We start from the raw sequence: 84,924 nt of genomic DNA on the forward strand, positions 1-84,924 counted from the left end.
ATGAATTTGAGAGACAAGCCTCAAGATGTGCGCGAGATTGTCGGCAAGGTCTGGATCTGGGTGCTGGTCGGTATCGGTATCGGTGCAGCCATCCACGGCTATGTTCCCGAAGCGATGATGCTCAAGATTATGGGCGGCGAGGCATGGTGGTCGGTCCCTGCGGCGGTCGTGGTGGGCGTGCCCATGTATACCAATGCGGCGGGCGTCATTCCCATCGTTGAGGCGCTCTTGGGCAAGGGCGCGGCGCTCGGCACAACTCTGGCCTTTATGATGTCGGTGATCGCACTGTCCTTGCCCGAAATGATCATTCTCAAGCAGGTGCTGACGCTCCGCCTGATCGCGATTTTCATCGCCGTGGTCTCGGTGGGCATTCTCGCCACAGGCTTCCTGTTCAACTTTCTCCTGTAATCGTCTGACGATCTTTCCCGAAAGGATGTTTCCATGAAAACTGTCAAAATCTACGGCCCTGGCTGTAAACGCTGCGAGACAACTGAAACCATGGTCCGAGAGACCGCCGCCAAACTCGGCGTCGCCGTCGAGATCGAAAAGGTCAGCGATGCCAAGTCCATTGCTATGGCGGGTGTTATGTCCACCCCTGGCATTTCCGTCGATGGCGCGCTGGTCCATGCGGGTGGCCTGCCTGATGCGGTGAAGCTCGAAGGCTGGTTGCAGGGATGATCCGCCATCTCATCACCGCTATCGCACTCGCCGCGCCTGTTGCGGGTTTTGCCGATGGTCTCGACCTGCGCCCCGTTGCGCAGGATGTCTGGGCTATCGTCGGGCCGCTGGAACAGCGTAACCCGCAGAACCTCGCCAACAACGCCACCTTCGGACTTGTGGTCACACCCGAGGGCGCGGTGCTGATGGATGCGGGCGGGTCGTGGCAGGGGGCGGAAGAGTTGCACGCGGTGATCCGCAGTGTCACCGACCAGCCCGTGACCCATATCATCAACACGGGCGGGCAGGATCACCGCTGGCTCGGCAACAGCTATTGGCAAGGGCAGGGCGCAACCGTGATCGCCTCGCAAGCGGCACTTGCGGATCACCATGCCCGCGAACAGGAGCATATGATCGCGCTGACGCAGTTTCTGGGCGAGGGGCTGGAGGGCACCGAACCCGCCTATGCCGATGTGACCTTCGAGAGCGACTACAGGCTTGAGGTCGGAGGCTACGGTTTCGACATCATGCATCGTGGTGCAGCGCATACGGCGGGGGACAGTTTCGTCTGGCTGGAGGCGCGGGATGTGATGTTCACGGGCGATATCGTCTATGTCGACCGCTTGCTGGGCAATGGTCCCGCGCGCGACACCGACAGTTGGATCGCGGTCTTCGATGAAATGGCGGCGTTCAATCCCGCACATATCGTGCCTGGGCATGGTGGCCCGACCGATCTGCCGACCGCCACGCGCGACACCCGCGACTACCTCGTGAACCTGCGTGCGCAAATCGGGGCGTTGATCGAGGCGGGGGGTGATATCATGCAAGTGCCGTCCATCGATCAGACGCCGTGGCAAGACCTTGCGCAATTCGACGCGCTTGCGGGCCGCAATGCGCAGGCGACCTATGAGGAAATGGAGTGGGAATAATGCTCGACTATACCGTCACAGCTCGTCGTATCGACAGCCACGGCTCCGAAGCCACGACCGAAGAGGCCCGCATCGTTCTGGACACTGATATGGCGGGGCGTGCGGATGCCTTCAACCCCGCCGAGTTGCTGCTGGCCAGTCTCGCCGCCTGTATGCTCAAGGGTGCCGAGCGGGTGGCTCCGATGCTTGACTTCGATCTGGGTGGCATGGAAATCCGCCTGCACGGAGTGCGTCAGGACAGCCCGCCGAAGATGCAGCGGATCGATTACGAAATCGTGGTGGAGACCGACGAGAACGACAATCGGCTGGATCTCCTGCACCGCAACCTGCGCAAATACGGCACCATCTCCAACACTTTGGCGGAGGCCTGCGAGTTGGTCGGAACAATCCGCCGCAAAGGGTGAGGCGCGAGCAATCCCGCTTTGCTGACAAGATCAGGCGCGTCCCCGCATTCGGGGGCGCGTTTTTGTGGGGAAAGGGGGCGGCCCGTCTAAACCGCCTCTTCCCAATTCATCCCGTCAAATTCCTCGCGGAACGCGAATTTTTGCAGATGCACGTCGATCACATCGCGGGCTTTGTCGAGTTGCTCGGGCGCCTGCGCGTCCAGCGTGACGGTCAGCAATTCGTCGGTGGCGTCGAAGGTCGCCGTACCAAAGGGCATCTTGGCCTCGCCGTGCGTGGGATCGTAGTTCACTTCCACCTTATGCGCGAAATGCTTGCACATCTGTTGCAGGTATTTGGAGGCATGTGCGGTGTGAAAGGTTCCAGTTTGTCGGGGCATTTCCATATCCTATTGTTTTCATCGGAAATAGGGGTTGCACCTCTTGAATGCAATACCTTATCCAAACAGTCAGAAATGAATCGCTGACAGGACATCTCATGCTTCGCACTCTTACAGCCGCGGCTACGGCCGTCTTCTGCGCCACGGCCGCTTTTGCAGATGACATCACCATCGAAACGGCCACGGGGCCTGCCACCGTGCCCGCGCAACCCGCTTCCGTTGCCGTCTACGATCTGGCGGCACTCGATATGCTTGATGCGTTGGAAGTTGACGGGCTGACTTCGGTGAACAAAACCTATCTGCCCTACCTCGAATCCTACGAAGGCAATCTCGGCACGCTGTTCGAGCCCGACTTCGAGGCGCTCAATGCAGCCGCGCCCGATTTGATTGTGGCGGGAGGGCGGTCCTCGTCTCAGGTGGAGGCGCTGTCGAAAATCGCACCAACCGTCGACATGACCATGTATGGAGACGACCTTCTGGCGCAGGCGCGCGCGCGGCTTGAGGCCTATGGTGAGCTGTTCGGAAAAGAGGACGAGGCTGCGGCGCTGGTGGCGGAACTCGATGCCGAGATCGTAGCCACGAAAGCGGCGGTCGCTGACAAGGGCACGGCCCTGATCCTTCTGACCAACGGTGGCAAAATCTCCGCCTATGGTGCGGGCGGGCGTTTCGGTTGGCTGCATAAGGCACTGGACCTGCCCGAAGTGATTGAGGGGCTGGAAGACAGCACGCACGGGGAATCCATCTCCTTTGAATTCGTGCGTGAGGCCAATCCCGACTGGATTCTCGTCCTTGATCGTGCTGCCGCCATCGGTGCGGAAGGTGAGAGCGCACAGGAGATGCTCGACAATGCGATCATCGCGGATACGACGGCTGCGCAGAAGGGCCAGATCGTCTACCTCAACGCAAGCGGCTTCTACCTTGCCGCTGGTGGCATCCAGTCGACGATGGAAACCCTGTCGATCCTGAAATCGGCATTCGGCGGCTAAGTGCGCGCCAAGGCGATCATCGTTGCGACCCTTGCGGTCCTGGCCCTCGTGAGTTGTCTCACGGGGGTCTCGTCGCTGTCAGGGGATGGCATCTGGCTGCTGTTCTACAGTCGCCTGCCGCGCACGGCTGCGGCCCTTCTTGCAGGGGCGGGACTGGCCGTTGCGGGGGTGATCATGCAGATGCTCTCGCGCAACAAATTCGTTGAACCCTCTACCGCAGGAACCTCGCAGGCCGCAGCACTGGGTCTGGTCGTGGTCACGCTTCTGGCACCAGGTGCCGCGCTATGGGCGAAGATGGGCGCGGCGACGGTCACGGCGCTGATCGGGACGGCTGGTTTTTTGTCACTGGTGCGCCGCCTCCCGCCGCACGATCCCATGCTCGTGCCGCTCACTGGGCTGGTCTATGGCGGGATCATCGGCGCGGCGACGACCTTTCTGGCCTATGAGCGCGACCTGCTGCAATACCTCGATATCTGGGTGAACGGCGAGTTTTCGGGCGTTATGCTGGGGCGTTACGAATACCTGTGGCTCGCGGGCGCGCTGACCGTGATTGCCTATGTCTACGCGGATCGTTTCACTCTGGCGGGGTTGGGCGAGGATGCGGCACTTTCGCTCGGCCTTAACCACGGGCAGGTGTTGATGCTCGGGCTGGCCATTGTGGCCGTTATCTCGGCGGTCACGACGGTGACTGTGGGTATGGTGCCCTTCGTCGGCCTCGTCGTCCCCAATCTCGTCGCCCGCATCTACGGCGAGAACCTGCGCCATACCTTGCCGATCGTGGCGGCAAGCGGGGCAGGGCTGGTGCTGGCCTGTGACATCCTCGGGCGCGTGATCCGCTACCCCTTCGAGATCCCTGTTGGCACCATCCTCGGCGTGATCGGCGCGGCGCTGTTCCTTTGGATTTTGCACGGGAGGGCGCGCCATGGCTAGATCGCGACTCCTCGCGCTTGGTGCACTCCTCACCCTTGCGATGCTTGCCTTTATGACCACGGGTGCGCGGGGGAATTGGGACTTCATCATCCCGTTTCGCGGCATCAAGCTGGTGGCGCTGATCACCTTCGCGGTTTCTGTCTCGGCCTCGACGGTCGTGTTCCAGACGCTCACCGCCAACCGCATTCTGACCCCGTCGATCATGGGGTTCGACGCGCTCTACCTGATGATCCAGACCGCGCTCGTTTTCTTCATCGGGGGCGTGGGGTATGCGGGGATCGCGGCGATCCCGAAGTTCTTTGCGGAAACGGCGGTGATGACCTTTGCGGCGCTGGCGCTCTTTGGGCTAGTGCTGCGCGGGGCGCAGGATCTGGGGCGGATGGTGCTGACGGGGCTGATCCTCGGTGTCTTCTTCCGCTCGATCACGTCGCTCATAAACCGGATCATAGACCCCTCCGAATTTTCCGTGGTCCAACAGGCCAGCTTCGCGCGTTTCAATGCGGTGCACACGGAGCTGACATGGATATGTTTCGCGATTACCGCGCTTTGCTTTGCCTATTTCATGGCGATCCACCGCCGCCTTGATGTCATGGCTTTGGGGCGCGATACCGCGCTTGGGCTGGGCGTGGATTACGCGGCACACACCCGCAGGCTACTCGCCGTGATCGCCATTCTGGTCTCCACCTCCACCGCGCTGATCGGGCCCGTGAGTTTCTTCGGACTGCTCGTGGCGGCTTTGACGCATCGCGTGATTGGCTCGTGGCGCCATCTCCACCTGCTGCCCGCCGCCGCGATGCTCGGTGCCGCGCTTCTGGTTGCGGGGCAGACCCTTTTCGAGCGGGTGCTGTCGTTGCAAACCTCGGTCTCCGTGGTGATCGAAGCCCTCGGCGGCCTTGTCTTTCTCATCCTCCTGTTCTCGCGGAAATCCCGATGATCGAAACCCGAAATCTCACAGTTGCCATCGACGGTGCAAAGATCCTGCACGACATCACCCTCGCGCTTCCCAAGGGCAAGCTCACCGCCATCGTTGGGCCGAACGGAGCGGGCAAGTCGACTCTTTTGACCACGATGGGGCGGCTCACGCCGATCCGCGGTGGCGAGGTGCTCTTCGACGGTTTTCCCATCGGTGACATTGCCACCGCCGCGCTGGCCAAGCGCCTGTCGATCTTTCGCCAGAGCACGCCCGTCACCCCGCGCCTGAGCGTGCGCGACCTGATCTCGTTTGGGCGGTATCCACATTCGCGCGGCACGATGAGCGGTGCGGACAAGGTGATCGTGGAGCAGGCGATTGCGCGGCTCGACCTGTGGGAGTTCGCGGATCGCTACCTTGACGCGCTCTCGGGCGGGCAGAGGCAAAGGGCGCTTCTGGCGATGGTGCTGGCACAGACGGGGGACGTGATGCTGCTCGACGAGCCGCTCAACAACCTCGATATCTCCCACGCCCGCACGGTGATGCGGGTGGCGCGCGAGGAGGTCAATATGGGACGCACCGTCGCCGTGGTGATCCACGACCTGACGGTTGCGGGCGCCCATTGCGACCATGTGATTGCGCTCAAGAACGGGCGGTTGCACAGTGCAGGGACGCCCGAAGAGGTCCTGAACGAAGAGGGGCTGTCCGACCTCTACGACACGCGGGTGGATGTGGTGGAGATCGACGGGCGGCGCATCGTCATGACGGTGTGACTTACCCCGCCACGGGTGTGACGCCCTTCGCCCAAGTCGAAAAAGTCGATGTGGAAATCCATGCGATCCCTGCGACGCAAGGCAAGATCCGCCTCACACGCACGGTGAATGTCTCCGAAGGGCGCGGCTCGCACATTTCCCGCTCCGCGGCCTCACCTGCGCAGCAGGTTGCGGGCGCAGGCACGGAAATGGCCAGCGCCCACTGACAGGCGGGTTGAAACGAGAAAGACATTCCTTTTCGGCCCTCTCACCAACCTCCCGACTCATCCCATTTGAGGGCGGTGGCGGTTCGCAAAGATTTTCTTGTGTGTTCTGAAGTCTTTGCGCAGGTGCCGAGCGCCTCGCTCCCTACAGCCTCTTCTGGCGGGAGCGGGGCTTTTTGTCTCTTGGTTGTGGCGCTTCAGCCCAGCGGGGTGGCGGCGCTCAGGTCCGCCTTGATACGGATGAGGTCGGCGCGTGTGCAGTCAGGTGACGCAGGGCCGCGCAACTCCACACCGATCAGATTTGCGGGCGCAAGGGTGGCGGCGAAAAGCGCGTGCTCAAGGGGCACGTCAACCTTCTCCACCAGATTGCGGATGGCCGTGGTCAGATCAAGGTCCGCCCCCGCCAATGTGCCGTTCTCCAGTCTCAGGCTGTTGTCCTCGCGGCGGATCGTGCGACCGTTGAGTTGGAAGGAGGCATCATCCGTGCCCGCAACAGCCATTGCATCCGTGACGAGGAAAATCTGGCCTGGCTGGGCCTTTGCTCGCCACGCCGTGCGCATACTGGCAGGGTGGACGTGGATCGCATCGGCAATCAGCCCCGCCGAGACCGCGCCATTGGATAGCGCCGCACCGACAAGGCCTGGCTCGCGGTTGCCAAGCTGGCTCATGGCGTTGAACAGATGGGTCGCGCAGCGCGCGCCCGCGTCCATATAGGCGCGGCAGGCGGCGTAATCCGCATCCGTATGGCCGAGCGAGACCAGCACGCCCGCTTGCGACAGGGTGGTGACTTGCTCCGCCGTCACGGACTCAGGCGCCAGCGTCATCTTGAGACAGGGCAGGGCGCGCGCCGCGTCTAGTAGCACCTCCATATCCTCGTCGTCCATTTTACGGATGAAGCGTGCATCATGGGCACCCTTGCGCGGGATCGACAGGTGCGGCCCCTCAAGGTGCAGACCAGCCACTTCCGTCACGCCTGCACGCACCGCCTCTTTCGTGGCGGCAATGGCGGCGCGGGTCACGTCTGGCGCATCGGTGATCAACGTGGGCAGGAATCTGATCACGCCAAGGGAACGGTGCGCGCGCGCCATGCGGGTGAGCGTGTCCAGCGATGGATCGTCATTGAGCATGACGCCGCCGCCGCCGTTTACTTGTAGATCGACATAGCCCGTGCTGAGAATGTCCCCATCCAGATCAATGACTTCGCCGCAATCCCTAACCTCCGCGTCAGGTCCGAAGGCGCAGCGCTTCCCACCCTCGAAACTGACCGCATAACCATCGAGCAGCGATGACCCGTCAAAAATCCGCCCGTTGCGGAATGTTACCCTATCCTGTGTCATACCGTTTCGGTCACTTTCTTAAGATGGCGCGGCGTGTCGGGGTTGATGCCACGGCTCACGGCAAGTGGCTCGACCATGGCGTAGAAGGAGGCGATCAAAGCGATCGGATCGGTCAGCCAGTGGTCCGTGCGAACATGGGGCAATTGCTCCGAGGCTTTCACCCGCGATGTGGTGGCAAAGACCCGCGCGCCCTTGTCCGCGAGCGCATCGGCGACCTCTGCCACGCTGTCCTCGGCGGCATCATGCGCGGCAAAGGCGATGACGGGGAAGCCTTCGCCCACAACCGAGACAGGACCGTGCAGCACTTCCGCGCTCGAATAGCTCTCCGCGTGGAGCAGGCAGGTTTCCTTGAACTTGAGCGCCGCCTCGTTGGAGATGGCCAGCGACGGCCCGCGTCCGAGGGTGTAGAGCGAATTGCCCGTCACGGCCCCGATCACGGCGGACCAGTCGCAATGCACCGCCTGTTCCAACTGCTGCGGTAGGGCGCGGATGGCTTTGCGCAGGGCGTCATCCTGCTTGATCTCCGCCAGAAGCCAGATCCCCGCGACGAGCGAGGTCACAAAGGTCTTTGTCGCCGCGACACTCAGTTCCGCGCCCGCATGGATGGGTAGGGTGGATGTGGCTGCTTTCGCCAGCGGTGAGGTGGCGTCATTGGTGATGGCCACGCTATAGGCGCCTGTACGCGTGAAGGCGTCCACAAGGCTCACGGTGTCGGGGCTTTGGCCCGATTGGGAGACCGAGAGGCACAGGCTGCCCGCGCCCGACACATCCACGCCGTAAATCGATTTGACCGAGGGGCCAACGGAGGCCATTGGCAGGCCCAGAAGGAGTTCGGCTGCGTATTTGAGGTAGGTGGCGCAATGGTCCGAGGAACCGCGTGCAACCGACAACAGAAAGCGGGGGGAGGCATCGCGGATAGCGCTGGCGGTGGCCTCGACCTGTGCCGCTCCATCGCCAAGCAGACGCTCAACGGCATCGGGTATTTCGAGGATTTCGCGGCGCATTTGCGTTTGTGGATCAACGGACATGGGTTGGCAGCCTTCTTGTTTGGCGGGTCAATCGGAGAGGCGCAGTTCGGCCACGAAGTCGTAGGCGTCGCCGCGATAGACGGACTTCGTCACTTCGACGACCCGCCCGCTTTCGAGATAGGAGATACGCTGGATGCTCAGTCCCGCCGCGCCCTCGGCGACGCCTAGCAGGGCGGCATCTTCGGGTGTGAGGTTCACAGCGGAGATCTTCTGCGCTGCGCGCACGGGACGGTTGCCGCTGCGCTCCAGCACATCATAGAGTGAGACCGTGACTTCGACGGGATTGGGCAGGATATCGAGGGGCAGGGAGGCGCGTTCGAGCGCCATCGGTTGATCCCCCGCCTCACGCAGACGATAAATCCGCGCGACCGAACTGCCGCTTGGCAGGCCCAGCATCATCATTTCTTCGGGTGAGGGTAGAAAGACACCGCGCTCCAGCCAGCGTGAGGTGGTCTCCAGCCCGCGACTTTTCATATCCTCGGTGAAGGAAGTCAGGTGCGACAGCGATTGCTCGACCCGCGCGACGGGGGCGCGGACGAAGGAGCCCGATCCTTGCCGCTGTTCGACCATGCCCGTCTTGACCAGCTCGTGAATGGCCTTGCGCACCGTGACGCGGGAGAGATCGGTGATCTCGGCAATCTCGCGTTCTGGGGGCAGGGAGGAGTTGGGGGGCAGGATGCCCATGTTGATCGCCTCTTCCAAACGATGCCGCAACTGCACGTAGCGCGGTCCCGCGTGGGCGGTGAACCATGTGTCGGGCTTGAGGAACTCAGCAACATTCATGTGCAATCTCCTCGCGGTAGGCCTCCGCGAGCATCAAAGCGCCCGACAGGGGTTCGCCCAATGGCGCGATGATCTGGCGTTGCATCTCCTCGGGGAGGTAGGCAGAAAATTGCGGAGCTATCCCGCCTGTAAGGCACAGGTCCATGCCTGATGCCCAGCCGAGTTTCGGCAGGATATCGGCGATGTAATCTGCTGCTTCCCCAAGCACCTGACGCGCGATGGCGTCGCCTTCGTCGGCGTGGCGCGTCACCTCGGGGGCGAGCGCACCAAAGGCGGCGGGGGTGGCTGTGGCGGCGAAGGTCACAATACCCTCCGCATCCTCGTAAGTGGTCAGGATTGCGCGAGAGAGGGCGCTGTGGGGCAAAAGCCCGTCCAGTGCGTCCAGCGTGAGCGAGAGCACGCGCCGCCCGACCCATTGCGCCGAGGCGGGATCGCCCAGCACAGGGCCCCAGCCGCCCGCAAAGCGCGGCACCTTGTTGATCTGGGTGATGAAGAACGACCCCGTGCCGCAATGGGCCAGCGCACCGTCGCGGTTGCCCAAAGCGCCCTTGAGCGCCGAGGCGCGGTCATGCTCGACGCGGATGTGGGTGAAGGGCAGGGCGCGGGCAACTCGGTCGGCAATGGACGGCCCCTCAACACCCGCAAGCCCCGCGTAGGTGGGCAGGGCGAAAAGGTCGTCGGGAGACATGCCAGTACGTGCGCACAGTTGCGCCGCCCCATCTCGAATCACAGCAATCGCCGCGTCGAAATCCGAGGTCACATTCGCTGATCCAAGTTTCACAACCGTATCCCCCGACGCATCGCGCAGCGCAACACGGCAGCGGGTTCCGCCGCCGTCGATGGCCACAACGGGCAAGGGGGTATGATCAGGCGTTTTGCTCATGATCATACCTATATAATACCTTTCTGAATTGGGGAAGGTGGAAAAGCTATATTGGAGAGGCGTGTGCAGGAGTTTGTTTAAATTTTGTGCAGAAAGTTGCGATTTATGGGGCCGTGCAACTGGAAAATGACAAAGTGGTAGACAAATGGTATTTTATAGGCACTCTAATTGTTAATCCAATGGGGGCGCTTGTGAAGCATAGGACCACTGAGAAGTTGCACGACAGGGCTGGCGGTATGGACCGCCTTGCGCTGGATGAGCTTGCGCAGATTCTCGCGAGTGGTCAAAGGGAAGCTGCCGGCGCTGCCGAGGTTGCTGCCTCCCAGATTGCATCCGCGAGTAAGGCGATGGCCGAGACAATCTCCAGCGGTGGTGTTCTGCGCTACACGGCGGCGGGCTCATCGGGGCTTATGGCGGCTGCGGATGCGATGGAATTGGGCGGCACCTTCTCGATCCCGTCCTCCCAAGTGCGTATCCATATGGCGGGCGGATTGCCGACCTCTGCGGAGATGCCAGGGGGCACCGAGGACGATACGCGTCAGATACGAGACGAATTTGCCGATATTGCTGCGCGTGACACAGTGATCGCCGTTTCCGCCAGTGGCTCCACGCCGTTTACCAATGAGGCCGCACGTCTGGCGCGTGCGGCAGGGGCGGCGGTCATCGGTATCGCCAATAATGACGGCGCCGAACTTCTTGCGCTCAGTGATTTTTCCATCCTCCTGCCGACCCCGCCCGAACTCGTGTCGGGTTCGACCCGCATGGGGGCAGGGACGGCGCAGAAGATCGCGTTGAACATGCTCTCGACGCTGATGGCTGTGCAGTTGGGGCATGTCTATGACGGCATGATGGTCAACCTTACGGCGGATAATATTAAGCTGCGCGCCCGTGCCCGCATGATCGTCTCCACGATCGCGGAAGTGGATGAAGACGCGGCTGCCGATGCCATTGAGCGGGCGCAGGGAGAGGTCAAAGCGGCCATCCTGATCGCCTGCGGCGTGGCCGATCTTTCCGAGGCAAGAGCGCATCTGAATTCCAGCAAGGGGCATCTGCGTCCCCTGTTGGACAAAATCAAAAACAATAGCAGAAACAACAACTAATACATGGGAGTTAACAATGAAACGTAAGATTATCTCGCTGGCACTTGCTGGCACCGCGCTGGTTGCAACGAGCGCCTATGCGCAGGACGTGACGCTGACCATCGAAAGCTGGCGTAACGACGACCTGACGCTGTGGCAGGACAAGATCATCCCTGCTTTCGAGGCTGAGCATCCCGGTATCAAGCTGAACTTCGTGCCCTCGGCGCCCGCTGAATACAACTCGGTGCTGAACTCGAAGCTGGATGCGGGCTCTGCGGGCGATCTGCTGACTTGCCGTCCCTTTGACGTGTCGCTGGCGCTTTATGATGCGGGCCACCTTGCCGATCTGAGCGACATGGACGCCATGAGCAACTTCTCCGACGTTGCCAAATCCGCGTGGCAGACCGATGACGGCTCCGCGACCTTCTGTGTGCCGATGGCCTCCGTGATCCACGGTTTCATCTACAACAAGGACGCATTCGAAGAAGTCGGTGTTGAAGTTCCCACGACCGAGGATGAATTCTTCGCCGCGCTGGAAGCCTTCAAGGAAGACGGCAGCTACATCCCGATGGCCATGGGCACCAATGACCAGTGGGAAGCCGCCACGATGGGTTACCAAAACATCGGCCCGACCTACTGGAAGGGTGAAGAGGGACGTCTGGCGCTGATCAACGGCGAGCAGAAGCTCACCGATCCGCAATGGGTTGAACCCTATGCGACGCTTGCGAAATGGGCCGATTATCTGGGCGACGGTTTCGAGGCTCAGACCTATCCCGACAGCCAGAACATCTTCACTCTGGGCCGCGCGGCGATCTATCCCGCTGGCTCGTGGGAAATCGCGGGCTTCAACTCGCTGGTTGATTTCGAGATGGGCGCTTTCAAGCCGCCAGTGAAAAACGCGGGTGACACCTGCTACATCTCCGATCACACCGATATCGGTATCGGCATGAACACCTCGACCGAGCATCCCGAAGCCGCGAAAACCTTCCTCGCATGGGTCGCAAGCCCCGAGTTCGCGACGATCTTCGGCAACGCGCTTCCGGGCTTCTTCCCGCTCTCCGACACGCCTGTCGAGATGGAAGATCCGCTTGCCAAAGAGTTCATTGGCTGGCGCTCCGAGTGCGAAAGCACGATCCGCTCGACCTACCAGATCCTGTCGCGCGGCACGCCGAACCTCGAGAACGAGACTTGGGGCGCTTCCGCCGCAGCTATCAAGGGGACCAAAACCCCCGAAGAGCTGGGCGAAGAGCTTCAAGCTGGTCTCGCAAGCTGGTATGAGCCGCAGCAATAAGCGCGCCTAAATACCTCCCGAACGCCCGCGCGGCGTTCGGGATTTTCTTTCGGAGCATCCCATGCAAAAGCCCAAAATCCGCTGGCACATTGTCGTGTTTCTGGCACCTGCGGTGCTGATCTACACCGCCGTGATGATCTTTCCGCTGTTCAACACCCTGCGCCTTTCGCTTTTTCGGGAAGTGGATCAGGTGCGGGTCTTCGTCGGTCTTCAGAACTTCAAAACGCTCTTCGGTGATCCGCTGTGGTCGGAGCAGTTTTGGAACGCGCTTGGCAATAACGTCTGGTTCTTCGTGATACACATGCTGGTGCAAAACCCGATTGGTATCGCATTGGCCGCAATCCTGAGCCATCCGCGCCTGCGTTTCTCCGCGCTCTACCGTTCGGCGATTTTCGTGCCGACCATTCTGAGTTTCGTCATCGTGGGCTTTGCGTGGAAACTCATCCTGTCTCCGATCTGGGGCATTGCGCCCTCTATGCTTGACGCTGTCGGGCTGAAATCGCTTTTCTCGCCGTGGCTGGGGAAGGAAGAAACTGCGCTCACGACGTTGGCGCTGGTCTCCGTTTGGCAGTTCGTGGGCATTCCGATGATGCTGATCTACGCCGCCCTTCTGTCGATCCCCCAAGAGATACTGGAAGCGGGCGAGGTGGACGGTATCACGGGCATGTCGGCGTTCTGGAAGATCAAACTGCCGCTGATCCTGCCCTCAATCGGGATCATCTCGATCCTGACATTCGTGGCGAATTTCAATGCCTTCGACCTGATCTATGCCGCCCAAGGTGCGCTGGCGGGGCCTGATTTCTCCACCGATATTCTGGGCACCTTCCTCTATCGCACCTTCTTCGGTTTCCAATTGCAACTGGGTGATCCCTATATGGGCTCGGCGATTGCGGGAGGGATGTTTGCGATCATTCTCATCGGGGTGTGTATCTACCTCTTCGGCATCCAGACGCGCATCCGTCGCTATCAGCTGTAAGGAGCAGGCAAGATGAAATCGGCACGCACAAATCCGATCAACGCGCTTGCGATGCATGGCGTCTTGATCATCTACACGCTGATCGCGATGTTCCCTGTGTTCATCATCCTCATCAACAGCTTCAAATCCCGCCGCGCGATTTTCCGCGAACCTCTGGCGCTGCCTGATGCGGAGAGTTTCTCGCTGATCGGCTATCAGACGGTGATGAAGCAGGGGGACTTCTTCCTCTACTTCCAGAACTCGATGATTGTCACGGTCGGTTCGCTCTTCATCATCCTGCTGTTTGGCGCGATGGCGGCCTATGCGCTCGCTGAATACCGGTTCAAGGGCAACACCCTGATGGGCCTCTATCTCGCGCTCGGCATCATGATCCCGATCCGTATCGGCACGGTGGCCATTCTGGAAATGATGGTGTCCACGGGGTTGGTCAATACGCTCTGGGCGCTGATCCTTGTCTATTCGGCGCAGGGGCTGCCGCTGGCGGTGTTCATCCTGTCGGAGTTCATGCGGCAGGTCTCGGATGATCTCAAGAACGCGGGGCGCATCGACGGGCTGTCGGAATATGCGATTTTCTTCAAGCTGGTGCTGCCTCTGGTGCGGCCCGCGCTGGCCACTGTGGCGGTGTTCAACATGATCCCGATCTGGAATGATCTGTGGTTCCCGCTCATCCTCGCGCCCGCCGAGGAAACCAAAACGCTGACGCTTGGAAGTCAGGTCTTCATCGGCCAGTTCGTCACCGACTGGAATGCGGTTCTCTCATCGCTGTCGATGGCCATTCTTCCGGTGCTGGTTCTCTACGTGATCTTCTCGCGGCAACTTATCCGCGGCATTACTTCAGGAGCTGTGAAATGATACGGGTTCTTATTGCCGGTCTTGGCAACATGGGGATGAGCCATGCGCTCGCCCATCACGCCCATTCGGAGGCCGAAATTGTCGGCTTGGTCAATCGCTCGGGAGTGGTCGAAAACGAGGCGCTTTCTGGCTATCCCGTCTATACCAACTACATGGAGGCACTGGCGGCCACCAAGCCCGATCTGGTGGTGATCGCTACCTATTCCGACAGCCACGCCGATTACGCAGTGGCGGCGATGGAAGCGGGGGCGCATGTCTTTGTCGAGAAGCCTCTGGCCACGACGGTCGCGGACGCGGAGCGCGTGGTCGAGGCGGCGCAACGGTTGGAGAAGAAACTGGTGGTCGGCTATATCCTGCGCCACCATCCAAGCTGGGAACGCCTGATCGAGGAGGCGCGTGCGCTTGGCGGGCCTTACGTCTTCCGCATGAACCTCAACCAGCAGAGCACGGGGGGCGAATGGGAGACGCATAAGGCGCTCATGGACACCACGCCGCCCATCGTGGATTGCGGGGTGCATTATGTGGATGTCTGGTGCCAGATCACCGACGCCCGCCCCGTGAGTGTGAACGGGATGGGGCTGCGCCTGTCCGACGAGATCGCGCCCGATATGTATAACTACGGCCAGTTCCAAGTGACCTTCGATGACGGCTCGGTGGGCTGGTATGAGGCGGGGTGGGGGCCGATGATGTCGGAAACCGCCTTCTTCGTGAAGGATGTGATCTCGCCCGCGGGTGCCGTGTCGATTACCGAGGCCGACAAGGCGGATTCCTCCAACGTGGACAGCCACACCAAGGTCGGCGCGGTTCTGGTCCATCGCACGGGCGGCGAGGATCGGCTGATCAATATGCCAAAGGAACCAGGTCATCAGGAGCTTTGCGACCGCGAGCAGGACTATATGCTGCGCGCCATTCTCGACGACATCGACCTTTCCCGCCATCAACAAGACGCCGTTCAGTCGCTCGCCATCTGTCTGGCCGCCGACGAGAGCGTGCGGACCGGACGCCCTGTTAGCTTGAAGGAGGTAACGCCATGACGGCGCTGACCCTGACAAACGTGTGCAAATCCTTCGACAAGACGGAAGTGCTCAAGGACATCAATATCGAGATCGAAGAAGGCGAGTTTGTCGTTTTTGTCGGCCCTTCGGGCTGCGGTAAATCCACCCTTCTGCGTGTGATCGCGGGGCTGGAGGATGCGACCTCGGGTGAGGTGCGGATCGGCGGCGAGGTGGTCAACCACGTGCCGCCCTCCAAACGCGGCATCGCGATGGTGTTCCAAAGCTATGCGCTCTACCCGCACCTCAATGTGCGCAAGAACATGTCATTGGCCCTCAAGCAGGAGAAACGCTCACAGGAGGTGATCGACGCGCGGGTGGCCGAAGCCAGTCGGATGCTCGACCTCGATGCTTATCTCGACCGTTTGCCCTCGGAACTCTCGGGTGGTCAGCGTCAACGGGTGGCCATTGGCCGCGCGATCGTGCGCAATCCGAAGCTGTTTCTTTTTGACGAACCTCTGTCCAACCTCGACGCCGCGCTGCGCATGAACACGCGGGTCGAGATTGCCGCGCTTCACGACCAGCTTGGTGCTTCGATGGTCTATGTGACCCATGACCAGACCGAGGCTATGACCCTTGCCGACAAGATCGTGGTGCTGCGAGACGGGCGCGTGGAGCAGGTGGGAAGCCCGATGGAGCTTTACAATGATCCCGTCAACAAGTTCGTGGCGGGTTTCCTCGGTTCGCCTGCGATGAACTTCATGCCTGCGGATCTCGTGAACGCAGGGGACAAACGCACCCTTGGCGTGCGGCCCGAGGATCTGTTTCTGGCTGACGATGGCCCGCTACAGGTGGATGTCACCCATGTCGAGAAATTGGGTGGCGACACCAATGTGATCGGGAAGGTGGGCGAGTTGCAAATCACCGCGCGGCTTTTCGGACAGCATGACCTGAAGGCGGGCGGGACGCTTGGATTCGGCTTTGATGGTGCGGCAGCCTATTACTTCGACGAAGGTGGCAATCGCGTCAGATAATTCCAGCCCACATAGGGCGGTGTAAACAGGGACCGACGGCGTTTAAAGCCGTCGGTCCTTTGCATTTTTGGGCCTCAATGCCCTTCGAGGCGGACCTTGGGGCCGAGAGCCGCAGGGTCGATTTTCAGGTGGAGGATGGCAGGACGCCCGCTTGCACGCGCTTCCGCAAGGGCAGGGGCGAAGTCTTCGGTTTTCTCCACCGTTGTGCCGAAGGCATCATAGGCCCGCGCCAGTGCCGCGAAGTCGGGGTTTTGCAACTGCGTCCCTGACGGGCGGTTCGGGTAATGGCGCTGCTGGTGCATACGGATCGTGCCATACATGCCGTTGTCGGAAATGATCACGATGATATTCGCGCCGTATTCGCAGGCGGTGCCGAACTCTTGCGACACCATCTGGAAACAGCCATCCCCCGCCAGACAGATCACGTCACGGTCGGGATGCTCCAGCTTGGCGGCAACAGCGGCGGGCAGGCCGTAGCCCATCGAACCTGATGTGGGGGCCAGTTGTGTGCGCCAGCCGCGATAGCGGTAATAGCGGTGAAGCCATGCGGAATAGTTCCCTGCGCCATTGGTCAGGATAGCATCGTCGGGAAGTGCCTCGTTGAGATGTGCGATGACCTGCTCCATCTTCAGCGCACCTGGCGTTTCCTGCGGCTCCTGCCACGCCTTGTAGTCGGCGCGCGCGTCACGCAGCCAGTTGCCGCCCGCACGCGCCTGTGCGGCTTTGGCGAGTTGTTTGACCACGGGGCCAGGTTGACCAACAACTGCAAGTTCGGGGCGATAGACGCGGCCGATCTCGCTGGGATCGGCGTGGATGTGGATCAGCGCCTGTTTCGCGACGGGCGGGGTGAGTAGGGTGTAACCCGATGTCGTCATCTCGCCCAGACGCGCCCCAAGTGCGAGGATCACATCGGCGTCCCGCACCCGCTGCGCGAGGGCAGGATTGATGCCGATTCCGACGTCGCCCACGTAATTGGGGTGGCGGTTGTCGAGCAAGTCCTGACAGCGGAAAGAAGCGCCCACGGGCAGGCCCATCGTGTCGGCAAAGGCCCCCAAAGCGCGGGCCGCCTCGGCGTCCCAGCTTGCGCCGCCAACAATGACCAGCGGTTTCTCCGCAACTGCCAGTCGCGCAACCACGGCCTCGATATCGGCCTGAGCCGCTTCGCCAGAGGGAAGTACCGCGGCGGGAACGACCTCCGCCTCGGCCCTGCCCGAGAGCATATCTTCGGGCAGGGAGAGAACCACAGGGCCGGGGCGGCCTGTCTGCGCTATGTGAAATGCATGGCTGACATATTCGGGGATGCGGTCGGCACGGTCGATCTCGCCCACCCATTTGGCAAGCGGGCCGAACATGGCGCGGTAGTCGACCTCCTGAAACGCCTCGCGGTCGCGCTGGTCGGAGGCCACCTGACCGATGAAAAGCACCATGGGTGTGCTGTCCTGAAAGGCGACATGCACCCCCGCAGAGGCATTGGTCGCACCCGGTCCGCGCGTGACAAAAGCCACGCCGGGCTTCCCTGTGAGCTTCCCCGTGGCCTCGGCCATCATCGCCGCGCCACCTTCCTGACGCGCCACAACAACGTCGATATCGGCATCATGCAGCCCGTCAAGCGCCGCGAGATAGCTCTCGCCAGGGATGCAGAAAACACGCTCGACCCCTTGGGCTTCGAGACAGGCGGCGAGAAGGGCGCCTCCGTGTTGCGAGGGCGTTGTGTCGGTCATTCTTCTTGGTCCTTTCAGGCGAAGTCTGCGCGCGCGGCCAATCGTTCGGCGGCGCGTTCGAAACGTATGCGGGTGGCCGCGCGGGCGGCTTCGGCGTCCTTCTCGCGCAGGCCGTCAAGCACGGCGCGGTGTTCTTCCATGATCGCAGGGCCGAATTCGGAGGCGGCGGCGTTCTTGAGGAAGGCGGAACGCAGGTTGTTCTGGATGTTGGTTTCGATCATCGCGACAACCTCGGCGTAATAGGGATTGTCGGAGGCCTGCGTAATGCGGCGGTAGAGCAAAAGCTCGGCATCGACACGCTCCTCCAGCGCTTCACCAGGCCCACGGGCATCGGCGGCGGCCATCTGTGCGTAGATCTCCTCGATCTCGGCCATCTGGTCCTCGGTGCGCGCGGTGGCGGCTAGCGCGGAAGCGCCTGCCTGCACGCCCGTGCGCAATTGCAAAAGCTGGACGATCTGTTTGCGTTTCTCGAAACAGGCGGGGCTGATGCGGAAGGCGGAGCGTTGCGAGGCATCTGTGACAAAGGCCCCCACGCCGCGCCGTGAATCCACCATCCCGTCATAGCGCAACAGCGAGATGGCCTCGCGCACAACTGTGCGGGCCACGCCAAAACGCTTGGCCAGTTCCGCCTCGGTGGGCAGGCGGTCGCCAGGGGCAAGCTGCCCGCTTTCGATGGCACCGATAATAGAAGCCGCAACCTCGTCAGGCAGCCTGCGCGGACGGTGGATCGGATCGAACAAGGCAGATGTGTCAGTCATTTCAGCGAACTCTCCATAAGTCGGTCGAATGCGATTTTAAGCAATTCGCAGCCGTCCTTCAAACAGGATATGAGAAAACAGGTTGTCTGACAACTGATTTGATGTTTAATAATTTGGAAACTTGGAGGACAGCATGAGAATCGGTTTGATCGGACTTGGCGGCATGGGCCGCGGTTTGGCGAAGAACATGGCCAAGAAGGGCATTGACCTCACGGTGACGGATCTTGATCCGGCGCGCGTTGAACTGGCGGTGTCACATGGCGCGCGGGCAGGGGATACACCTGTGCAGATGGCGCGTGACTGCGATGTCGTGATGGTCTGCATCACCACGGCGGAGGCGGTTCAGGGGCTGGCACTCGGTCCTGACGGCCTATTGGCGGCAATGTCGGAAGGCGATGTTTTCGTCGATCACACAACGGTATCGCCCGAGCATGTCGAGTTGATGCGCAAGGCCTGTGAGGACGTTGGCGTTCTCTATGTCGAAGCGCCCATGACCCGCACGCCCGCACATGCGGATCGCGGCGAGGTCAATATTCTCTTCGGCGGTGAGGAAGAGGTGATGGAGCGGCTGCGTCCTGTTTTCTCGACCTATGCGGAGAACATTTTCCACGTCGGTCCTGCGGGCCACGCGATCCGCCTCAAACTCATCCACAACTTCATCGCTTTCGCCAATGTTGCGGCCTTCTGCGAGGGGTTTGCTCTGGCTGCGAAAGAGGGGCTCGATATGACGAAAGTCATCGGGATCATTTCGGCGGCGGGCGGCAAGTCGGGGATGATGGACCTCTACGGCGAGTTGACGCTCAAGCGCGATTTCACCCCGCATATGTCGCTGTCGAATGCGCAGAAGGATGTCCGCTACTACGCCGAATGGCTGGAGCAAGCGGGTCTGCCAGGCTTCATGGCGCAATCGGTGCATCAGACCTACGCGCTGGCCTCGATCATGGGGCATGGCGACGAGGGCTGTACGGCTGTGATCAAGGCCTATGAGGATTTGACGGGGGTCGAGGCGGCTTTGCCTGACGCCGAATAATCACCAGTCCCCTGTTCGAGGAGGAGCGGGGGACGCCACCATCATGCATTTCAGGGAGGAACCAAAATGCTGAAGAAACTCATGATCTCGGGTGCCGTATCGGCACTTCTCACGAGCGCGGCCTACGCGCAGGATGTTACCCTGCGACTGGCGCATTTCGCAGCTGAATCACATCCGGGCCATATCGCGGCGGAAAGCTTCGCCGAAGCGGTGGAAGAGCGCACAGGTGGCGCGATTGCCGTTGAGCTTTACCCCGCCAACCAGTTGGGCAGCCCGCCCGAGCAACTTGAGCAAACCATCCTCGGCGCGATCGAGATGAACCTGCCGACGCAGGGCGGCCTCGACAAATACGAGAAAGCCTTTGGCACCGTCATGACGCCCTTCGCTTTCAATAGCTACGAGCACGCCCATGAGGTGCTTGACGGGCCGTTCACCGACTGGGCGGGACCGAAGCTGGAAGAGCAGGGGCTCGTGCTTCTGTCGAACTGGGAATACGGTTTCCGCAACATCACCAACTCCAAGCATCCGATCAATTCGCCTGAGGACGTGGACGGGCTGAAACTGCGCACGCCACCCGAGTTACAGATCGTTGCCGCGCTCGAAGGGCTGGGCGCCTCCACGACACAGATCGCCTTCCCCGAACTTCCCAATGCACTGAGCCAAGGCGTTGTTGACGGTCAGGAAAACCCGATTGGCGTGATCTACCATTACAAGCTCAACGACTTTCAGGAGCATCTGGCGATCACCCGTCACGTCTACAACTCGATGGTCCATGTCATTAACAAGGATGTCTTCGACAGCCTGACCGAAGAGCAGCAGACCATCTTGCGCGAGGAAAGCAAGCGGGCAGGCAACATGATGCGCGAGGCCGTGATCGCACAGGAAGCCGACGAGATTGCCAAGCTTGAGGCGGCGGGGATGCAAGTCACGCGCCCCGACCTTACGGCCTTCTCCGCTCTGATGGGGCCTGCACGCGAACGTGTGGCCGAATACTCGGGTCAGGAAAACATGGACACCTTCCTGAGCTTCCTCGACTGACATCGCGCCGCTCGCGCCTATAGGGTGCGGGCGGCCCTTTTGGGGCCATCCAATGACAACCTTTCTCATTCTCGGCACTCTGGTGCTGCTGATCATTCTGGGCGTGCCGATTGCGCTTGCGCTCGGTCTCACCTCGGTCGGGTTCTACGTCCTGCACGGTGACTACCAGATCCTCGCCATGCTCCCGCAGCGGATGTTCTCCGCGACCACGGGGTTTACCCTGCTGGCGATTCCCTTCTTCATCCTTGCGGGTTTGCTGATGAATACGGGCGGGATTACCGAGCGTATTTTCCGCTTCGCAAACGCCTGTGTGGGCCATGTTCGTGGCGGGCTGGGGCAGGTCAACGTCCTCGCCTCCCTGTTTTTCTCCGGCATGTCGGGCGCGGCGGTGGCCGATGCGGCAGGGCTGGGGCAGGTCGAACTCAAGGCTATGGCCGACAAGGGCTATGACCCCGATTTCAGCGCGGCGATTACGGCGGCCTCATCGACCATCGGCCCCGTCTTTCCGCCTTCCATCCCCTTTGTCCTCTACGCGTCGATCACGGGCGTGTCGGTTTCCAAACTCTTTTTGGCGGGTGTCGTTCCAGGTGTTCTGATGGCCATCGCACTGATGGCTGCGGTCTATATCATCGCCCTGCGTCACAAGATGCCGCGCGCCGATCATATCGACTGGAAGGAAATCTGGTTCAGCTTCTGGGATGCGGCACTGTCGCTGCTGACGCCCGCAATCATTATCATGGGGATTTTCGGAGGCTTGTTCACACCGACCGAAGCAGGGGTGGCCGCGAGTGCCTATGCGATGTTCCTCTCCATGGTGGTCTACAAGGAAATCTCCCTGCGCCAGCTTCCTGGTATCTTCTGGGACACGTTGCAGCACACGATCCGTGTGATGTTCGTGATTGCCGCTGCGGGCTTTTTCGGCTGGCTGCTCATCCACCAGCGGGTGCCCGATGCACTGGTCGCCTCGATGATCGGTTTCTCCGACAGCCCCGCCGTGATCCTCGCCATCGTCGTGCTGATCCTTTTGGTGCTGGGCATGTTCCTCGAAGGGATCGCTGTGATCGTCCTCACCGTCCCGCTCTTTGCCCCCGTGATGGCGCAGATCGGTGTCGATCCGATCCAGTTCGGCGTGATCATGATCATGTGTTCCATGATGGGCCTTCTGACCCCGCCCGTGGGCATGGTGATCTTCGCGGTGGCCTCGGTGGCGAATATCTCCGTGGGACGGCTGTCGCGAGCGCTCGTGCCCTACCTGATCGGTCTGGCCTTTGTGCTTGTACTTGTCGTGGCCGTGCCTGCCGTGTCGCTCTGGCTTCCTGAAAAGGTGTTCGCCCCATGAAACGGATAGATCATATCATCGGCGCGATCCTTCGCGCTGTGCCCATCACCTGTCTGGCCGCGCTGTTCCTGCTGATCTTTATCAACGTGATTGCGCGGACCTTCCAACTCGCGGGGTTTGCGTGGTTCGACGAGGTGGTGCAGGGACTGTTTGCATGGATGGTTTTTGTGGGCAGCGCGGCGCTCTGGCGCGAGCATGACCACTTTCAGGTCACGTGGCTGGACAATGTACTGCCGTCCGTGCCCAAGCGTGTTCTGGCGCTTCTGGTTACGGCGATGTCCTTGGCCTTTCTAGCCGCGATGACATGGTATGGCGCAAGCCTGACCATGAAGGCCAGTGCGCTTACGCCCATCCTCAAGCTGCCAACCTCCCTATTTTACGCCGCAATTCCCGTCTCGGGTGCGGTGATGGCGAGCTATTCGCTTGCCAAGATATTCCAACTCATCACACGAAAGGACTCCTCCTTATGATACTCGATCACCGCACCTACACCTGTCACCCCGGCCGCATTAAGGCGCACATGAAGCTCTACGAAGAGCACGGTTGGGAAGCGCAGCGCCGCCATCTTGGTGAACCTGTCGTTTACGGTGCCGTGGAGACTGGGGATGTGAATTCCTATGTCCATATCTGGGTTTACGAGGATGCCGCCGACCGCGCGAAAAAACGCGCTGCACTGGCCGCCGACCCCGAGTGGCAGGCCTTTCTTAAACTGAGTAAGGAAAGCGGGAACCTGCTGCGTCAGGTAAACACGATCCTGACGCCCGCTCCCTTCTTCGGAAAGCCGAAGAAAGACTGATCGCGCGGAAAAGAATGTGCCAAGGGCTGCTTGAAAGAGCGGCCCTTTTTCTTTGGGGTGGGGTGGTCAGACTTCGACCCATTTCTGTTCGACCACGGCCTCCATCGCCACGTAGCTCGTGGTGTTGGTGACAAAGGGCAACGTCGATATTTTCTCCGCCATCACCCACCTGAAATGCGCCATATCGCGCGAGCGCAGCTTGATTTGATAGTCAAAGCCGCCCGCGATCATGTAGCATTCCTCAACTTCGGGAATGAGCCGCACCGCTGCGTTGAACTCCTCCAGAGCCTTCTGGCGCGTGTCCGAAAGTGTCAACTCGACATAGGTGACATGGGTCAGCCCCAGTTTGAGCGGGGAGAGAATGGCGCGGTAGCCCGTGATGAGGCCTGCTTCCTCCATCTGCTTTACCCTGAGCGCCACGGGGGTTTTTGACAGGCCCACGGTTCGCGCCAGTTCGGTCATCGAAATCCGTGCATTGGCGACAAGCGCTTCAAGGATTCTGCGGTTGGTTGCGTCGAGAAGGTCGGTCATGCCTGAAATTCCGCTATAAAATGGTCGTTGTGACTATGAAATAAGTGATGAATAGGCGCAACGTCCATATATCTCCCGATACAACTGGTGAAAATCGCACATTGTTGGAGCCGTCCCGATGCAAAGCCCTTCTTTCCCGACGCTTGGCCTGTCCGCGAAATATGCCGACGAGCAGGTGGTTCATGACCAGTTGATCCGTGACGCCGCAATCACGCCCGAGGCGCGGGCCGCGATGGTGACGCGTGCCACCGCCCTCGTGCGCCGTATCCGCACCGAGGCCAAGCCGACCCTGATGGAGCATTTCCTCGCCGAATACGGTCTGTCCACGCGCGAAGGTGTAGCGCTGATGTGTCTGGCCGAGGCGATGTTGCGGGTGCCTGACAGTTTCACCATCGATGCGCTGATCGAGGACAAGATCGCGCCCTCCGAGTGGAACGCCCATATTGGCACCGCTGCCTCCTCGCTGGTGAATGCTTCGACATGGGCGCTCATGCTCACGGGCAAGGTGCTGGAGGAAAGCAAACCTGGTATCGCGGGCACCCTGCGTGGTGCGGTGCGGCGTCTGGGCGAGCCTGTGATCCGTGCCGCCGTGGCGCGCGCGATGAAGGAAATGGGGCGTCAGTTCGTTCTGGGTGAGACCATCGAAGCGGCGATGAAACGCGGTGCGGCGCAGGAAGAAAAGGGCTACACCTATTCTTTCGACATGCTGGGCGAGGCGGCACGCACGCAGGAGGACGCCGAGCGCTACGCCCGCGATTATGCCGATGCCATTGCCGCCATTGGCGCACGGGCCAAGGGGCAAAGCATTCTCGACAATCCGGGTATCTCGGTGAAATTTTCCGCCCTGCATCCCCGCTACGAGGTCGCCCAAGAGGCGCGGGTCATGGCTGAACTGGTGCCCGTGGTCTCCCGTCTTGCCCGTCAGGCCCGCGCGGCCAATATCGGCTTCCAGATCGACGCCGAGGAGCAGGACCGTCTGGTGCTGTCGTTCAAAGTGATCGAGGCGGTTCTCGCCGATGAGGCGCTTGCAGGTTGGGAGGGTTTCGGCGTGGTGGTGCAGGCCTACGGCAAACGCGCCGCACCCGCCATTGACGCGCTCTACGACATGGCAACGCGCCATGACCGCAAACTCAACATCCGTCTGGTGAAAGGGGCTTATTGGGATACGGAAATGAAACATGCGCAGGTCATGGGGCACCCCGATTTCGCGCTGTTTACCAATAAGGCGGCCACGGACGTTTCCTATATCTGTCTGGCTGAAAAACTCTTTGGCTATGGCGACCGCCTCTTCCCGCAGTTCGCCACCCACAACGCCCATTCCGTTGCAGCCATTCAGGAGTTGGCGCAGGGGCGGCCCTATGAGTTTCAACGTCTGCATGGCATGGGCGAGCGGCTCCACGACATTGTTTTGAAGGAGACGGGCGGGCATTGCCGCATCTATGCGCCTGTGGGTGCGCACCGTGATCTTCTGGCCTATCTCGTGCGGCGGCTTCTGGAAAACGGGGCCAACTCGTCTTTCGTCAACCAGATCGTCGATGAGGATGTGGCGCCCGAGGAAATTGCCCGCGATCCCTTCGAGGCGCTGGAAACCGCCACACCGCCTGAAGGTCTGGTGCATCCCGCCCGTATCTTCGGAGAAGCTCGCGAGAATGCGCGCGGCTGGGATTTGGCCGATGACGAGGAACTGGCCGCGATCGAGGCCGCGCGGGCAGGGGCGTTGCCCGAGGGCCACCCTGTGACCGTTGCCATGCCATCGGGTGAGAGCCGCACGGTCGTTAACCCAGCGACAGGCGAGGCGGTTGGCACGGTCATGGAGGCCGATGCGACAACCGTTGCGCGGGCGCTCGATGACGCGCAAATCTGGGACGCCCCACCTGCCGAGCGCGCCACCGTGCTGCGCCGTGCCGCGATGCTCTACGAGACGCACTTCGGGCCACTGTTTAACATTCTCGCGCGGGAAGCGGGCAAGTCTCTGCCCGACGCCGTGGGGGAGGTGCGCGAGGCGGTGGACTTCCTGCGCTACTACGCGGGCGAGGGAGAAGACCAGACACGTCCCCCGCGCGGGATCATCACCGCGATCAGCCCGTGGAACTTCCCGCTTGCGATCTTCACGGGTCAGATTTCGGCAGCCCTCATGGCGGGCAATGCGGTGCTGGCCAAACCCGCCGAGCAAACCCCCATTGTTGCCACCTACGCCGTGCAACTGCTCCACGAGGCGGGTGTGCCGAAATCCGCGCTGCAACTGCTCACGGGCGAGGGGGGCGTGGTTGGTGCCGCGCTCACCCGCGATCCGCGCGTGAAAGGCGTGGTGTTCACAGGCTCCACCGAAACCGCGCAGCGGATCAATCGCACGATGGCCGAAAACCTCGACGCTGGCACGCCGCTCATTGCCGAGACGGGTGGGTTGAACGCGATGGTGGTGGACAGCACCGCGCTGGCCGAACAGGCTGTGCGCGATATCGTGGCCTCGTCTTTCCAATCGGCGGGACAAAGGTGCTCTGCGCTGCGCTGCCTCTATCTTCAGGAAGACACCGCCGATGAGGTCATCACCATGATCAAGGGCGCGATGGACCAGCTCACCGTGGGCGACCCGTGGGATCTGAGCTGTGATGTCGGTCCCGTGATCGACGCGGAAGCCAAGGCGGGGATTGACGCCTATATCGAGGCGCACCGCGACGCCATTCTTCATCAGGTTGGCACGCCCGAGGGGGGCTTCTTTGTTGCGCCGACGCTGATCGAGGTGGGCGGGATCGGTGATCTGGATCGTGAGGTCTTTGGCCCCGTCCTGCACGTTGCTCGCTTCAAGGCGCGTGATCTGGGGAAGGTCGTCGAGGCAGTGAATGCGCGTGGCTTCGGGCTGACCTTCGGTCTGCACACGCGGATTGATGATCGGGTGCAGGAGGTCTGCGAGGCGGTCCATGTTGGCAACACCTACGTCAACCGCAACCAGATCGGCGCAATCGTTGGCTCGCAACCTTTCGGCGGCGAGGGGCTGTCAGGAACAGGACCGAAAGCGGGCGGGCCGCACTATGTGCCGCGCTTCTATGCGCCCCAGCCGCCTGTTTCGGAAGTGGCAGAATGGGAGGTCGAGGCAGATGAGACCGCTCTCGTCGCAGCGTTGGACGGCGCTGAAGCCGCGTTCAGGGAAGAGCGCCTGATGCCAGGGCCGACGGGTGAGTTGAACCGTCTGTCCACCTATGCCCGCCCGCCCGTGCTCTGCCTTGGGCCAGGAAAAAAAGCAGCGCGTGCGCAGGCGGAGGCGGTCAGGGCCTTGGGCGGGGAAGCCGTCGAGGTGGCAGGACGCCTCGCGCCTGAACGCTTGGCCACCCTTGAGGGGTTCTCGGCGGTGCTGTGGTGGGGCGATGCGACCACCGCGCGGGAGATGGCGCAGGCTTTGGCCGCACGAACAGGGGCGATCACGCCGCTGCTGACCGCCATGCCCGACGCCGCCCATGTTCTCCACGAGCGGCACCTGTGCGTCGATACAACAGCGGCGGGGGGCAACGCGGCCCTTCTGGCGGGATGAATGCCGCGCGGGCGGGGGTGGCTTAGCCCACCTGCCGCCCGTGACACCACACGCCGCGGACCACGGGTGTGCCTTCGATCCGCGCGACCCGCACCATATCGGCGTGCAGGCCTACTGCCAGCCGCCCGCGATCGTCGAGGTTCACCGCACGCGCTGGCGCCGCTGTGACGCAGGAAATCGCACGGGGCAGGTCGTCCCAAAGGTCCGCCAGAAGGAAGGCCGAGGACAAAAGCGCATAGGGCACATAGTCCGAAGAAATAATGTCGAGCAGACCGCGTGACGCCAATTCATGCGCCGCGACATTGCCCGAATGGGAGCCGCCTCGAATGAGGTTGGGCGCGCCCATCATCACCGCAATGCCATGCAGTTTGCACGCCTGCGCGGCCTCGATTGTGGTGGGGAATTCCGCCACGCGCACGCCATAGCCGCGCGAGACTTCAACGTGATCGGCGGTGGTGTCGTCGTGGGAGGCGAGAACCGCCCCAAGACGCGCAGCCTCGCGCACTGTGGCCGCTTCGTGGCGCGTGCCATTGGCTTCGCGCAGGTTCAGAAGATGGTCCACATGCTCCTCGAAATCCGCGTCGCTCATGCTGCGCTTTTTCTGCACATAGGTCTTGAGTGCGGAGAGGTCGCGGAACTGCCGCTGACCAGGGGTGTGGTCCATCAGCGAGACAAGCCCCACGCGGTCCTCGGGCGTAAACTCGGCGAACTCTTCCTCAAGCGTTTCCGAGCAAACCTCGCCGCGCAGGTGCAGGTAGTGGCTGATTTTGAGCGCACCCTTTTCGCGGAGTTGCATGATCTCGTGCGACACCGAACGGGCGTATTTCCCGTAGGTTGTGTTTTTGGCATGGATCGAGCCGATGCGCAGCGCGTCGAAAACCGTGGTGATCCCTGCCGAGGCCAGTTCCGCGTCATGGGCAAGGATGGCGGCGGCATGGGGCCAGTCCACCTTCGGGCGCGGCTCCATGTGGCGCTCAAGGTTGTCGGTGTGCAGCTCGACCAAACCGGGGATCAGCGTATCACCCCCCAGATCCAGCGCACCCGCGACCTGCGAGCGGCCCGTGTCCATTTCCGCGATCATCCCGTCGCGCACAACCAAGGTGCCCGTGAACTCTTCGCTTTCGCACACGATGCGCGCATTGGTAAAAATCAAGTCTTGCATTGTTGTCCCCTATCACGGACCACTGCGTGCCACATATGTGTCACGGAAGTGTGACACGAAGAGGCTAGGTGGGCACCATGGAAAAATTTACGAGATTTGCTGTTTATTTTGCGCCGCCCGAGGGCGCGCTTTGGGAGTTCACCGCTCGGTGGCTGGGTTGGGATGCTCTGGCAGGTGTCACATGTGCGCACCCGTTGATTGAAGGCCTGCCCGCGCCAGCGGAGGAGATCACCGTTACGCCCCGAAAATACGGGTTCCACGGCACGATCAAACCGCCGTTCCGCCTCGCGGATGGCGCGACGCGGGAGGCGCTGGAGGCTGATTTGGCCGCACTCGCGACACAGCTTTCGCCCGTGTGGTGTGACGGTCTGGCGCTCAAGCGTCTGGGCGGGTTTCTGGCTCTGGTGCCTGTGGGAGAGACCTCCGATCTGGCCACATTGGCCAGCGAGGTGGTCAAGAGCCTCGACCACCACCGCGCACCGCCCAGCGAAGCCGAGCTTGCGCGTCGTCGCGGTGCGGGTCTCAGCCCCGCGCAGGAGGAAAATCTTGCCCGCTGGGGCTACCCCTACGTGATGGACGAATTCAAATTCCACCTGACGCTGACGGGCAACTTGGCGGAGGAGGACGCACGGGCGGTCGAAGCGGCCCTGCGACCCCATCTCGCGCCGCTTCTGCCCACGCCCTTCATCGTGCCTGACCTGTGCCTCTTCGGCGAGGCGCAGGACGGTCGTTTCCATCTCCTGCATCGCTACGCGCTTTCGGGCTGAAGGGCGGCGAGGAAGGCTGCAACAGCCTCCTCAAGCGCCCCGTCATTGCGGATTTCGCGCACGGGGAGGTCGGGCGCGATGTGGTAGCTTGCCCGCGCCAGCCGTTTCTCGATCTCCTCGGCACTCTCGCGGCCCCTAGCTGCGAGGCGTCCCGCCAGCGTGGCGGGCGAGGCGGTGACGTGCAGGATGGCGAGTGTCGGGTAGAATGTATGGGCCAGCGGCAGCACCGCGCGTGACCCGTTGAAGATCACATCGCGCCCTGCATCAAGGTCGGCGTCAATCGCGGCGGGGATGCCGTAGCGCAGCCCGTGGGCGTTCCAGTGCAGGGCAAAACCGCCCGCCGCCACGCGCTTGGTAAATTCCGCCGCGCTGATCCCCTCGAAATCCTCACCACCCGCATCTTCGGGCCGCGTGATGACGCGCCGCACTTTGACCAAATCGGGCCGCGCCGTCATGGCCGCATCTATGAGCGTGTCCTTGCCCGCACCCGAAGGGCCGACAACCGCAATCAACCGTCCCGCCATTTACGCCACCTTCGCAGGGGTGAAGGCGGAGACATCAATCTCGCGGTCTGCCACATGGTCGCGGGCGGGCTTGTCGTGGAAAATCCCGATGATCGCCGCGCCGCGTGCCTTGGCCTCGTCGATGAGCGAAAGCACCGTTGCGCGGTTGGTGGCATCCAGCGAGGCGGTCGGCTCGTCGAGCAGTAGGGCGGGGTAGGTATGGGCAAAGCCGCGTGCGATATTGACCCGCTGTTGCTCCCCGCCCGAGAAGGTGGTGGGCGAAAGACCCCAGAGCGTCTGCGGAATGTTGAGCCGCGTGAGCAGGTCGCGCGCGCGATCAAGGGCTTGTTCGCGCGGGCAGCCGACCGACAAAAGCGGCTCGGCCACCACGTCGAGAGTTGCCACACGCGGCACCACGCGCAGGAATTGCGATACATAGCCAAGCGTCTGGCGGCGCAGGGCAATAATCTCGCGCGGGGCGGCGCAGGCCACATCGGTCTCACCCACACGGATCGTGCCCGTGGCGGCGAGGTAGTTGCCGTAGATCATCCGCATGAGCGTGGATTTACCTGCGCCACTGTCGCCTGTGAGCGCGACGCATTCGCCTTTGGCTACGTCAAACGTCGCGCCCTCCATGACGCGGATCACGGCGGAGGACTGGTTGTGGAGCGTGAAGGTCTTGGAGACGTTTTCAATGTGGATCATGGGGGAGGTTTGGGAAGAGGTCATGGGTCACACCTGCAATACGGAGGAGACAAGAAGTTGGGTGTAGGCGTGCTGCGGATCGTCAAGCACCTGATCGGTCAGCCCCGCCTCAACCACGCGCCCGTCTTTCATCACCATCAATCGGTCGGCCAGAAGGCGCACAACCGCGAGGTCGTGGGTGACGATAATCGCCGATAGCCCCATCTCGCGGACCAGCCCGCGCAGCAGGTCGAGAAGTCGCGCCTGCACCGAGACATCAAGGCCCCCCGTGGGCTCGTCCATAAAGACAAGGCGCGGCCCCGTCACGAGGTTTCTTGCGATTTGAAGGCGTTGCTGCATCCCGCCAGAGAAGGCCGAGGGACGGTCGTCCACTCGGTCCTCTCCGATCTCCACGCGGCCCAGCCAGTCGATGGCCTGTGCGCGGATCGTGTCGTAACGCCGTGCGCCCACGGCCATCAGGCGCTCGCCCACATTGCCGCCCGCCGAGACGGACATGCGTAGCCCGTCGCGGGCGTGCTGGTGAACAAAGGCCCATTCGGTGCGTGACAGCACTCGCCGCTCGGGCTCCGACATGGTGAGCGTATCGGTCAGTCCCCCCGTGCGCGTGTCGAAAAGCACCTGTCCCTGATCGGGCTCCAGATGGCCCGCGAGGCAGTTGAGCAACGTGGATTTTCCTGAACCGGATTCCCCCACAATGCCCATCACTTCGCCCGGATAGAGGTCAAAGGATACATCCGCGCAGCCCGTCCGCGCGCCGTAAGTCTTGACCACATCGCGCACGCTTAGAAGCGGGGTGGTCTGCGTGTCGCAGGTATTCATATCGGCCATGTCCTTCATTGTGCCGCCTCCTCATGTTGCATCGCTGTCGGCGACAGACGCCCGCGATGCCCTTCGGCCTGACGGCAGGTGCAGAAATCGGTGTCCGAGCAAACAAACATCCGCCCGCCCTCGTCGTCGATAATCACCTCGTCGAGATAGCTCGTCTCCGCCCCGCACAGATCGCAAGGATGGTCGGCCTTGGACGGGTCAAAGGGATGGTCCTCGAAGTCCAGCGAGACGACCTTGGTGTAGGGCGGCACCGCATAGATGCGCTGCTCTCGGCCCGCGCCGAATAGCTGGATCGCGGCCATTTCCAGCTTCGGATTGTCGAACTTCGGAATGGGCGAGGGGTCCATCACGTAGCGGCCTTCCACCTTGACGGGATAGGCATAGGCGGTGGCGATATTACCGTGACGCGCGATGTCCTCGTAGAGTTTGACGTGCATCAGCCCGTATTCCTCCAGCGCGTGCATCTTCCGCGTCTCCGTCTCGCGCGGCTCCAGAAAACGCAGCGGTTCGGGGATCGGCACTTGGTAGACGAGGATCTGGCCCTCGGTCAGCGGCTCCTCAGGGATGCGGTGGCGGGTCTGGATCACGGTGGCCGCGCGGGTGTGTTCGGTCACATCCACCCCCGCCGTGCGTTCGAAGAACTTGCGGATGGAAACAGCGTTGGTGGTGTCATCCGCACCTTGGTCGATCACCTTGAAAGTGTCCTCAGGCGTCAGGCAGGCCGCCGAGACCTGCACCCCGCCCGTGCCCCAACCGTAGGGCATGGGCATTTCGCGGCTTGCAAAAGGCACCTGATAGCCGGGGATCGCGATGCCCTTGAGGATCGCGCGGCGGATCATGCGTTTGGTTTGCTCGTCGAGATAGGCGAAGTTGTAAGCCTGATCCTCGGGGGCGTCGCTGCATTGGTCTATGGCTGTGAAATTACTCATTCCGCCGCCTCCTGTGCGGGGGTTCCGCGTTCGGCCTGCGCCTCGCGGCGCAGCTTGCGGACCAGTTCCAGTTCGGATTGGAAGTCGACGTAGTGGGGCAGTTTGATGTGCTCCAGAAAGCCCGTCGCCTGAATGTTGTCGGAATGCGCCAGAACGAATTCCTCGTCCTGCGCAGGTGCGCCCATGTTGTCCTCGCCCAATTCCTCCCAACGAAGCGCACGGTCCACCAGCGCCATCGATATCGCCTTGCGTTCGGTCTGGCCAAAGACAAGGCCATAGCCACGAGTGAACTGGGGTGGCTCGGTTTTGGAGCCTGTGAACTGGTTGACGGTCTCGCATTCGGTGACGGTGATCTCGCCGATTTCCACTGCAAAGCCGAGGGCGGGGATGTCCATCTCGACGGCGACCTTGCCGATGCGCAATTCGCCCACGAAGGGGTGGTTGCGTGCGTAGCCGCGTTGCGTCGAATAGGCCATCGACAGCACGAACCCCTCGTCCCCACGGGTGAGCGATTGCAGGCGTAGGGGGCGGCCTGCGGGAAATTCCAGCGGCTCGCGTGTCAGATCGCGCGGGGGCGTGTCGTCGCGGGTTTCGCTCTGGATCATGCCTTCGCGGTTGAGGAACTCGGTGACGCGCGGCATCTCTTCGGGCACCGTGTCCTGCGTCGCGGCGGGCGGCGTCTCCCCTTCGGCCATCAGTTTGAAGTCCAGCAGGCGGTGCGTGTAATCAAAGGTCGGCCCGAGCATCTGACCCCCAGGCACATCCTTGAAGGTCGCGGAGATGCGGCGGTCGCAGGTCATCTTGCCCGTGTCCACGGGATGCGCATGGCCCAGACGGGGCAGGGTCGTGCGATAGGCGCGGATGAGGAAGATCGCCTCGATCAGATCGCCGCGCGCCTGTTTGATCGCCAATGCGGCGAGGTCGGGGTCATAGAGCGAGCCCTCCGCCATGACGCGGTTGACGGCGAGGCTCAACTGTTCGCGGATTTGCGCCACCGAAAGCTCGGCCAGATCCGTGTCGCCACGGCGCTCTTCGGCCAGCCACGCATGGGCATTGTCGATGGCGCGCTCGCCACCCTTGACGGCAACATACATCAGAGCGCCTCCACTTTTGTGCTGCGCGGCAGGGCAGCCACTTGGCGCCCCGCGGTGAAGTAGAAATCAAGCCCCAGCGGGAAGAGCAGGGCGTTGCGGGCGAAGGCCGCTGTTTCAGGCAGGTTCAAAGCCGCGCTTTCCTTGATCCCCGGTCCTGTTAGCTGTGCGCCGTCGGGGGCGAGTGTTTCCATCTCGACGATGAGCGTTGTGGAGCGGTCGGGATATTCGGGCGTGCCGATAGGGAAGGCGTCAAGCGGCGCAAGTGCCTCCCATGTGCCAAGGGCGAAAGCGGCGTTTGCGCGGTCGCTTACAGGCGCCCCGATTTGGAAGGCGATCCAGTCGCGCACGGGTTTGCAGTCATGCGCCCCCGCCAGATGGATCGGCGTTTGACCATCGCACAGCGTGAGCAGCAAGGTGGCTGCGGCCTGCGAGACAGGGGCGGGAGCGGTGCCGCCCTCGATCTCGCGGATCGTGCCGGGGCGGGCCAGCACGTCGAGTGCGGCGCGAAAGGCATGGGCGGATTGGACGGGCGCATCGGTGAAGCCACCCGCAAGCGAGATCTGTTCCATCAATCTTCTCCTCGGACCATTGTGAAGAAATCAACCTTTGTCGCCGCCGCCTTCTGCGCACGGGCGAGGGTCGCGGCGCGAGCTTCTGTTTCCAGAGGCTCCAGCACGGCTGCGCGCAATTCAGGGGCGCGGTCGGTCTGCATCAGCGCATCAATGAGCGCGGCGCGGCGGGCATGGGCCTTGTCGCGGCCCTGCACATAGGCATGTCCGACCTCGCCGCTCGTGAGCCTTAGTGCGCAGCGGGTCAAGGACATTTCGCCAAGGTTGAACGCGGCTCCCGTGCCGCCCGTACGCCCGCGCACCATGACGGTGCCGACTTCGGGCGGTTGCAGCCACGTGGCCTCGGGCAGGTCGCCCAGAGCATCCATAAGCGCCTCAAGACGGACAGGCGGGGCTTTCGCCAGTGTGCCCATCCACGATTGGCGGGCACGTTGATCAGGTGTCAGATCGGTCATTAGACATCTTGCCTTCTATACTAGACAACTATACAAATTATACAGGGCCGCCACATGGAGCGGCAACAAGAGTCTTGTGAAGTTTAGGTGACACAAATGGCGCGTAGCCCGATCTGGAAGACCATTGCCGCAACGCTCGCCCGCGAGATCGCGCAGGGGCTTTATGCCGAGGGGGACAAGCTTCCCACCGAGGCCGCATTGGCGCAGCGGTTCGGTGTCAATCGCCACACCGTGCGGCGGGCTGTGGCCGATCTGGTGGAGCAGGGCGCGGTACGCACGCGGCGCGGGGCGGGGGTCTTTGTCACGCAATCGCCTGCCGACTATCCCATCGGCAAACGCACGCGCTTTCACCAGAATATCGTTGCCACGGGACGACTGGCGCACAAACGCCCGCTCAGGGTCGAGACCCGCCCCGCCAGTGTGCAAGAGGCGGAGGCGCTCGATCTGGAGGCGGGTGCGTCCGTCACGGTCTATGAGGGCGTGTCCATGTCGGGGGCCTCGCCTCTGGCGCATTTCGTATCGGTCTTTCCCACGGGACGTCTTGGCGGGGTAGGGATCGAGGCGGCGCTGGCGCAGACCTCATCTGTGACCGAGGCGCTCCGCCTGTGCGATATCCCCGATTACCTGCGCCGCGACACGCGGATCACGGCGGAACTGGCCGATGCGGTGACTGCGGTGCATCTGGGGTTGCGCGAGGGTGATCCCGTGCTTTGCGCCGTGGCGGTCAACACTGATCCTGAAGGCGTGCCCGTGGAATATGGCACCACACGCTTTGCGGGCAACAAGGTGGCGCTGACGGTCGCGCCCGACTGATTGCCTATCCGTATTTCTCGACGAAAGCTTCAATCGGCAGGTGGCGGAAATCATCGAGCCGCGCACGCAGGGTCGCGTGATCCCAGTCCCACCACGCCATCTCCATCAACCGTTCTGCGGTTTCAGACGTGAACCGCGCACGGATCGGCTTGGCGGGGATGCCTCCGACGATGGTGTAGGGGGCAACGTCGCGGGTGACGACCGCCGAGGAGGCCACCACCGCACCATGGCCGATGGTCACGTCGGGCTTTATCACTGCGTTGTGGCCGATCCAAGTGTCATGGCCGATATGAGCCAGCCGCGCCGCACGTTGCTCGAAAAAGGCGTCATCCTCGGGTGCGTCGTCCCAGTAATCGGCGGAGCGGTAAAGGAAGTGGTGCAGCGAGGCTTGCGACATCGGGTGGTCGGTCGGGCCGATCCGCGAGAAGGCGGCGATATTTGCGAACTTGCCGATCCGCGCATTGGCGATCTCGGCGTAGCGGTCACAGTAGGAATAGGCGCCGAAATGAGTGTAGAGAATGCGGCTGCCCTCGCCGATCTCCACATAGGCGTCGCATGTCACCGCGTGAAGTTGGGCGCCCTCGTGGATGAGCGGTTCAAGGCCGAGCTTCGTCATGTCACTATTCTCCCCAAAGCCGCCAGAGGCTTACGCGCCCTTGATCAGCTTGCGGCGCAGCCAGCCAGAGAGGCTGTCCATCGCCATCACCATGATGACCACGAGGATGATGTAATAGGTGACTTCTTCCCAGTCCTTTTGCGTCATCATCGCCTGCGTCAGCAAAAGCCCGATGCCGCCGCCCGTGATCGCGCCGATGACGGTCGCCGAACGGGTGTTGGATTCAAAGAAGTAGAGAACTTGACTGAGCAGCACAGGCGTGATCTGCGGGATGACGCCGAAGCGGTATTTGTGCGGCGTGGCGGCCCCCGTGGAGGCGACACCTTCGATCTGCTTGCCGTCGACGTTTTCCAGCGCCTCGGAGAACACCTTGCCGAAGGTGCCCGTGTCGGTGAGCAGGATCGCCAGCGCCCCTGTCAGCGGACCCGGGCCGAAGGCACGGGCGAGGATGATGGTCCAGATCAGCCCATCGATCCCGCGAAACAGGTCGAAGATACGGCGCAGCGCGAAGCGGACGGTTTGCAGTGGTGCGAAGTTCTTGGCGGCCAGAAAGGCCAGAGGGAGCGAGATGATCGCCGCGCCGAATGTGCCGAGGAAAGCCATCAGCACGGTTTCGAAGAGCGCCCATGCGACCTGCGAATGCGACCACATCGCGTTGTGCCAGAAGTCTTGGGCGGCGCCTGTGAGGTTCGCGCGTTCGGGATCAATGCGCTCTCCGAAGAGGATGTCGCCAAGCCCGTGGCCGTAGTAGGGGCTGTCGAGGGTGAAGAAGAACAGCTCCCAGCCCGTGAAGTAGTTGAAAGCTTCGGTGCGGTTGCGGGTGAAGGAAATGCGCCCTTCGTCCGTCGTGATCGCCATGCGGGTGCGCGATACGTTGATCCAGTCGGGCACATCGTCGCCAAGGTTTGTCACCACCGCGCGATCTTCGATACGGGCTTCTATGGTCTTGAAGTCGGGCATTTCGACGCGCAGGCCGTTGTCAGGCAGGAAGGTCACGATATGCCCCTCGCCAAGGTCGATGCGCGTGCTGTTCTCGCCCAGTTCAACCCAATCGGGTTCCATGCCCTGTGGGTAGACGCCCTTGCGCTCACCCTCGATGGACACCGTGGTTTCGCCCGAGCGGTTGTCGCGGGTGACGTGGGTTTTGTAGCTGTACATATCCGAGACAAGTGTCGCGGCATTGTCCATCCGCGCCCGTTCCGTCAGCCCCGCAATGTCGAAAGCGACAAAGACATAGGCAAGGTAGCCGAGGATCACGAGCGGGGCGGCGAGGGTGAGAATTTTCTTGCGGGCAAAGAGCGCATCGACGCGCGGCTTGAGACCCTCGGAGGCAATCATATCGGCGGACATCAGTGGGCTCCTTCGCCAGTGAGGCGGTTGCGGATATGGCTGGAAAGCTGGTCGAAAAAGACGATGGTGCCGAACAACAGGATGAAGATCGCGGCGGCTTCATCGTATTTGCCCTGACCCCATGACATTGTGTTCTTGAGTTCGTAGCCAAGTCCGCCCGCGCCGACAAAGCCGAGGATGGCGGAGGCGCGGATGTTGATCTCGAAGCGCAGCAGGGCATAGCTGAAATAGTTGGGCGCGACCTGCGGGATGACACCGAGATACATGCGCTGGCCCCATGTGGCACCCACGGAGGCGAGCCCTTCGACGGGTTTGAGGTCGGCGTTCTCGTTGACCTCGGAGAAGAGTTTGCCGAGTGCGCCAGCGGTGTGGAAGGCAATAGCAATGGCGGCGGGGACGGGACCGCCGCCCAGCACGAAAATCAGGATCAGCGCGATGACGATCTCGGGCACGGCGCGCATGATATCCATCGTGCGGCGGAAGAGCGGTATGAGGCGCGGCCAGCGCGCCAGTCCGCGAGTGGAGAGAAGCGAAAGCACAATCGCCATGAGCGTGCCCACCAATGTGGCGGCGGCGGCGATGTTGAGCGTTTCCACCAGAGCGGGGAAATAGGTTACGATGTGCGCGGGCAACTCGTGCAGCTTCGGCGCGGTGTCTTCCCAGACATCGGCGGGGAAGTCGAAGACGTTGAGAATACCGCCCCAAAACCCGCCCGCATTGCGGCTGTCGGCGAGCATGAAGCCTGACACAAGCAACAAGACGAAAATCGACAGGATCACCCCGCCGTATAGACGTTTGCGCTGGACCATCGCGATATAGGTCTCGTGGGTGTTTTGGGCGACAAAGGCCATGGGCGGCTCCGGATTATCGGGGGGCGTCAGGGAAAGGCCCCGCCGTGAGGACAGGCGGGGCCTTGGAGGAGGGCCGTCGATTACTCGGCGGATTTGGCTTTACGGGCTTCGACGATTGACACGTAAGCGTCATGGGTGATCGGGTTGAAGCCGAGGCTTTCACCTGCGGAGATGTTGTAGGTGCATTCCTTGTCGGCGTCATAGAGACCGTCCATCAGCGCGGTCATTTTGTCTTTGACGTCTTGGGGCAGGGCGGTGCGCAAAACGATGGGGCCTTCGGGGATCGGCTTGGAGCGCCAGATTTCCACGAGGTCGTTCATGTCGATGAGACCCGCGTCCACAGCCTTGCGCAGCGCGCCGGAGTTGTAGCCGTCTTCCCATGCGCCCTGACCGTCGGCCCATGTTACGCCAGCGTCGATGTCGCCGTTGTTGACCGCGACGATGGTTTGCTCGTGGCCACCGACGAATTTGACTTCCTTGAAGTATTCGCCGCTTTCCATGGTGATGCCGTCTTTATGCTGCGGGATCTCGATGGAGGGGATGAGGAAGCCGGAGGTGGAGTTGGGATCGCCGAAGCCGAAGACCTTGCCTTCCATATCGTCAAGCGAGGTGATGCCGCTTTCCTTGCGAGCGAAACCGATGGAGTGGTAGCCGAAGGAGCCGTCGAGGTTGATCTTGACCAGCACGGGCTCGACCGCTTCGGGGTCGGAGAGGTAGGTCTTGGCATAGGCGGAGGCGCCGAGCCATGCCATGTCGATGGTGCCGCCGAGCAGACCTTCGATCACGCCTGCGTAGTCGGCAGGGGCGAAGAGTTTCACCGGCACGCCGAGAGCTTCTTCGGTGTAGTCCTTGAGGCACTCGTGGTTGGCCAGACGGTCCTGAGCGTTTTCGCCGCCAAGAATGCCGATGTTGAAGCCGTCGATTTCCTGCGCGTTGGCCATGCCCGTCAGGGCCGTGGTCACGAGAGCAGCAGCAAGCAGTTTTTTCATCATAGTCTCCAGTTGGTTATCCCGCGAAGTGTTCGGTTTGGCGCGGGGTTGATGAGCGGATCAGACCGTGACCTTGGCCACGCGGCGCTCTGCCGCGTCGATGGCTGCGTGGTCACGGATTTCGGTCGAGGTGGCGGCTTCCGAGAAGTCGTCGCCAGCCCCGTAGATGTCGCGTGCAACGCCCGTGGTGAGTTGCTCGGGCGTGCCGTCAAACACGATCCGCCCGTCGCGCATCCCGATGATGCGGTCGCAGTAGCGGCGGGCGGTGTCGAGCGTGTGCAGGTTGGCGATCACCATGCGGCCGTCTTCCTCGTGGATACGGCGCAAATCCTGCATCACCTGTTGGGCGTTCATCGGATCGAGCGAGGCAATCGGCTCGTCGGCCAGAACGATCTTGGGGTCTTGCATCACCGCGCGGGCAATCGCGACGCGTTGTTGCTGGCCACCGGAGAGCGCCTCGGCGCGTTTGGCGGCATGTTCGGCAATGCCCAGACGGTCAAGAATGTCGATGGCCTTGTGGATGTCCTCTTTGGGAAAGAGGTTGAACATCGTCGCCACGGTGGAGCGCCGTCCAAGGGTGCCGTGCAGCACGTTGGAGACCACATCCATGCGCGGCACGAGATTGAATTGTTGGAAGATCATCGCGCAGTCCGACTGCCACTGCCGCCGCGCGCTCCCTTTCAGCTCAAGGACATTGCGCCCCTGAAACTCCAACCGCCCCGAACTGGCATCGGTCAGGCGGTTCACCATGCGCAAAAGCGTCGATTTCCCCGCACCCGAGCGCCCGATCACGCCGATCATGGTGGGTTTGTCCACGGTGAAGGTGGCGGTGTCTACGGCGGTGTTCGCGCCGAATGTCTTGGTCAACTTGTCTACAACGAGCATCGGTATCCCCTCATGCGTTGTCGGGGACATAACGACGATTCCTGTAAAGGAACGTGACGGTTCGTCTACAGTTTCGTGACAAGACAGGTTTTGGGTGCGCGGGTCCGTCACACAGCTGTCATTCGCGCGATCTGTGTCGTGCGATTGAGGGAAGAGGGCTGTGCGCGCCGTTGCCTTCTCATGCGCGTGCGGGCGCGCGGGTAAGAGATGGGGCTGCGCGGGTCTTGGCGCTCGATCCTTGGAAATAACGCGCCGCGCGTGTTTCCGTGGGCAAGCCAGAGGGGCAACCCCTCGCGCATCCGTTATGGCAAATATGCTCGTTATGGCCAAATTGTTATAGGTCTATATGACCTTCGATTGTTGACGGGGCAGGGGTTTCATGTCTTTCCTGCCCGCAAATGGCCCACTATTTTCAGGCCCAATGCATGGGAGAGCATTCATGACCACGACCTTCACCCCCCACGGCAAACACCTCGTCGCAGGCGAATGGATCGGCACCGACACCACCTTCACCTCCGAGCCCGCACATGGCCCCGCGTTCGATTTCTCCGTGGGCACCCCCGCGCTGGTCGATCAGGCGGTGCAAGCTGCCGAGGAGGCTTTCTGGTCCTACGGCTACACAACGCGCGAGGAACGTGCTGTTTTCCTCGAAACCATCGCCGAGGAAATCGATGCGCGCGGTGATGCCGTGACCGAGATCGGTTGCTCCGAGACAGGTCTGCCCGAGGCGCGGCTCGTGGGCGAGCGTGGCCGCACCACGGGTCAGCTGCGCCTCTTTGCCAGCCATATCCGCGACGGGGACTACCTTGACCGTCGCCATGACAAGGCTCTGCCCGACCGCGCACCGCTTCCGCGTCCCGACATCCGCCTGATGCAGCGCCCCATCGGCCCCGTGGCTGTTTTCGGCGCGTCGAACTTCCCGCTGGCCTTCTCCACCGCAGGGGGCGACACCGCCGCCGCTTTGGCTGCGGGGTGCCCCGTGGTCGTCAAAGGCCATGACGCGCATCCTGGAACGGGGGAGATCGTCGCCGAAGCCATCCACGCCGCCATCGAGAAATGCGGGATGCCCAAGGGTGTCTTCTCTTTGGTTCAGGGCGGCACGCGGGAGGTGGGGCAATCCCTCGTCCAGCACCCGCTGATAAAGGCCGTGGGCTTCACGGGCTCCCTTGGCGGTGGCCGTGCGCTTTTCGATCTCTGCGCCGCACGTCCCGAGCCGATCCCCTTCTTCGGCGAGCTTGGTTCCGTGAACCCGATGTTCTTCCTGCCCGATGCGCTGTCGGCACGTGGCACGGAGATCGCCGAAGGTTGGGCGGGGTCGCTCACCATGGGCGCGGGCCAGTTCTGCACCAATCCCGGTATCTCGGTCGTCATCGACGGCCCCGACGCTGATGCTTTCATCGAGGCGGCGACCAAGGCGCTTGAGCCGATGGGTGCGCAAACCATGCTCACTGACGGGATCGCCGCCGCTTACCGCGCAGGCCGTGATCGTGTTGCAGGCGCTTCAGGGGTGCAGGAGCTACTCACCTCCACCTGTGACCTGCGCAACGCCACGCCCTATCTCTTTGCCACCACGGGCAAGGAATGGCTCGACAACGAAGTGCTGGGCGAAGAGGTCTTTGGCCCCCTCGGCCTGATCGTGCGCGTGGCCGACATGGACGAGATGATGCGCGTGGCGCGATCGCTTCAGGGGCAACTCACCTGCACCATCCACATGGACGACGGCGATGCAGACGCCGCCAAGCCGCTGCTCAACGTGCTCGAGCGCAAGGCGGGCCGCATTCTGGCCAACGGCTTCCCCACGGGCGTGGAAGTCTGTGAAGCGATGGTGCATGGCGGACCTTACCCCGCCTCGACCAACTTCGGCGCCACGTCGGTCGGCACCATGTCGATCCGCCGCTTCCTGCGTCCTGTCAGCTACCAGAACATTCCCGAGAGTGTCCTGCCTGACGATCTGGTCTGAACCTGCCCGCGCTTGACCGCGTGACACTTCCCGCGCCGCTGGTCCGTTACGGTCTGGCGGCGCGTTGCGTTTCGGGGTGAAAAACTGACATCATGGTTACTAATTGGTTTCAAGATCGTCTGATAACTTACTGATATTCAGTCGCTTATCGAAATGTCCATCCATAACCGTCCGCCCGCTTAAACGAATCTTCACTCCTTCCCGTCATGCCTTTGGACAGATCGGGCCCATGCGCCCTTGAGCCAAGAGCGGATGGTGCGGCTCACCCGTTCAAAGGGAAGTGCACCGCAAGGAGATGAAAAAATGAAGTTTTTCAATAGCATCAATCTGGCGGTCAAGCTGCCTGTGATCATGGTGGCACTTGCCGCCCTGACCATCTCGATTGCCACCTTCGTGTCATACCAGAACGCATCGGAATCGCTTCTGGCCGAGGGTGAAAAGCAGTTGAGCACCGTGGCCGAGGCGCGGGCGCTTGAGGTGCAGGGATTGATGGAGGGGATGCAGGTCGATCTGCGCAGTCAGGCCGATAATCCAACGGTTCTGTCGGCCATCCGCGGCTTTGATCAGGCGTGGCGCGCGATCCCTGACGAGACCACCGAATATCTCCAGAAATGGTATGTCACCGACAACCCAAATCCGCAGGGCGAAAAGCACAAACTGGACTTCGCCGAGGACGAGTCCGCCTATAGTCAGGTGCACAAACTCTATCACGGCTACTTCCGCAAGCTGGTGGACGAGAAAGGCTATTCCGACGTGTTCCTTTTCGACACGGACGGTGATTTGATCTACTCGGTTTACAAAAAGCTCGATTTCGCCACCAACTTCGTCACGGGTGAATTTGCTGGCACGGGACTTGGTAAAGCGGTGCAAAAATCGCTGGCCGCCGAAGATGCCACGATCTTCTTCGAGGATTTCGCAATCTATGAGCCCACGGGTGGGATGCCCGCCTCCTTCCTCTCATCTCCCGTTCTTGATCGCTCTGGCGATGTTAAAGGCGTGATTGCCTTCCAGATCCCTGAGAGCCATATCGACGCGATTGCGAACCGTTCCACGGGGCTTGGGGAGACAGGGACGGCTTACGTCGTGGGGGCTGATACGTTCCTGCGCTCCGATCGCGCGATTTCGGATGCCTTTGAAGTGCTGAAAACCTCCATCGACACCGAGTCCACCCGTCGTGCTGTGGCGGGCGAAACAGGCATCGTGCAAGAGGCTGTGATCAACCCGACAACGGGTGAGGCCGAAGAGCGCCTGAGCGCCTATCGTCCCCTCGACATTCTCGGTGTGGAATGGGCGCTGGTCGCCAACCAAACCGTCGAAGAGATCGTTGAGCCTGCGGTCGCGCTTGGCATGACAATGCTGTGGCAAGGGGCGGTGATGATCGGTGTTGTCGGCCTGATCGCTTTCTTTATCTCGCGCGCCATTTCCAGACCACTGACCTCCGTTGGCACCGCCATGCTCAAGGTGTCCGAGGGCGACTATCACGCCGATGTGCCTGGCACCGAGCGGGGCGACGAAATCGGAGGGATTGCCACGGCGCTCGACGACTTCCGCGAGACCTTGGCGCGCGCCGAACAGGCAACCCGCGACGTGTTGTTCAAGGGGTCGGCTTTCGAGGGCTCTTCGGCCGCATTGATGATGACCGATCAGAACTTCAATATCACCTATATGAACAACGCCGTCACCGAGTTGATGCGTCTGCATGAGGAGACAATTCGTCAGCATATCGAAGGTTTTGAGGCAGACAAGATCGTCGGAAAGAACGTCGACTTTTTCCATAAAGACCCTGGTCGCGTTCGCACTATCCTGTCCGATCCTGCCCGCATGCCGCTTTCCATGAATATGAAAATCGGTGCGATCTACTTCGCACTGGATGTGAACGCCGTGCTGGATGACGAGGGTGCGCAGATCGGCTGCGTCATGGAATGGAAGGACGTGACCGAGATCCGCACCAACGAGGCGATCATTACGACCCTTGAGGAGAACCAGGCCAAGGTCGAATTCGAACTCGACGGGTCGGTGCGCTCCTGCAACGCACTTTTCGCGAATATGATTGCCGGATCGCGGTCTGATCTGGTCGGACGTCACCAATCGGAACTCTTTAAATTCGATCCTGCGAAAGCCGAGGAAGAAGGCGCGGTTTGGCCACGCTTGATGGCGGGAGAAAGCATCTACGGTCGCTTCGAATTGCAAACGCCCGACGGAAGCCTCGCCATCCTCGACGGGACATTCAGCCCCGTGAAAGACAGCGGAAACAGGGTTTTCCGCATCATCCTGCTTGGCACCGACATCACCGAAAACCAGACAGCCCTGCAAGACTCGCGGAAACGTCAGGCCGAGATGAAACGTGCGCAAGACGAGGTTGTCGAAGGGCTGCGCGTCGGCCTCAAACGGCTCGCCGAGGGCGACCTTACGGCGCGGATCGAACAGACCTTCAGCGAGGAATACGAGGGCCTGCGTAGCGACTACAACGCAGCACTCGACAACCTGCTCGATGCCATGTCCAGCGTGGTCGAGAATGCTGAAATGATCCGTGGCGAGGCGGCCGAAATTTCCAACGCGGCCGACGATCTGTCGCATCGCACGGAGAAACAGGCGGCCACGCTGGAGGAAACCGCGACCGCGCTCGACCAACTCACTTCTTCGGTGAAATCGGCCTCCGAGGGCGCAAATCAGGCCAGCGAAATGGTCGCCTCCGCCAAGTCGAATGCGGAAGCCTCGGGCAAGGTTGTGCAAGAGGCGGTTGAAGCCATGAGTGAGATCGAAAGCTCATCGAACCAGATTTCGAAAATCACCTCCGTGATCGACGATATCGCGTTCCAAACCAACCTGCTCGCGCTCAACGCGGGCGTCGAGGCGGCCCGTGCGGGCGAGGCTGGACGCGGGTTCGCTGTCGTGGCCTCCGAGGTGCGTGCTCTTGCGCAACGCTCTTCGGAAGCCGCGCGCGAAATCAACGACCTGATCTCGAAATCGGGCGCGCATGTCAAACGCGGTGTGGGCCTTGTGGGCGACACGGGCGAGGCACTGCGCGGTATCGTGACCTCCGTTTCGGAAATCGCGAATAATGTCACCGAAATTGCCGTGTCCTCACGCGAACAATCGGCTGGTCTGGCTGAGATCAACGCCGCCGTGAACCAGCTCGATCAGGTGACGCAGCAAAACGCCGCCATGTTCGAGGAAACCACGGCCGCCTCGCACGCGCTCACGCAGGAGGCCGAAAACCTCAACGTCACAACATCGCGCTTCTCTATTGGAGCCGCGCGTAAACCCGCACCCGTCAAGGCCTCTGTGGTCCCCGCGGCACATGCCAACGTGACGTCGGAGCCTTCGCCGATCCCCGATGACGACGTGAAAATCGCAGTGAACCAATCGACGCCTTTCGTAGCCGCCGCACCGTCGGATGACGGGTGGGAAGACTTCTGACCTACGTAGGCGTGATCCATTGGAACCAAGTCGTGAGCCTCGTCAAATGTCGCACCTTCCCGCGCCACCGCGCAAAGCCCGTGTCCTGATCGTCGACGATTCCAGAACGATGCGCGGTCTCATCCGCTCTGTGTTGGAGCAGGACCCGCGCGTGGAAATCGTCGCGGAAGCCAGCACGGCGCGGGAGGCTCGCGATGCTGTGAATGCGCATAATCCCGATGTAATGACGTTGGATGTTGAAATGCCCTCAATGAGCGGGATCGAGTTTCTGGATCGGCTCATGCGCCATCGGCCGATGCCTGTCGTGATGGTTTCCACCCTGACCCGAAAGGGAAGCGCAGTAGCGGTCGAGGCGCTGGCGAAAGGAGCCGTGGAATGTGTCGAGAAGCCGCGCATGGGCGAGAGTTCTGCGCCGTTTCACGATCTGGCCGAGATTGTGGTCGCGGCCTCTACGGCAAATGTTGCCACGCCGTCCTACAGAAAACCCCTCGCCTTGCCGAAATCGAGCGGGCGGGCCTACCGTCGCATCTGTCTGATCGGGGGGTCGACGGGGGCGGTCGATGCGATCGAGCGCGTTCTCAAGAGGTTTCCCTCGGATTGTCCGCCGACGCTTGTCACGCAGCATATGCCTGCGCCCTTTCTGGCGAGTTTCGCAAGGCGCCTCAATCCGCTGGTCGCCCCCTGCGTTCAACTGGCCGAACATGGGCAGATCATCGAACGTGGGAGTGTGCTCATTGCACCAGGCGGCAATTTCCATCTCAACGTGGCTCCAGGTCAGGTGCCGCGCGTCATCCTGCACGACGGTCCGAAAGTGTCTGGCCACCGCCCGTCTGTGGATGCCATGTTTCTATCCGCCGTGCATCTGGGCGCGCGGGTCGTGGCGGGGCTGCTGACGGGCATGGGGCGCGACGGAGCGGAAGGGATGCTGCGGCTGAAAGAGGCGGGCGCCATCACCATGGCGCAAAGCAAGGATAGCTGTGTTGTCTTCGGGATGCCGCGGGTGGCGGGCGAACTCGGCGGGGTGATGCATTGGTCCTCGATTGATGACTTCGGCGACGAGATGTTAACCCATGCGGAGGCCGCACCCGCTGCGAGGCTTTCGCAATGACTGCGCTCCAAACCATCCCACAGTATATCACTCAAGGAGAATTTGCGGTCTCGTCGTGCGAGAATGTCGTGATCTCGACGATCCTCGGGTCCTGTGTCGCGACGTGCCTTTGGGATCCCGAAGCCAAGGTGGGAGGCATGAACCATTTTCTCCTGCCCGAAGGGTCGCAGGCAGGGAGTTGTGAGTCATTCGGGGCCAATGCCATGGAGCTCTTGATCAATGCGCTGATCCGCGAGGGTGCAAGTAAATCGCGCCTGCGTGCCAAGGTTTTTGGTGGGGCCGCGATGTGCAAAGGTTTGACAACGATTGGCCTGTTAAACGGGCAATTTGTCCTCGACTACCTCGCGAAGGAGAGCATCCCCTGCGATGGTCACAGCCTTGGTGGGGAACTGGCGCGGCGGGTTGAATTCACACCGTGTAGCGGTAGGGCACGTCAACGACTTGTGTCGGAGAAGGTTGTCGAAAAAGTGGAAGTGGCACCACCCGCATCAAACGACATCGAACTCTTTTGATTGCGTGGCCGAACGGTCAATTGTCGTGTGGCTGAAGTTCGTGGGGGTTGGTCATGGGACCGGCGCGCGTAGGGGCGGGGGCGAAAAGACGCCGAACTTTAAAAATGCCGTGCGGCGGGCCTTAAAACCACGCTACCGTGCCACTCTCTTCTTCGGCGAGGGTGTAAGGCGCATCCATGTTGTCGAGCAGTTTGTGCGAGAGATGCTTGAGGCGAATGCATTCTTTGAGTGGTTCGACATCTACATGGGTTGTGGTTGTCTCGGTGGACAGTTGGGCCAGCACGGCTTGAAGATCTTCGAGGGTCTGTTGCAGACGATCGACCGCCTGAAAACTGCGCTGAACCGAAGGGGAAAGTTTTTTCACATTTTTCAACGTCGGCCCCAGTGCGATTTGAACCTCGGCCGCAAGCATCGTCAGGGACAGAAGTTCGTCCTGAATGCGAGCGTGCAGGGTCGACAACGGTATGGTTGCACTGTTCTTCATCGGTTGGGCACTCACTGTCGTTAAAGGCGGCCGACGATGGCCTCGATTGCGCCTTTGAGATTGGCGGGTTCAAAGGGCTTCTTGACGAAGTTGTTCATGCCGAGCCGTTTGCCCATCTCGATGATTTCGCGATCGGCGCGTCCCGTAATCAGCAGAAATCCCACACCTTTCGTGCGCGGATTGGTGCGCAGGGCGTGGAGCAGTTTCAGCCCGTCCATGCCAGGCATATTGTAGTCGGAAATGACGAGATGCACGGGGGATGCCTGCATCTTGGCCAGCGCGCTCGGTCCGTCGGAGGCGCTTGCGACGTTGCGAATGCCAAAGCCGTCAAGCGCGTTTGTAATCAAGCCACGACTGGTGGACATGTCGTCAACGACCATTACGCGAAGCTGATCTCGAAGTGCCATTTACTTTACCCTTGATACTTGCGCGCTCTGGTCACGCTTGTGCTTTTCTTTGATAGGTGGTGACGCCGACATTGGTGAAGATGGAGAGCGTGTCGTCAGGCAATCGCTCGGAATGCCCGATCATCAACCAGCCGCCATCGGCGAGTTTTGCGGCGAACTTCCGTAAAAGTCGGGCCTGTGTCTGATCGTCGAAGTAGATCATGACATTGCGGCACATGATGAGATCGAATGTGCCCGCCATAGGCCAGTCATTGTGGAGATTGAGCTGACGGAATGTCACCATGTTCCTGACCTGCGGCTTTATCGTGAAAATCTCCCTGTCTCCGGTCGTTTCTCGGTCAAAGAAGACTCTCAATAAATCCCTCGAGATTCCAACGGTTTGCGTATCTGTGTAGGCGCCCGTTTGCGCGAATGCTAGCACCTGTGGGTCGATGTCGGTTGCCAGAATGCGAATATCTTTCTCGGCCAGAGTCATGTCTCTGCCCAGAAGGGTCATAGCGATCGAGTAGGGTTCCTGACCGTTCGAGCATCCCGCCGACCAGATGCGCACACGTTGGCCGCGCGCGAGTTTCGCACATATATGATCGTAGACACCGTTGGCGATGTGGTCGAAATGGTGGCTTTCGCGAAAGAAGTTGGTGACGTTGGTGGTAAGTGCAGAGATGAATTTGCTCATCTCGACGGGGTCATTTTCTTCTTCGAGAAAGTTCATGTAGCTGTCGAATGACGACATGCCCAATGCACGCAGGCGGCGCGTCAAGCGGGACTTGACCATCGGAGCCTTCGAGGCGGTCAGAACGATGCCCGTATGCTTTCGCGACAACTCGACAATGCGCGCGTAGGCCTGCGCGGAGATCTCGTTGTCGATCATGGCTTTCTTTGGGGCAGGTGCCGATTCAATCATCATGCGGCATCCTCGTGCGGCGGGGGCAACACGGCTTCGAGATCAAGGACGCGGATCATACGGTTCTCGACCACCGTGAGTGCGGAGACGAAGGTGCGCGCATCGTCAACGGAGACCTCGGGTGGCGCCTGAAGCTCTTCGTTCGGGATGGCCAGAATGTCGGAGACGGCATCGACCATGAGACCCGCGGTGCGGCCGCCGAGGTCGACGACGATGATGACGTTTCGCGCGTTGTCTTCCTCGTTTTCCAACCCAAGGCGCGCGGCGAGATCCACGATAGGCAGCACTGTTCCGCGCAGGTTGATGACCCCTTTTACGAAGGAGGGCGCATGGGGCAGGGAGGTGGCTTTCGCCGAGCCGCGGATTTCGCGCACCGACATGATATCGACGGAATAATCCTGCCCACCGACGCGGAAGGAGAGGAGTTCGATTGTCGCGCTGTCACTTTGTTTGATGTCATCAGTCATGGCGTTAACCTACAAGTGCGGGAGTGGGGGTGGATTTTCTGGTGCGGCCGGAGGCTTGGGCGACGAGGTCGCCAGGGTCGAGAATGAGCGCGATCTGACCGTCGCCGAGGATGGTGGCCGCAGCAATGCCGGGGATGCGCCCGTAGCTGCCTTCGAGGCCCTTGATGACCACTTGACGCTGGTCTTCTATGGCGTCGACGGCGAGGGCTGCGCGGTTGCCATCCTCCTGACCGATCAGCAGGACAACGCGGCCGACGTAGCTCTCTTCGGGTGCGCGATAGCCAAGTTCCGCGCCGAGATCGAGCAGCGGAACGAAGCCGCCACGGATTTGCACGACATGGCTTTCGGGGCCCAGAGACTTGATGTCGTCTTGGGTAAGGGTAAGGGTTTCGAGGATGGCGTTGAGGGGGACCACGATGGTTTCCTCCTCGACGCGCACCACCATGCCGTCCAGAACCGCGAGGGTGAGCGGCAACGAGATGGAGAAGGTCGTGCCCTTGCCCTCCTGAGAGGAAATGGTGATACGACCGCCGAGGCCCTGAATGGCACTTTTGACCACGTCCATTCCGACGCCGCGGCCCGAAAGGTTGGAGACTTCCGCGGCGGTGGAAAAACCGGGCAGGAACAGGAGGTTGTCGATCTCGCTTTCACTGAGTTGTGCGTCTGGCGGGATGAGACCTTTTTCGATGGCTTTGGCCTTCACCCGTTCGCGGTTGATGCCCGCGCCGTCGTCGGTGATGTCGATGACGATGCGGCCCGAGCGGTGTTGGGCCGAGAGCGTGACGTGGCCCGCCTCGGGTTTGCCGTTTCTGACGCGCTCTTCGGTTGTCTCAAGGCCGTGATCGACGGCGTTGCGGATCATATGGGTGAGCGGGTCGGCCAGCCGTTCGATGACGGTTTTATCGACTTCTGTTGTCTCGCCTATCGTCGTCAGCCGCACCTGTTTGCCCACGGAAGCGGATGCCTCGCGCACGATGCGCCCCATGCGCTGGAACAGGGATTTGATCGGCTGCGCGCGGATCATCATCACCGATTCCTGTATGTCGCGGGTGAGTTGCAGGAACTCTTCGAGGCCCGCGCTGACGGGGGAATTGGGCGGGATATCGGCTTCCGCAACGGATTGTGACAGCATGGCCTGATTGATCACAAGTTCGCCGACGAGGTTCACAAGGCGGTCGATGCGCTCAAGGTCAACGCGCACGGTGGCTTTGGGTTGCGTCGGGGCGGGGGGCTTTGCGGGCGCTTTCTCGATTGTGGCGGGCGCGGTGTCGTCTTTGGCCACTTGTGCGGGGGCTGCGGTCATTACGGTCGCAGGGGCGCTTTCTTCGGGCGCGGAGGGTGTTTCGGGTGGCGCGGCGGGGCGTGGCTCGGCCTCGGCGGAGGGTGCGCTTGGCACAGGTTGGGGGGCGATGGTGGCCGCTGGAGCGGGGGGCTCGTCCGTTTCAAATGCAGAAGGGCCGAAGTCCTCAAATGTCTCGGTCTCGGTCGCCCCCAGAGGTGCAATACTCAACTGGCACAGGCCGTCGACAAACTCGAACACTTCGGTCACCGCCGACCGATCTTCATCGGTAATCACGTCGATGGTCCAACTCAGGTGGCCCGTGTCGGGGTCGAGCGTATCAAGTGTCGGAAGGTCGCCGGTGTGGCAGGTGACATGCACATCGCCCAGATCGCGCAGCGCGCGGAAGAGGTAGAGCGGTTCGTTGCCAGAGGCATAGAGCGCGTGTTCAGGTGTGATTGTGACGCGAAATCCCGTGGCCTTGGTTTCGTCGTTCGTGGGCGCGGTGTCGGGATCGGAGATGTCGTTAAGGTCGGGCAAGTCACCCAGATCGGGCAGGGTGCCCTCTTCCCCCAGATCGAGATCAAGCGAAAGCGTGGCGGGGGTGAAGTCGATTTCTTCCTCTTCCTCCTCTTCGATGCCGACGAGGCGGTCAAGGGTTTCGAGGACGGGGCCCGTGACATCCTCGGAAATCGCCTCCCCGTCGCGCGCGGCACGCACCAGATCGCCAAGCACATCGGCGCAGGTGTAGAAAAGGTGGATGGCTTCGGCATCAGGGGTAAAACGGCCCGCGCGGACCTCGTCCATCGCGGTTTCGAACCGATGCGCAAATTTCACGAGATCGTCGAGGCCGAACGCACCTGCGCCGCCCTTGATCGAGTGCACGGCTCTGAAAACAATGTTGATCGTCTCCGCGTCCGTTGCGCCATCATCCATCATTTGCAGACCATCCTGAAGGCTTTCCAGGAGTTCCTCGCATTCAATGAAGAACGACGCGCGGATTTCTGCCATCGGGTCGGACATGGGGATACCTCTTAGCCAGCAACCATTTGAAGGGCTTTGACCAATTTCGCGGGGTCAAAAGGTTTGACGATCCAGCCTGTTGCGCCCGCGGTGCGGGCCTTGGCCTTGAGCTCATCGGCGCTTTCGGTGGTCAGCACGAGAATGGGAATGCGCTCCCATTTCTTTTCCTTGCGCACCGCGTCGATGAAGCCAAAGCCATCCATGCGCGGCATGTTGATGTCGGTGATGATCACATCGGGTTCGACACTTTCGAGCACTTCGAGACCATGAACGCCGTCCTCGGCGAGGTGGGCGGTAAAGCCCGCCGAGGAGAGGGCGAGGTTCAGCATGTCGCGCATTGTTCGGCTGTCATCGACAGCCAGGACTTCAAGGCTCATTTCCAGGTCTCCGGTTGGGTCATTGTTTCAGGAGAGAAGCCGAACAGGCTCAATAGATCGATGCAGGCATCGCTGGTGTTGGCCAGATGCGTGGTCTTGCCTGCCGCTGCGCGGGTCTTGATCGCGCTGAGAAGGACTTGCAGGGGCAGGGTGCCAAGGTGGCGCACAGCCGCAGCGTCGAGCGTGAGATCGTCGGCATCCTGTGCTTTCAACTGCTCAAGGAGCTGCGGCATCGACTGGTAGTCGAGGCGTTCGGGCAATGTGATCGTGCTCATTGCGCTACTCCCGTCACGACATACATCAAGGTCATATCAAAATCCCGTCACTGGCTGTTCTGGGAACTTGGTGTAACGGGGTGGGAGTTAAGACGAGGTTACACCGCGCAATTTTTGCGCACAAAAAACGCCCCGACCCATCGGTCGAGGCGCTTAGGCCCTTTAAAAAAGGGCGTTTTAAAGCGGAGGACGCGGGCGTGATCGCCCCCCTCGGCGCGGGTGCGATCAGCTCATGACATTGCGCAGATGCGAGGCGCATCCCGTCAGAGCGGCAAAGTCGTCCTCGATGGCGGACACCGAGAAATTCTTCATGAAGCCCGCGAACCGCCCCTTGTCACGGAAGGCATCGGAGAAGCCCAGACGGTCGAGATGAGGCGTGATGGCGCGGGCCACGCCGCCCACGAGGAACACCCCGCCAAACGGCAGGTTGAACAGCGACAGGTTTCCCGCGACGGTGCCGAGGATCTTGGCAAACAGGCGCGCGGTTTCCTCGGCGCGCGGATCGTCACCCGCCTCGACGCTGGCCATGATGTCGGCGGCGGATTTCTCGCGGATGTCGCCTTCTTCGGTGCCCAGAAAGAGGTAAACGCGCTCAAGGCCACGGCCCGACAACACGTCCTCGACAGCGGGGAATCCATGCGCGGTTTCGACGAATTTGCACAGCGCAAGCTCGTGCTCGTTGCGGATCGGCAGGTTGGCGTGACCACATTCGGCGGGGGCGACGAGGCGGCCACCTTCGGTCTCGAAAACGGGCGCGGCGTTAAAGCCTGTGCCAACGCCGATGACCAGCCGCACCGCATTGGGCGAGGGCACGGGCGCGTCGTTGATGATGTGGGTGATGTTCTCCTCGGGGACATAGCCGAGCGCGTGGCCTTGGGCTTGCAGGTCGTTGAGGATCGCCACGTGTTCGGCGCGGGTCGCGCGGCGCAGGGTGTCTTTGTCGATGGCCCAGTCAAGATTGGTCATGGTGCCCACGCCATCGCGCACAGGGCCAGCAACGGCAACACAGGCCCCTTTACAATCCACGTCGCCCTCGTCGCTCACGAACTGGCGCAGGACGCTTTCCAGACCCGCGAACTTGGCATTGGAGTAGCGCCGCACCGTATCGGGAAGAAGCTCCACCCCGTCGGCCAGAGCCACGCGCGTGTTGGTGCCTCCGATGTCGGCCACGAGCGACAGGGTGTTGGCAGGATGTTTGGTCATGACGATCAGTCCTGTGCGAGAATGTCTTTGAGCATGTGATAGGAGGCTTTCGGGGTGCGCTGCAAGGTCTCGAAATCCACATGCACGATGCCGAAGCGCTTTTCGTATCCTTCCGCCCATTCATAGTTGTCGAGCAGCGACCAATAGAAGAACCCTTGAAGGTTGGCACCGTCCTCGATTGCGCGCTTCATCGCGGCGAGGTGGCTTTGGATAAATGCAGCGCGCTCGGGGTCGTTGACCGCGCCGTTGACCACGCGGTCATCCCACGCCATGCCGTTCTCGGTGACATAGAGCGGCAGATCGCCCACATAGCTCTCCGACATGCGCGTGAGGAAATGGTGCAGCCCCTCGGGATAGATTTCCCAGCCCATCTGCGTCGTGGCACGGTGGCCTTGCACGTCGCGTCCGTTCGGCCATGCAGAGGCGGTCTCGTCATGGGCGTGGATGTGGCGGGTATAGTAGTTGACGCCGAGCCAGTCGAGTGGCTGATGGATGTGGGACTTGAGGTCGTCCTTCCAGCCCTTGGGCATATGGGGCGCAAATCCCTCCATGGCTTCGGCGGGGTAGGTGCCCTTGGTGATCGCCTCGATGAACCAACGGTTGAAAATCGCATCGGCGGTGGCGGCGGCCTTTTGATCCTTGGGGTCTTCGGTGGCGGCTTCGCAATAGTCGAAGTTCAGCACGATGCCGAGGTTGTCACGCCCCTTGGCTCGCAGGCGGGTCATGGCTTCGCCGTGGGCCTTGAGTACATGGTGCATGGCGCGAGCGGTGGCGCGGATGTCGCGCAGGCCAGGCGCATGGGCGCCGAGGAAATGCGACAGGAAGGCGACACACCACGGTTCGTTGATCGTGGCGATGGCTTCCATACGGTCGCCGATCTTGGCGTCGATGATCTCCACGTAATCACCGAACCAGTTGTGGATGTCGGGGTTGGTCCAGCCACCCAGATCGGCCAGCGCCGAGGGCATTTCCCAGTGGTAGAGCGTCTGATAGGGCTTCAATCCGCGTTCGAGCAGCGCATCGGTGAGGCGGTCGTAATAGTCCAGCCCCTCCTGATTGACCTGACCACGCCCCTCGGGCAGCACCCGCGCCCAGCTTGTCGAGAAGCGATAGGCGTCGAAATTGCCCGCTTTAAGCAGGTCGAAGTCATCGCCGTAGCGGTGGTATTGGTCACACGCCAGAGCGCCGTCCTCGGCGCGCACCACATTGCCAGGGGTCGCGGAGAAGGTGTCCCAATGGGTCGGCCCCGCGCCGCCGAATTTATGGCCCTCGACCTGATAGGCGGCGGTGGCGGCCCCGAATGTGAAACCTTCGGGGAAATCTTTGCGGGTGAGGGTCATGAGGCTCTCCTTGGCAGTGGCAGTTTCAGGCCCCGTGTCAGCCCCCGTATCGGGGTCTGGTTGCATGGCCCTCGCAGGTCGATGTTTGCGCTACCTTTTTCAGATTCGCCGCCGTTTTGCAACATCAAAGCGCTTTGAGGTGTGGTGCGACCCAGTGGGATTGGGTGGGATTTGAGGGTGGTGTGCAGCGTGCGGGTAGGGGGTGCGGCGGTCTGGCGGAGTGTCTTATCGGGAATACGCGGTCAGACTTATTCCTTGGGCGCGGGGCCAGTGGTTTGGCCGATGATCAACTCGGCCTCCATAAGCACCTGTTTGTGCGGCGTGTCGGGGTTGGCGATCTTTTCCATCAACAGTTCACCGCAGATCCGCCCCGCCTGACGCACCGAGGAGCGGGTTGCGGTGTAGATCGGTTCCTTGTCCCCGTTTCGCAGGTAGGACAGGTCGTCGTCGTGGATGATGAGCGACAGATCGCGGCCCAGTTTCAGACCCATCGTGTCGCAGGCGCGGCGCACGCCGATGCCGACGATCATCGAGGAGGCCAGCACGGCGGTTGGTCGAACGTCGCGTTCCAACATCTCCATCGTGGCGGCATACCCGTAATGTTCGGTCATCTCCGAGGAGTGGCAGAAGTCGGGGTTCTCCTCCAATCCGCGATCTCTCAGGGCCTTGCGGAAACCCTCGCGCCGCTTGGCCGCAAAATCCATTGTTTCCAAACCGTTAAGCAGGCCGATGCGGGTGTGTCCAAGGTCGATCAGGAAGGCCGTGGCACGCTCGAAGGCGCGCGCATTGTTTATGTCGACCCACGAATAGCTCCCCTCTTGCGTGCTGCCAGAGCGGCCATGCACAACAAAGGGCAAGCCGATCTCTTGCAGCAGCGTGATGCGCGGGTCGTTTTGTTTGGGGCCATGCACGATCAGCCCGTCGGTGGACCCCTTGGAGGCGATCTTGCGGTAGGCTTGTGCCTCGCTTTCGTCAGGCACAACGGTCAGATGCATGTCGTAATTCTCGCGCGAGTAGATCTCCGAAGCCCCCGCGACGAAATCGGTAAATACGGGGTTAACCACCTCGTGTTTGGTGGACAGCGGAATCACGTGGCCGACCGCATGGGTGCGTCCCGTTGCCAGTCCGCGCGCCCGTGTGTTGGGGCTGTAATTGAATTTCTCTGCGGCCAGACGAACCTTCTCACGCGTGGCCTCCGACACCTCAGGATAGCCGTTGAGGGCGCGGCTGACAGTGGTCTGGGAAAGGCCGAGGAGTTCAGAAAGTTCTTTGAGATTCATAGGACATGGACCCACTCGATGTGTCCCATGATCATAACGTGCATTTGGATGTGGCGTAAAGGCCCGCCTTAAAATTGACCAAAGGATCAATGGGTGGGCAGCGTAAACGTTTCAGTTGTTTTTTGGAGCAAAATCAATCCGCTTGTGTTGACACTCTCGATCACTTGGCGCACCATTTCGACAGCCAAAGCGCTTTGGGAAAGCTTTGACAGACTCACTTGCTCCCCGAGCGCGCAAGGTGTCACTTGCCCTGTAGCGGGGCTATGAACTGGGAGGTTTATATATGAAAAAGTATCTTTTGACTGGCGCGACCACCGCGATGATCGCGGCGGGTGCGGTGTCTGCGCAGGATCTGTCGGGTGAGGTCATCACCGTTGCAGGTCCGTTCCTGTCGCCTGAATCCGATAACTTCGCTGCTGTGCTCGATATCTTCGAAGAGCGCACAGGTGCGGAAGTGAAATACGTCGGTTCCGACAGCTTCGAGCAGCAGATCGTCATCGACGCCGAAGCGGGCTCCGCCCCCAACATCGCCATCTTCCCGCAGCCCGGTCTCGCCTCCGACATGGCATCGCGCGGCTTCCTGACGCCGCTGCCCGAGGGCACTGACGAGTGGGTGAAAGAGAACTACGCCGCGGGTCAGTCCTGGGTTGATCTCGGCACCTTCAACAATGATGCGGGCGAGACTGACTATTACGGTTTCTTCTTCCGTACCAATGTGAAGTCGCTGGTGTGGTATTCCCCTGAGAACTTCGAGGATGCGGGCTACGACGTGCCTGAAACCATGGAAGATCTCAAGGCGCTGACCGAACAGATCGTGGCGGACGGCGAAACCCCGTGGTGTATCGGTCTGGGGTCTGGAGCGGCGACCGGCTGGCCGGCAACCGACTGGGTTGAGGACTTCATGCTGCGCACGCAGACGCCCGAAGACTATGACGCATGGGTGAGCAACGAGCTGGCCTTCAACGACCCCAAAGTGGTCGAAGCGATCGAAGAATTCGGTTGGTTTGCACGTAACGACGCTTTCGTTGCGGGTGGCACGGATGCCGTGGCGTCCACCGACTTCCGCGACAGCCCCAAAGGTCTCTTCGACAGCCCGCCGCAGTGCTACATGCACCGTCAGGCCTCCTTCATCCCCGCCTTCTTCCCCGAAGGCACGGAAGTTGGTGTTGATGTCGATTTCTTCTACTTCCCCGCTTATGCGGAGAAAGACCTCGGTTCTCCTGTTCTCGGTTCGGGCACGATGTTCACCATCACCAAGCCTTCCGAGGGTGCAAATGCTCTGATGGAATTCCTCAAAGAGCCGATTGCACACGAGACATGGATGGCCAAGAGCGGCTTCCTGACGCCACACAAAGGTGCAAGCCTCGACGCCTACGCGGACGACACCTCGCGTAAACTGGGTGAAATCCTGCTCGGCGCAACCACCTTCCGCTTTGACGGTTCCGACCTGATGCCTGGCGCGATTGGTGCGGGCACCTTCTGGACGGGTATGGTTGACTACACAGGCGGCAAAGATGCTGCGGCTGTGGCTGATGATATCCAAGCGTCCTGGGACGCGCTGAAGTAAGCGATCCTTCGTGATCTTGGGCAATCCGACTGCATGTCGGGTTGCCCATTCGCCTCTCTAAATGTCGCATGTCGTGAGGTGCGAATGTGACGGGTGAGGGGAAATGTGTTAGGTTTTTCGAGTGGTTCGGTTGTTCTTCGCCGCTGGTTGCTTCGGGCTGGTCCCGATCCGACCTGCGCCGAACGACAATCACGCGCAAGGGGCCGCGAAGGTGGCGCCTGTGATGCCGAGGGTCGGGAGGCCCGTGACGCCGAAAAACTGGCGCACGGGGTGATTTGAGTAGGAACCTGCGCCATTGGGGCGCAACTGACGACGGGTCGCGCGGGGGGTATGCCCGCCGGACGACATGAGGGAGGGGCGCCTGATGCATCCAGCACTACAGGGTATTTTTATCATAGGTTTCGGCGTGAGCGCCTGCGTCGGCTATTTCTTTGCCTCGAACCTGCTGCTTGACAAGGTGCTGTTTCCGCCACGTGGGCCCAATGCGGGGCGCAACATCAACCGCGCCAACCTGATCCGCCCGTGGCTTTTCCTGCTGCCAGCGATGATCGTGTTGACCATGTATCTCGCCTATCCCGTATTCGAAACCCTGCGCCTGTCGCTGACCGAGCGGGTGCCCGTTCCAGGTGGTCGGGGCGAAATGAATTACGAATGGGTGGGTCTCGACAACTACCGCCAGATGGCCTCGGAGCAGAAGTTCTGGGAAGCGATGCGCAATAACATGATGTGGCTCATCGTGGTGCCCGCCTTTTCCACGGCGATCGGCCTTCTGGTGGCGCAGCTCACCGACCGTCTCAAATGGGGCAGCCTTGCGAAATCCATGATTTTCATGCCCATGGCGATCTCTTTCGTTGGCGCTGCGGTGATTTTCAAACTGATCTATGACGCGCGTCCCGTGGACCAGTCTCAGATCGGTGCGCTCAATGCGGTCTGGCTGGCCTTTGAGGGCGGTATCTGGTCTGTGCTGATCCTGCGCATTCTGCCCGCGATCCTGCTTGTGGCCTTTGTGATCGGTGTGGGTTGGATTGCCCTGTCTCTGCTGCGGCCTGTGTGGGAGCGTGACAAGCATAAATCGGGCGGGACGGCTGGTTCGATCCTGCGTATCGTGGTGGGTATCATCGCGCTCTGGCTGATCTTGACCGCGTTGCCCAATATTCCCGCGCTCTTTACGGTTCAATACGACTACGGCGAACCGCAGCAATGGCTCACCATTCCCTTCTGGAACAACTTCTTCCTGATGGCGGTGCTGATCTGGATCGAGACGGGCTTTGCCATGGTGATCCTCTCGGCGGCTCTGCGCGGTGTGCCCGAAGATACCATCGAGGCGGCGATCATCGACGGGGCCAACCCGTTCCAGATCTTCTTCAAGATCAAGGTGCCGCAGATCATGGGGACGATCCTCGTTGTCTGGACCACCATCACCATCAAGGTTCTGAAGGTCTTCGACATCGTGTTTGCCATGACCAACGGCCAATGGGAGACACAGGTGCTCGCCAACTACATGTTCGACAAGCTGTTCCGCGCCAATGACTGGGGCGTGGGATCGGCGTCGGCCATCGTCATCATGCTACTCGTCACACCGATCCTTGTTTGGAACGTGTGGAATGCGCGTAAGGAAATGCGCTGAGCGCAGGGGGAGATAAGACCATGGACAATATTGCAGGTTCCAAATCTTCGCTCGGTTGGGCGGTCAACATTTCGGTCGCGTTTCTGGTGCTCTTGTGGCTCTTTCCGACCGTCGGCCTTTTTGTTTCCTCCTTCCGCACGGCGGACCAGATTTCCGGCTCTGGCTGGTGGTCGGCGCTTTCGACGCAGGAGCGTCAGAACCCCGCCATCCGCCTCAGTGGCGAGGAGCAGGAGGTTGACGGCGCCTATGTGATCGAGGGTGACTTGTTCCCCGAAACGGACGCAATCGTGTCCAAATGGGGCACCTCATCGCGCGCACCCGATGCCTATGCACCTGGCGATGTGGCGGAGTTGAGCGACGGCTGGACGCTCACGATGACAGAGGAGGGGGAGTTCACGCTGACCTCGCCCACCTCGCTCGCTGAGGTCAAGCGCCTGCCGCGGGTCTTTACCACGGCCAAGAGCCCGCCGGAGTTCACCTTTGACAACTATGACAAGATGCTCTTCTCGCCCGCCAATTCCGAGAATATGGCCAAGGCGTTCTTCAACACGCTCACTGTGGTGATCCCCTCGACGATCATCCCCATCCTGATCGCGGCCTTCGCGGCCTATGCGCTGGCGTGGATGGACTTCCCTGGCCGTGCGCTTCTGGTGGCTTTCGTCGTGGCGTTGCTCGTTGTGCCGCTGCAACTGGCGCTTATCCCGCTCCTGCGTCTGCACCTCGCTGCAGGGATCGGAAAGGGTTATCTCGGTGTGTGGATGGCGCATACGGGCTTCGGGATGCCGTTGGCGATCTATCTGCTACGGAATTACATGGTGGGCCTTCCCAAAGACATCATCGAGAACGCCCGTGTGGACGGGGCGACGGAGTTCCAGATCTTCCTGAAGATCATCCTGCCGCTCTCTTTCCCCGCGCTCGCCTCCTTTGCGATCTTCCAGTTCCTGTGGACGTGGAACGACCTTCTGGTGGCGCTTGTGTTCCTGATCGACAGCACGGGGGAGACAACTGTGATGACCCGTCAGATCGTGGAGCTTCTTGGTACGCGCGGCGGTAACTGGGAAATCCTTGCCACGGCGGCCTTTGTCTCCATCGCGGTGCCGCTCATGGTCTTCTTCGCCATGCAGAAATACCTCGTGCGCGGCCTGCTCGCTGGCTCCGTCAAATAATAAAGAGAACCGACCGACAATGAACGTTCAAACTGGACACGCTATGACGAAGATCCCCTTCACCAGAGAGCCAGACTGGTGGCGCGGTGCTGTCATTTATCAAATCTACCCGCGCTCCTATCAGGACAGTAACGGTGACGGGATCGGGGATCTGCTCGGCATCGTCCAGCGACTGCCCTATATCGCTTCGCTCGGTGTGGATGCGATCTGGATCTCGCCGTTCTTCACCTCGCCGATGAAGGACTTCGGCTATGACGTGTCCGATTATTGCGACGTTGATCCGATGTTCGGGTCGCTGGCTGATTTTGACGCGGTGATCGAGGCGGCGCATCAATACGGGGTGAAGGTGCTGATCGACCTCGTTCTGTCGCACACCTCCGACCAGCACCCGTGGTTCACCGAGAGCCGTGCCTCCAAGGATAACGCCAAATCCAACTGGTATGTCTGGGCCGATGCCAAGCCTGACGGAACGCCGCCCAACAACTGGCTGTCGATCTTTGGCGGGTCGGCGTGGCAGTGGGATGCAGGGCGGATGCAATATTACCTGCACAACTTCCTGACCTCGCAACCCGACCTCAACTTCCACGAACCGCAGGTGCAGGAGGCGCTTGTTGACGTGGCGCGCTTCTGGCTGGATCGTGGGGTGGACGGGTTCCGCCTCGATACCATCAACTTCTACACTCATGATGCAGAGTTGCGCGACAACCCGCCGCTTGATCCCGCGCGGCGCACGTCCAAAACGGCGCCTGCGGTCAATCCGTACAACTGGCAGGAACATCTCTACGACAAGTCGCGGCCCGAAAACCTTGCCTTCCTGCGCAAGCTGCGCGCGTTGATGGAACCCTATAACGCCGCCGCCGTGGGCGAGGTGGGGGACGAACAGCGCGGGCTGGAGATCCTTGGAGAATACACCTCTGGCAATGACCTTATGCATATGTGCTACGCTTTCGAGCTGCTCTCGGGAGAATGCCCGACCGCTCGGGACGTGGCCGAGATCATGGCAAAGGTCGAGGATGTGGCCGCCGATGGTTGGGCCTGTTGGGCCTATTCCAACCACGATGTCGAGCGTCATATCTCCCGCTGGTCCCTCAACCCTGCCGCCGCGCGCGCCTTTGCCACGCTGATGATGTGCCTGCGCGGCTCGGCCTGTATCTATCAGGGCGAGGAGTTGGGGCTGCCCGAGGCAGATGTGGCTTTCGAAGACCTGCAAGACCCCTATGGCATCGAGTTCTGGCCCGAGTTCAAGGGGCGCGATGGTTGTCGCACGCCGATGGTCTGGGAGCGCACCAACCACAATGGCGGCTTCTCGGATGCCACACAGACATGGTTGCCCGTGGCTCATGAGCACCTGTCGCTTTCAGTTGCGCAATCCGAGGACGAACCGGGGGCGCTTCTTCACCATTATCGCCGCGCCATCGCCTTCCGCCACGCGCATACCGCGCTGCGTCAGGGGACGCAGGAGGGGATGCGGGTCGAGGGCGATTGTCTGATTTTCACACGCGCCATCGGGGCGCAGGGCGACCACGCGGGCGAAGAAATCTACTGCGCCTTCAACCTGTCGGAGGAGCCTGCAACACTGGCGGCTCCCGAGGGGACGTGGCTGGCAATCGGTAGCGAACTGAATTCCGCCTCCCCCATGGAGGACGGCAAAATTCATCTTGGGCCATGGCAGCCCTGCTTGATGCTCAAAGAGCACGGCTGAACGGGAGGGAAGACGACAAATGGCTAATCTCAAACTGACGGATGTGGCAAAGGTTTACGGCGGCAAGGTGGAAGTCCTCAAGGACATCAACCTTGACATCGAAGAGGGCGAATTGATCGTCTTCGTCGGTCCTTCTGGCTGCGGGAAATCGACGCTTTTGCGGATGATCGCCGGGCTGGAGAAAATCTCTGCTGGGACGCTGGAAATCGACGGGCTGGTGGTCAACGACGTGCCCCCCGCACAGCGCGGCATCGCGATGGTGTTCCAGTCCTACGCGCTCTATCCGCATATGACTGTGCGCGAAAATATGGAATTCTCGCTCAAACTGGCCAAGAAATCCCGCGAGGAAATCGACGAGGCGGTGAACAAGGCCGCCCATATCCTTCAACTGGATGACTATCTCGACCGTCTGCCCAAGGCGCTCTCGGGCGGTCAGCGCCAAAGGGTTGCGATCGGACGTGCGATTGTGCGTGATCCGAAGGTCTATCTCTTCGACGAGCCGCTCTCCAACCTCGACGCCGCCCTGCGTGTGGCCACCCGTATCGAGATCGCACAGCTCAAGGAAAGCATGCCCGAAAGCACGATGATCTACGTGACCCACGATCAGGTCGAGGCGATGACGCTGGCGGACAAGATCGTGGTGCTTGCCAACAAGGGCATCGCACAGGTCGGTGCGCCGCTTGATCTCTACGAGCGCCCCGACAACGAGTTCGTCGCACAGTTTATCGGCTCCCCCGCGATGAACCTGCTTGCGGGCGAGATCGTGGAGCCGGGTGCTGTCACCACAGTGAAACTCACGGGCGGTGGCACGGCTTCGGTGCAGATCCCGACACAGACTTCCGACAAGGGTCGCTCTGTCAATGTCGGCGTGCGTCCCGAAGATCTCAAGCTCGCCGCCGAAGGTGAGCCGGCCCTCTATTCGGGTGAGGTCGCCATCACCGAGGCGCTTGGCGAGGTCACATTGCTCTACTTCGTCGCCGAGGAAGGCAAAGATCCCGTGATCGCCAAATTGCCAGGTATCCACGAGGGTCTGCGCGGTTCGCATGTCAAACTGGTCGCTGATCCGGCCAAGCTGCATATGTTTGCCGACGGCCTGTCCATGCGCACCAAGGACTAAACGACGGACTGCGCGTGATGGCCCACGGGCTGCGCGCGCGGGCAGGGGCTATGCGCCCGCTGTTCCACCCCTTAGGGTGACACCATCTTGCCCCGTCCACCGCGACATCTCGCCATCGCGGACGGGGTTTTCGTTTGCGCGGTCTGGTGATATTCAAAGTCCGAAATGTGATGGAAGACACAGATATGGTCGATACCAATTCCCCGAAGAAACCCTATTTCCCGCCACCTCCGCCTCTCAACGCGGCGCCAAAGGGGCTGTGGCGTGCCACGCCGCCCGCGATCTTCCCACCGATGCTTGGTCTCATGGGGCTTGGACTGGCGTGGCGTCAGGCGGCTGTGGTGCTGAACGCGCCCACCTTCATCGGGGAGATGCTACTGGGGGCGGTGTCGCTCCTCTATGTCTTCGGGCTGGTGGCCTATCTGGCCAAGGTGCTTCGTCGCCCCGCATTGGTGGCGGAAGACCTGCGCATCCTTCCTGGGCGGGCAGGGCTTTCGGCGGGCACGGCCACGGGGATGCTTCTCGCGGCGGCCCTCATTCCGATGGCTCCCGCGCTTGCCAAGGGCGTGCTTGTAGTCTTCCTCGCCGCCCATGCGATCGTCGCGTTACTGATCCTGCGGTCCTTCGCCCTCGGTCCCGCCGACCAGCGCCGTGTCACGCCTGTGTGGCACCTGTCCTTCGTCGGCTTCATCATCGGAGCCGTGCCTGCAATCGGGCTGGGATGGACGGGGTTGGCCAATGCGATTCTGTTTACGACCATGCCGATTGCCGCGGCGATCTGGCTGATTTCGGCGCTGCAATTCGCGCGGGCCGATGTGCCACCGCCGCTGCGCCCGCTTCTGGCCATCCACCTCGCGCCCGTGGCGCTTTTCGGCATGGTAACAGCAGGGCTGGGTATGACAGGGGCGGCAACGGCCTTCGGTTGGGTCGGGATCACTGTGCTGGCCGCATTGTTGGCAGGGGCGCGCTATCTCACCAAGTCGGGCTTCTCCGCGCTCTGGGGCGCCTTCACCTTCCCGCTTGCAGCCTTCGCCAACCTGATGTTCGCCCTCGTCGCGGTCACAGGCATGCCCGTCGCCGTGATCGGCGGGCTGGAACTGGTGGGAGCCACTCTTGCCATCGCAGTCATCGCCTTCAAGGTGATGCAACTCTGGGCGCGCGGAAAACTGGCGAAACTGACCAATGCCGCGTCGCTCTAAGTGTCTTGTGTCGAAGGGGATGCGCTAGTTCTTGAGGCAGTTGGGTGATTTCACACCATATTGTGCCAACTTGGGCTTTCCCCTCCGTCACATCCATGCAATAGGAACGTGCCAAACCGTATCACCCATGGAGACACCCGATGGAGATTCGCGAGGCCCTCACCTTCGACGATGTTTTGCTGGTTCCAGCAGCAAGTAGTGTTCTACCCACAACGGCAGATACACGCACGCAGCTGACCCAATCGATCACCCTGAACATTCCTCTGTTGTCTTCGGCAATGGATACCGTGACCGAGGCCCGCATGGCCATCGCCATGGCGCAGGCGGGGGGTGTTGGCGTGATCCACAAGAACCTCGACGCCGAGGCGCAGGCCCAAGAGGTGCGGCGGGTGAAACGGTTCGAGAGCGGGATCGTCTACAACCCGATCACGCTCACCCCCGACCAGACCATCGCGGACGCGCGGCGACTGAGCGCGCAATACAATTTCACGGGCTTCCCTGTCATCGACGAGACGCGCCGTGTAGTGGGCATCGTGACCAACCGCGACATGCGTTTCGCCGGCTCCGAAGATCAGCCTGTCTCCACGGTTATGACCACCAAGGATCTCGCGATCCTGCAAGAGCCTGCCGACCGCGACGAAGCGATTTCTCTGATGAAGGCGCGTCGGATCGAGAAGCTTCTTGTCACGGACGCCAACGGCCAGTTGACGGGGCTTTTGACCCTCAAAGACACCGAGAAGGCCGTGCTCAACCCCTCTGCGTGTAAGGACGATCTGGGGCGCTTGCGCGTCGCGGCGGCAACCTCCGTGGGCGACAGCGGTTTCGAGCGTTCCGAGATGCTGGTGGACGCAGGTGTGGACATCGTGGTGGTCGACACTGCGCACGGCCATTCGCAAGGGGTGATCGACGCCGTGAGCCGTGTGAAAGCGACCTATGGCGACAAGGTTCAGGTCATCGCGGGCAACGTGGCCACGGGCGAGGCGACCAAGGCGCTGATCGGCGCGGGTGCGGATGCGGTCAAGGTCGGCATCGGACCAGGGTCTATCTGCACCACGCGCATGGTCGCGGGTGTGGGTGTGCCGCAATTGACCGCCATCATGGACTGTTCGCAGGCAGCAGGCGACGTGCCTGTGATCGCGGACGGTGGCATCAAGTTCTCGGGTGATTTTGCGAAAGCCATCGCGGCGGGCGCGTCTGTCGCCATGGTCGGCTCTATGATCGCAGGCACGGACGAAAGCCCGGGCGAGGTCATTCTCTACCAAGGCCGCTCCTTCAAATCCTATCGTGGCATGGGCTCGCTGGGCGCAATGGCGCGTGGTTCGGCGGACCGCTATTTCCAAAAGGACGCAGCTTCCGACAAGCTCGTGCCCGAAGGTATCGAAGGGCAGGTGCCCTACAAAGGCCCCGTTGGCACCGTTTTGCACCAGATGGTCGGCGGTCTGCGCGCGGCCATGGGCTACACGGGCAATGCGACCGTGGCCGAGATGCGCCGCAACTGCAACTTCACGAAGATCACCGGGGCAGGGCTCAAGGAAAGCCACGTCCATGACGTTCAGATCACTCGTGAAAGCCCGAACTACCGCATCGGCGGATAAGGGCCGTGTGGCGCGCGCGGGAACGCGCGATAAATGACTATAATGGAACGGCGGCGCAGGCCGCCGTTGCTTTTTGCCCTCATTGCTGATTTGGCTTGATCCATGACACCCGCTGCACGCCTCTCCGCCGCCATCGAGCTCCTCGACACTGTGCTGTCGGGGGCCAATGCCGAGCGCAGCCTGACCAACTGGGCGCGCGGCAACCGCTATGCAGGCTCAAAAGACCGCCGTGCCATCCGCGACCATGTCTTCGACGCACTGCGCCGCTTGCGCTCCTATGCGTGGCTGGGCGGGGCAGGGGATGCGATCCCCGCGGGGCAGGTGACGGGACGGCAGGTGATCCTTGGTGCCTTGATCGCGCAGGGCATCGACCCCGATACGTTTTTCAACGAAAGCCGTTTTGCCCCCGCGCCGCTCACCGAGGGTGAACGCGCGGCCATTGCCAGCCTTGAGGCCGCCCCGCGTGGTGTGGCGCTCGATTGTCCCGACTGGCTCTTGCCGCTCTACGAGGAGGCGCTTGGCGAGGATGCCGAGGCGGTGCTCGACCTGATCCGCCAGCGCAGCCCCGTGTTCTTGCGCGTCAACCGCACCCGCGCCACCATCGGCCATGCCATTGAAATGCTTGAGGTTGACGGTATTTCCGCGCTTCCTCACCCGCTGTCGGAAGGTGCGCTGAAAGTTACCGAAGGGGCCAATGGCGTCGCCCGTTCACAGGCCTATTTGACGGGCGCGGTGGAATTGCAGGACGCGGGTGCACAGGCCGCCCTTGACCGCGTGCCAACACAGGACGGCTGGCGCGTGCTCGACTATTGCGCGGGCGGCGGAGGCAAGGCGCTGGCGCTCGCCGCGCGTGGTGGCCTCGACGTGACCGCCTATGACATCGACCCCTCGCGGATGCAGGACATCGGCCCGCGCGCCTCTCGTGCAGGCGTCACCATCGCCACTGCACGCAAGGCCGATCTCGCACCCGCCTATGACCTGATCGTGGCAGATGTGCCCTGCTCGGGGTCTGGATCGTGGTCGCGCGCGCCGCAGGCCAAGTGGCAACTTACGCCCGAACGCCTCGACGACCTCACCGAAACACAGGCGCAAATCCTGCGCGACATTGCTCCACGTTTGGCCAAGGGTGGGGTGCTTGCCTATATCACCTGTTCGCTCTTTGATCGCGAGAATGGCGCGCAAATCGCCGCCTTCATCACCGCGCACCCTGATTTCACGCTCGAAAGCTCCGAGATGATTTCTCCTCTTCGCGGCGGGGACGGCTTCTACGTGGCAGTGTTGCGTCGATCGCGTTAAGGGCGTTCGGTAGGGTGGAAAACAACTTTACCGAGCATTGTTACTCTTCTACCTTATTCCAAAAGTCTTAAACCTCTCTTTACGTGGGGGTGATAGTTGTCGGGTAACTTAGGCGGTCCAGACCGTAGTTTAGTCGCGGAGTATGTGTGGGTGATGACGTGGGAATTGGTGCAGTGACGGCCAGTGCTTTCATGCCAACGCCCCTGACCCGATTGGCCCAGCGGGTCGCGCCCTATTCCATCTCCATCGCCTTGGGCGGGGTGATCCTTTGTGCCGCCGCTCTGATCCTGCCCGACGCACGCCTCGGCCTTGCGGCTTTTGCCTCTGGCGGGGCGATCCTGTGGGCCATTGCCATTCTGCGCGAGATCGAGCGCCGCCGCCGTCGCAGGATCGGGCGGCTCCATGCCTCCATTGCCGAGTTTGTTGCCCATGACGCCGCGCCCTCCTTTACCACCGATGCCGACGGGGTGATCGGTTACGAGAACCGCGCGGCCAAGGAACGGTTCGGCGGTCAGGATGGCCAAAACATCCTCAAGGCGCTTGACGAGATGTTCGCCGCCCCTGCCGCAACCCTCTCGCGCCTTCAGGCCAAGGCGCAGGCGCATGGGGCTGCGCGCGAGGATGTGGCGACGCGGACGGGGCATATGCGCCTGTCCGTCCATGTGATCGGGCGCGGTGGCTTCCTGTGGCGGCTCGAAGACCTCTCCGAGCGCGGCGACGGCGGGGTGGCGGCCGAGGCCGTGGCGCTGCCGATGATGATCCTCAGTCAGGGCGACAAGGTGCTCTATACCAATGCCGCTCTGCACCGTCTCGTCGGTCACCGCGAGCGGGCTCTGGATCGTATTGTCACCGACCTGCCTCTGCGCAACGGCGATATGCACATGCTCGCGGGCAGCAAGGGACCGATCTATGCCCGAACCGCGATCTACGAGAGCGCGACGGGACGGCGGGAAGTCTATTTCCTGCCCGATATGGCTCCGCAAATGGGCGAGTGGTCGCAACTCGATGCGCTGCCTGTGGCGCTTTTGAAGGTCACGCGGGACGGCAGGATTTCCGAATGTAACCGCCCCGCGCGTGAGCTTCTTGCGATGCCCTGTGATTATGCGGGCATGGCGCTGGCCGATCTGGTCGAGGGGCTTGGGCGGTCAGTGTCCGACTGGGTGATGGACGTGGCTATGGGGCGGGTGCAAAAGGCCGAATTCGTGCGCGCGTCGCGGCCCGAGAAAGACACCTTCCTCCAGATCGCGCTCAACCGTGTGGCCGACGGCGAGGGCAATGTGGACCTCATCGCAGTGCTGACCGACGCCACGCAGCTCAAGGCCCTTGAGGCGCAGTTCGTCCAGAGCCAGAAGATGCAGGCGATCGGCCAGCTTGCGGGCGGTGTTGCCCATGATTTCAATAACTTGCTAACCGCGATTTCGGGGCATTGTGACCTGCTCCTGCTGCGCCATGACAGCAACGATCCCGAATACGGCGACCTCGTCCAGATCCATCAAAACGCCAACCGTGCCGCCGCTCTTGTCGGGCAACTTTTGGCGTTCTCGCGCAAGCAGACGCTCAAACCCGAAGTCATCGATCTGCGCGAGACGCTCTCCGACCTGACGCATCTGCTCAACCGTCTCGTGGGGGAGAAGATTGCGCTGTCGGTCAGCCATGATGCCGACCTGCGACCGATACGCGTGGACAAGCGGCAGTTGGAACAGGTGATCATGAACCTCGTCGTCAATGCCCGCGACGCGATGTCCGAGGGGGGCGAGATCACCATTCAGACCGAGAATGCGTTGCTCTCTGAGGCGATGGTCAAGGCCCGCGCAACGATTCCTGCGGGCGATTATGTCGTTGTCTCCGTCACCGACGAGGGGCGCGGCATTCCCAAGGATCATTTGCAGCAGATTTTCGAACCTTTCTACACCACGAAACGCACGGGCGAGGGGACGGGGCTGGGTCTGTCCACCGCCTACGGCATTATCAAGCAGACGGGCGGGTTCATTTTCGTCGACAGTGCGGTTGGTGTGGGCACGAAGTTCACCATCTACCTCCCTGCCCATAGCGCCGCCTCCGCCGAAGAGTTGAAGAACGATCTCAATAAGGGGCCGAAGCGTGTGGTCGAGCGGGGCGACGGCGTGGTGCTTCTGGTGGAGGACGAGGCCCCCGTGCGCGCCTTTGCTTCGCGCGCGCTCAGGATGCGCGGCTACACGGTTCTGGAGGCCGAGAACGCCGAGGATGCGCTGGAGATGCTCGACGATCCCGATCTGAAAATCGACCTCTTTCTCTCCGATGTCATCATGCCAGGGATGGACGGGCCGACATGGGTTGCCAAGGCGCGCGAGGCCCGTCCTGATGTGCGGGTGATCTTTGTTTCGGGCTACGCCGAGGACCACTTCCCCGACCAGCAGGCACGGATTCCCAATTCGATCTTCCTACAAAAACCGTTCTCACTGTCCGAACTCACCGATACGGTCGCCGCGCAGTTTGAAAAGTGAAGGTATTTCACGCGGCCACTCGACGCTGGGTGTTGTGTGGCGGGTGCATTCTTGGAGTTAAAAAGCACTGCAAATACTGATGGATGTCGTATTTCGTTCACGCCGCATGCCAACTTTCCTGCCCGCATAAACCCGCCATTAACCCTAATGGCCTTAGGGTCGGTCACGTAGAAATTGGTTGAAATGTTCTCTTTTTGGTCCCATACCCTTGAGGGAGAACAAGATGAGAACAAGCTCAGGGCAGCCTTCCGCATATTTCCCCGCGTGGAATCGTTGCCGCCCCGAAAGGGGTATGAGATAAGGATAGGAACCCAAGCGATGACAGGCGTGACCGAGATGAGCAAAAACGACCCCAACAAGCAAAAGGCGCTCGACAGTGCGCTGGCCCAGATCGAACGCCAGTTCGGCAAGGGCTCGATCATGAAACTGGGCGCGGATAATCCCGTGCAAGAGATTGAAGCCACCTCGACTGGTTCGCTCGGCCTCGACATCGCGCTCGGAATCGGCGGCATCCCGAAAGGCCGTATCATCGAGATTTACGGCCCTGAAAGCTCGGGCAAGACGACGCTGACTCTGCATTGTGTGGCCGAGGAACAGAAAAAGGGCGGTGTTTGCGCCTTTGTCGATGCGGAACATGCGCTTGACCCGATCTATGCGCGCAAACTGGGTGTGGATCTCGACGAGCTTCTGATTTCGCAGCCCGACACGGGCGAGCAAGCTCTTGAAATCGTGGATACTCTGGTGCGCTCGGGGGCCGTGAGCCTCGTGGTGGTCGACTCGGTGGCCGCGTTGACGCCGAAGTCCGAGCTTGAGGGCGACATGGGCGACAGTTCCGTGGGCGTTCAGGCACGTCTGATGTCTCAGGCGATGCGCAAACTTACTGGCTCGATCTCGCGCTCCAAATGCACCGTGATCTTCATCAACCAGATTCGCATGAAAATCGGCGTCATGTTCGGTTCGCCCGAAACGACGACAGGCGGTAACGCACTGAAATTCTACTCCTCCGTGCGCCTCGACATTCGCCGTATCGGCGCGATCAAGGACCGCGACGAGGTGGTGGGCAACGAAACCCGCGTCAAGGTCGTCAAAAACAAGGTCGCACCGCCGTTCAAACAGGTGGAATTCGACATCATGTATGGCGAAGGCATCTCGAAAACGGGCGAGCTTCTCGACCTTGGTGTGAAAGCGGGCGTGGTCGATAAATCTGGCTCGTGGTTCTCCTATGGCGATGAGCGCATCGGGCAGGGCCGTGAGAACGCCAAGCGCTTCCTCAAGGAAAACACCAAGTTCGCGCTTGAGATCGAGGACAAAATCCGCGCCGCCCACGGGCTGGAGTTCGATCTGGGTGATGATTTCGACGGGTCGGACGTTCTGGAGGATGGCGAGGGCTGATCGCCGCGTCACACCGTTTCAAAAGTTAACACGAGGGCCGAAACCGCCAGTTTCGGCCCTTTTGTGTATCAATTGCGCCTGTGGCAATGGACAGGGTGGAACTGGGGCGGTAAACCTCTGCAAACGCCACTGAATTCCGCCAAGAGAAGAGCCTGCACATGCCAAGCGTGAATGATATCCGCTCCACTTTCCTCGACTATTTTGCGCGCAACGGCCACACGGTCGTCGACAGCTCCCCGCTGGTGCCGCGCAATGACCCGACGCTGATGTTCACCAACTCGGGCATGGTGCAGTTCAAGAACTGCTTCACAGGTGTCGAAAAGCGCGACTACACCCGTGCCACCACGGCGCAGAAATGTGTGCGGGCAGGGGGCAAGCACAACGACCTCGACAACGTGGGCTACACCGCGCGCCACCACACGTTTTTCGAGATGCTCGGCAACTTCTCCTTTGGCGACTATTTCAAGGATGATGCGATCCCCTTTGCGTGGGAGTTGATCACCAAGGATTTCGGCATCCCGAAAGACAAGCTCTACACGACGGTTTACCACACCGACGACGAAGCTTTTGAAATCTGGAAGAAAGTCGGTGTACCCGAGGAGCGGATCATCCGCATCGCGACCTCCGACAACTTCTGGCAAATGGGCGATACGGGTCCGTGCGGTCCCTGCACCGAGATTTTCTACGATCACGGCGATCACATCTGGGGCGGCCCTCCCGGCTCAGCGGAAGAGGATGGCGACCGTTTCATCGAGATCTGGAACGTCGTGTTCATGCAGAACGAACGTTTCGCCGATGGCTCTATGACCGAGTTGGAGATGCAGTCGATCGACACGGGCATGGGGCTGGAGCGGATCGCGGCACTCTTGCAAGGAAGCCATGACAACTACGACACCGACCTGATGAAGGCGTTGATCGAGGCTTCGGCGCACGCGACCTCCGTTGATCCCTATGGCGATAAGAACGTGCATCACCGCGTCATTGCCGATCACCTGCGCTCGACGTCCTTCCTGATTGCCGATGGCGTGATGCCGTCCAATGAGGGGCGCGGTTATGTGCTGCGTCGCATCATGCGCCGCGCCATGCGTCACGCGCACCTACTTGGTGCCAAAGACCCGATCATGCACAGCCTTGTGCCCGAATTGGTGCGCCAGATGGGCGATGCCTATCCGGAACTGCGCACGGGTCAGGCGATGATCGAAGAGACTCTGCGCCTTGAGGAAACCCGCTTCAAGCAGACGCTGGATCGCGGGTTGAAGCTGCTCGACGACGAGTTGGACGGTCTGGAAGAGGGCGCGAAACTGCCTGGTGAAGCCGCGTTCAAACTCTACGACACTTACGGTTTCCCGCTCGACCTGACGCAGGATGCGCTGCGCGAGAAGGGGGTTGAGGTAGACACCGACGGGTTCGACGCCGCTATGGCCGAGCAAAAGGCCAAGGCACGTGCCGCTTGGGCGGGGTCGGGCGAAACGGCGGATGCGACCGTCTGGTTCGACATCGCCGAAGAAAATGGCGTGACCGAATTCCTTGGCTACGACACCGAAAAGGCCGAGGGCGAGATCGTTGCTCTGGTGCGTGACGGTGCGCGCGTGGATGCGGTTCAGGAGGGCGACACGGTTCAGATCGTGGTCAACCAGACGCCGTTCTACGCCGAATCCGGCGGTCAGGTCGGTGATACCGGTGTGATCCGCGTCGAAAAATCCATTGCCAAGGTGACGGACACCAAGAAGGTCGCGGGTGTCTTCATCCATATGGCGGAAGTGACCGAAGGCGAAATCAAGGTTGGCGAACCCGCTGTTCTCGAAGTCGATCATACCCGCCGTTCGGCGATCCGTGCGAACCACTCGGCAACCCACCTGCTGCACGAGGCGCTACGTGTGACCTTGGGCGATCATGTCGCGCAACGCGGCTCGCTCAATGCGCCCGACCGTCTGCGGTTTGACTTCAGCCATTCCAAGGCGCTCACGGCCGACGAATTGAAAACTGTCGAGGCGGACATCAACCACTACATCCGCCAGAACACCCCCGTTGAGACCCGCATCATGACACCCGACGACGCGCGTGAAATCGGGGCGCAGGCGCTCTTTGGCGAGAAATACGGTGACGAGGTGCGCGTGGTTTCCATGGGCCGCGCCGATACGGGCAAGGGCGTTGATGGCAAGACCTATTCGCTGGAGCTTTGCGGCGGCACCCATGTGGCGCGCACGGGCGATATCGGCGTGTGTGTCATCACGGGCGACAGCGCCTCTTCGGCGGGTGTGCGTCGGATCGAGGCGCTCACAGGGCAGGCGGCAATCGACTATCTTGCAAACGCCGCCGCGCGCGCCGATGAGGTGGCTGCAGCGCTCAAGACGCCCGTGACGGAAGTCGTGGACCGTGTGAAAGCGCTGGCCGACGAGCGCAAGAAGCTCGAACAGGAAGTCGCCAATCTCAAGCAGCAGATCGCCATGGGGGGCGGATCGGACGGCGGTGCGCAGGCGCGTGACGTGAACGGCGTACCTTTCCTAGCGCAGGCGCTTGAGGGCGTGTCTGGCAAGGATCTGCGCGGGTTGATTGACGCGCATAAAAACAACCTAGGCACTGGTGTGATCCTCTTGATTGCCGATGACGGCGGCAAAGTCGCGGTGGCCTGTGGTGTGACCGACGATCTGACCGACAAGGTCTCCGCTGTTGATGTGCTCAAGGCGGCTGTCGTCGAAGTCGGCGGCAAGGGCGGCGGTGGCCGTGCCGATATGGCGCAGGGCGGCGGTAAGGACTTCAGCGGTGCGGATGCCGCAATCAAGGCTGCGGAAGCCGTGCTGAGTTCGTAATGCCGTACTACGTTGTTGCGCGTGTCGATGTTACTGACAAGGACACCTACAAGGAATATGCCCGCCGTACTGAGGAGTTGATCACGGCTCACGGCGGCAAGTTTCTGGTCATGGGGGCACCCATCGAGCATGTCGAAGGCCATGGTCCAGATCATCTTGTGGTGATCGAGTTCCCCGACCGCGATGCGGCGGAGGCGGCCTATATGTCGGACGCCTATCATGAGATCGTCGCGCTCGGGATGCGTAGCTCTTCGCGCGATGTGATGGGCGCGTGGGGTGTTGGCGAGGATGTCCACAAAGGGATCGTCAAGCAGTACAACAAGGACGCCCGCGCGAATGCGTCTACGCGGCCCGCGAGCCGCCAGCAGTACGCACGAAGCGGGGAGCGTCTCGCAACGGCTGATAATGTCACCGAATTTGTGCCGCGTGGCGCGGTTCGCCCGCGCGCGGACCAACGTAGCGACGGCGACCGTAACGACTGAGCGCTCCGAGAACGCAACACCCACCCGCACCGACCATCGATCGTGTAAAGGATACCGCCAATGGCTGCACTCTGGATCTCCCATGTCTCCGTCACTGACGAGGACGAATACGCGAAATATGCAAAGCTCGCAGGCCCCGCGATTGCCAAACACGGCGGCACATTCATCGCCCGTGGCGCGCGTCATGTGCAGATCGAAGGCCGTGACCGTCCGCGCAACGTGGTGATCCGCTTCGACAGCGTCGAGGCGGCGCAGGCCTGCTACGACAGCCCCGAATACCAAGAAGCTCTGGCCTTCGCCAAGGGATCGTCGGAGCGCGAATTGATGATTGTGGAAACCACTGAATAGGCGCGCCTCTCAGGCTCTGTTTCGTGATTGCTCCGATCTGTGTCATCCTGCGTCCATTGCACAGGAGGATTTCACATGCATCTGGGGTGTTTTTCCGTCTCCCTATCCGTCAAGGATCTCTCTAAATCGCGGGCGTTTTATGAGGTTCTCGGTTTCGAAATATTCCACGACGCTAGCGATCACGGTTATTGCATCATGCGGCAGGGGGACACGCTCATCGGGCTCTATAGCGGCATGTTCGAGGGCAATATTCTGACCTTCAATCCCGGATGGACGCAGGGCGCGGAACCCTATGAGCCGTTTGACGATGTGCGCGCGGTGCAGGAGCGGCTTCAGGCGGCGGGGATTGCGCTGGAGGAAACTGCCGATCCAGAGGGCGAGGGTGTGGCGCATATCACGCTGATAGACCCCGACGGAAATGCGATCCTGATCGACCAACACGTGCCGAAGCCCAAGGGCTGACGCTATACGCTGGCGTCAAATGCAAAAGGCCCGCCATCTCTGGCGGGCCTTGTCATGTCGTGGAGCGCGCGTGGCTCAGAGCTGCGCGGCTTTGGCGTGACGCTTGCGCTCGTGCGGGTCGAGGTAGCGTTTGCGCAGGCGGATGCTTTCGGGCGTCACCTCAACCAACTCGTCGTCGTTGATATAGGCAATGGCCTCTTCCAGCGACAGCGACTTCGGTGTGGTCAGACGCACGGCGTCATCGGTGCCCGAGGCGCGCACGTTGGTGAGCTTCTTACCCTTGAGCGGGTTCACCTCAAGATCGTTGTCGCGGCTATGTTCGCCGATGATCATGCCTTGATAGACCTTCGTCTGCGCGCCGCAGAAGAGCTTGCCGCGTTCTTCGAGGTTCCACAGGGCGTAGGCCACTGTTTCGCCGTCTTCCATCGAGATCAGAACACCCTGACGACGACCCGGGATCGGGCCTTTGTAGGGGGCCCAGCCATGGAACACGCGGTTGAGAACGCCCGTGCCGCGCGTGTCGGTGAGGAATTCGCCGTGGTAGCCAATGAGGCCGCGCGAAGGCACATGCGCGATGATCCGCGTTTTGCCGTTCTGCTGCTTCATCTCGGTCAGGTCGCCCTTGCGTGCGCCTGTGAGTTTCTCGATCACGGCACCCGAATATTCGTCATCCACGTCGATGGTGACTTCTTCGATTGGCTCCAAGCGCTTGCCGTCTTCTTCTTTCATGATCACCTGCGGGCGGGAGATCGAAAGCTCGAACCCTTCGCGGCGCATGTTCTCAATGAGAACGCCCATCTGAAGCTCGCCACGTCCCGACACCTCAAAGGCCTCGCCACCTGGCGTGTCCTTGATCTTGATCGCGACGTTGGTTTCGGCCTCTTTCATCAGACGGTCACGGATGACGCGCGACTGCACCTTCTTGCCTTCACGGCCTGCCAGCGGGCTGTCGTTGATGCCAAAGGTCACGGTGATGGTGGGCGGGTCAATCGGTTGCGCTTCGAGCGGCTCGTCGATTTCCAGCGCACAAAGCGTATCCGACACGGTTGCTTTGCTCATGCCCGAGATCGATACGATGTCGCCTGCGATGGCTTCGTCGATGTCGGCCATGGACAGACCGCGGAAAGCCTGAATTTTCTTGACCTGAAACTGTTCGATCTTCTGGCCGTTGCGGGTCAGGGCCTGAATGGTGGCGCCTGCCTTGATTTTGCCTGTCTCGACACGACCCGTCAGGATGCGACCAAGGAAGGGGTCGGCGCCCAGCGTGGTAGCGAGCATACGGAAGGGCTCGTCCTGCTTCTTGAGCTGCTTGGGGGCGGGGACGTGGTTGATGACGAGGTTGAACAGCGCCTCAAGATTTTCGCGCGGCCCGTCAAGCTCCGCATCACACCAGCCAGAACGGCCCGAGGCGTAGAGATGGGGGAAATCAAGCTGGTCGTCGTCGGCGTCAAGAGAGGCGAAGAGGTCGAAACATTCGTCCAGCGCGCGGTCGGGTTCGGCGTCTGGTTTGTCGACCTTGTTGAGAACAACAATCGGACGCAGGCCGAGGGCGAGTGCCTTGGAGGTCACGAACTTGGTCTGCGGCATCGGGCCTTCAGCGGCGTCAACGAGCAGGACAACACCGTCCACCATCGACAGGATGCGCTCGACTTCACCACCGAAATCGGCGTGACCAGGCGTGTCGACGATGTTGATGCGATGACCTTTCCACTCGACGGAGGTGGCTTTCGCCAGAATGGTGATCCCGCGCTCGCGTTCAAGGTCGTTGCTGTCCATGGCGCGCTCGGTGGTCGCCTGGTTGTCGCGGTAGGTGCCCGACTGTTTCAGCAGCTCGTCGACGAGTGTCGTCTTGCCGTGGTCAACGTGGGCGATAATGGCGATATTGCGAAGATCCATAGGGATGTTTGTCTTTCGTACGTGAAGAGGTTGCGCAGCCCGTAACCTGTAGACGGAAAAAAGGCCAGCAGAAAAGCCCGCCGATTGGCGCGATAGGGCGCGTGGGGGCCGAGTGACGGGGCGTTTTAGGGCGGTTGGTGCGTATTTGGCGCTTAATGGCCTGCGGTTTTGGAAAACAGGTGGATCACCAGCACACCTGCAATGATCAGGGACATTCCGATGACTGCCGCCAGATCGAGTTTTTGCCCCATAACAACCAGACCGATTAGCGAGATCAGCACGATCCCCAATCCCGACCAGATCGCATAGGCAATGCCCACGGGCAGAACCTTGAGCGAGAAAGAGAGGAAATAGAAGGCTAGCCCGTAGGACACCACAACGATAATTGCAGGGATAATGCGGGTGAACTGCTGCGAGGCGGCCATGGCCGTGGTGCCGATCACCTCGCAGACAATGGCGAGCAGGAGGAAGATATAATGGGCGGGCACGGGCATAATCCTCTCCTGCGCGGTGATTACATCGCGATATAGCGGTCGCGGCGGTGGTTGATGGCGATCACCAGATTGAGGATCACAGCCCCCAGCAGCGAAAAGACAACCTGCGGCAGGGGCAGCAGGAAGGCGGCCACCGCAAAGAGCACGGCATCAAAGCCGAGTTGGACATAGCCCGCCTTGAGGTTCGTCGCGTCTTGCAGGTAGAGCGCGAGAATGCCGATCCCGCCCAGCGATCCGCCGTGACGGAAAATCGCCATGAGACCCGCGCCCTGCAAGAACCCCAACATGACTGCGCCGAAGGTCGGGTCGAGTTTTTCAAAGGACATCAACAGGGGGAAAACTTCAGCAAAGACCGAGATCAGTGCGACGCAGACGAAGGTCTTGAGAACGAAGGTCTTTCCCATGCGCTTGTAGCCGAACCAGTAGAACGGCAGGTTCACCACGAAGAAGACCCAACCGAATGGCGCCTCCAAAATATAGGCCAGCAACAGCGACAGCCCCGCCGTCTGTCCAGTGATAAATCCCAGATCGCGGAGCATAACGAGGGCGAATGCGCACATGGCGGTGCCGAAAACGAACCCTTGGGCGTCTTCGAAGAGCGTGTGATTGGCGGTGGTTTGTTCTTTTGTCTGCATGGCGCCTTGTTGATACCGAAACGCGCGAAAACGCAAGAGGCGCGCGCGTTGCGCATAACAGGTGGGCAGGGCGAGTTCTTTCCCGTGCCAAAATTTTCTCTTGGATTTCGCGTGACCATAGGTCAGCTTGGGCGCTAATCCGTTAACCAGCATATAGTTTGAGGAGATTTATTATGGCTGAAACCACCACTCATCGCGTCGAATTTAGCGGCTCGGGACGCGAGTATTTTTCTATTTGGATTGTGAACCTATTGTTGTCCATTGTGACGCTCGGCATCTATTCGGCATGGGCCAAGGTGCGTCGTCGCAAGTATTTCGCACAGCACACGCAAATCGATTCCCGCCGTTTCGACTATCACGCGACGGGTAAGCAGATTTTCATCGGCCGCGTGATCGTCATCGTCGGGTTTTTGATCTACAGCCTGCTTTCGGCCATCCCCCTGATCGGCATCCTTTTTGCCTTGGGTTTTCTTGTGCTTGTGCCGTGGCTGATCAACCGTTCCATGGCGTTCAATGCGCGGATGACGTCCTTTTCGGGGCTGCGGTTTTCCTTCAAGGGAACGAAGATGAGGGCCTTCCTCGTCTACATGCTCTATCCGTTCCTCTCGGCCTTCACGCTCTATCTTACCTTCCCGTTGGTCGCCCGCGCGCAGCAGCGTTACCGCATTTCGAACCACAAGTTCGGCACAGCGCAATTCCACTTCGACAGCACGATCGGTCCGTTCTACAAGGCGTTCCTTATGGCGATCGGTTGGGCCGTCGCGGTTCTGGTTGTTACTGTCGTGCTCTTTGGCGGCTATGCGTTCTTGGGTGCCGTCCAAGGTGCGGGGGAGATCGCGAGAGTGTTCGCCGTCTATTTGCTGATCTTTATCGCTGTCCTTCCTGCCGCCTTCATCTACCGCGCCTTTGTGCGTAATGCGGTCTATGCAGGGGCCTCGCTTGAGGGCGGCCACAGCTTTACCTCAGATGTGCGCCCGCTTGCGCTCTTGGGCGTGGCGATGACCAATGCCGTGGGTGTTGTTCTGACGCTGGGCTTTTTCATCCCGTGGGCACAATGCCGGATGACGCGTTATCTTGCCGATCACACCTCTGTCACCGTGGACGGCTCCATCGACCAGTTCATCGCGGGCGAGAGCGAGGCCGTGGGTGCGATTGGTGATGCCTTTACCGACCTTGAAGGGGTCGATCTTGACTTCGCACTCTAGACCCTATGGTCGCGTGACGGGGGTGGCCTATCGGCCAACTTCCGCTGCGCGGCTTTCGGCTGTTCTGACCTTTGATGCGGCGGGGCTACGCCTTCTCGATGAGACGGGTGCGGTTCTGGCAACGGGCGAGCCCACCTCCCGCACGCGCCTTGGCGGGGGACCGAGCATTGTGACCTTCGCGGATGGCACGCGGTTTGAAACCGAGGATGTCGACGGGATCATGCGGATGCTCGGCGCCAACAGCAGCGATCATCTCGCCGCGTGGGAAAGCTGGCATCCACGTCTCATCGTCTTTGTGGCGGCCATTTGTCTGGCGGCCTTCGCGATATGGAAATGGGGGCTCGACCTGCTTGCTGTTCTGGCGATTGCGCTCACGCCGCATTGGGTGGTTGAGACCATCGACAGTTCCAACCTCGACGCAATCGACCGCATCATGGCGGAGCCTTCGACCCTTTCGCCCGCGCGGCAGAGCGAGGTGCGCGAGATATTCGAGCGCGTCGCAAGCCACGCCCCGCCTGCGCCTTATGGGGACTATGTGCTTGAGTTCCGCGCCATGGAGCGGATCGGGCCGAATGCCTTCGCCCTTCCTGGCGGGACGATGGTCATCACCGATGCGCTCGTCACCGAGTTTCCCGATGACGATCTGATTGCGGGTGTGTTGGGGCACGAATTGGCGCATGTCAGCGAGAAACACTCGCTCAAGCAACTCTACCGCTCGCTTTCGACTTACGCTCTTATCAGCTTCATCGTCGGTGATGTCGGCCCTGTGATCGAGGATCTCGTGCTGGAAGGGGGCGTTCTCCTGTCACTTTCCTATTCGCGCGCTCATGAACGGGAAGCGGACGAGATCGGCGTGCGCACCGCGCGGGCGGCGGGCTATGACCCAGCCGCTTTGGCAGCGTTCTTCACCACGCTGGAGGCGAAGGGTGGACCCAGTGGGCCTGCGTGGTTCTCGACCCATCCCGCCAACGAGGAGCGCGTCGAGCGGATCAGGGAGATTGCAGGCGAGTAGGTCGCTCAGGCTGCGATATAGCGATCGCGGCGGTGGTTGAAGGCGATAACCCCGTTCAAAATCAGCGCGCCGAGGAGAGAGTAAAGCACCCGCTCGGGCGCGAAGAAGAAAAACGCCACGCCGAAAAGCACCGCGTCGAACCCCAGTTGCACTAGTCCCGCACGGATGCCGAAACGATCCTGCGCATAGAGTGCGACGACGCCAAGGCCTCCAAGCGACCCCTTGTGGCGGAAGGTGCCCAAAAGCCCGTAGCCCGTCAGTACGCCGAAGGCCACAACACCGAAGAGCGGGTTGAGCGTGTCGAAGTGCATCCATGTGGGGATGACGCTCATCAAAAGTGAGAGGATCGTGACGCAAGCCACGGACTTCAAAGTAAATTCACGTCCCATGCGGAGCCACGACAGCGCGTAGAACGGGATGTTGATGATCCAGAATACCCACGAAAACGACCATCCCGTAAGGTAGGATATCACCAGTGCAAGCCCTGCCGTTTGCCCCGTGATGAACCCCAGTTGCGCGATGAACGTGAGGCCGATGGCGGTGGTGAGAAGCGCAATGGCAAACCCTTGGATGTCCTCAAGGGCTGAGTGTTTGGGCGGGTCTTGCGGAATGGGATATGGTGCTGGCATGGGGTGATAATAGGGCAGCTATGCTGACCTGTCGAGGGGCGAAGCGCCCGATGATCCGCATGTGCGTTTCACTGACGTGGAGGCGCCTAAAAAACAGGCAGACCCGTGCGGCGCATTGCCTGCCCGTGGCAAAGAAAAAGCCCGCCTCTTACGGGGCGGGCTTTGACGTGATTTCAATGCGGCGGCGGCCTATCCAACCAGCGCCTTGTTGAGGTTCTCGTCGATCTTTTCGAGGAAGCCCATCGTGGTTAGCCAGCCCTGATCGGGGCCGACGAGCAACGCGAGGTCTTTCGTCATGTAGCCGCTTTCGACCGTATCCACGATGACCTTTTCAAGCGTCGTGGCAAAGCGCATCAGTTGCTCGTTGCTGTCGAGTTTCGCGCGATGCTTGAGCCCGCCCGTCCATGCGTAGATGGAGGCAATCGAGTTGGTGGAGGTCGCTTCGCCCGCCTGATGCTGGCGATAGTGGCGGGTGACGGTGCCGTGAGCGGCTTCGGCCTCGACGATCTTCCCGTCGGGGGTGAGAAGCTGCGAGGTCATCATGCCGAGCGAGCCAAAGCCCTGCGCAACCGTGTCGGACTGCACGTCGCCATCGTAGTTCTTACAGGCCCAGACGAACCCGCCCGACCACTTGAGCGCGCAGGCCACCATGTCGTCGATGAGGCGGTGTTCGTACCAGATGCCAGCCTCTTTGAACTTCTCCGCAAACTCCGCCTCGTAGACCTCTTCGAAGATATCTTTGAAGCGTCCGTCATAGGCCTTCAGGATCGTGTTCTTGGTGGAGAGGTAAACAGGCCAGCCGAGGTTGAGGCCGTAGGTAAGAGAGGCGCGGGCGAAGTCGCGGATGGAGTCGTCAAGGTTATACATCGCCTGATAGACACCAGCCGACGGCGCGTCGAAGACTTCCTTTTCGATCACCGTGCCATCCTCGCCCACGAATTTCATGGTGAGCTTGCCCGCACCGGGGAAGGTGAAATCGGTGGCTTTATACTGGTCGCCATAGGCGTGACGCCCAACGACGATGGGTTTGGTCCAACCAGGCACGAGGCGCGGCACGTTTTTACAGATGATCGGCTGGCGGAAGATCGTGCCGCCGATGATGTTGCGGATCGTGCCGTTGGGGGAGCGCCACATCTTCTTGAGGCCGAATTCCTCAACGCGGCCCTCGTCAGGCGTGATAGTTGCACATTTCACAGCTACCCCGACTTCCTTGGTCTTTTCGGCAGCATCGATGGTGATCTGGTCCTCGGTCGCGTCACGGCTCTCGATGCCGAGATCGTAGTAGAGCAGATCGAGGTCGAGATAGGGGAGGATCAGCTTGTCCTTGATGAACTGCCACATAATACGGGTCATTTCATCGCCGTCCATTTCGACGATGGGGTTGTCTACCTTGATCTTGGTCATAGGGGGGTCTCCTATCGGGCTTGGGGAGGAATAGGACTTGGCCGCTGCTATAGCGCAAACATCTGCCTTTGGGAAGGCGGTATGCAAAGGTATACCGAAAATATCGCGCAAGGGGTGGCGTGTGCTGTGGTGGTGCGGCTGCAATCTGTGCGGACTGCATGGAAGCTGGTCACATAGCGGATAGGCGCACAGCCCTCAGCGCAGCGGTTTCATCCCGCCACGGCCAGCCCGACCCCATAGGCCACAAGCGCACAAATGCCGCCCAGAAGCAGTGTCTCGCCCACGCAGCGGATGAGCCCCGCGCGGGTCGCATGATGGCGCAGCAGGCCCAGAAGGGTGAGTGCGCCGAAGGTGGCCCCAAGGGCTGCGGGGGTCTGGATCGTGGCGGGCAGGCCGAGCAGGTAGGGCAGGAGCGGGATCGCGCCGAAGACCACGAAGGACAGGAAGGTTATGAGCGCTCGCGGCCAGAGCGCCCCTTGCCCCGGATCTTCGAAGCCGTCGATCTGGTTGAGGGTAAGATCGGCCAGAAGGTCTGGGCTTTTCGCCGCCAGTGAGGCCATGGTGGACGCATCGAGCGAGGAGAGGCCGCGCCCCTCGAAATGGGCGGTCAGGGCGGCGTGCTGGCGCGAGGGATCGCGGGCGAGCGCATGGCGGCGGCGGGTGATCACATCGCGGGCCGCGCGCGCCGAGAGCAATTCACCCAGACCCATCGAGGTCGCATCGGCAAAGAGATTGGCCAATCCGAAGACCAGAACGGCCAAGGCTCCGATCTGACCCGCGCCCGTGGCCTCCGCCCCCGCGAAACCCGCGACGATGGCAAATGTCGTCACGATCCCGTCGTTGCCTCCATAGGTGATCTGTTTGAGGCGGTCGGCGTAGCGGGGTAGGGCGGTCATGGTGTCCTCGCGCGGTTTAGGTCGTGTGCAATGCTAACCGCCATGCGCGTGATAGGCTATGGCTGTGGTATTCTACGGCCTCATGGCCCCTAGAGAGGGCCGCAACGTGAGAAAGGGGCGGATTTGGGTGACTGGGCTTGCGAAATTGTGGGGTAAAATGATACCTATTTTGTAACACATTGTTTTTGTGGGGAAATTGCGCGAAAGCACCCCTTGACCCGCGCACAGAAACCTATAGAACACGCCCATCCGAATTCCCATCCCAAAGGGTAGACCAAATGAGCACTTTCTCCGCAACTCCCGCGGACGTGGACAAGAAATGGATCATCATCGACGCTGAAGGCGTCGTTCTTGGCCGTCTTGCTTCCATCGTCGCCATGCGCCTGCGTGGCAAACATAAAGCGACCTTCACCCCGTCCATCGACATGGGCGACAACGTGATCGTCATCAACGCCGACAAAGTCCAGCTGACTGGCAAGAAACGCACCGACAAGCGTTTCTACTGGCACACGGGCCACCCCGGCGGCATCAAGTCCCGCACAATCGGCCAGCTTCTCGACGGCGAGCACCCCGAGCGCGTTGTGACCAAAGCCGTTCAGCGTATGCTGCCCGGTGGCAAACTGTCCCGTCAGCAGATGACCAACCTGCGCGTTTACGCAGGCGCCGAGCATCCGCATGAGGCTCAGAAGCCTGAAGTGTTGGACGTGAAGTCCATGAACAAGAAAAACACCCGGAGCGCGTAATCATGGCTGATGAAATCAAATCCCTCGACGAGCTGAACGCCGTCGCCGGTGGTGAAGCCGTCGTTGAAGTGGCTGCGCCCCGTGAACCCGTCCGTGACGAACTGGGCCGTTCCTACGCAACTGGTAAGCGAAAAGACGCTGTTGCCCGCGTTTGGATCAAGCCGGGTTCTGGCAAGGTCACAGTGAACGGCAAGGACATGTCCGTTTACTTCGCACGCCCCGTTCTCCAACTCATCGTCAAGCAGCCTGCACAGGTTGCTGGTGTTGAAGGCGAGTTCGACGTTGTTGCAACGGTTAAAGGTGGCGGCCTCTCTGGTCAGGCTGGTGCGGTCAAGCACGGCATCTCCAAAGCCCTCCAGCTTTACAACCCCGAACTGCGCGGCGCTCTGAAAGCCGCTGGTTTCCTCACCCGCGACTCGCGCGTGGTCGAGCGTAAGAAATTCGGTAAGCGTAAAGCACGTCGTTCCTTCCAGTTCTCCAAGCGCTAACAGTGAACGACATAATTTGTCATATAAAGCAAAGGGTTGCGTATTTCGCAGCCCTTTTTTTGTGCGTAGCAGAATTGTAGCAGATGCTGTGTGTGCTGACGTCGTGGTTTAGTGATTTTAGCATATCGGTAGCGTTTTAGGTTGCTATCGAAGGAAATCAGATATGTTTAAAAGCTTGCTGCATTTAACCTTATTCTGTTTTGCAGCAATTCTAGAAAATTCAGAAAATGCGCGAGTATGCCTCTTTTAGAACGCAGAAGTTTAAGCCTTTTCTGCTGCCTATAATTGATTGCGTGTGCACATCTTCGCTTTGCCTACAGCTTGCCCAAGTGTGCCTAGATATACTGTCGATTGTTGCTGCTTGCCTAAAGTGCTTTGGGATATTGCCTAATGTGATGTTGAAATGTGCTGTAAGTGCGGACGCTTGTGCTGGGTTGCTGGCTCCGATGCTTGTAAGTGCGAGTGGGCGATAGAGATGTGGTGAGCTACTCCCCATTTGTTGGACAGGATCTGGCGTAAATTAAGCTACTCTTTGCTCCTGCTGATCGGGTTGTGTTC

Annotated in this window: 81 protein-coding genes and 1 pseudogene; 45 read left to right on the forward strand and 37 right to left on the reverse strand. The window is 61.0% G+C overall.

The genetic code is table 11. The features are described 5' to 3' along the window. Positions 1 to 27: 27 nt before the first annotated feature. The 4 genes and pseudogenes from ACN0SC_RS08105 to ACN0SC_RS08120 form a co-directional block, all read left to right on the forward strand. Positions 28 to 408 (forward strand): annotated as a pseudogene (locus ACN0SC_RS08105) (permease); the annotation flags it as partial. A 33-nt stretch (positions 409 to 441) separates the two neighbouring features. Next, complete coding sequence (locus ACN0SC_RS08110) at positions 442 to 678, forward strand: thioredoxin family protein (protein ID WP_417249158.1); 237 nt, start codon at positions 442 to 444, stop codon at positions 676 to 678. After that, positions 675 to 1,586: an MBL fold metallo-hydrolase gene (locus ACN0SC_RS08115; protein WP_417249159.1), complete on the forward strand. Its 912-nt coding sequence runs from the start codon at positions 675 to 677 to the stop codon at positions 1,584 to 1,586. Before ACN0SC_RS08110 ends, ACN0SC_RS08115 begins: the two co-directional genes overlap by 4 nt. Then, the gene (locus tag ACN0SC_RS08120) at positions 1,586 to 1,990 is read left to right on the forward strand and encodes an OsmC family protein (protein ID WP_417249160.1); all 405 of its coding nucleotides are present in this window, start codon (positions 1,586 to 1,588) and stop codon (positions 1,988 to 1,990) included. Before ACN0SC_RS08115 ends, ACN0SC_RS08120 begins: the two co-directional genes overlap by 1 nt. A gap of 86 nt (positions 1,991 to 2,076) precedes the next feature. On the opposite strand, the gene ACN0SC_RS08125 is transcribed toward ACN0SC_RS08120, so the two are convergent. Then, on the reverse strand, positions 2,077 to 2,367 hold the full coding sequence (locus tag ACN0SC_RS08125; protein WP_417249161.1) for a DUF2218 domain-containing protein: 291 nt from the start codon (positions 2,365 to 2,367) through the stop codon (positions 2,077 to 2,079). Positions 2,368 to 2,465: 98 nt separating this feature from the next. On the opposite strand from ACN0SC_RS08125, the gene ACN0SC_RS08130 reads away from it, so the two are divergent. Genes ACN0SC_RS08130 through ACN0SC_RS08150 form a run of 5 tightly spaced genes read left to right on the forward strand, consistent with a single transcriptional unit; the run spans position 2,466 to position 6,172 of the window. Continuing rightward, positions 2,466 to 3,353, forward strand: a complete 888-nt coding sequence (locus ACN0SC_RS08130; protein ID WP_417249162.1) for a siderophore ABC transporter substrate-binding protein — start codon at positions 2,466 to 2,468, stop codon at positions 3,351 to 3,353. Continuing rightward, on the forward strand, positions 3,354 to 4,283 hold the full coding sequence (locus tag ACN0SC_RS08135; RefSeq protein ID WP_417249163.1) for an ABC transporter permease: 930 nt from the start codon (positions 3,354 to 3,356) through the stop codon (positions 4,281 to 4,283). Then, entirely contained in the window at positions 4,276 to 5,217 is a 942-nt protein-coding gene (locus ACN0SC_RS08140; protein WP_417249164.1) for an iron chelate uptake ABC transporter family permease subunit, read from the forward strand. The genes ACN0SC_RS08135 and ACN0SC_RS08140 overlap by 8 nt, the downstream gene beginning before the upstream one ends. Next, the gene (locus ACN0SC_RS08145) at positions 5,214 to 5,966 is read left to right on the forward strand and encodes an ABC transporter ATP-binding protein (protein ID WP_417249165.1); all 753 of its coding nucleotides are present in this window, start codon (positions 5,214 to 5,216) and stop codon (positions 5,964 to 5,966) included. Before ACN0SC_RS08140 ends, ACN0SC_RS08145 begins: the two co-directional genes overlap by 4 nt. Then, positions 5,963 to 6,172: a hypothetical protein gene (locus ACN0SC_RS08150; protein WP_417249166.1), complete on the forward strand. Its 210-nt coding sequence runs from the start codon at positions 5,963 to 5,965 to the stop codon at positions 6,170 to 6,172. Before ACN0SC_RS08145 ends, ACN0SC_RS08150 begins: the two co-directional genes overlap by 4 nt. Before the next feature lie 194 nt (positions 6,173 to 6,366). Here ACN0SC_RS08150 and nagA read toward each other — a convergent pair whose 3' ends face one another. From nagA to ACN0SC_RS08170, 4 genes are read right to left on the reverse strand one after another with little or no spacing between them, the layout of a single operon-like run. After that, positions 6,367 to 7,506, reverse strand: coding sequence for an N-acetylglucosamine-6-phosphate deacetylase (gene nagA / locus ACN0SC_RS08155; RefSeq protein ID WP_417249167.1), 1,140 nt, complete (start codon positions 7,504 to 7,506; stop codon positions 6,367 to 6,369). Beyond that, the gene (locus ACN0SC_RS08160; RefSeq protein WP_417249168.1) at positions 7,503 to 8,534 is read right to left on the reverse strand and encodes an SIS domain-containing protein; all 1,032 of its coding nucleotides are present in this window, start codon (positions 8,532 to 8,534) and stop codon (positions 7,503 to 7,505) included. Before ACN0SC_RS08160 ends, nagA begins: the two co-directional genes overlap by 4 nt. Positions 8,535 to 8,561: 27 nt before the next feature. Then, complete coding sequence (locus ACN0SC_RS08165) at positions 8,562 to 9,317, reverse strand: GntR family transcriptional regulator (protein WP_417249169.1); 756 nt, start codon at positions 9,315 to 9,317, stop codon at positions 8,562 to 8,564. Then, positions 9,304 to 10,200 carry a BadF/BadG/BcrA/BcrD ATPase family protein gene (locus ACN0SC_RS08170; RefSeq protein ID WP_417249170.1) on the reverse strand — a complete coding sequence of 299 codons (897 nt, stop codon included), beginning with the start codon at positions 10,198 to 10,200 and terminating at the stop codon, positions 9,304 to 9,306. Before ACN0SC_RS08170 ends, ACN0SC_RS08165 begins: the two co-directional genes overlap by 14 nt. Before the next feature lie 179 nt (positions 10,201 to 10,379). Between ACN0SC_RS08170 and ACN0SC_RS08175 the strand changes: the two genes are divergently transcribed. From ACN0SC_RS08175 to ACN0SC_RS08200, 6 genes are all read left to right on the forward strand, one after another. Further along, on the forward strand, positions 10,380 to 11,300 hold the full coding sequence (locus tag ACN0SC_RS08175) for an N-acetylmuramic acid 6-phosphate etherase (protein WP_417249171.1): 921 nt from the start codon (positions 10,380 to 10,382) through the stop codon (positions 11,298 to 11,300). Positions 11,301 to 11,316: 16 nt separating this feature from the next. Next, the gene (locus ACN0SC_RS08180) at positions 11,317 to 12,570 is read left to right on the forward strand and encodes an ABC transporter substrate-binding protein (protein ID WP_417249172.1); all 1,254 of its coding nucleotides are present in this window, start codon (positions 11,317 to 11,319) and stop codon (positions 12,568 to 12,570) included. Positions 12,571 to 12,631: 61 nt separating this feature from the next. After that, complete coding sequence (locus ACN0SC_RS08185) at positions 12,632 to 13,546, forward strand: carbohydrate ABC transporter permease (RefSeq protein ID WP_417249173.1); 915 nt, start codon at positions 12,632 to 12,634, stop codon at positions 13,544 to 13,546. A 12-nt stretch (positions 13,547 to 13,558) separates the two neighbouring features. Next, positions 13,559 to 14,398 carry a carbohydrate ABC transporter permease gene (locus ACN0SC_RS08190; RefSeq protein ID WP_417249174.1) on the forward strand — a complete coding sequence of 280 codons (840 nt, stop codon included), beginning with the start codon at positions 13,559 to 13,561 and terminating at the stop codon, positions 14,396 to 14,398. Then, a complete protein-coding gene (locus tag ACN0SC_RS08195) occupies positions 14,395 to 15,432 on the forward strand; it encodes a Gfo/Idh/MocA family protein (protein WP_417249175.1) in 1,038 nt (345 codons plus the stop codon). Before ACN0SC_RS08190 ends, ACN0SC_RS08195 begins: the two co-directional genes overlap by 4 nt. Continuing rightward, a complete protein-coding gene (locus tag ACN0SC_RS08200) occupies positions 15,429 to 16,424 on the forward strand; it encodes an ABC transporter ATP-binding protein (RefSeq protein ID WP_417249176.1) in 996 nt (331 codons plus the stop codon). Before ACN0SC_RS08195 ends, ACN0SC_RS08200 begins: the two co-directional genes overlap by 4 nt. Positions 16,425 to 16,498: 74 nt before the next feature. Here the strand turns inward: ACN0SC_RS08200 and ACN0SC_RS08205 are convergent, their stop codons facing one another. Together ACN0SC_RS08205 and ACN0SC_RS08210 are read right to left on the reverse strand one after the other, a co-directional pair. Beyond that, positions 16,499 to 18,145: a thiamine pyrophosphate-binding protein gene (locus tag ACN0SC_RS08205; RefSeq protein WP_417249177.1), complete on the reverse strand. Its 1,647-nt coding sequence runs from the start codon at positions 18,143 to 18,145 to the stop codon at positions 16,499 to 16,501. 14 nt (positions 18,146 to 18,159) lie between these two features. Continuing rightward, positions 18,160 to 18,903, reverse strand: a complete 744-nt coding sequence (locus tag ACN0SC_RS08210) for a FadR/GntR family transcriptional regulator (protein WP_417249178.1) — start codon at positions 18,901 to 18,903, stop codon at positions 18,160 to 18,162. Between the two features lie 133 nt (positions 18,904 to 19,036). Here ACN0SC_RS08210 and ACN0SC_RS08215 point away from each other — a divergent pair, with 133 nt between their 5' ends. The 5 genes from ACN0SC_RS08215 to ACN0SC_RS08235 all read left to right on the forward strand — a co-directional run bounded on the left by ACN0SC_RS08215 (position 19,037) and on the right by ACN0SC_RS08235 (position 23,106). Next, the gene (locus tag ACN0SC_RS08215; protein ID WP_417249179.1) at positions 19,037 to 19,933 is read left to right on the forward strand and encodes an NAD(P)-dependent oxidoreductase; all 897 of its coding nucleotides are present in this window, start codon (positions 19,037 to 19,039) and stop codon (positions 19,931 to 19,933) included. Between the two features lie 66 nt (positions 19,934 to 19,999). Further along, positions 20,000 to 20,971, forward strand: a complete 972-nt coding sequence (locus ACN0SC_RS08220) for a TRAP transporter substrate-binding protein (protein ID WP_417249180.1) — start codon at positions 20,000 to 20,002, stop codon at positions 20,969 to 20,971. Positions 20,972 to 21,023: 52 nt separating this feature from the next. Then, complete coding sequence (locus ACN0SC_RS08225; RefSeq protein ID WP_417249181.1) at positions 21,024 to 22,310, forward strand: TRAP transporter large permease; 1,287 nt, start codon at positions 21,024 to 21,026, stop codon at positions 22,308 to 22,310. After that, complete coding sequence (locus tag ACN0SC_RS08230; protein ID WP_417249182.1) at positions 22,307 to 22,780, forward strand: TRAP transporter small permease; 474 nt, start codon at positions 22,307 to 22,309, stop codon at positions 22,778 to 22,780. The genes ACN0SC_RS08225 and ACN0SC_RS08230 overlap by 4 nt, the downstream gene beginning before the upstream one ends. Continuing rightward, positions 22,777 to 23,106, forward strand: coding sequence for an NIPSNAP family protein (locus tag ACN0SC_RS08235; RefSeq protein ID WP_417249183.1), 330 nt, complete (start codon positions 22,777 to 22,779; stop codon positions 23,104 to 23,106). The genes ACN0SC_RS08230 and ACN0SC_RS08235 overlap by 4 nt, the downstream gene beginning before the upstream one ends. A gap of 66 nt (positions 23,107 to 23,172) precedes the next feature. On the opposite strand, the gene ACN0SC_RS08240 is transcribed toward ACN0SC_RS08235, so the two are convergent. Continuing rightward, entirely contained in the window at positions 23,173 to 23,637 is a 465-nt protein-coding gene (locus ACN0SC_RS08240; protein WP_417249184.1) for an Lrp/AsnC family transcriptional regulator, read from the reverse strand. Between the two features lie 118 nt (positions 23,638 to 23,755). Here ACN0SC_RS08240 and putA point away from each other — a divergent pair, with 118 nt between their 5' ends. Further along, positions 23,756 to 27,163, forward strand: a complete 3,408-nt coding sequence (putA, locus tag ACN0SC_RS08245; RefSeq protein WP_417249185.1) for a bifunctional proline dehydrogenase/L-glutamate gamma-semialdehyde dehydrogenase PutA — start codon at positions 23,756 to 23,758, stop codon at positions 27,161 to 27,163. 22 nt (positions 27,164 to 27,185) lie between these two features. On the opposite strand, the gene ACN0SC_RS08250 is transcribed toward putA, so the two are convergent. Next, positions 27,186 to 28,325, reverse strand: coding sequence for an alpha-D-ribose 1-methylphosphonate 5-triphosphate diphosphatase (locus tag ACN0SC_RS08250; protein ID WP_417249186.1), 1,140 nt, complete (start codon positions 28,323 to 28,325; stop codon positions 27,186 to 27,188). A 77-nt stretch (positions 28,326 to 28,402) separates the two neighbouring features. Here ACN0SC_RS08250 and ACN0SC_RS08255 point away from each other — a divergent pair, with 77 nt between their 5' ends. Further along, positions 28,403 to 29,092 (forward strand): DUF1045 domain-containing protein, encoded by a 690-nt coding sequence (locus tag ACN0SC_RS08255; protein WP_417249187.1) that lies wholly within the window; start codon positions 28,403 to 28,405, stop codon positions 29,090 to 29,092. On the opposite strand, the gene phnN is transcribed toward ACN0SC_RS08255, so the two are convergent. The 7 genes from phnN to phnG are packed head-to-tail and all read right to left on the reverse strand — an operon-like array spanning position 29,074 to position 34,175. Further along, positions 29,074 to 29,616 (reverse strand): phosphonate metabolism protein/1,5-bisphosphokinase (PRPP-forming) PhnN, encoded by a 543-nt coding sequence (gene phnN, locus ACN0SC_RS08260; RefSeq protein ID WP_417249188.1) that lies wholly within the window; start codon positions 29,614 to 29,616, stop codon positions 29,074 to 29,076. The genes ACN0SC_RS08255 and phnN overlap by 19 nt on opposite strands. Further along, complete coding sequence (gene phnL / locus ACN0SC_RS08265; RefSeq protein WP_417249243.1) at positions 29,617 to 30,300, reverse strand: phosphonate C-P lyase system protein PhnL; 684 nt, start codon at positions 30,298 to 30,300, stop codon at positions 29,617 to 29,619. It abuts the gene before it with no gap. Between the two features lie 27 nt (positions 30,301 to 30,327). Beyond that, complete coding sequence (gene phnK, locus ACN0SC_RS08270) at positions 30,328 to 31,128, reverse strand: phosphonate C-P lyase system protein PhnK (RefSeq protein ID WP_417249244.1); 801 nt, start codon at positions 31,126 to 31,128, stop codon at positions 30,328 to 30,330. Between the two features lie 5 nt (positions 31,129 to 31,133). Further along, positions 31,134 to 32,057, reverse strand: a complete 924-nt coding sequence (locus ACN0SC_RS08275; protein ID WP_417249189.1) for an alpha-D-ribose 1-methylphosphonate 5-phosphate C-P-lyase PhnJ — start codon at positions 32,055 to 32,057, stop codon at positions 31,134 to 31,136. Then, the gene (locus ACN0SC_RS08280) at positions 32,054 to 33,151 is read right to left on the reverse strand and encodes a carbon-phosphorus lyase complex subunit PhnI (RefSeq protein WP_417249190.1); all 1,098 of its coding nucleotides are present in this window, start codon (positions 33,149 to 33,151) and stop codon (positions 32,054 to 32,056) included. The genes ACN0SC_RS08275 and ACN0SC_RS08280 overlap by 4 nt, the downstream gene beginning before the upstream one ends. Continuing rightward, positions 33,151 to 33,720, reverse strand: a complete 570-nt coding sequence (gene phnH / locus ACN0SC_RS08285; protein ID WP_417249191.1) for a phosphonate C-P lyase system protein PhnH — start codon at positions 33,718 to 33,720, stop codon at positions 33,151 to 33,153. The genes ACN0SC_RS08280 and phnH overlap by 1 nt, the downstream gene beginning before the upstream one ends. Continuing rightward, positions 33,720 to 34,175: a phosphonate C-P lyase system protein PhnG gene (phnG, locus tag ACN0SC_RS08290; protein ID WP_417249192.1), complete on the reverse strand. Its 456-nt coding sequence runs from the start codon at positions 34,173 to 34,175 to the stop codon at positions 33,720 to 33,722. Before phnG ends, phnH begins: the two co-directional genes overlap by 1 nt. A gap of 96 nt (positions 34,176 to 34,271) precedes the next feature. Between phnG and phnF the strand changes: the two genes are divergently transcribed. Further along, positions 34,272 to 34,988, forward strand: coding sequence for a phosphonate metabolism transcriptional regulator PhnF (phnF, locus tag ACN0SC_RS08295; protein WP_417249193.1), 717 nt, complete (start codon positions 34,272 to 34,274; stop codon positions 34,986 to 34,988). 4 nt (positions 34,989 to 34,992) lie between these two features. Here phnF and ACN0SC_RS08300 read toward each other — a convergent pair whose 3' ends face one another. The 5 genes from ACN0SC_RS08300 to phnC all read right to left on the reverse strand — a co-directional run bounded on the left by ACN0SC_RS08300 (position 34,993) and on the right by phnC (position 39,679). After that, complete coding sequence (locus ACN0SC_RS08300) at positions 34,993 to 35,604, reverse strand: chloramphenicol acetyltransferase (protein ID WP_417249194.1); 612 nt, start codon at positions 35,602 to 35,604, stop codon at positions 34,993 to 34,995. Between the two features lie 30 nt (positions 35,605 to 35,634). Further along, entirely contained in the window at positions 35,635 to 36,954 is a 1,320-nt protein-coding gene (gene phnE / locus ACN0SC_RS08305; RefSeq protein WP_417249195.1) for a phosphonate ABC transporter, permease protein PhnE, read from the reverse strand. Next, on the reverse strand, positions 36,954 to 37,805 hold the full coding sequence (gene phnE, locus ACN0SC_RS08310; RefSeq protein ID WP_417249196.1) for a phosphonate ABC transporter, permease protein PhnE: 852 nt from the start codon (positions 37,803 to 37,805) through the stop codon (positions 36,954 to 36,956). Before phnE (ACN0SC_RS08310) ends, phnE (ACN0SC_RS08305) begins: the two co-directional genes overlap by 1 nt. Positions 37,806 to 37,885: 80 nt before the next feature. Next, entirely contained in the window at positions 37,886 to 38,794 is a 909-nt protein-coding gene (phnD, locus tag ACN0SC_RS08315) for a phosphonate ABC transporter substrate-binding protein (RefSeq protein ID WP_417249197.1), read from the reverse strand. Between the two features lie 60 nt (positions 38,795 to 38,854). Beyond that, positions 38,855 to 39,679: a phosphonate ABC transporter ATP-binding protein gene (phnC, locus tag ACN0SC_RS08320; protein WP_417249245.1), complete on the reverse strand. Its 825-nt coding sequence runs from the start codon at positions 39,677 to 39,679 to the stop codon at positions 38,855 to 38,857. A gap of 439 nt (positions 39,680 to 40,118) precedes the next feature. Between phnC and ACN0SC_RS08325 the strand changes: the two genes are divergently transcribed. The 4 genes from ACN0SC_RS08325 to ACN0SC_RS08340 all read left to right on the forward strand — a co-directional run bounded on the left by ACN0SC_RS08325 (position 40,119) and on the right by ACN0SC_RS08340 (position 46,679). Then, positions 40,119 to 41,639, forward strand: coding sequence for an aldehyde dehydrogenase (NADP(+)) (locus ACN0SC_RS08325; RefSeq protein WP_417249198.1), 1,521 nt, complete (start codon positions 40,119 to 40,121; stop codon positions 41,637 to 41,639). Between the two features lie 303 nt (positions 41,640 to 41,942). Continuing rightward, positions 41,943 to 45,059 (forward strand): methyl-accepting chemotaxis protein, encoded by a 3,117-nt coding sequence (locus ACN0SC_RS08330; protein ID WP_417249199.1) that lies wholly within the window; start codon positions 41,943 to 41,945, stop codon positions 45,057 to 45,059. A 46-nt stretch (positions 45,060 to 45,105) separates the two neighbouring features. Further along, on the forward strand, positions 45,106 to 46,167 hold the full coding sequence (locus ACN0SC_RS08335) for a protein-glutamate methylesterase/protein-glutamine glutaminase (protein ID WP_417249200.1): 1,062 nt from the start codon (positions 45,106 to 45,108) through the stop codon (positions 46,165 to 46,167). Between the two features lie 137 nt (positions 46,168 to 46,304). Beyond that, positions 46,305 to 46,679 (forward strand): chemotaxis protein CheD, encoded by a 375-nt coding sequence (locus ACN0SC_RS08340; RefSeq protein ID WP_417249201.1) that lies wholly within the window; start codon positions 46,305 to 46,307, stop codon positions 46,677 to 46,679. A 121-nt stretch (positions 46,680 to 46,800) separates the two neighbouring features. Here ACN0SC_RS08340 and ACN0SC_RS08345 read toward each other — a convergent pair whose 3' ends face one another. From ACN0SC_RS08345 to ACN0SC_RS08390, 10 genes are all read right to left on the reverse strand, one after another. Then, positions 46,801 to 47,163 (reverse strand): hypothetical protein, encoded by a 363-nt coding sequence (locus ACN0SC_RS08345; protein ID WP_417249202.1) that lies wholly within the window; start codon positions 47,161 to 47,163, stop codon positions 46,801 to 46,803. 20 nt (positions 47,164 to 47,183) lie between these two features. After that, positions 47,184 to 47,570, reverse strand: a complete 387-nt coding sequence (locus ACN0SC_RS08350; RefSeq protein ID WP_417249203.1) for a response regulator — start codon at positions 47,568 to 47,570, stop codon at positions 47,184 to 47,186. 31 nt (positions 47,571 to 47,601) lie between these two features. After that, the gene (locus tag ACN0SC_RS08355; RefSeq protein ID WP_417249204.1) at positions 47,602 to 48,477 is read right to left on the reverse strand and encodes a CheR family methyltransferase; all 876 of its coding nucleotides are present in this window, start codon (positions 48,475 to 48,477) and stop codon (positions 47,602 to 47,604) included. Then, entirely contained in the window at positions 48,474 to 48,941 is a 468-nt protein-coding gene (locus tag ACN0SC_RS08360) for a chemotaxis protein CheW (protein ID WP_417249205.1), read from the reverse strand. Before ACN0SC_RS08360 ends, ACN0SC_RS08355 begins: the two co-directional genes overlap by 4 nt. Positions 48,942 to 48,945: 4 nt before the next feature. Further along, positions 48,946 to 51,243, reverse strand: coding sequence for a chemotaxis protein CheW (locus ACN0SC_RS08365; RefSeq protein ID WP_417249206.1), 2,298 nt, complete (start codon positions 51,241 to 51,243; stop codon positions 48,946 to 48,948). A gap of 11 nt (positions 51,244 to 51,254) precedes the next feature. After that, positions 51,255 to 51,620 carry a response regulator gene (locus ACN0SC_RS08370; RefSeq protein WP_417249207.1) on the reverse strand — a complete coding sequence of 122 codons (366 nt, stop codon included), beginning with the start codon at positions 51,618 to 51,620 and terminating at the stop codon, positions 51,255 to 51,257. Next, positions 51,617 to 51,895: an STAS domain-containing protein gene (locus ACN0SC_RS08375; protein ID WP_417249208.1), complete on the reverse strand. Its 279-nt coding sequence runs from the start codon at positions 51,893 to 51,895 to the stop codon at positions 51,617 to 51,619. The genes ACN0SC_RS08370 and ACN0SC_RS08375 overlap by 4 nt, the downstream gene beginning before the upstream one ends. 225 nt (positions 51,896 to 52,120) lie before the next feature. Beyond that, positions 52,121 to 53,098: a glucokinase gene (locus tag ACN0SC_RS08380; protein WP_417249209.1), complete on the reverse strand. Its 978-nt coding sequence runs from the start codon at positions 53,096 to 53,098 to the stop codon at positions 52,121 to 52,123. A gap of 5 nt (positions 53,099 to 53,103) precedes the next feature. Continuing rightward, positions 53,104 to 54,438, reverse strand: a complete 1,335-nt coding sequence (locus ACN0SC_RS08385) for a GH1 family beta-glucosidase (protein WP_417249210.1) — start codon at positions 54,436 to 54,438, stop codon at positions 53,104 to 53,106. Positions 54,439 to 54,686: 248 nt separating this feature from the next. After that, positions 54,687 to 55,718: a substrate-binding domain-containing protein gene (locus tag ACN0SC_RS08390; RefSeq protein ID WP_417249211.1), complete on the reverse strand. Its 1,032-nt coding sequence runs from the start codon at positions 55,716 to 55,718 to the stop codon at positions 54,687 to 54,689. Between the two features lie 283 nt (positions 55,719 to 56,001). Between ACN0SC_RS08390 and ACN0SC_RS08395 the strand changes: the two genes are divergently transcribed. The 14 genes from ACN0SC_RS08395 (at position 56,002) to ACN0SC_RS08460 (ending at position 74,964) form a co-directional block, all read left to right on the forward strand. Further along, positions 56,002 to 57,285: an ABC transporter substrate-binding protein gene (locus ACN0SC_RS08395; protein ID WP_417249212.1), complete on the forward strand. Its 1,284-nt coding sequence runs from the start codon at positions 56,002 to 56,004 to the stop codon at positions 57,283 to 57,285. Positions 57,286 to 57,649: 364 nt separating this feature from the next. Then, positions 57,650 to 58,912, forward strand: coding sequence for a carbohydrate ABC transporter permease (locus ACN0SC_RS08400; RefSeq protein WP_417249213.1), 1,263 nt, complete (start codon positions 57,650 to 57,652; stop codon positions 58,910 to 58,912). Between the two features lie 20 nt (positions 58,913 to 58,932). Next, positions 58,933 to 60,078, forward strand: a complete 1,146-nt coding sequence (locus ACN0SC_RS08405; protein WP_417249214.1) for a carbohydrate ABC transporter permease — start codon at positions 58,933 to 58,935, stop codon at positions 60,076 to 60,078. A gap of 43 nt (positions 60,079 to 60,121) precedes the next feature. Beyond that, positions 60,122 to 61,780: an alpha-glucosidase gene (locus ACN0SC_RS08410; RefSeq protein WP_417249215.1), complete on the forward strand. Its 1,659-nt coding sequence runs from the start codon at positions 60,122 to 60,124 to the stop codon at positions 61,778 to 61,780. A 19-nt stretch (positions 61,781 to 61,799) separates the two neighbouring features. Then, positions 61,800 to 62,897: an ABC transporter ATP-binding protein gene (locus tag ACN0SC_RS08415; RefSeq protein WP_417249216.1), complete on the forward strand. Its 1,098-nt coding sequence runs from the start codon at positions 61,800 to 61,802 to the stop codon at positions 62,895 to 62,897. Positions 62,898 to 63,067: 170 nt separating this feature from the next. Then, positions 63,068 to 64,096: a tellurium resistance protein gene (locus ACN0SC_RS08420; RefSeq protein WP_417249217.1), complete on the forward strand. Its 1,029-nt coding sequence runs from the start codon at positions 63,068 to 63,070 to the stop codon at positions 64,094 to 64,096. A 140-nt stretch (positions 64,097 to 64,236) separates the two neighbouring features. After that, positions 64,237 to 65,691: an IMP dehydrogenase gene (guaB, locus tag ACN0SC_RS08425; protein WP_417249218.1), complete on the forward strand. Its 1,455-nt coding sequence runs from the start codon at positions 64,237 to 64,239 to the stop codon at positions 65,689 to 65,691. A gap of 102 nt (positions 65,692 to 65,793) precedes the next feature. Beyond that, positions 65,794 to 66,987, forward strand: a complete 1,194-nt coding sequence (locus ACN0SC_RS08430; protein ID WP_417249219.1) for an RsmB/NOP family class I SAM-dependent RNA methyltransferase — start codon at positions 65,794 to 65,796, stop codon at positions 66,985 to 66,987. A 191-nt stretch (positions 66,988 to 67,178) separates the two neighbouring features. After that, complete coding sequence (locus ACN0SC_RS08435; protein WP_417249246.1) at positions 67,179 to 69,470, forward strand: ATP-binding protein; 2,292 nt, start codon at positions 67,179 to 67,181, stop codon at positions 69,468 to 69,470. A gap of 318 nt (positions 69,471 to 69,788) precedes the next feature. Beyond that, positions 69,789 to 70,862: a recombinase RecA gene (gene recA, locus ACN0SC_RS08440; RefSeq protein WP_417249220.1), complete on the forward strand. Its 1,074-nt coding sequence runs from the start codon at positions 69,789 to 69,791 to the stop codon at positions 70,860 to 70,862. Between the two features lie 158 nt (positions 70,863 to 71,020). Continuing rightward, on the forward strand, positions 71,021 to 73,672 hold the full coding sequence (gene alaS, locus ACN0SC_RS08445) for an alanine--tRNA ligase (RefSeq protein WP_417249221.1): 2,652 nt from the start codon (positions 71,021 to 71,023) through the stop codon (positions 73,670 to 73,672). Beyond that, positions 73,672 to 74,154: a DUF1330 domain-containing protein gene (locus ACN0SC_RS08450; RefSeq protein ID WP_417249222.1), complete on the forward strand. Its 483-nt coding sequence runs from the start codon at positions 73,672 to 73,674 to the stop codon at positions 74,152 to 74,154. The genes alaS and ACN0SC_RS08450 overlap by 1 nt, the downstream gene beginning before the upstream one ends. 60 nt (positions 74,155 to 74,214) lie before the next feature. Further along, the gene (locus ACN0SC_RS08455; protein WP_417249223.1) at positions 74,215 to 74,502 is read left to right on the forward strand and encodes a DUF1330 domain-containing protein; all 288 of its coding nucleotides are present in this window, start codon (positions 74,215 to 74,217) and stop codon (positions 74,500 to 74,502) included. Between the two features lie 75 nt (positions 74,503 to 74,577). Then, a complete protein-coding gene (locus tag ACN0SC_RS08460; RefSeq protein ID WP_417249224.1) occupies positions 74,578 to 74,964 on the forward strand; it encodes a VOC family protein in 387 nt (128 codons plus the stop codon). Positions 74,965 to 75,039: 75 nt separating this feature from the next. Here ACN0SC_RS08460 and typA read toward each other — a convergent pair whose 3' ends face one another. The 3 genes from typA to ACN0SC_RS08475 all read right to left on the reverse strand — a co-directional run bounded on the left by typA (position 75,040) and on the right by ACN0SC_RS08475 (position 77,989). After that, positions 75,040 to 76,860, reverse strand: coding sequence for a translational GTPase TypA (gene typA, locus ACN0SC_RS08465; protein WP_417249225.1), 1,821 nt, complete (start codon positions 76,858 to 76,860; stop codon positions 75,040 to 75,042). Between the two features lie 152 nt (positions 76,861 to 77,012). Continuing rightward, the gene (locus tag ACN0SC_RS08470; protein WP_417249226.1) at positions 77,013 to 77,354 is read right to left on the reverse strand and encodes a DMT family transporter; all 342 of its coding nucleotides are present in this window, start codon (positions 77,352 to 77,354) and stop codon (positions 77,013 to 77,015) included. 20 nt (positions 77,355 to 77,374) lie between these two features. Further along, on the reverse strand, positions 77,375 to 77,989 hold the full coding sequence (locus ACN0SC_RS08475; RefSeq protein WP_417249227.1) for a YitT family protein: 615 nt from the start codon (positions 77,987 to 77,989) through the stop codon (positions 77,375 to 77,377). 173 nt (positions 77,990 to 78,162) lie between these two features. Here ACN0SC_RS08475 and ACN0SC_RS08480 point away from each other — a divergent pair, with 173 nt between their 5' ends. Together ACN0SC_RS08480 and ACN0SC_RS08485 are read left to right on the forward strand one after the other, a co-directional pair. Beyond that, positions 78,163 to 79,194: a YjgN family protein gene (locus ACN0SC_RS08480; RefSeq protein WP_417249228.1), complete on the forward strand. Its 1,032-nt coding sequence runs from the start codon at positions 78,163 to 78,165 to the stop codon at positions 79,192 to 79,194. Further along, a complete protein-coding gene (locus ACN0SC_RS08485) occupies positions 79,178 to 80,206 on the forward strand; it encodes a M48 family metallopeptidase (RefSeq protein WP_417249229.1) in 1,029 nt (342 codons plus the stop codon). Before ACN0SC_RS08480 ends, ACN0SC_RS08485 begins: the two co-directional genes overlap by 17 nt. A 5-nt stretch (positions 80,207 to 80,211) precedes the next feature. On the opposite strand, the gene ACN0SC_RS08490 is transcribed toward ACN0SC_RS08485, so the two are convergent. The 3 genes from ACN0SC_RS08490 to ACN0SC_RS08500 all read right to left on the reverse strand — a co-directional run bounded on the left by ACN0SC_RS08490 (position 80,212) and on the right by ACN0SC_RS08500 (position 83,135). Continuing rightward, positions 80,212 to 80,835 carry a YitT family protein gene (locus tag ACN0SC_RS08490; RefSeq protein WP_417249230.1) on the reverse strand — a complete coding sequence of 208 codons (624 nt, stop codon included), beginning with the start codon at positions 80,833 to 80,835 and terminating at the stop codon, positions 80,212 to 80,214. Between the two features lie 189 nt (positions 80,836 to 81,024). Next, positions 81,025 to 82,239, reverse strand: coding sequence for an NADP-dependent isocitrate dehydrogenase (locus ACN0SC_RS08495; RefSeq protein WP_417249231.1), 1,215 nt, complete (start codon positions 82,237 to 82,239; stop codon positions 81,025 to 81,027). Positions 82,240 to 82,448: 209 nt separating this feature from the next. After that, entirely contained in the window at positions 82,449 to 83,135 is a 687-nt protein-coding gene (locus ACN0SC_RS08500; RefSeq protein ID WP_417249232.1) for a VIT1/CCC1 transporter family protein, read from the reverse strand. Between the two features lie 278 nt (positions 83,136 to 83,413). On the opposite strand from ACN0SC_RS08500, the gene rplM reads away from it, so the two are divergent. Beyond that, positions 83,414 to 83,878, forward strand: coding sequence for a 50S ribosomal protein L13 (rplM, locus tag ACN0SC_RS08505; RefSeq protein WP_417249233.1), 465 nt, complete (start codon positions 83,414 to 83,416; stop codon positions 83,876 to 83,878). A gap of 2 nt (positions 83,879 to 83,880) precedes the next feature. Continuing rightward, positions 83,881 to 84,366, forward strand: a complete 486-nt coding sequence (gene rpsI / locus ACN0SC_RS08510; RefSeq protein ID WP_417249234.1) for a 30S ribosomal protein S9 — start codon at positions 83,881 to 83,883, stop codon at positions 84,364 to 84,366. Positions 84,367 to 84,924: the final 558 nt, after the last annotated feature.

The organism is Celeribacter sp., assembly GCF_048261515.1.
In the GTDB taxonomy this organism is placed as follows: domain Bacteria; phylum Pseudomonadota; class Alphaproteobacteria; order Rhodobacterales; family Rhodobacteraceae; genus Celeribacter.

What these genes read in the sequence shown, in the direction of transcription:
- ACN0SC_RS08110 (WP_417249158.1), top strand. Translation starts at nt 442, where the DNA reads ATGAAAACTGTCAAAATCTACGGCCCTGGCTGTAAACGCTGCGAGACA.
- ACN0SC_RS08115 (WP_417249159.1), top strand. Translation starts at nt 675, where the DNA reads ATGATCCGCCATCTCATCACCGCTATCGCACTCGCCGCGCCTGTTGCG.
- ACN0SC_RS08120 (WP_417249160.1), top strand. Translation starts at nt 1,586, where the DNA reads ATGCTCGACTATACCGTCACAGCTCGTCGTATCGACAGCCACGGCTCC.
- ACN0SC_RS08125 (WP_417249161.1), bottom strand. Translation starts at nt 2,367, where the DNA reads ATGCCCCGACAAACTGGAACCTTTCACACCGCACATGCCTCCAAATAC.
- ACN0SC_RS08130 (WP_417249162.1), top strand. Translation starts at nt 2,466, where the DNA reads ATGCTTCGCACTCTTACAGCCGCGGCTACGGCCGTCTTCTGCGCCACG.
- ACN0SC_RS08140 (WP_417249164.1), top strand. Translation starts at nt 4,276, where the DNA reads ATGGCTAGATCGCGACTCCTCGCGCTTGGTGCACTCCTCACCCTTGCG.
- ACN0SC_RS08145 (WP_417249165.1), top strand. Translation starts at nt 5,214, where the DNA reads ATGATCGAAACCCGAAATCTCACAGTTGCCATCGACGGTGCAAAGATC.
- nagA (WP_417249167.1), bottom strand. Translation starts at nt 7,506, where the DNA reads ATGACACAGGATAGGGTAACATTCCGCAACGGGCGGATTTTTGACGGG.
- ACN0SC_RS08160 (WP_417249168.1), bottom strand. Translation starts at nt 8,534, where the DNA reads ATGTCCGTTGATCCACAAACGCAAATGCGCCGCGAAATCCTCGAAATA.
- ACN0SC_RS08165 (WP_417249169.1), bottom strand. Translation starts at nt 9,317, where the DNA reads ATGAATGTTGCTGAGTTCCTCAAGCCCGACACATGGTTCACCGCCCAC.
- ACN0SC_RS08170 (WP_417249170.1), bottom strand. Translation starts at nt 10,200, where the DNA reads ATGAGCAAAACGCCTGATCATACCCCCTTGCCCGTTGTGGCCATCGAC.
- ACN0SC_RS08175 (WP_417249171.1), top strand. Translation starts at nt 10,380, where the DNA reads ATGGGGGCGCTTGTGAAGCATAGGACCACTGAGAAGTTGCACGACAGG.
- ACN0SC_RS08180 (WP_417249172.1), top strand. Translation starts at nt 11,317, where the DNA reads ATGAAACGTAAGATTATCTCGCTGGCACTTGCTGGCACCGCGCTGGTT.
- ACN0SC_RS08185 (WP_417249173.1), top strand. Translation starts at nt 12,632, where the DNA reads ATGCAAAAGCCCAAAATCCGCTGGCACATTGTCGTGTTTCTGGCACCT.
- ACN0SC_RS08190 (WP_417249174.1), top strand. Translation starts at nt 13,559, where the DNA reads ATGAAATCGGCACGCACAAATCCGATCAACGCGCTTGCGATGCATGGC.
- ACN0SC_RS08195 (WP_417249175.1), top strand. Translation starts at nt 14,395, where the DNA reads ATGATACGGGTTCTTATTGCCGGTCTTGGCAACATGGGGATGAGCCAT.
- ACN0SC_RS08200 (WP_417249176.1), top strand. Translation starts at nt 15,429, where the DNA reads ATGACGGCGCTGACCCTGACAAACGTGTGCAAATCCTTCGACAAGACG.
- ACN0SC_RS08205 (WP_417249177.1), bottom strand. Translation starts at nt 18,145, where the DNA reads ATGACCGACACAACGCCCTCGCAACACGGAGGCGCCCTTCTCGCCGCC.
- ACN0SC_RS08210 (WP_417249178.1), bottom strand. Translation starts at nt 18,903, where the DNA reads ATGACTGACACATCTGCCTTGTTCGATCCGATCCACCGTCCGCGCAGG.
- ACN0SC_RS08215 (WP_417249179.1), top strand. Translation starts at nt 19,037, where the DNA reads ATGAGAATCGGTTTGATCGGACTTGGCGGCATGGGCCGCGGTTTGGCG.
- ACN0SC_RS08220 (WP_417249180.1), top strand. Translation starts at nt 20,000, where the DNA reads ATGCTGAAGAAACTCATGATCTCGGGTGCCGTATCGGCACTTCTCACG.
- ACN0SC_RS08225 (WP_417249181.1), top strand. Translation starts at nt 21,024, where the DNA reads ATGACAACCTTTCTCATTCTCGGCACTCTGGTGCTGCTGATCATTCTG.
- ACN0SC_RS08230 (WP_417249182.1), top strand. Translation starts at nt 22,307, where the DNA reads ATGAAACGGATAGATCATATCATCGGCGCGATCCTTCGCGCTGTGCCC.
- ACN0SC_RS08235 (WP_417249183.1), top strand. Translation starts at nt 22,777, where the DNA reads ATGATACTCGATCACCGCACCTACACCTGTCACCCCGGCCGCATTAAG.
- ACN0SC_RS08240 (WP_417249184.1), bottom strand. Translation starts at nt 23,637, where the DNA reads ATGACCGACCTTCTCGACGCAACCAACCGCAGAATCCTTGAAGCGCTT.
- putA (WP_417249185.1), top strand. Translation starts at nt 23,756, where the DNA reads ATGCAAAGCCCTTCTTTCCCGACGCTTGGCCTGTCCGCGAAATATGCC.
- ACN0SC_RS08250 (WP_417249186.1), bottom strand. Translation starts at nt 28,325, where the DNA reads ATGCAAGACTTGATTTTTACCAATGCGCGCATCGTGTGCGAAAGCGAA.
- ACN0SC_RS08255 (WP_417249187.1), top strand. Translation starts at nt 28,403, where the DNA reads ATGGAAAAATTTACGAGATTTGCTGTTTATTTTGCGCCGCCCGAGGGC.
- phnN (WP_417249188.1), bottom strand. Translation starts at nt 29,616, where the DNA reads ATGGCGGGACGGTTGATTGCGGTTGTCGGCCCTTCGGGTGCGGGCAAG.
- phnL (WP_417249243.1), bottom strand. Translation starts at nt 30,300, where the DNA reads ATGATCCACATTGAAAACGTCTCCAAGACCTTCACGCTCCACAACCAG.
- phnK (WP_417249244.1), bottom strand. Translation starts at nt 31,128, where the DNA reads ATGGCCGATATGAATACCTGCGACACGCAGACCACCCCGCTTCTAAGC.
- ACN0SC_RS08275 (WP_417249189.1), bottom strand. Translation starts at nt 32,057, where the DNA reads ATGAGTAATTTCACAGCCATAGACCAATGCAGCGACGCCCCCGAGGAT.
- ACN0SC_RS08280 (WP_417249190.1), bottom strand. Translation starts at nt 33,151, where the DNA reads ATGTATGTTGCCGTCAAGGGTGGCGAGCGCGCCATCGACAATGCCCAT.
- phnH (WP_417249191.1), bottom strand. Translation starts at nt 33,720, where the DNA reads ATGGAACAGATCTCGCTTGCGGGTGGCTTCACCGATGCGCCCGTCCAA.
- phnG (WP_417249192.1), bottom strand. Translation starts at nt 34,175, where the DNA reads ATGACCGATCTGACACCTGATCAACGTGCCCGCCAATCGTGGATGGGC.
- phnF (WP_417249193.1), top strand. Translation starts at nt 34,272, where the DNA reads ATGGCGCGTAGCCCGATCTGGAAGACCATTGCCGCAACGCTCGCCCGC.
- ACN0SC_RS08300 (WP_417249194.1), bottom strand. Translation starts at nt 35,604, where the DNA reads ATGACGAAGCTCGGCCTTGAACCGCTCATCCACGAGGGCGCCCAACTT.
- phnE (WP_417249195.1), bottom strand. Translation starts at nt 36,954, where the DNA reads ATGTCCGCCGATATGATTGCCTCCGAGGGTCTCAAGCCGCGCGTCGAT.
- phnE (WP_417249196.1), bottom strand. Translation starts at nt 37,805, where the DNA reads ATGGCCTTTGTCGCCCAAAACACCCACGAGACCTATATCGCGATGGTC.
- phnD (WP_417249197.1), bottom strand. Translation starts at nt 38,794, where the DNA reads ATGAAAAAACTGCTTGCTGCTGCTCTCGTGACCACGGCCCTGACGGGC.
- phnC (WP_417249245.1), bottom strand. Translation starts at nt 39,679, where the DNA reads ATGCTCGTTGTAGACAAGTTGACCAAGACATTCGGCGCGAACACCGCC.
- ACN0SC_RS08325 (WP_417249198.1), top strand. Translation starts at nt 40,119, where the DNA reads ATGACCACGACCTTCACCCCCCACGGCAAACACCTCGTCGCAGGCGAA.
- ACN0SC_RS08330 (WP_417249199.1), top strand. Translation starts at nt 41,943, where the DNA reads ATGAAGTTTTTCAATAGCATCAATCTGGCGGTCAAGCTGCCTGTGATC.
- ACN0SC_RS08335 (WP_417249200.1), top strand. Translation starts at nt 45,106, where the DNA reads ATGTCGCACCTTCCCGCGCCACCGCGCAAAGCCCGTGTCCTGATCGTC.
- ACN0SC_RS08340 (WP_417249201.1), top strand. Translation starts at nt 46,305, where the DNA reads ATGAACCATTTTCTCCTGCCCGAAGGGTCGCAGGCAGGGAGTTGTGAG.
- ACN0SC_RS08345 (WP_417249202.1), bottom strand. Translation starts at nt 47,163, where the DNA reads ATGAAGAACAGTGCAACCATACCGTTGTCGACCCTGCACGCTCGCATT.
- ACN0SC_RS08350 (WP_417249203.1), bottom strand. Translation starts at nt 47,570, where the DNA reads ATGGCACTTCGAGATCAGCTTCGCGTAATGGTCGTTGACGACATGTCC.
- ACN0SC_RS08355 (WP_417249204.1), bottom strand. Translation starts at nt 48,477, where the DNA reads ATGATGATTGAATCGGCACCTGCCCCAAAGAAAGCCATGATCGACAAC.
- ACN0SC_RS08360 (WP_417249205.1), bottom strand. Translation starts at nt 48,941, where the DNA reads ATGACTGATGACATCAAACAAAGTGACAGCGCGACAATCGAACTCCTC.
- ACN0SC_RS08365 (WP_417249206.1), bottom strand. Translation starts at nt 51,243, where the DNA reads ATGTCCGACCCGATGGCAGAAATCCGCGCGTCGTTCTTCATTGAATGC.
- ACN0SC_RS08370 (WP_417249207.1), bottom strand. Translation starts at nt 51,620, where the DNA reads ATGAGCCTTGAAGTCCTGGCTGTCGATGACAGCCGAACAATGCGCGAC.
- ACN0SC_RS08375 (WP_417249208.1), bottom strand. Translation starts at nt 51,895, where the DNA reads ATGAGCACGATCACATTGCCCGAACGCCTCGACTACCAGTCGATGCCG.
- ACN0SC_RS08380 (WP_417249209.1), bottom strand. Translation starts at nt 53,098, where the DNA reads ATGACCAAACATCCTGCCAACACCCTGTCGCTCGTGGCCGACATCGGA.
- ACN0SC_RS08385 (WP_417249210.1), bottom strand. Translation starts at nt 54,438, where the DNA reads ATGACCCTCACCCGCAAAGATTTCCCCGAAGGTTTCACATTCGGGGCC.
- ACN0SC_RS08390 (WP_417249211.1), bottom strand. Translation starts at nt 55,718, where the DNA reads ATGAATCTCAAAGAACTTTCTGAACTCCTCGGCCTTTCCCAGACCACT.
- ACN0SC_RS08395 (WP_417249212.1), top strand. Translation starts at nt 56,002, where the DNA reads ATGAAAAAGTATCTTTTGACTGGCGCGACCACCGCGATGATCGCGGCG.
- ACN0SC_RS08400 (WP_417249213.1), top strand. Translation starts at nt 57,650, where the DNA reads ATGCATCCAGCACTACAGGGTATTTTTATCATAGGTTTCGGCGTGAGC.
- ACN0SC_RS08405 (WP_417249214.1), top strand. Translation starts at nt 58,933, where the DNA reads ATGGACAATATTGCAGGTTCCAAATCTTCGCTCGGTTGGGCGGTCAAC.
- ACN0SC_RS08410 (WP_417249215.1), top strand. Translation starts at nt 60,122, where the DNA reads ATGACGAAGATCCCCTTCACCAGAGAGCCAGACTGGTGGCGCGGTGCT.
- ACN0SC_RS08415 (WP_417249216.1), top strand. Translation starts at nt 61,800, where the DNA reads ATGGCTAATCTCAAACTGACGGATGTGGCAAAGGTTTACGGCGGCAAG.
- ACN0SC_RS08420 (WP_417249217.1), top strand. Translation starts at nt 63,068, where the DNA reads ATGGAAGACACAGATATGGTCGATACCAATTCCCCGAAGAAACCCTAT.
- guaB (WP_417249218.1), top strand. Translation starts at nt 64,237, where the DNA reads ATGGAGATTCGCGAGGCCCTCACCTTCGACGATGTTTTGCTGGTTCCA.
- ACN0SC_RS08430 (WP_417249219.1), top strand. Translation starts at nt 65,794, where the DNA reads ATGACACCCGCTGCACGCCTCTCCGCCGCCATCGAGCTCCTCGACACT.
- ACN0SC_RS08435 (WP_417249246.1), top strand. Translation starts at nt 67,179, where the DNA reads ATGCCAACGCCCCTGACCCGATTGGCCCAGCGGGTCGCGCCCTATTCC.
- recA (WP_417249220.1), top strand. Translation starts at nt 69,789, where the DNA reads ATGACAGGCGTGACCGAGATGAGCAAAAACGACCCCAACAAGCAAAAG.
- alaS (WP_417249221.1), top strand. Translation starts at nt 71,021, where the DNA reads ATGCCAAGCGTGAATGATATCCGCTCCACTTTCCTCGACTATTTTGCG.
- ACN0SC_RS08450 (WP_417249222.1), top strand. Translation starts at nt 73,672, where the DNA reads ATGCCGTACTACGTTGTTGCGCGTGTCGATGTTACTGACAAGGACACC.
- ACN0SC_RS08455 (WP_417249223.1), top strand. Translation starts at nt 74,215, where the DNA reads ATGGCTGCACTCTGGATCTCCCATGTCTCCGTCACTGACGAGGACGAA.
- ACN0SC_RS08460 (WP_417249224.1), top strand. Translation starts at nt 74,578, where the DNA reads ATGCATCTGGGGTGTTTTTCCGTCTCCCTATCCGTCAAGGATCTCTCT.
- typA (WP_417249225.1), bottom strand. Translation starts at nt 76,860, where the DNA reads ATGGATCTTCGCAATATCGCCATTATCGCCCACGTTGACCACGGCAAG.
- ACN0SC_RS08470 (WP_417249226.1), bottom strand. Translation starts at nt 77,354, where the DNA reads ATGCCCGTGCCCGCCCATTATATCTTCCTCCTGCTCGCCATTGTCTGC.
- ACN0SC_RS08475 (WP_417249227.1), bottom strand. Translation starts at nt 77,989, where the DNA reads ATGCAGACAAAAGAACAAACCACCGCCAATCACACGCTCTTCGAAGAC.
- ACN0SC_RS08480 (WP_417249228.1), top strand. Translation starts at nt 78,163, where the DNA reads ATGGCTGAAACCACCACTCATCGCGTCGAATTTAGCGGCTCGGGACGC.
- ACN0SC_RS08490 (WP_417249230.1), bottom strand. Translation starts at nt 80,835, where the DNA reads ATGCCAGCACCATATCCCATTCCGCAAGACCCGCCCAAACACTCAGCC.
- ACN0SC_RS08495 (WP_417249231.1), bottom strand. Translation starts at nt 82,239, where the DNA reads ATGACCAAGATCAAGGTAGACAACCCCATCGTCGAAATGGACGGCGAT.
- ACN0SC_RS08500 (WP_417249232.1), bottom strand. Translation starts at nt 83,135, where the DNA reads ATGACCGCCCTACCCCGCTACGCCGACCGCCTCAAACAGATCACCTAT.
- rplM (WP_417249233.1), top strand. Translation starts at nt 83,414, where the DNA reads ATGAGCACTTTCTCCGCAACTCCCGCGGACGTGGACAAGAAATGGATC.
- rpsI (WP_417249234.1), top strand. Translation starts at nt 83,881, where the DNA reads ATGGCTGATGAAATCAAATCCCTCGACGAGCTGAACGCCGTCGCCGGT.